Genomic DNA, 114593 nt, shown 5'->3' with positions numbered 1-114593 from the left:
CAGGCAGCCTTGTTCGGTCAAGCTTGTTATAATGAAGGAATGGCCAAGAACACCTACGGTACAGGTTGCTTCATGCTGATGAATACTGGAGAGAAGGCTGTGAAATCTGACAACGGCCTGTTGACGACACTTGCATGGGGGATCGATGGGAAGGTCGTATACGCCCTCGAAGGAAGCATCTTTGTAGCCGGTTCGGCAATCCAATGGCTTCGCGACGGTCTCCGCATGTTCAATAATGCAGCAGACAGCCAGGCTTATGCAGAACGCGTTGATTCTACAGACGGCGTATACGTAGTTCCGGCCTTCGTAGGTTTGGGTACACCATACTGGGATAGCGATGTTCGCGGATCTGTATTCGGATTGACACGCGGTACATCCAAGGAGCATTTTGTCAGAGCGACACTGGAATCCCTTGCGTATCAAACGAAAGATGTACTGACCGCAATGGAGGCCGATTCAAACATCCCGCTGAAGAAACTTCGCGTAGATGGTGGAGCAGTCAAAAATGATTTCTTGATGCAGTTCCAAAGTGATATCCTCGACGTTCCGGTTGAGCGTCCGGTCGTCAATGAGACAACGGCCCTAGGTGCTGCGTACCTTGCAGGACTTGCCGTTGGATTCTGGAAGGATCAAGATGAAATTTCTCAACAGTGGAACATGGAGAAGCAGTATGATCCGGATATGGAACAAGAAAAACAGGAAGAACTTTACAACGGGTGGAAAAAAGCCGTTAAAGCAACTATGGCTTTCAAATAAGATGAACCTGTGATATAATGAACTCAAGTTAATAAAACGGTTAGAGACCAAGAGAGACCATTTCCACATTTATAGAGATTATTTCTATAATGCTGGTTTTGGTCTCTTTTTTTATGGTTAAAGTATAAGAGAGATTACTCATTAACCGTTTACAACCATACATTCTAGGAGGAACCACTTATGACTTTTTCCAGCACGCACAGACAAGAAGTGAAAAATGCATTAAAAAATGAACACTATGACTTGATCGTAATCGGTGGGGGGATCACCGGATCAGGTATTGCTCTTGATGCTTCCAAGCGCGGTATGAAGGTGGCGCTTGTAGAAATGCAGGATTTCGCAGCTGGGACTTCCAGCCGTTCTACCAAGCTTGTCCATGGTGGTTTGCGCTATTTGAAACAATTCGAAGTGAAGATGGTGGCAGAAGTAGGGAAAGAACGTGAAATCGTGTACGAAAACGGTCCACACGTTACCACTCCTGAATGGATGCTGCTTCCGATGCACAAAGGTGGTACATTCGGTAAATTCAGTACGTCCATCGGTCTTAAAGTGTATGACTACCTTGCAGGAGTCAAACGCAGTGAGCGCCGGACCATGCTTTCTGTATCGGATACATTGACGAAAGAACCTCTAGTGAAGAAACAAGGTCTGAAGGGCGGAGGTTACTACGTAGAATACCGGACAGATGATGCACGTCTGACGATTGAAGTCATGAAGGAAGCCATCGCACACGGGGCAACTTCCATTAACTATACAAAATCCCAACGTTTCATTTACGATAACAAGAAAGTTGTCGGAATCGAAGCGGAAGATCTGCTTACCAATGAAACCTACGAGATCCGAGGAACAAAAGTCGTGAATGCTGCGGGTCCTTGGGTAGATGATGTACGCCATAAAGATTACAGCACGAATAACAAACAGCTGCGCTTGACTAAAGGGGTCCACCTTGTCATCGACCAAAGCAAATTCCCGCTTCGTCAGGCTGTGTACTTTGATACTCCGGATGGCCGCATGGTCTTCGCGATTCCTCGTGATGGAAAAGCTTACGTGGGAACAACTGATACAATCTTTGATAAAGATAAGGCTCATCCGTACATGACATCTGAAGATCGGGATTACATTATGAATGCCATCCATTTCATGTTCCCGGATGTGAACATCACCAATGATGATGTAGAATCAAGCTGGGCTGGTGTACGACCGCTGATCTTTGAAAAAGGGAAAGATCCTTCTGAAATTTCCCGTAAAGATGAAATCTGGGAAGCCGAAAGCGGTCTGATCACCATTGCTGGTGGTAAATTGACCGGATACCGCAAGATGGGTGAAACGGTTGTAGACCTTGTTGCAAAACGATTGAAGGAAGAAGTGAAGCGTAAATTCCCAGAGTCCACTACCAAACATATGCCGATCTCCGGGGGCCATGTCGGCGGATCCAAAAACTTCCCTGCGTTCGTGGATGAGAAAGCGAAGGAAGCGGTGCGCTACGGTCTATCTGAAGAAGAAGGACGTAAACTGGCTACCATGTACGGCTCCAATGTGGATCAGCTGTTCAAACTTGCACATGCGTATACTGGAACCTCAGGGAACAAAGAAGTACCTGCTTCCCTATATGCTCAACTGCTCTATGCCATCCAGGAAGAGATGACCGTAACGCCGGTCGATTTCTTCATCCGTCGTACAGGCGCATTATTCTTTGATCGTGCGTGGGTCGTCAAGTGGCACGAGCCTGTAATTGAAATGATGAATGGATTGCTCAATTGGACGCCTGAGCAAAAAGAGAAATTCACCAATGATCTGAAAGTCGAATTGAAGAATGCTGTCGTACCAATCGATCAGCAGTAATATGCTTAGAATTATATAAAAGGTCATTTTTGTGAAAGACTCTGACAATCCAAGCGTCTCATCTCTCTTAACGAAGCTTCATCGCTTTAAATGGATATTGAACGCAGGGGGAAAAGTCTTTACCATGAAGAATGAAATTGACCCTCATAGAAAAGAACGGCTCCCGTGATGGGAGCCGTTCTTTTTTTGATATACTTGCATTATGGGAGGGATGATATGAATCAGAAAGTGGCCATCGTGACAGGAAGTAATAGCGGTTTCGGCCTTCTCACGGCCGTAGAGCTCGCTAAAAATGGATTCAGAGTGGTTGCCACCATGAGGGATACCGCTAAGAAAGAGGATTTGCTTAGGAGTGCGTCTTCTTTACAGGTTGAAGACCGGATTTTCATCCAGGAACTGGACGTGACCTCTGCCTTGTCTCTAGAATCGTTCAAGGAGTTCCTGACTTCTCTGGATAGAATAGATGTGCTTGTGAACAATGCAGGATTTGCACAGGGAGGATTCCTCGAAGAAGTACGCATGGATGAGTTCCGTCAACAATTCGAAACGAATGTATTCGGAGTGATCGGGGTGAGTCAGCTTATCCTGCCTTATATGAGGAGGCAAGGCAGTGGAAAAATCATCAATATCGGCAGTATCAGCGGTCGGATCGGTTTCCCTGGTCTGAGCCCCTATGTATCATCAAAACATGCCCTCGCTGGACTATCTGAGAGTCTGAGGCTCGAAGTGAAGCCGTTTGGGATTGATGTCCATCTGATTGAAGCCGGCTCGTATCAAACAAACATCTGGTCCACAGGAAAGAAAATTACAGAACGATCCCTGCAATCAGAATCCCCTTATCATGCACAAATGAAAAAGCTGAATGCCCATTTGGTTGAATCAGGAGCACAGTATGGGGCCCCCCGGGATGTTTCATCTCTGGTCGCAGCCATTGCCAATGGACGTAAACGAAGATTCAAGTATGCAATCGGTAAAGGTACGGGAGTGACGATTTTAGTAAAATCGCTTTTACCATGGAAGACCATTGAGAGGATCATTCTTCATACACTAAGGTGATATCCCTTCCATATTCCTTATAGAAATGGTGAAAATTTCATGATAAAATGAAAAACGTGCAATATCCACTTCTTTATCGTGGAGAATGGAACAGACTACTACATAATCGAGAAGGAGAGTATCAAATGATTAAGCGTACAGGGGAAGTAACAATGGGGATTTTCGGCATTATTTTCTCATTCGGTTTTACCATCATGGGAATCATGGCCAATGTCCTTTTAAGTAATCCCGACTTTGTAAGAGGAATGGAGGAAGCAGAAAACGATCCTCAATTTCAGGCGGACACTGGTGGGATGAGTGTAGAAGATATGCTAACAATGATTGAAGCATCCAGTACTTATCTCATTATTCTAGGGATTGTCGCTTCCATTATTGGTTTGCTTGCGGTCATCTTCATCACGAAGAATCGAAAGCCTGTTCTATCAGGAGTACTATTCATCGTTTCGGCCTTGATTATCGGTATCGGAACGTTCGGTGCCGGATTCGTTCCTGGAATCCTCTATCTGATTTCAGGGATCATGGCGCTTGTCCGCAAACCAAAACCTGTGGACACCGTACTATAATGGCAACAAAAGAGCATCCCTTGAAGGGGTGCTCTTTTTTCATCCAATCTCAAACCATTCAATCAAACCGACAAATATGGTAGCATAGAGAAGGAAAGACCTTTAACAGCACTGGAGGAAGAATCATGAGCCGATTGGAACAATTCAAAGAATGGCTGCAACGTGAACAGATCGATGCAGCATTCATCAATTCAAGTGAAAATGTATTTTACTTAAGTAACTTTCTGACTGACCCACATGAACGTCTCGTCGGGGTCTTTGTATTTCCTGAAGCGGAACCATTCGTCGTTGCACCGGGGATGGAAGTACGCCAGGTAAAAGAAGCCGGATGGCCATATGAGGTGATTGGATACTCCGATCATGAAGATCCTTGGGACTTCGTTGGAAAAGCTATGGAAAAGCGGAACATCCAAGCTAAAAAGGTGAGCTTTGAAAAAGAAGTGGTCACCTATGCACGAAGTGAAGCATTCCTCAATCTATTCGAGTCTCCGGAGATCATCAATGCTGAAGACCGGTTGAATGACATGCGCGTTTGCAAGTCCACTGAAGAGATCGAAATCATGAGGAGAGCAGCGAAGATGGCCGATTATGGTGTGGAAGTCGGAGTCGCTGCTCTTAAAGAAGGGATTTCAGAAATGGAGGTCCTTGCCACAATCGAGTATGAATTAAAAAAACAGGGTGTCCGTGAAATGTCTTTCGCCACGATGGTCCTCTTCGGTGAAAAAGGCGGTGATCCGCATGGTAATCCGGGAGACCGTACACTAAAGGCGGGAGATCTCGTTCTGTTTGATCTGGGAGTGGTCCTCGATGGCTATACGTCAGATATTACGAGAACCGTGGCGTTCAAATCGATCTCGGATAAACAACGGGAAATATACGAAACGGTTTTGAAAGCGGAACTTGCCGCACTGGAAGCCAGCAAGCCAGGCAACCGCGTAGGGGATCTTGATTCAATCGCCCGTGCCATCATCACAGATGCAGGATATGGAGAAAACTTCCCTCACCGCATCGGCCATGGCCTTGGCATCAATGTCCATGAGTTCCCTTCCATGAGCCACACCAACGATGGAGTTCTCCGGGAAGGAATGACCTACACAATCGAACCGGGAATCTATATTCCTGAAATCGGCGGTGTGCGAATCGAAGATGATGTCCTGATTACGAAGGATGGCTGTGAAACGCTCACATCCTATCCGAAGGAACTTCAGATCATCGATTGACCTATTTACCAGCAGGGAAAATCCTGCTGGTTTTTTCATGCCAACCGAAGGATGCATGATATAATAGAAGGAAATATTCACATAAGAAAGGATAGGCCAATGAAACTTGTAATTGCCGAAAAACCCGACCAAGGTGCCACGTTGGCAAAACCATTCCCCCATACGAAAAGGCAGGGTTATATCGAAATCCAGCCCAACCCTATTTTTCCGAACGGAGCCTATGTGACATGGGCGGTAGGGCATCTTCTGCAATTAAAATCCCCTGAGAAGTATGAATCTTCTTGGAAGAAATGGACCCTCGAGACCCTCCCCATCGTACCCGATCGCTTCCAATATGAAGTGCAGCGCAGCAAAGCAAAGCAGTACAACATCATCAAAAGTCTCCTTCAAAAGGAAGAGGTGTCTGAGATCATCCATGCGGGAGATGCAGGAAGGGAAGGAGAACTGATCGTCCGAAATATCACCACCATGGCAAAAGCCAGGAAACCGATGAAAAGATTGTGGATTTCTTCCCTGACGGAAAAAGCCATCGTTCAAGGCTTTCAGAATTTGAAGGATGAAAGTGAAACCCGAAGTCTCTATCATGAAGCATATTCACGGGCATGCGCTGATTGGCTTGTCGGCATGAATGCTTCGAGGGCATACAGCCTTCTTCTGCAGGGACAGGGAATGTCGGACGTTTTTTCAGCAGGCAGGGTCCAGACACCGACGCTTGCCCTGATCGTAAAAAGGGAAGAAGAGATCGAACGATTCAAAAGTGAGCCCTTCTGGGAAGTGAAGGCCACCTTCAATATGGAAGGGAACGTATACGAAGGAACCTGGGTCAAGGATGGGAACACTCGCATCCAGACGAAGGAATTGGCTGAAAAAATTGCTGCGTTCTGTCAAAAGGGCAATGCCCGTGTAAAAGAGGTGAGGACAGAGAGAAAAGAATTTGCACCACCGATGCTTTTCAACCTATCCTCACTGCAGGCTACCATCAATAAAATGTACAAGTTCTCCCCTAAAAAAACACTGGATATCCTTCAGAAGCTATATCAAAAAGGAATCGTCTCCTATCCACGGTCGGATTCCCAGCATGTGACGAAAGGAGAGGCGGAAGCATTCCCGGAAATCCTCGCTAAGCTGAGGAAGTTCAACCCATACTCCCAATGGATCGGTGAATCACCACCCAACCTTATGAACAATAAGCGTTTCGTCAATGATCAGAAGGTATCCGATCACTATGCCATCATTCCGACGGAACAGGTAAAGGATCCTGCCAAACTCTCTGAGGAAGAACGGAAAATCTACGATGTGGTGATCCGTAGGCTGATTGCCGCTCATCACGAGAAGGCGATCATCGACTACACTTCTGTGTCCACTATCGTAGAGGAAAGGGCAGAATTTTCATCAAAAGGAAAACAGATCATTCAAGAAGGTTGGAGGGAGGTCATCGTCCCGACTGAAAAAGACCATGACGTGATCCTGCCTCCTCTTTCAGAAAATCAAGAGGGAAGGGTGACGAAGTCCTCTGTTAAGGAAGGAAAGACACAGCCTCCGAAACGGTATACGGAAGGACAGTTGATCACCCTGATGAAGACGGCTGGAAAACATATTGAAAATGATGAACTTGAAAAAGTCTTGAAGGCAACGGAAGGCCTTGGAACGGAAGCTACAAGGGCGGGGATCATCACGATGCTGAAAGACAGACAGTATATCTTCATCCAAAAGAATATTGTCTATCCGACCGATAAAGCCAGAGTGCTGATCCGAGCGGTCGGTCCACACGTCCTTGCCTCCGCTGAAATGACCGCCAAATGGGAGCAAAGACTGCAGGAAATCGGCAGGGGACAAGCCTCGGCACCTGAATTCATGGAGCAGGTAAAAAAGCTCAGTGCCAGTCTTGTCAAACAGGCCACCGAAGAATCCGACCGTTGGGATTTCAACGACCTTGATACGTCATCCATCCAGAGGGAAAGAGGGAAGGGCAAGGGAAAAAGCAGGGCAAAAACACCGGTCGGCACCTGTCCTAAATGCGGAGGAAAAGTCATTACCAAAGGAAAGTTCTACGGATGCAGTGAATATAGTAAAACCAAATGCAGCTTCAGCATTTCAAAGAAGATCCTCTCGAAAACAATTCCCCAAGCCCAAGTGAAGAAGCTCCTCAAAGATGGGCGTACGGACAGGATTGACGGTTTCAAAAAAGGAGAAAAGGAATTCTCTGCCTATCTGGGATGGGATCCCCAAGCAAGGAATATACAGTTCCTATTTGACGTAGAGTGACGTGACTTCCATCCATTCCCTCCCGGTAACATGATGGTTTGATCAAAAACATGTTTAATCCGAATGAAAATGGATAAAACATAAGAGACAGATCAACAACTTGGAGGTTTTAATGTGAAGAAGATTCTAATGGTATTGACCAATGCAAGCAAAATTGATGACGAACATGAAACGGGACTCTGGCTTTCAGAGTTTGCTGAACCATATGAAGAATTCAAGAATCAGGGATATGGTGTAGACGTGGCCAGCCTTAAAGGCGGCAGGATCCCACTCGACCCAAACAGCCTTGAAGACGGAAATCTCGTCGAAAAATGGAAAGGTGTCACGAAAGAGCTTGATCAAACCCTCGTTTTATCTCAGCTCAACATGGAGGAATATGTAGGGATTTTCCTTCCGGGAGGACACGGTACGATGTTCGATCTTCCTGACAGTCCTGAATTAAAATCTGCGCTGGCGCATTTCGCTGATAACAATAAGGCAATCGGAGCTGTATGCCATGGACCGGCAGGGTTTGTCGGAACGAAGCTTTCCAATGGCAAATGGCTCGTCGAAGGGAAGAACATGACCGGCTTTACGAACGAAGAAGAGCAGCAGACAGGGCTCGATTCCCTTATGCCATTCCTTCTTGAATCACGCCTTCGTGAGCAGGGTGCCAAGTTTGAAAAATCGGAACCGTGGAGTGACTATGTGATCACGGACGGTAAATTTGTGACCGGACAAAATCCTCAGTCCAGTCAATCGACAGCAGAAGCGTTCATCAAAGCGTTATCTTGATGTGAAAAGCCAAGGGTGAAGCCCCTTGGCTTTTTTTTGCCCTATTGACTACCTGGATATGTTAAAATTTTCTTACTAATCCAGGAGGGATGAATCATGTACTACATGCGGGTCGCTTTTCAAATTTTTGGACTGATCTTACTGTTTGAGACCGGAAAATGGCTTTCTGCCACTCTCCATCTCCCCATACCCGGTGGGATTTTAGGAATGGGAATCCTATTCATACTCCTATCAACAGGACTCGTTCATGATCAATTGCTTGCACAAGGGGCATCGATTCTTTTGAAGTATCTTTCGTTTCTTTTCCTTCCTCTGTCTGTAAGTGCCATCGTCCTGATTCCATTCATGGATCTGTATGGGTGGAAGCTTCTTATGGTACTCATCATCTCAAGCTTCATAGGATTTGTCGCTACTTCAATCCCTGCTGTGTATGCCACACGGAAAGGAAGTGCTTCCCATGAGCATGACCGGTGAGATCGTGGCGATTTCAGGCAGTGCGGTGATTTTTCTTTTAGCCAATCTCCTGTATAAAAGATGGACGAACCCGCTCCTGCTTCCTATCTTCACGTCCACACTGGTCATCATCGGAATCCTGCTGGTCGTCGGGCTTCCGTACGCACAGTACGCACAATGGACCAAAAGCGTCACCTACCTTCTAGGACCGGCAACGGTGGCACTTGCTTATCCCCTCTACCACCAGAGGAGATACCTGAAGGCATACGCACTGCCGATCGTACTCGGTCTGGTAATCGGCAGTTCGGCACAAATGACCGTTTCGTATTATATGGGAAGGTTCCTGCGTTTACCCGAAGATTGGAATCTTGCCGTCATGATCAAAACGATTACTACCCCCGTCGCACTCGGGGTGGGTGACATCATCGGGGCAAAAATCGAGGTCATCCCATCCGTTGTCATTATGACAGGAATGTTCGGAGCAATGGCCATCATTCCCCTGTTGAAAATCCTGCGAATCGAAGATGCCATTGTCACCGGTCTGACTTTCGGAGTCATCTCCCATGGTGTTGGCACGGCAAGGGCACTTAAAGAGGGGGAAGTCGAGGGAGCCGTGAGCGGAGCTGCCATGGCGTTGGCGTCCATGGTGCTATCCATTTTCCTGCCTCTATTGTTTTTCCTTTTTTCCTGATCCTATCGCTTTTAAAAACGTCATCCTTTAGGTATGATAAGGGATGGAGAATATATAAATAGTAAAGGAAGATTGTATGATAGTACGTAATGATGAAGAACTGGAAGCACTAAAAGAAATCGGCAGGATTGTCGCGGAGATCCGGGACGAATTGAGAAAACAAACAAAACCGGGAGTCACGACCAAGGAACTCGATGAGATTGCAGGACGCATGTTTGAAGAAGCGGGTGCCCTTTCCGGACCTAAAGGAGAATATGATTTTCCGGGGTACACATGCATTTCAGTGAATGAAGAAGTAGCGCATGGCATCCCAGGCAGCCGGGTCATCAATGAAGGAGACCTGGTGAATGTGGATGTATCAGGTTCAAAAAACGGTTTTTATGCCGATACGGGAATCTCATTTGTGGTTGGTCAAGGAGAAGCCGTGTTAACAAAGCTTTGTGAGACGGCCATCAAATCATTTGAAGCTGGACTGCGTAAAGCCAAAGCAGGGTCAAAGCTCAATGGAATCGGGAAGGCCGTACACAATGAGGCAAGAAAGAATGGATTCACCGTCATCATGAACCTGACTGGTCACGGAGTGGGGAAATCCCTTCATGAGAAGCCGGATCATGTTCTGAATTATTTCGATCCATGGGATAACGCCCTTCTGAAGGAGGGGATGGTCCTTGCTTTTGAACCTTTCGTTTCTACCGAAGCACAAAACGTCATCGAAAAAGGGGATGGCTGGACCTATATCACTCCAGATGGAAGTAAAGTGGCACAGATCGAGCATACGATCGTCATTACCAAAGGTGAACCCATCATCCTGACCCAATTATAAAAACGAGCGATCCCGTTAGAAGCGGGATCGCTCTTTTCCTATTTATACGATTTTGGTTTTGCCGCATTCCTGGCATTTTCGGTAGAACTTCCCGTCTTCGACCCTTGATTTAAAGACGTTATTGCCACATTCGCAGCGACCGCTGTGTTCATCAGGTTCGTCTCTATATAAAACGATTTTCTCTTCAGACATGACCGGTTCCTCCTTACTTCCATTCGTTTTTATTCTAATATAAGCGGCTAAGATTGTTAAGCCTAACTCTTAATTCTATATTTTTCCATAAAATCCAATATGTACTTAGAAAACGCTCTCTATTACATTACTGAAATATTCTTGACTTATTATTATAAAGTTCCTGTTATTGAAATGAGATTTTACTATGTTAGTATGGTCACTGTTAGCTAATACAAACTCGCTAGCTACATAAGGAGGAATTTTTCATGAAACTAAAGAAATCGATCATTTCTGTAGCAGCTTTCACCACACTCGCGGTTGCCGGTGGTGCCAGCGCATCAGCACAAGATATCGATGTCAAAAAGGGAGATACGTTATGGGGAATAGCGAAGGAGTATGGTACATCTGTTGATCAACTCAAAAAATGGAATAACATTTCCAGCGACTATATTTACCCTGATCAAAAGCTGACGGTTTCTTCCAAAGAATACTACACAGTGAAATCAGGAGACACACTCTGGGGCATCTCCTCATACTATGGTCTTTCAGTAGAAAACCTTAAAAACTGGAATGCACTGGACAACGATCTAATCGTTCCGGGCCAAGAGCTCGTTATAAACTTTGAAGATAAATCACCTTCAGCCCCTGTAAATACTTCTGATGAGGCAGCACCTGCCCAAGAAAAAGCAGAGGTAGCTCCAGAAGCTGAAGCACCAAAGGCTGAAGAGCCTAAAGCAGAAGAGCCTAAAGCAGAAGAACCTGCCAAGGAAGCCTCAACTGAACCAGCTCAAGAAGAGAGCGTGGCAAAAGAACTTTCAGTCGAAGCCACTGCTTACACGGCTGATTGTGCCGGATGTTCAGGTGTTACGGCCACAGGTGTTAACCTGAAGGAAAACCCTGATCAAAAAGTAATCGCTGTTGATCCAAGCGTGATCCCACTGGGATCTAAAGTATACGTTGAAGGATACGGCTATGCGACTGCAGCTGATACAGGCGGTGCCATCAAAGGAAATAAAATTGACGTATTCATCCCTTCTGAAGACCAAGCAAGAGACTTCGGACGTAAAACAGTAACTGTAAAAGTACTAGACTAATAGGAATCGAATCAGAGAACCATCCAAATCATGGATGGTTCTTTCTTTTTATGGTACCCCGTTTTCCTCATTTATACTCTGTTTTATAACAATTACCATTATTACATCTCTGTCATCTAACTGTCATAGAGTTATAAACAGTTTGTCATGGAGATGAGGCATGACTATGTTACTATTTCCTCTGGTTGGTTCATTAGGACCACAACTAAGGAGGAATCACACATCTATGTTAAAAGCGATTATTTCCACATTTACCCTCGCTTCCATTTTCTCCATTGGATTTGCAGAAGTATCGGCCAAAGAAAATTCCAAGGAATTAGCCCTGGCTGATATCCAACATATAGATCAGGATAACTATTTCACAGATCTCGCTGAACGCCATGAGGATTCTGTTGATGAAGTCAAAGAGCGTAAATCACTCCTTAAAGAAGGCGTCCGGAGCGAACCTGTGATTAAAAAGGAAAAAAAACCTGCATCAAAGCCAAAAGCTGAGACCCAAGAAGAAAACATAGCGAAGACTGTAACAGTTAAAGCGACTGCTTACACTGCACATTGTGAAGGGTGCATCGGTATTACCAAAACGGGGGTTGACTTACTCGCAAACCCGAATGAAAGAGTCATCGCCGTTGACCCATCCGTCATTCCATTGGGATCAAAGGTTTATATCGAAGGATATGGTTATGCTAAAGCTGAAGACACCGGAGGCGCTATAAAGGGAAACCGGATCGATATCTATATGCAGCATGAAAAAGATGCGCTGGCATACGGAGTGAAAGAAGATATCAAAGTGAAGATAATTGAATGATCCGGGGGAGGATGCCTAAATGGCATTCTCCTTTATTTTGATTAAAATGACCCATGGCATCTTCAAAAGGAATGGTTTCATACAAAAACACTCATACTAATAGCGCAAAGCTCGACAACATTCGCTTAATCGTGGTTTATAGATGTCGAAAAACGGGAATGGGTAAGAAGTATCACTCCTTGTGTCAAAATTCACAAACAATAATCTGATTGATTGTTGATAAAGTGTCTTCATTTGAAATTGTCAACATCCTCTGATAGTGTTACATGGGAGTTTTTTGTACATACCAATTTAATCGAAAGGGAGAATTTTATGAAAAGAATTTCAAACGTATTTTGGATTACCCTGGCAATCGTAGTGGTTGCCGTGGGCTTCGGAGCCATTGCTCCAGACACATTTAAAACGGCAACAGCCAACGTGCAATCATTCATAACATCGAGTTTCGGCTGGTACTACCTGATACTAGTCAGCGTCATCGTCATTTTCTGCATTTTCCTCATCGTCAGCCCGATCGGTACCATCCGGCTTGGTAAACCTGATGACAGACCGGAGTACTCCAGGGGAACATGGTTTGCCATGCTGTTCAGCGCAGGGATGGGGATCGGACTCGTCTTCTGGGGGGCTGCTGAGCCACTTTCCCATTATATGACGCCTCCACTCGCTGAAGGAGGAACAGATCAAGCGATCAAAGAATCCCTTCGCTATACCTTCTTCCACTGGGGGATACATGCCTGGGGGATCTACGCCATCGTTGCACTGGCACTAGCGTACTTCAACTTCAGGAAAGATGAACCTGCGTTGATTTCTTCAACCCTCCGCCCGATACTCGGTGATAAGGTAAAGGGACCGATTGGTACCATCATCGACGTCCTTGCAGTATTTGCAACGGTTGTGGGTGTAGCTACAACACTTGGCTTTGGAGCAGCACAGATTAACGGAGGATTATCGTACCTATTCGGAATTCCGAATAATTTTACGGTCCAAACGATCATTGTAATTGTCGTTACCGTCCTGTTCATGATTTCAGCCTGGTCCGGTTTGAGTAAAGGAATCAAATATTTGTCGAACACCAATATGGTGCTTGCCGTCGCATTGCTGATCCTTGTTTTCGTAATGGGGCCTACATTACTTATCTTGAATCTGTTTACTGATACGCTTGGTTCCTATATGCAAAACATCGTCTCCATGAGCTTCAGGATAGCCCCGCTTAATCCGGAGCACAGGGAATGGATCAATGGATGGACGATTTTCTACTGGGCATGGTGGATCTCCTGGTCACCATTTGTCGGAATCTTCATCGCAAGGGTATCAAAAGGAAGGACGATCCGGGAATTCCTTATCGGAGTTCTGCTGCTACCATCCCTTGTCAGCTTCTTCTGGTTTGCCGTATTCGGAACTTCAGCCATCGATGTTCAACAAGCTGTCAGTAACGATATCTCCAAACTGAATACGGAAGAGGTCCTGTTTGCCGTCTTTAACGGAATGCCGGGGACAACGATCCTTGCTATCATCGCGATTGCTTTGATTGGTACATTCTTCATCACCTCTGCCGACTCTGCGACATTCGTTCTAGGTATGCAGACCACTTATGGATCCAACAACCCGCCGAACTATGTGAAGCTTACATGGGGTGTTGCTCAATCCATCGTCGCGCTTATCCTTTTGTACAGCGGTGGGCTTGATGCACTTCAAAATGCACTGATCATAGCCGCTCTTCCTTTCTCCGTGATCATCGCCCTGATGATGGCATCCCTGTATAAATCCTTGAACAGGGAAAAGAAAGAACTTGGTTTGTATATCAAGCCTAAGCCTAGAAAACCGAAGGAACCTAAACCGCACAAAGAAAAAAGGCGTAAGAAACATGAACATGCCGATGAGCCTAAAACTGAATCGTAATTTACAGAAAGGACATTCCGTCAAGGGATGTCCTTTTTTCTGGTCATTTGCCTCAATTTTCTTATCTTGCGGCAGGCAGAACCCTTGAATGACAAGGCTGAATAAATGACGGAAGAAAAAAACTGAAGATGATATTAACCTACAAGTTGTCCTCTACATACATTGATATCGTAGTAAGATACTTGGAGGTGACTGATGATGTACGGATACGGATACCCTGGTTATGGATATGGCTGCGGTGGCGGCGGCGGATACGCTGGAGGCTTTGCGTTAATCGTAGTATTATTCATCCTATTAATTATCGTTGGAGCAGCATTTGTTTGCTAATGAGATAACCTAAAAGGTGCCTGGGATCACCATTACAAAAAGATGACGGTGGTCCCGGGTTTTCTTTTTTGATTGTCATGTGCACTCTTCTGTATTAAGATACATGGAGGAGAACCGACAATCATTACATAAAGGATCAGTGATATGGCTAAACAAAAGAGAAAATCTAAAAAGAAGAGAAGAATTTCTATCCTTGTGATCCTGGCGATCCCATTGCTCATTCTTGGACTTTATACCGTTCTCTACTATGAATATCCGTACAAGCTGTCTTCGATCGTTCAAACGGATGTGCCTGAAGAGTACATGCCCATCTATAAAGCGGCCGAAAAAGAGTACGGAGTCCCATGGTATCTTCTTGCCGCTCATCATAAAGTCGAGACGAGATTTTCGACCATGAAGACATTGATATCTCCGGTAGGTGCCGAAGGTCATATGCAGTTCATGCCATGTACATGGGTAGGATGGTCCCATCCGAGCTGCTCGGGACTGGGGGAAGGGGATATTCCTGAAGAAGATAAAGTAAATCCTGATGTGATTGCAAAATACGGCGGCTATGGGGTCGATGCAAATGGAGACGGGAAAGCAGATCCGTTTGATATTGAAGATGCTATATTCAGTGCTGCCAACTTTCTAGCTAATAATGGTGCTGCCGACGGCGAAATAGAAAAAGCAGTATTAACCTACAATCAAAGTGACGAATATGTGAAAGACGTGATGTATTACGCAGATCTATTCCTTGAAAAGGAAGAAGAAGACGATAAAACTCCGATGTAAAAGGCCCTTTGGGCTTTTTTTCGTCCTGGGTATTGATTGTTTGAATACGGAACATTCCGTCAAGAAAGGGGACCTCAATGAAGCAGACAGAAATCATAAGTGAATGGCAGGATGCCCTTGATATGGAGATCATTCAGATGAAGAAGAAGCAAAACAGTGGAATAAGGGTTGAGAATGGTCGATGTATCAAAAAGGAGGAAGGGAGCTATGTATATTGGTTCACCCTTCCTTATCCCCGTTCATTCCCAGAAAGCGGGTCCATTCAGATTGATTATCAGAATAAGAACCTCCAAGGGATCGTTATTTCATCGGAAGAAACCGAATGTATCATTGAACTGGATCAGTACTTGGGGGACATACTCGATTATGCCCGTCTAATTTATGAACCCTGGGAGCTGCTGGAGAAACTGTGGCAGCGCCTGGAAGACATCAAAGAAAGGCATGGTAAATCCTCCCGTGCAATCAGGACCATACAGCCCTCCGGAGTGACGCATCACCCGCCAGGTAAGCATCTTCTGCATGAAGCGTATGTAAGAAGCAAATACAATGATCTGACCTATATTTGGGGACCACCCGGTACGGGAAAGACCTATACGCTTGCCCGGGTGGCTGCTTACCATTATACAGAAGGCCAAAGGATTCTCATCCTGTCACACAGCAATGCAGCCGTTGATGTATTAATAGAAGAAATGCATCATTTTTTAACAGAAAATGATCGCTGGACCCCGGGTGAAGTCGTCCGTTACGGGCAAAATCGAAAATCACTCTCTGAAGAAGCCCGTGACGTCAGCTTGACACAGCTCCTCGAACTCCAGGACCCCAAGCTGTCAGAGGAACGGGGGAAGGTAGAAAAATATCGGATGAAGCTGAAGAAGAAACTGACAAAGAAATTCTCGAATTATGACTCAGAACGCTTGAGCCGGCTCGAGATGCATTATCAAAAAATCAAGGAAAAGCTGAAGAGGAGGGAGGGAACGGCACTAGAGGAAGCAAGCGTTGTCGGGACCACCCTATCCAAGGCCGCCATCGACTCTTTGATTTATGACAATGAGTATGACCTTGTCATCGTGGATGAAGCCAGCATGGCTTATATCCCTCAGCTCGCATTCGCGGCCACACTGGGCAAGAGAGTCATCATCTGTGGAGACTTCAAGCAACTCCCACCGATTTCCTCATCGTTTCATCCCCTTGTAAAGAAGTGGCTGAATGAAGATATCTTCCATCGTTCAGGTGTAGCAAAGGTGATCGAAGCAGGCGGTCACCACCCACAGCTCCTTCTCCTGCCCGAACAGCGCCGTATGCACCCGAGTATCTCCTCTTTTACCAACCGATATATTTATCATTCCAGGGTTTATGACCATCCTTCCGTAGCAGAGGCCAGGGCATCGATCGTCATGAAACGTCCGTTCAAGGGAGATGGTGGGATCTTGTTCGATGTTCCCCAGGTGTCTCAATGGGGCTTGACCCATAAAGGGTCGAGGTGGAATCCGATATCAGGTATCCTCTCAATTTCCCTTGCCGTTGAAGCCCTTCAGGATGGTGTGACCTCCCTAGGGATCGTTACACCTTACAGGGTGCAGGCTCAGTGGATCAAAACCCTTCTTGATGAAGGGATATCGAGGGACTGGGAAGGACCGGCACTTCAACTGTATGCCTCCACCGTTCACGGGTTTCAAGGATCAGAGAACGATATGATGATTTTTGATGTGGTGGATGGACCGAATCACGAACGTCCTGGCAGATTGCTGACGGGTAAATCGAGTGATCGACTGGTGAATGTAGCCGTAACCAGAGCAAGGGGCAAATTCATCCTGATGGGAGACCACCGTTTCATGAAGAGAAAGGGAGGCAAGTCCATGCCCCTCCGACAGCTGATCGACCATCTGGAATCTAGAGGAAGGAACACCACGTTTCAAGAAGTAGAGCCGGTTGCTACAAAACGAATCAAATGGTTTCCTTGGGGAGATCAAAAGAAATTTCTAAAGGACCTTGCATCTTCAAAAAATTCGATCCGCGTCTTGACAAGTAATCGACAAGACATCCCGCCTGACATCATGGCCCTCCTCCAGGCAGCAAGCCGGACAGTGGAGGTCACGTTCGAGGATCATGCGGGCGGGACGTCCCTGATCATCGATCAAAAGGTACTATGGATCAACCCGTTTGAGCAAGGGTCGTTTCCATTCCATCTGCGACTGTTCTCCAAAACCATATGTTCCCGATATATGGAATTGATCAAAGAATGAAAAACGATCAGGACATGGAGTCCTGATCGTTTTTACAATCAATGAAGTAGCGATCCTGCGTGCAAGATCCGGATTGTTTCTTGAAGATGATGATTTCGATGGAATGGTGCCCAAGTGTGTATGAAAGGGTATGGTGATCCAAAGAGAAAGGGAACGTCACCGACCTCTTGCACTCCCTATCCTTCAGATTGAGGATAATATGCAGAAGGTGATCCTCTTTCTTAATGATCACGGCTTCCGGATGTATGTGTTCAGTATCGACTTCCAGGATAAAGGATGCCGTCGATTCAAAGAACTCCAGGCGGAATTCCTTTTCATCAAGCTGGGCATTGGCAGGATCGAGGAACCATCCTTTCATATCCTCTTCCCAGCTTTCGAGGCGAAAATCCTCTTTTTCCTTTCCCATGTGACTACGACCCCCACTGATCTCTTTCAGCACAGTATATTCGCGGCTAAAAGAAAAGGTGAGGAATTAAAGACAAGCCGGTCAAGGACGACCGGCCTGCTTGTTACATATCGTGATGCTGGTTATGTTTTTGACGGGAGTGGTTCCGGTTTTTCACCTTATGGGACCCACTCAATGGTTTAGGCTGTCCGGATTGTTCGGGAGCATTTTTCCTGATGTCTTTCGGCGTGTGTTTTTCCATCTTTATGTGCCTCCTTGGTCCGAATGTTTATCTGTCGGTTAAAAGGGTAGTGTATTGGTGGGAAATCCCTTTTTATGATCGTTTTTCTTTTTTTGTTGTACTGTTTCTGCTTTTCTGTCAGCGGCTTATTGGACAGTTCTTCAATAACCTGTGCCTTTGCCTTGTGAATCTGCTGCATTCATGCCGCTAACCAAATGGTTGGTTTTTCTATTTCCCATGAAAACACCTTCCATATCATTAGAATGCCTCATGATGGGATCTTCTATAGGAGGGAAGAGCCACCATATTCACTTTTTCAGCATAATATTTCAAAGATGCTGACAAGTTGCGACAACGTGCAGACCCTTGATATGACAATGTTCTCTGCAGTAACCATCGCTAATGAAGGTTTTTGATAAGCAAAACTTATCAAAAACAATAACTTTATTGTTATTTACTTATGTAATCGCTTGTAATATGATAATTAGTGTGAGAAAAGTTTGACCATTTTTACAGCTTTTCTGCGTCAATGTACGCAAGCAGTCAGAGGGGGAACTAATAATGGCAAAGAATGATGTATTCAATGCACGCACTTCATTTGAGCTTGACGGAAAACGTTATCATTACTACCGTCTAAAAGCTCTTGAAGAAGCTGGCGTGACAAAAATCAACCGCTTACCTTACAGCGTCAAGGTACTACTCGAATCCGTCCTGCGTCAATACGACGGACGTGTCATCAATCAAGAGCATATTGAAAACTTAGCGAACTGGGGATCTTCCGAAGTAAAGGATGCGGAAGTTCCATTCAAACCATCACGTGTCATCCTTCAAGATTTCACGGGCGTACCGGCTGTTGTGGATCTTGCATCCCTTCGTAAAGCCATGGCTGACATCGGTGGGGATCCACAGAAGATCAATCCGGAAATCCCGGTTGACCTCGTCATCGACCACTCTGTCCAAGTGGATCAGTATGGTACAGCTACAGCACTGAAAGCGAACATGGACCTAGAATTCGAACGTAATACGGAGCGTTACCAGTTCTTGAGCTGGGCGCAAAAAGCATTTGAAAACTATCGTGCTGTTCCACCGGCAACGGGAATCGTCCATCAGGTCAACCTTGAGTACCTTGCAAGTGTTGTCCATGCCGTCGAAACAACAGAAGGCGACTTTGAAACGTATCCGGATACACTTGTAGGAACAGACTCCCATACCACCATGATCAACGGAATCGGTGTTCTTGGTTGGGGTGTAGGAGGAATCGAGGCAGAAGCAGGGATGCTTGGTCAGCCTTCATACTTCCCGATCCCTGAAGTCATCGGTGTCAAATTCACAGGTGAACTACCAAACGGCGCAACCGCTACAGACCTTGCCCTTAAAGTCACTCAGGTGCTCCGTCAAAAAGGGGTCGTCGGCAAATTCGTTGAGTTCTTCGGACCAGGAGTTGCGACACTGCCGCTTGCAGACCGCGCTACCATCGCCAATATGGCTCCCGAGTACGGTGCGACATGCGGATTCTTCCCGGTTGATTCAGAATCCCTTGATTACATGCGCTTAACCGGCCGTGATGAATCCCATATCTCCATGGTGGAGGAATACCTGAAGCAGAATGATATGTTCTTCACACCTGAAAAAGAAGAGCCTACTTACACCGATGTTGTTGAACTCGACTTGTCTACTGTAAGTGCAAACCTTTCAGGACCTAAGCGTCCTCAAGATTTGATCCCTCTTTGTGATATGAAAGAAGCATTCCATCACTCCGTAACGGCTAAAGAAGGCGTTCAAGGATTCGGTTTGGACCAAGCTGAATTCAACAAGACGGCCAAATATTCCACAGCTGACGGCAAGGATGTTGAAATGCCTACAGGTGCCATCGGAATCGCAGCCATTACATCATGTACGAACACATCCAACCCTTACGTTATGCTGGGAGCAGGACTTGTGGCAAAGAAAGCCGTTGAACTCGGCATGAATGTTCCTGATTACGTCAAGACTTCCCTTGCACCGGGATCAAAAGTCGTAACAGGATATCTACGGGATTCCGGCCTGCTTTCTTATCTTGAAGAAATCGGGTTCAACCTTGTCGGATATGGCTGTACGACCTGTATCGGTAACTCCGGTCCACTTCGTCCGGAAATCGAGAAGGCTGTATCGGATGCCGATCTGCTGTTGACATCCGTCTTGTCCGGAAACCGTAACTTCGAAGGGCGGATCCATCCGCTTGTAAAAGCAAACTACCTTGCTTCTCCACCACTCGTTGTGGCTTATGCGCTAGCAGGAACAGTGGATATCGATCTTGAGAAAGATTCACTTGGTAAAGATAAAGACGGTAACGATGTGTTCTTCAACGATATCTGGCCATCACAGGATGAAGTCAAAGACGTCGTGAAATCGACCGTTACTCCTGAGCTTTTCCGCAGGGAATATGAGCACGTATTCACTGAGAATGAGCGCTGGAATGAGATCAAGACTAGCAACGAGCCTCTTTACAGCTTTGATGAGAATTCTACGTACATCCAGAATCCATCATTCTTTACAGGTCTTGCTCCGACTCCTGAAGCGATCCAGGGACTTGACGGCCTCCGCGTCGTAGGTAAGTTCGGTGATTCTGTCACAACCGACCATATTTCACCGGCAGGGGCCATCGGCAAAGATACACCTGCAGGAAAATACCTTCGTGCCAATGGGGTAGAACCACGTGATTTCAACTCATACGGTTCACGTCGTGGAAACCACGAAGTCATGATGCGTGGAACATTTGCCAACATCCGTATCCGTAACCAGATCGCTCCTGGCACAGAAGGTGGTTTCACTACCTACTGGCCTGAAGAAGAGATCATGCCGATCTATGATGCATGCATGAAGTATCAGGAAGATGGCACAGGTCTTGCGATCCTTGCCGGTAAAGATTACGGTATGGGTTCTTCACGTGACTGGGCAGCAAAAGGTACGAACCTTCTTGGCATCAAGACGGTCATCGCTGAAAGCTACGAGCGTATCCACCGTTCAAACCTTGTCATGATGGGTGTGCTTCCTCTTCAATTCAAGCAGGGAGAAAGTGCTGAAACCCTTGGATTGACCGGTAAGGAAGCCATCTCCGTGAACATTACGGATGATGTCAAACCTCGAGATATCTTAACGGTAACAGCAGTCAAAGAAGATGGTACGAAGGTAGAATTTGACGTACTTGCTCGATTTGACTCTGATGTGGAAGTGGATTACTACCGTCACGGCGGTATCCTGCAAATGGTCCTTCGCGGCAAACTACAATCATAATATGAAAGCCCCCGTCTCGTACGGGGGCTTTTTGTATGCTCTTTTCCTCATATATGTGGACATGCCTGCATAACGTAAGAAGAGGATGTCCATGGAGGGGATTAAAGATGAAATCATTTTTCGGTTTATTACTCATTGCCCTATTGGTATACAGCCTATATGTTGAAAATCAATCTCGACCAACCGCCCTCTTGGCAGAACAACAGGGGTTCGACCAATTGGTCGATATAGAAGAAGGAGATCCGGGGGAGGTTCCCGTTGAGCATTATCCTGGACCGAATGTTGGGGACCAGGCGCTGGACTTTTCACTAAAAACGACAGCAGGCAAGACGGTCACTTTATCAGAATTACGGGGTAAAAAAGTGATCCTGAATTTCTGGGCCACATGGTGTCCACCTTGCAAGGATGAAATACCGATCTTTCAGGAATTCCATGATAAGAAGAACAAGGATGTGGTTATCATGGCAATCAACATTGACCCACAATACAACGTAAAGCAATATGAGAAAAACATGGGGATGACATTTCCCGTTTTACTCGATGAAGACGATAAAATCAATTCTGCCTACGATATTTTAACCGTACCAACGACATTCATTATTGATGAAAAAGGTGTGATCATTCATAAGAAGATCGGGGCCTTCACGTCTCTGGATGAATTGGAGAGAGCGGTGAACTGAACTTATCTTATGTTGTTTAAACAGTCTGATAATTGGCTATACTGTTTATACAACTTCCATTATGATAAGGCGGTGTACCATGAGAAGACCAAGGAAACGCAGCTTCACCGATTTAGTGAATGAAAATAAAAAGCAATTGATGCTTGATCCGGAAGCGATGAATGCCATCGAAGAACGGATCGATGCACGCTATGAAATCAAGCGTCCCTTAGACAGAGCCGAATGAACTTCGGCTTTTTTTTATGATTTTTTCTGGCAATAATTTCGCATGATCCGATTTGTGGGAATGGACAGACTAATGAGTAAGGAGGGGATATTCATGAGTAATCCGAAGCGCGACAGCAAACAGTTTGTTCCGAACCATATTGGTACCCAGCAGAGGGCTGCCGGAGGGAATAAAGGAAAACAGATGCAGGATACATCAGGGAAACATGCACAAGTGATTCAAACAAAAGGTGAATAATACTCAGAGGGGGACTTAGTATGAATCATCGTCCAGACGATCGACGAGACAATGCACAAAAGCTTCAAGGGATGGTCCAGAACACGCTGGAGAATATCGATAAAGCTGAAGAATCCATGGCTTTCACAGACAGCGAGGAACAGCTGGAATCCATTCGACAAAAGAATGAGAGACGGAAAGAAAGCATCGAAGCCTTCCGTCAAGAAATCAAGGATGAATCCCACACATGACCACAGCCACCCGGTGACAACGGGTGGCTTTCTTGTTAAGCACCACAATTCATTCCTTTCCCATGTTATGTTAAAATGGGGTGAACTGAAAAAAGAGGTGCTACTATGCAAATATCAGAAAAATCCATTGAAGTACGATATGCTGAAACGGATCAAATGGGTGTCGTCTATCACGCCAACTATTTGGTGTGGATGGAACTTGGCAGAACGAAAATAATTGAAGACTTGGGCTTTCAATATGTAGAAATGGAGCAGCAGGGAATCCTGTCTCCTGTTATCGACTTGAATGTCGCGTACAAGACACCTGTCCGTTACGGGGAAAGAGCATTGATCAAGACGTGGATCGAAGAATACGATGGCATACGCGTTACATACGGCTACGAAATCTATAACGGTGAAGGCAAACTCGCCCTGAGCGGTGAATCGAGACACGTGTGTGTCAAAAAAGATTCCTTCCGCCCCGTTTCCATACGGAAGACATTCCCGGAATGGCATGAAGCGTATGAGAAGGCGAAGAAAAAGGACTGAATGATATGGCCTTTGGTATCAACCGTACGGAGCTAAACCGATGGAAGAAGCAGGTGGCACAAGGGAAAATCGCGTTCCTGACACACTACTGGCTGGATTCCCGATTCCCGGATGCAAAAACCGTCACGAAAGCGGGATGTTCCGACCTGGATGCACTTATTCAATGGGGGAGGGGATATGGTTTGAAGCCTGAGTGGATTGATCATCGCCATAAAGGATACCCTCACTTTGACCTTCTTGGAGAGAAGCAGCTGCAGATACTCATGGCAGAGGGACTGGAGGATCACATTGACCGCTTCCATATCTCATAAGAGAAAAGGCTGACCATAATGGCCAGCCTTTTTTTCTTATGCTTTTTTATATTCGTAAGCAGGCTCTTCTCTGGAGGAATCAAATTCCACGAATAGGTCATGTCCGTCAAAAAACCACAGATCACGTTCTTCAACGAAGAAGGTCCGATCGGCCTTTTCCAACGTTTCTGCCGCTTCGATCGGCTCTTCCTTGCTGACACCTAGTGAGAAGCTGTCATGCAACGGGCTCGATCCTCCATAGCGTACATAAAAACGGACATACTCTCCTTCATCTACGAGCATTTCGTCTTTAAACCAGGCAAGTGCTTCATCTGATAGATGTATCTTCATCGATCGAGACTCCCTTCTTGATATGTATTCAACCTAAAGGTTCCTTCCCATTATAGCCTGAATGAAGCGAAACCACTAGTTATGCGCTCTTATGAACCTTTTTATTGAGCCATCCCATCGGTCATATGTGTAGTGATTTCCTTTGCCGAGTTTGAAATCAGTCCTTTTTTATGGGCCTCAGAAAGGGGGTGAAGACGATAGTTGGAATACCCCTGCTCGGACACATACGTCGGTTCGAAGTCGACTGAAGGATAAGAGAGAGTCACACGGCCATCCTGGATCGATTTATTCACCGTCACAGTGGCCATGCCCCCGATATCCTTGTAGTCATCTTTTTGTCCTGAAAGGAAATTCCCCAATGAATAAACGATGATGGCTTCACGGCCATCTTCTGTCTTCACTTTCTCAATGGGTTGTAGCACATGAGGATGGTGTCCAAAAATGACATCGACTCCATTTTCCGTCATGACTTTCCCTAATCGTTTCTGTTCTTCATTCGGGAACCGCTCATATTCATTTCCCCAGTGAAGGCTCATCACGACCATATCCACGTCAAGTTTCCTGGCTCTTTTAATTTCGTTGATCATGTTGTCTTCGTCGATGAGATTCACGAGATACTCTTTACCTGCAGGCACCGGGATGCCATTTGTTCCGTATGTATACGATAAGAGAGCAAATTTGATCCCATTGACATTGAATGTACGGATCGTATCCTGATCTTTCTGATTCTTAAATGTACCGACATAGGGCATGGACACTTTTTCATAATAATCGATGGCACTTAGAAGACCTTTTTCCCCGCGGTCAATGGAGTGATTGTTTGCCGTTGTTACAACATCCACCCCTACGTCCTGGAGTGTGTCGATGATTTCGTATGGACTGTTAAAGGACGGGTAAGTGGACAATCCGATCTTTGTACCGCCTGGTGTCGATTCCTGATTGGCAATCAGGAAATCAGGTGACTTGAGTATGTCTTTTACACCTGCAAACATGGGCGCAAAGTCGTACGAACCGTCTTTTTTCGCGTCTTCATACACCCGGTCATGCAGAAGGATATCCCCAATTCCTGCGATGGTGGCACTGGTTTCAATGGACTTATCTTTAACTTGCAACTCCCTGACTGCATGCTGATCAGAAGCGAGTCCACCTGTTTGTGTACCGGCATCATTGTACTGCATGCTCAAAAGACCTCCGACTGCAATCAGCAATAGAAAAGCAATCGCGAGCCCGATCATTTTTTTATTCACATTCATCATCCTTTTTGACTAGTTGACTTCACCCTATTTTACACAAAAAAGAAGGGAATAGGCGAAATTTTTTAAATTTATACAGGGTTCGACATGGAGGAGGAGGCAAACAAAAGAAAAAAGCCCTGAAATGGGCTTTTCGTTTGTACATCAAATCCATGTGACTTTCGGTTCGGTTTTATTTTTAATACGGACGATATTGCTTCGATGCCGGTAGATGACAAAGGCTGTAAGTATGCCTACGACGATGATGAGGGGAATGTCCCACACGATCAGCGTATAGATGAAGGCGAACACTCCTGCCAACATGGAGGAAAGCGATACGTATTTGCTAAAGTAAAGGCTGATGAAAAATACAGCCAGGAGGATGACAAACACCAGCGGGGCATATCCAAGCAGGACGCCTGCAGATGTGGCAACCGCTTTTCCTCCTCTGAAACCTGCAAAAACCGGGAACATATGTCCCACGACAGCTACGACTCCAGCAAGAAGCTGGTAGTCCTGAGTACTGGCGAAGAGTAACGGAATGAGCGTTGCGGCCGTTCCTTTAAGAATATCCATTGCGGTAACGGTCATCCCCGCTTTTTTACCCAGCACCCTGAAGGTATTGGTCCCGCCAAGATTTCCACTTCCATGTTCGCGTATATCTATTCCGTAAAAGGATTTTCCAATCCATAGTCCTGAGGGAATGGAGCCCAAAAGATAGGATAATACGAGTATAAGGGCTAAGATCATGTTCATTTCTCCTTTAATATAACTAATCCACTCTTATAGTAACATGTTTTACCTATTCATAGGGGAAAAATACTGTAAAAATTAGTACCTGTTCTTAAAAGTAGATAGTGAATCCTCTTTGTATAACATATGATCCATAGAGGCACAGTTATGTTAAAATGAATCGTTAGACTAGAAAATAGAAATGAAGGTGTCAACATGCAACTCGTCTTAGCCGCATTCCAATGGATGGCATTCATGATCGCAGGATCCATTGCCGCCCCCATTGCGATTGCCGACCTCTTCCAGCTGTCTCCTGCCGAGACGGCTGGTTTCATCCAGAGAACCATTTTTGTATTAGGTGCCGCAAGTCTGATTCAGGCGCTTATCGGGCATAGACTGCCGATTAATGAAGGACCCGCGGGTTTGTGGTGGGGTGTATTTACCATATATGCCGGATTCGCAGGAACGCTGTACGAGTCGCACAGTCAAGTGATGGGCGTTCTTCAAGGGGGGATGATTGTAAGCGGAATCATCTTTATTATCCTGTCGTTGACAGGTTTATTGAAAAAACTGACCTCTCTTTTCACCCCCACGATTACATTTGTCTACCTCATGCTCTTGATCCTGCAGCTGAGCGGATCATTCGTCAAGGGAATGTTTGGCATCCAGCATGAAGGGCAGCCGTTTGACTGGCTTGTTCTGCTCGGCAGCGCACTGACAATCCTCATCGCCCTCTATCTACAAGGGCATAAGGTTCAATGGCTCCAGAGATATTCGATCATCTTCGCCTTGATCGGCGGCTGGATCATCTTTGGTCTCTTAGGGCTGACCAAGACCACGTCTGTTTCGAGCAGCTGGTTCTCCCTTCCGGAGGTGTTTGCCTTCGGAAGACCGGTATTCGATTCGGGAATCATTGTAACAGCCATCTTCATCACCTTCCTGTTAACGACGAATATGATCGCTTCGATACGGGTCATGGAAGAAGTGATGAAAAAAAGCGGTAAGGAGGTACCGGTACGCTATACGCAAAGTGGTATTGCTGCGGGTATCAATCAGCTCCTCGGCGGAGGGTTCTCCGCGATCGGCTCTGTCCCGATCTCAGGTGCTGCAGGTTTCGTTGCTTCTACAAGGCTTTTCTCTACGCTTCCGTTTATCCTCGGAAGCATCATCATCGTCATCGCAAGCTTCGTACCGAAAGTGATGAATGTGTTCGCCAGTCTGCCGGCACCCGTCGGTTATGCGGTGACCACGGTCATCTTCATCAAGATGGTCGGCCTCGCCCTCGATGAATACAGAAAGGTCAAAGAAGTGGATCGCGTCCACTTCACAGCCGGAATCGCTTTGATCATCGGTGTAGGTGCCATGGGTGTTCCAGCCAGTGCTTTTGAAGGTCTTCCTGTCATCGCGGCATCAATTTTGAATAACGGGCTTATTCTCGGCACCATCGTAGCCATCATAACGGAACAGATTCTGATGAAAAAAAATACTTAACAAAATCAAAAGGAATTCAAGATTAGGGTGGAGAAATAAGGGAATAGTGATGTTTAAAGGAGGTTATCAACCATGGAGAATCCAAGTAGAGAAGAAATCGGTCGCATCCTGAAACGGTCGAGACGGATAGCCGTCATCGGACTGAGTGATAATCCCGCCAGGACCTCCTATACCGTCTCCCAGGCGATGCAGGCCAGCGGTTATGAAATCATCCCTGTCAACCCAACGATCGAGTCCGCTCTCGGGGTGAAGGCTGTCAGCAGTTTAAAAGACATCGAGGGTCCTGTCGATATCGTCAATGTCTTCAGACGTTCTGAATTCCTACCTGAAATTGCCCGCGAATTTGATGAGATCGATTCGCCGGTATTCTGGTCCCAGCTCGGTGTTGTGAATGAGGAGGCCTATTCCTTCCTCAAAGAAAAAGGGTATACGGTCATCATGGATCGTTGTATCAAAGTGGAACATGCCTTAACCAGATAGGATTTACAGGCAAGCGGCGAATGATGCCGCTTGTTTTTTCTGTGACATTTCTGCAGAAAAATGTTATCCGGGATTATGTAAATTCAGGGATTTTCATTTGCGAATTTCAAATATAACGCTAAAATAAAGCATAGTGGTTCACCATTTTACGGGTGAACGAACATGCGTTCTTATGATATAGTAGTACATAAACAAGTAAGTGAAAGTGTTGAAAGGGGAATGTTCGTGGCCAGTCAGAAAAAGACCATGGATTACAATGATGATGCCATTCAAGTATTAGAAGGCCTTGAAGCCGTAAGGAAACGGCCGGGGATGTACATCGGTTCGACTGATACAAGGGGACTTCATCATCTGGTATATGAAATCGTGGATAATTCGGTGGATGAGGCGTTGGCCGGTTTCGGAAACGAGATCATCGTCACCATACATAAAGATAATAGTATCTCCGTTCAAGATAAAGGGCGCGGGATGCCTACTGGAATGCACCGTTCTGGTAAACCGACTCCGGAGGTCATCCTGACGGTCCTTCACGCCGGAGGGAAATTCGGACAGGGCGGTTACAAGACGAGCGGAGGCCTTCATGGAGTCGGTGCATCCGTCGTCAATGCCCTATCAGAGTGGCTGACCGTCACCATTGAAAGGGATGGAACAAAGTATCAGCAGAAGTTCATCAACGGGGGGAAGCCTGAGACGACGCTTGAGAAGATCGGGACGACAAAAAAGACCGGAACAAAGATCCACTTCAAGCCCGATCCGACCATCTTCAGCACAACCACCTATAATTACGACACTCTTTGTGAGCGCCTCAGGGAATCAGCCTTCCTGCTTAAAGGGTTTAAAATCGAAATTATTGATGAACGACATGATCAAAAGGATGTATTCCATTATGAAAGCGGAATACAGGCGTTTGTGGAGTACTTGAATGAGGAGAAGGACAACCTTCATAAAGTCGCCTTTTTCGAAGGGGAGAACCATACAATCGAAGTTGAGTTCGCCTTCCAATTCAACGATGGCTTCTCAGAAAACATCCTCTCCTTCGTCAACAATGTCCGCACCAAGGACGGAGGAACACACGAAGCTGGAGCCAAAACGGCCATGACAAGGGTGTTCAATGAATACGCACGGAAAGCAGGCATCCTGAAAGACCGCGACAAAAATCTTGAAGGAACCGATATCCGGGAAGGACTTTCAAGCATCGTTTCCGTCCGTATACCGGAAGAACTCCTCCAGTTCGAAGGTCAGACGAAAGGGAAGCTAGGGACAAGTGAAGCACGTTCTGCAGTCGATGCCGTTGTGTCCGAGCATTTGCTCTATTTTCTAGAGGAGAATCCCGACACAAGCTCATTGCTGATCAAAAAATCCATCAAAGCCGCACAGGCGCGTGAAGCAGCACGAAAAGCAAGGGAAGAAGCAAGGAACGGGAAAAAGCGGAAGAGGTCCGAAACTGTATTATCCGGCAAATTGACGCCTGCACAATCCAGGAATCCTGAGCGGAATGAACTGTATCTAGTGGAGGGTGATTCCGCCGGTGGATCAGCAAAACAAGGTCGAGACAGGAAATTCCAGGCGATCCTTCCTCTAAGGGGAAAGGTAATCAATACGGAAAAAGCCAAGCTTGCCGACATCTTCAAGAACGAAGAAATCAACACGATCATTCATGCCATCGGCGGCGGAGTTGGCCCTGAGTTCAATGTGGATGATATCAACTACGATAAGATCGTGATCATGACGGATGCCGATACAGATGGTGCCCATATCCAAGTCCTCTTACTGACGTTCTTCTATCGCTATATGAAACCCCTTGTAGAAGCAGGAAAGGTGTATATCGCCCTTCCACCCCTCTATAAAGTGAGCAAAGGCGTAGGGAAGAAGGAAAAGATCGAGTATGCATGGACGGATGAAGAGCTGAAGGGCGCCGTCTCCAAAATCGGAAAAGGATATATGATCCAGCGCTACAAAGGACTGGGTGAAATGAATGCCGATCAGCTGTGGGAAACGACGATGGATCCCGAAACAAGGGCTCTCATTCGCGTGAAAATCGATGATGCTGCCAGAGCGGAACGCCGTGTCACCACGCTGATGGGCGATAAGGTCGAGCCACGGCGGAAGTGGATCGAAAGCAACGTTGCCTTCGGTCTTGAAGAAGAAGGAAGCATTCTTGAGAATGAGAACATCATGGTCGCAGAGGAGGGGCAATAATGACATCAGTGGAACGCTATCAAGATCTGCCTCTTGAAGAGGTCATCGGAGACCGCTTCGGTCGTTACAGTAAATACATCATCCAGGAACGCGCCCTGCCCGATGCGCGTGATGGATTGAAACCAGTTCAGCGCAGGATCCTTTACGCGATGTATGTGGACGGCAACACGCAGGAAAAAGGGTTCAGAAAATCGGCTAAAACGGTCGGTAATGTCATCGGTAACTACCATCCCCACGGAGATACATCGGTCTATGATGCCATGGTGAGGATGAGCCAGGAATGGAAAGTCCGGAAGTATCTTGTTGAAATGCACGGGAATAACGGGAGCATCGACGGCGATCCTCCCGCTGCCATGCGTTACACAGAAGCCAGACTTTCCGCCATTTCCATGGAACTTTTAAGGGATATCGACAAAAAGACTGTCGATTTCATCCCGAACTTTGATGACACCTCCGAAGAGCCCACCGTCCTTCCGTCCCGCTTCCCGAACCTGTTGGTGAATGGTTCGACAGGGATCTCGGCCGGGTATGCAACGGATATACCCCCGCATCATCTCGGAGAAGTGATCGATGCAGCCATCATGAGGATGGATTGTCCTGACAGTACGGTGGAAGAATTGATGACCGTCCTGAAAGGCCCTGATTTTCCGACAGGAGGGATCATCCAGGGCATCGACGGCATCAGGAAGGCGTACGAAACAGGCAAAGGAAAAATCGTCGTACGAGGTAAAGCGGAGATTGAAAGCATCCGCGGAAGCAAGCAGCAGATCGTCATTACGGAAATTCCATACGAAATCAACAAAGCCAATCTCGTCAAGAAAATGGATGAGTTCAGGGTCGACCGTAAAGTGGAAGGCATTGCCGAAGTGCGTGATGAAACGGACCGTCAGGGGCTTCGCATCGTGGTGGAACTTAAGAAAGATGCAGATGCCACGGGTGTACTGAATTACCTGTACAAAAACAGCGATCTACAGATTACTTATAACTTCAATATGGTGGCGATCTCGAATCGACGCCCTAAACTGATGGGACTCTGTCAGCTTCTCGATTCCTATATCGTCCATCAGAAAGAAGTCGTGACGAATCGGACGAAGTATGATCTGAATAAGGCAAAGGACCGCCAGCATATCGTAGAAGGACTGATGAAGGCACTGTCGATCCTGGATCAAGTGATTGCAACCATCCGTGCATCCAAGGATAAACGGGACGCCAAAAACAACCTGATCAGTGAATTCGCCTTCACGGAGGCCCAGTCAGAAGCCATCGTGAGCCTCCAGCTTTACAGGCTGACCAATACGGATATCACGGCGCTTCAAAAAGAAGCGGAAGAGCTTGATAAGCTGATCACAGAATTGAGTGCGATACTGGCAAGTGAGTCGAAACTCGCAAGTGTCATCAAGAAAGAACTGAAAGCAATCAAAAAGACGTTCGCCGATGACCGCCGTACCGTCATTGAAGATCAGATCGAAGAGCTTAAAATCAATCTCGAAGTATTGATTGCAAGTGAAGATGTCATGGTGACCGTCACCAGCGACGGGTACATCAAGCGGACAAGTCTCCGTTCCTACTCGGCATCCAACGGTCAGGACCTCGCCATGAAGGAAACCGACAGGCTCCTCGGCCAATACGAAATGAATACGACGGATGTCCTTCTCGTATTCACGAACAAAGGTAATTACGTTTACTGCCCGGTTCACGAACTGCCGGATATCCGCTGGAAGGACCTTGGCCAGCATATCGGTAATATCGTACCGATTGATAAGGACGAACAGGTCCTAAAAGCGGTACCGGTTAAAGAATTCGATCCATCCCTGTACCTCATGTTCATCACCAAAAACGGAATGGTGAAGAAAACAGAGATGCTGCAGTATAAGGCACAGCGCTATTCCCGTCCACTCGTCGCCATCAATCTAAAGGGGGACGATGAGCTCGTGGATGTACATGTTACGGATGGGTCACATGACCTCTTCCTTGCCACCAACAGCAGTTATGGACTCTGGTTTGCCGAAGAGGAAGTCAATACGGTCGGACCGCGTGCAGCGGGAGTGAAAGGAATCAACCTGAAAGATGATGATTTCGTCGTTTCAGGCAAGATCATCACAAATCCGGAGAAACAAGCGGTCGTACTCGCGACTCATCGCGGTGCCATCAAGAAGATGAAGCTCTCAGAGTTCGAAAAAACGGGCAGGGCCAAGCGCGGAGTCATCATGTTGAGGGAGCTCAAATCGAATCCTCACCGCGTATCTGGTGCTGAAATTGTTTCAGATAAACAAAGTGTCACTCTGCTCACCAGCAAAGGGAAGCTTGAAACGGTACAGGTATCATCAATCCGGTTCAACGATCGATACTCCAACGGCTCATTTGTCATTGATGAAGGAGACAGCGGGGCGGTAACCAAGCTGTGGGCCGAACCATTATCCGATCAAGAGTAGCAAAATAAAGCGAAATGAAAAAATCCACCCGGAGGGCGGCATGTCCATCTTCAGGGTGGATTTTTATATAGCGATCAAGGTCATAAGTCACAGGTACAGTACACATTCTGGACCGAATTACCATGGACTAATAAAGTTGGATAAGGTAAATTATAAAAAAACCTAGGGTATCTCACCCGCTTTTAGGTTTTTTCTGATTTTATGGAAAAAATGTGTAGAAAGGGATTAGACAAAAAGAATGAGGGTAAATCAACTTTGAGATTACATACGGGAGGAATTAGATGGAATTATTCAACAAAATCATGTCCGGAACGAGCGACATCATCTGGACGTACATACTTATTGCAGGTTTGATCGGACTAGGAATCTATTTTTCCATACGGACAAATTTCGTACAATTCCGATATATCAAGGAAATGGGGAGGCTGTTGACGGACAAGAATACCGTTTCGGCTGAAGGGAAGCGGGGTATATCTTCCTTCCAGGCCTTCACCATTAGTACGGCATCCAGGGTCGGCACAGGGAACCTTGCAGGGGTTGCCACGGCCATAGCTGGAGGAGGTCCCGGGGCCGTGTTCTGGATGTGGCTGATTGCCCTTTTGGGGGGAGCGACCAGCTTCATTGAAAGTACACTCGCTCAAATTTACAAGGTCAAGGACGGGAAGGACGGCTTCCGTGGAGGTCCTGCCTATTATATGGAGAAGGGACTCAATGCAAGATGGATGGGGATCCTATTCGCCATCATCATCACATTCTGTTTCGGGCTCGTTTTCAACTCGGTTCAATCCAATACGATCTCTCTGGCCATGAATGAAGCCTATTCGTTCGATCGTTTGACCATCGGCATCATCCTGGCTGTACTCACGGCTGTGATTATCTTCGGTGGCGTCAAGAGGATTGCCAGTGTGACGCAGATTGTCGTACCTGTCATGGCAATCTTGTATATCTTACTGGCATTGTTCATCTTGATCCTAAATGTGACAGAAATCCCGGGTATGATCGCCCTTATATTCGAAAATGCATTCGGTATCAGGGAAGTCGCAAGCGGATCGGTCGGAGCGGCCATCATGCTGGGAATCAAACGGGGACTCTTCTCGAATGAAGCCGGTATGGGGAGTGCTCCGAATGCAGCGGCAAGCGCAGGGGTCACCCATCCAGCAAAACAGGGACTCATCCAGACGTTAGGTGTATTCACAGACACCCTGATCATCTGTACGTCGACAGCATTCATCATCATCCTATCGAATGAGTACATGGGTGGTACAGACGGCATTCAGCTGACCCAGGCAGCCCTCACCACGCACGTAGGGGGATGGGCCAATACGTTCGTTGCGATTGCCATCTTCCTGTTCGCCTTCAGCTCAATCATCGGAAACTACTATTATGGTGAGACCAACATCGAATTCATCAAGTACAGTCCCGTCACACTCTTCCTTTACCGATTAGCGGTCCTGGGCATGGTCATCTTCGGTGCAATGGTCGATCTGCAAGTCGTTTGGGACCTGGCAGATCTCTTCATGGGCGTGATGGCCATCATCAACCTCATCGCCATTACGCTGCTCGGTAGGATTGCCATTGCGGCTCTGAAGGATTACCGACAACAGAAGAAAGAAGGGAAAGATCCGGTCTTCTACTCCGATTCCATTAAAGGACTGAAAGGAATCGAAAGCTGGGATCCAAAACCTAAACAAGAAAAAAAGATTAACTAACATCATTCTAGTGCGTGACTCATCTCAAAAAGGTCGATTCCATTCCGGAATCGACCTTTTTATATGACCAATTATCGTTTGGAGGTCAGCGATAAAGGATTGAATGTAGCATTCTGCTGTAATGCTTTTATGCACTCAGCAATATGGAAGATCCCTTCACTGATATATTGTTGATCCACCTGAGAGATGCTGATTCTTATGGCCTCGCCTTGATTATGGGACAAGAACATCCTGGAAGTATCGGCAACCTGAACATCCCTCTCAGCGAGCATGCATGTCAGGCGCTCCGCTTTGACTCGCTCAGGTAGAAAGATGGTCAGATAAAAGCCGCTTACCGGCTTAGTATAGTGTACGTCGAGAGGCAGATACGTTTTACAGGCATCGGTGGCAAGGGAAAGTTTCGTTGCATATACCTCTTTGGCCCGTTGGATATGATAGTGGAACATCCCGTTTCGCAAATAGATTTCCAATGCTCCTTGAGTCAGAGGGGAAGTATTGAAATCCGCACTGAATTTGTACTGTGAAAAGGAGGGGAGGAGTTCCGCCGGAAGAACGACAGCAGCCAATCTCAATCCAGGAAGGAACACTTTAGAGAAACTCTTTACATAAATGACGCGATCATTCTGATCATGGGCATAGAGCGGATCGGCTTTTGGATCGGTATCGAGTTCCCCCAAGTAATCATCTTCGACTATATACACATCGTATTCCTCGGCGAGGGACACGATTTTTTTCTTTTCAGCATTCGTATAATGATGACCAAGCGGATTATGGCAGCGAGGTACGGTATAAAAGAATTTGATATCTCCTGTTTTAAACGTTCTTTCAAGCTCTTCAAAATCGATTCCATGCTTTGACAGACTTATTCCGATGGTCGGAATCCGGTGGAGCGTCAGGACATCGATCATCCCAAAATAGGTAGGTTGTTCAATGAGAATCGTTTTCTTCCCGTTCGGAAAAGGCAACAACGATAGTATATGCAAGGCTTGTTGAGAACCACTGGTGATCACAATATGATCGGTCTTGGTGAATATTTGCAGATTTTGCAGATAGCATACAAGCTCATTCCTCAGTGAAGGAAGCCCTTTGACATCATTATAAGTGAACAACTGCTCTTTATAACGGTCAATGGCTTGGTTCATGCAGTGCTGGAAATCTTCATAGGGCAATACGGCGGGATCGGGACCAGCCGATAAAAAATCAATCTGGACATCTGACATATGCGGCTTCTTGTAGTCATCGACAACAAAATAACCGCTTTTCTCCTTGGTATACAGGATATGCCTTTGTTTCAACACTTCTAATGCTTTGACAACCGTATTCTTGCTGCATTGAAATTGAATGGCCAGGGACCGTACCGATGGTAGTTTTCCACCAGAATGCAAACGGTTTTGATCCAATTCATGCATCACCCAATCTACGATGTGTATGTATTTTGTTGCTGACATGCTGCGGCTCCTCTCATCTGTCCCAGGACAGTTGACTAATTCCATCATATGAAAAATAAGCAATGCGGATTACAATCATCTGTACTTAGCATTATGAATGACTACAAAGGACTTGGGAAGGAGAAACAAGATGAAATATCCATTCAATAAGGGAATGCTCCTTGGTTTGATAGGGATCATTGCCTTCAGTTTGACGCTGCCTGCTACCCGATTCGCGGTTCCGTACTTTGGTCAAACCATTGTGGGATTGGGGAGGACGATCATAGCGGCGGTCATGGTCTGCCTTCTTTTTGCATTCAGGAAGCAGGCCTTGCCTGCCAAAGAGCATATAACCAGTTTAGTGATCGTAGCGGGAGGTGCTGTCCTGGCATTCCCCCTATTGACGACATTCGCAATGAAATCGTTGCCTGTATCCCACGGAGCTGTCGAGCTCGCTCTTTTACCGCTTGCTACTGCAGGATTCGCCATTTGGCGAGGAGGAGAGAAGCCTTCAAGACGCTACTGGACGGCCAGCTTGATTGCTGCCACTACCGTCATCCTCTATGCAGTCCATCTAGGTTTTGGTCACGTCCAGATGGGGGATATAGCCCTATTGTCTGCAGTCGTGATACTGGGGTTGAGTTATGCGGAGGGAGGAAAACTTGCAAAGGAACTGGGCAGCTGGCAGGTGATTGCATGGGCCATTCTGATCGGTGCACCATTTTTTCTCATACCGATAGTCTTGAATGTACATGTTGATATGCTGAAGGCACCACCTCTGGCGTGGTTGAGCTTGTTCTATCTTGGGGTGATCAGTCAATTCCTTGCGTATGTCGCATGGTATGGGGGCATGTCCTTGGGAGGCATTGCAAAAGTAGGGCAAATCCAATATGCACAACCCTTCTTCATGATTGGATTTTCATTCCTTTTTCTGGGAGAACCCGTCACCTGGTGGACCATTGCCTTTGCAGTCATCGTGGTCTTATGCGTCACAATTGGAAAAGATGCGCCGGTGAAGGGCGTTAAGCCGCGCTCTTCATAAAACGGTTCTTTAACCGAACAAAGAGGCTCTGTATAGTTCGCATAGTTTCCCTGCATTGAGAGAAAATACTAAGGAATATAAATAGCGGGGAGCGAATGAATGATGAAAAAAGAGTTGCTTTTTGCATTCGGGGCCTTTTTCCTGATGTCTCTGCATGCGATTGCAGGGAACAGCCTGACTGAGCCTCCTCAAACGGAGACCATGACAATCAAGACCTACAAAAAAGATGTAACTGGAGATGGTAAACGGGATATTATCAAACTGAACGCCATCCCATTTGAGCCTGATGCGCTGTTTTTAAAACAAATATGGGCCACGATCTCAACATCTGAAGGCAGTAAACTCAGAATCGATTATGAGGGAGGCTACGAACCGGAAATCACGTTTGCTGACCTCAATCATGACGGAGTCAAAGACCTTTTATACCGTGCGGCGACCGGAGGGAGTGGAGGTTTGTATAAGAATGCCCTTCATACGGCGAAAGGTGGAAAGATTCAGGAATTGGATCTTCCCTCGGGAATTACGATTGACGCACATTTTGAAGATCAGTATAAAGGGATCATTTCCTTCCCTGACACACAGCAGTCGTATACGGTAGACCTTTCGGAGCGGAAAGATGATTACGAGCGGCTTGGCATCTTTACAAAAGGCATCCTGAATGAACCGACGGAGCTCATGGTTGCACCGATTTCATTTTTTGAACCAACCAAGATACGGGGTAAGAAGGGAAAAGGGCTGAAAGGATATCAGCAGATCAGCGGTGCCTACCGTGCAGATGGTGTCGGTACGGCCACTTCTTATTGGTATTATGAAGACGGGAAGTGGAACCTCATGAAGATTGTATGGAAAACGGATCGCTAGGCACCCTACAAGCCCATTCGTCATATTCTGAAGGTATGTGAGCCCATCAATCCACAAGGAGGCTTATGCTGTGAATATGATCGATCCAGGACGTCTGCATGTCACGTACAGCCCGCCTGCATCCATTTTTGCCCCGATTGACCACAGGAGATATACTATGACTCATTCCGATTCTACGGGCGAGCTATATGTGACGATCGGCTGTGAATACGATGTGTCCGCCATCAATCCCTATATGAGGGATGAAGTACTGACAGAATGGGTGAGGGAGGATGGGCAATACCGGCTTAATGGACGCGTTTACATCTCTGGAGGGGAATTCGACCGACAGATGGCGCAGGTTCGCTACATGATCTTCAAAAGGGAGATGGGGACCGCATTAGCAGCCATCGTGAATGGTGATGCTGGATTTTTCACCTATCATCCATGGCTACTGGATGCACCCATCACGATTCATTTTGAATCGGTTTTCCCGGAGTATGATCAAATGGTTTATTTTGGAACGCCCAGACAATATGTGTGGCAATCTGAGCATAAGGATAGCTGATATCTTTATGCTTTTTTTATTGTAGTGAGAAATGGTTTTTTTTAGTATAAGAATGAACATTTTACTGTTACTGACAAAAGTGATGCTATCATAAAGCAACTATAATCAGAAAAGAATCAGCAAGGTAATGATTCAGCAAAGAATTTTTGGAACGATGAGCCATAAAGTCAACTATGCAAATAAGACTGCATAAGAAAAGATCAAGTGATATTGCTAATAGACATTATAAAGAGTAAATCCGAATTTTTATCTTGTCTCACTGAAATAAGTATACTTTTGATACGAGACATAATTAATGAAATCTACACAACTTCCTATAATAAATATTATGTAAACTAGAAAAAGCGTAACTATCTCATACCATCCATCCCCCATTTGTAATACATTAATCATGTGCTGCAGATGCCTGCAATAAGATTGATAAGGTCTTATTCTATTAACCAATATTTGATCACAAAATAAATCACTATATAGATCATATAATGCGGAAAAAATGTGTACTTCCGGTTAAAACCCTGTTTCACACCAAACTTGGTCAAAACCTTAACTATTCGAAGCAAGATCCAAACACATATAAACCCTATTAGGAGCCTGATCCATAAGATTCCCACTGCGGCATTGAACCAAGGAATAAATGCTACAGCGATTGTGAACACAATAAAGTATAAAAAATCTTCCAGTGACTGCTCCTTGTTTTCTGAGTGTCGCTGTGTATCAGCCAAAATCCTCACCTCCAGTTCTCACGTGCGAAAGAAACAGCCCGACCAAGGAAGCTATATAGGCGTACACCAGCATCGAAAATTCTCTGATTCCATAAAAAAATATACCAATCGCGCAGAAGGCAAAATAGGTTATGCTGAAATACTTCATAACTCTTTTCGGATCAAAATACATTCCAGCTAGAAATGTGATCATTGTTGAGGTAATCGCGGCTAACAATGAATATAAAGTAACGATATACAACACTCCACCCCCACTCCATTCACCTGTTTTAACTTGCGTGGCTTCTTACCATATAGTGTGACAATGTGAAGAAACGTCCTCTTAATTACATTCTCTTTCAACTACTATTCGTCACCCCTCTTTATTTTTCCTTTATTTGTATATTAGTCCATCTAACCTGCCTGGGTGAAAAGATATCGATAATCCTTTCCTCAAACTTGAAACTAAATCCCTTCTTCCTTCCCCTCCTCACATAAAAAGCACCAGTCGGACGACACTGGCTACGCAGTAATGTCCAACTGGTGCTATGAGATGGGATCGAGATCATCAATCAATCTGTATGTGTTTCTTCTTCGGAAATCTCGTTCACTTCCACCTTTAATTTTTTTATTCTACGATTTTCTACATCCTCTACAATGACTGTAAGCTTTTCATAAGAGAATTGGTTCCCTACTGCTGGTATTTCTCCAAACCTTTCAGCTACCCAACCACCGAGCGTGTGGTAGGTTGTCTCTGGTTCAGCCAGTTCGAAAAGGGTTGAAAATTGATCGATCGGGAATTGTGGATCAAAGCTGTAGGTGTGCTCTGAAATCTTCGTCACGAGCTGGATTTCCTCATCCTGTTCATCATAGATTTCACCAACGATTTCTTCTAGGATGTCCTCGAGCGTGATGATCCCGGTGGTCCCGCCGAATTCGTCTACCACGATGGCTAAGTGAACCTTCTCTTTCTGCAACTTCGGAAGCAACGAAGAGATCTTGGTTGTTTCAAAGACGAATTTGGGATCCCGGATCAATTCTTTTACGCTGACATCGCCGTATTTAAGCAGATGGGTGAAAAATTCCTTCTCGGAGAGAATACCGACAATCGTGTCGATGTCCCCATCATACACAGGAATCCGCGAAAATCGTTCTTCAAAGAAAAATTCCTTGATCTCCGAGATCGGTTGATTGATATCCACTGCCTTCACTTTCACACGTGGTGTGAGGACTTCAGAGACGGTAATATCATCGAATTCCATAGAGCGACTGATCAATTCACGCTCTTCAGAATCGATCACGCCTTCTTCCTGACCGATATCGAGCATCACTTTTAATTCATCTTCAGTGACTGAAGGCAATCCTTCTCCCTTGGCAAACATCCTCGAAACAAAGTCCTTCAGTTTGATGAATATAAAGTTGACAGGCGTCAAAAGTACAATCAGCAGATAAAGGATCCCGGAAATCGACAGTGAGTATCGCTCGGCATGCTCTTTCGCCAACGATTTTGGAAGGATTTCTCCAAACGTCAAAATCAAAAACGTCATTCCGAACGTACTGATCAGGATCCCTGCATTTCCCCCGATAAGGTCTGTAGCAAGTTTTGCCGAGATACTGGCAGCTGCGATATTCACGATATTGTTTCCAACGAGGATGGTAGAAAGGGCACGGTCAAAGTCTTCTGCGATCTTATAGGCTTTTTTACTCCCCTTGACTCCTTCGTCAGCAAAGTTTTTCAATCGAATTTTGTTGACACTTGAGAAGGCCGTTTCTGCTGATGAAAAAAAGGCAGAAAGCATGATCAACACAATAAGTATAACAATCGATAAAACAGGTAAATCGTCCAAAAAACGTTCACTCTCCTAATCGTTCAGTCGTTTTCATCCTCCTTGGATGAACTTCAGGGCATATTATACGGTTCGGTTTCCTTCCTGTACAGTAATTTGACTACTGAAACCGCTCAGCTCATACATAGAGCATGCCACGGAATCCTCTGGCAGCATAATAGGACTCCGCTCCGTTGTGATAAACGAATACCTTGTCGTATCTGCGGTCACAGAATAAAGCTCCTCCCAGATCCCTGATATCCTGAGGAGTCTGTATCCAGCTCGACGTCTTCAGGTCGAATTCATCTAGCTTCTGAAGGGATCGATACTGCTCCTCGGTCAGCATGTGGATCCCCATGGAAGCCGCCAGATCCATGGCATTGTGCTCCGGCTTATGCTTCTTCCTCGACTCAAGTGCCTTTAGGTCATAACAGGTACTTCTCCGTCCTTTGGGGCTTTCCTTCGAACAATCGCAAAACACGTAGCTGCCCCCCTCTTCTATTCCGATCACATCTGGTTCTCCCGACGTTTGCTCCATCTGATTCAATGACCATAGTTTTTCTGGTCTTTCCCACAGGGTTTGCTCGACCTTTTCCCATTCGATTCCTTCATGTCGGTGCATATGGGTATGGAAGCGATCCTTCAATGTATTTATCAGTTTATCGCTCTCCTCATGGGAAAGGTGCTTGTCTTCATTTGTGGATGCTGTCATCATTCATTCCTCCCTTTTCATATTTTTATCCGTAAGCAGACGTTCAAGATAGGGTGTTATGTAGCTGAGATATTCATCGGTAACGCCTTTCGGGAGGTTTTGAAGTGAAAAATACCTGAGATCGATGGATTCACTTCCGTCCTTCTTCATCGTTCCCCTCACGTCACCCGCTTCGTACACCGCAGTTACAGAATATAGCTCGTCCTGATTTGCCAGTTTGAAATAATAGTCTTCCCCTGAGTGGATTCCAAGCAGCTGCAACTGCCCGATTTCCAATCCGGTTTCTTCCCTCACTTCCCTGATTGCCGCTGCCTCCAGACTTTCACCCAATTCCAGCAGGCCGCCAGGAAGTCCCCAGTCTCCGTCCGTTCTTTGCTGAAGAAGAATTTCCTTGCGATGATTCAGAATGATCGCCACTGATCCTGCTAAGATAAGAGGCCTGTGCCCTACTAATTTTCGAAGTTCTTTGATATGGTCCATCCTCAGCCCCCTTTATAATGCTTATATTTATATATTATACTGGATAATAAAGCATTTTGGTGTCGGCCATGTCAAAGTGCCTTCATCTACTATAGAAAGGATGATCGAAATGATTGAACGGTTGGATCATGTTGTTCTGACAGTCGCAAGTATGGAAGACTCCATTCGATTCTACACAGTGGTACTGGGAATGGAGGAAATAACGTTTGGAAATGGTCGGAAAGCCTTGGCGTTTGGTGACCAGAAAATCAACTTGCACGAATACAAGCGTGAATTCGAGCCTAAAGCAGCCCATCCGACTCCCGGTAGTGCCGATTGGTGCTTCATCTCCAGTCTGGATCCAGACTCCCTCCAAAGACATCTCACCGCTCTTGGGATAGCGATCGAAGAAGGCCCCGTGACAAGAACCGGTGCCCTTGGCCCCATCTGTTCCATCTACATACGTGACCCGGACAACAACCTGCTCGAACTCTCTACCTACAAGAACGAATAGACAACATAGGGGGAATTGGACAGTCAGCAGGCTATCCTTTCATATCGAAGCAACATGCCACCTTCTGGCTTAGTCTCCCTATAACAGAACAAATGTTCCCTCCCCCGTAAAATCGGCACTTTCCCCAGTATCAGGACCTTAATTATCATTACTTATGACTTTTTTACATTAATTTCAAATATATTAGGGATTATGTTCTCACTAAAGGCCTTCAAATGCAAAAACTGGCCGTTCACGCCCATATCATCACGCTAGCCCATGCAGTCCCTCTCATGAAGAGGAACCGTTCAGCTCTGTTTGTGGAAATCACCGACGGAACGGACTATGGCTACAGAGCAAACCTTTATTACAGCCTCGCTAAGGTGTTCACGATACATCTTGCCGCAGTACTTGCCACAGAGCTGGCTGATAAACCATCACCGCCCTCTCCCTCACTCTAGGCTTCCTTCGCTGTGAAGCCATGCTTGAATTGTTCGGAGTGTCGGAAGAAAACTGGCAGGAAGGTGCCTCGACCGCCTCCCCCCACTTCCTTGCATCGCAATCCCCGGCATCTATCGGAGAAGCGGTGATACTTCTTGCACTGGATCCGGAGGTATCCCGCTTCAGTGGTAAATCCCTTAGCACATGGGCGCTCTCGGACGCATATGGATACACAGACGCAGATGGCACTCGTCCACACTGGGGGAACCATTATAAGGAGCATGCGGAAGGCGGAAACGAACAGCGGTGATGTACGGGTTTACGACGCTTTATGTGTACCACAACTCCTTTTCATCTCCTGTATTCATTTCAAGATGACTCTTGCCAGGATCGCTGGATGAAATTTCAATCAATGGGGTTTAGATCTGTAAAAAGGGGTATATAAGATGTATCTTAATAAGGAGGTAATCGACATGAATAAAGATCAAGTAAAAGGAAATGTAGAACAGGATAAAGGTGAAGCTAAAAAGCAACTGGGAAAAGCAACGGATGATAAATCCCTTGAGACCAAAGGACGCATGGAAAAAGGAAAAGGAAAAGCGAAGGAAGCATATGGAGATATGAAGGAATCCTTCAAAAAATAAGCAGGCATACATAAAGGGAACTTCCATATGGAGGTTCCCTTTAGTCTGTTGATAGTAGTCCCTCCCATCCCTTTGCTGATTTCGAACATACACCTACACATAAAAAAACCGATGGACCCTGACAGGGCCATCGGTTTTTAAATCAATTTTCAGCTAGCTTGGTTGTTGCTTTCGGTTCGTTTGTCTGTGGTGCGCCCTCCGGGTCCGGAGAAGGTGTGGCACGCTTGATGAAGAAGGAAAGAATCAATGCTACACCGGCTATGAAGGTGGCAACCAGGAAGGCATCGTTGATTCCTTCAAGCATTGCCTGCATGCCGATCTGAGCTTTCATTTCGGCCATGGCTGCGGCTGTCGGCTGACCACTGGTTGCCTTCTGAAGGGCTTCAGCAGCAAGCTCTTCCCCGTGAGTCGTGGTGCGCGTTGACATGACCGTCACGAGCAAGGCCGTACCGATGGCACCTGCCACCTGATTCAGCGTATTGTTCATTGCTGTACCGTGTGGATAATAGCGGGCAGGAAGCTGGTTTAATCCGTTCGTCGATACAGGCATCATGACCATGGACATTCCAAGCATCCGCACGGAATAAAGGATGATCAAATGCGTGTACGTTGTATCAAGTGTCAATTTGCTGAATGCATAGGTTGTGACGACCGTGATGGCCAAACCTGTCATGGCAAGGATGCGTCCACCGAATTTATCGAAGAGACGACCGGTGATCGGTGACATGATCGCCATGATGATAGCACCCGGCAGCAGGAGCAGTCCGGCATCCATCGGTGAGATGCCACGAAGTGTCTGTACATAGATCGGCAGTAAGATCATACCGGAGAACAACGCCATATTGACGACCATGGCAATGGCAGAAGAAAGGGCGAACATCGGGTAGCGATACACCCTGAAGTTCAACATCGGGCGCTCCTGACGTGATTGCCTGATGATGAAGATGACAAGGGAAATCACACCGATGGCAATTGCTCCGTACACATACGGGCTATCCCAGCCTTTGTCCCCTGCAGAACTGAAGCCGTAAAGGATTCCACCGAATCCGATGCTTGATAGAAGCAATGAGAAGAGATCCAATCTCATGGCAAGCTTCTCTTTTTTATCCTTAAGTCTGAAGAATCCGATGAGCAGTACGACGATGGCAATCGGCGTGATGAAGTGGAAGAGCATCCTCCAGTCATAATGCTCGATGATCCAACCGGATAGAGTCGGACCGATTGCCGGAGCAAACATAAGGATCAAGCCGAACACACCCATCGCCGCTCCCCTCTTCTCAACCGGGAAGCTTACGAGCATGACATTCATGAGTAGCGGCATCATGATGGCAGAACCTGATGCTTGAAGCATCCTTCCGCCGAGCAGGACAGGGAAGATTTCAGCAGTCCCTGCAAGTACCGTACCTGCTGTGAAGAGCAGCATGGCTGCCAAGAACAGGCGTCGAACGGAATATTTCTGGATCAGGAATGCCGTAGCGGGAATCAAGATCCCATTCACCAGCATGAAGCCTGTAGCCAGCCATTGGACAGTGGATGGTTGTACCTCCATATCCTTCATGATGGATGGCAGCGCTATGTTCAATAGTGTATTGTTTAAAAACGTGATAAAAGCTCCTATCATTAAAATGGCAATAATTCCATAAGGCGGGCGTTTACCTGTTGCATTGATTTTCTGTTCCATTTTCTCCTCCTGTACTACGGGTCTAATTTATTAGACTTCTGTTTCACAAAGTACATCATATACCACTGGTTTATAATTTGCAATCATAAAATTTCGGATTGCGTAAGGGTTTGTAGAACCCGAGTATTTGCGGTACTATTACAACTAGACAGGTAGTTTATGTATAAAGGATGATTGTATGAAAGACCGTAAGTTGCACGTGATAAAAATGTCTCATCAGCTCTTTATCGAGAAAGGATTCCTGGCCACGAGCATCCAGGATATCCTGAATTACAGCGGTATTTCCAAAGGTACATTTTACAACTATTTTTCATCTAAAAATGAATTGTTGATGGAATTGTTCAAATCCATATATATGAAGCTTGAAAAAGAACGGAATGACCTCTTGATCGGACAGAGTGCCGATGATCTCGATATCTTCATCCAACAAATCGAACTTCAGGTAGCAACGAACCGCTCGAATAAACTATTGACGTTGTTCGACGAAGTGGTCGTTCTCCATGATGAAGACCTGAAGGAATTCTTCCATCGCGGCCAGCTTCGCATGCTCCGTTGGTATTATCAGCGGTTCATTGATTTGTTCGGCGAGGAGAAGAAGACGTATTTGCTTGATTGCACGATTATGTTCATTGGTATCTTGCACCAGAACCTGAAGTATCATTCCTTTGCATTTGAAGGATCTGATGCCAATCTGCACGCCGTCGTGGAGTATAGCGTCAACCGGATCGTCCGGGTGGTGGAGGAAGCCTCTGAGTCAAGAGAGCAGCTATTCGACTATGAACTGATTGATCAATGGATGCCGGACTTCAGGGATCAGGATCCCGATTTTCAGAAGGAGCTGCATCACGTCATTCTCTCTATGAAACAGCAACCGCTTTGTGATACGCCGAGATATACAGAGCTTCTTGAATTCATTCGCGATGAAATGCTTCATCATCCGAAGCCCCGCCGCTTCCTTGTTGAGAGTGCGATGGACACATTGCGTCAGAACGACCGATTTTCCGAGGAAGCGCTGGACAAATTGAATCTTCTTATACACTCTTTTTTCGATTAACACAAGAAGCCATGCAGATTGGATCCTGCATGGCTTTCTTTATGCCAGGCTGACGAAAAAAAACGGCGTTCCCTGTCCTAATACCGTTCCATATCTGCCTGGTCCTGTGTAACAACCATAGCCTACCCCCTTTGGTGACAGGATGGGTGCACCAGGTCGTCTTGGGATGGGGGGATAGAACGTGGCAAGGGAAAATGGACCGTAGGCGTACGATGTATCTGGAGAGGTTGCCTGGCCATAATAAGGACCTTTGGATTCCATGTTGGGCATGTATTCCCTCCTCTCTCCTCCATCCTATTCAAAATGGATCCCCTGCGCTTTTCATCCTGGTCACGTTCCCATAAAAAAAGCCCTGGGGCATCGTGGCTCCAAGGCGTCTATAGTTGATAATCCAATTGAAAATCCGTGAGCACTTCGATGTGACTGAATCCTTTGCATGCATTTTCATAATGCCCCTCATTCACGAGTTCAGTGAATGACACAACCGTTTTGGTGTTCGTATCGAGATTGATGCGTTTTACTTTCAAATCCATGACGTGGTATACGTAAAGATCATTTTTTTGTTCATCATATCCGAGGATCGGACCGAAATAGGCTTCTGCTTCGATGGAAGGGTGCTTGAACGGGTAATCGTGTTGGAAGTACCATTCACAAGCGGGATAATATTTGAGAGATAAAAATTCCAACTGTTCGACTTGATGATCGATGACATCCCTGGACTTTTTCCAGTCTTGATAGAGCACTTCGGCTGTGACGATGTGGTGGTTGATCAATTCGCTCAGATGGGTCATGATGAATCCCTCCAATGGATATAGTCCTTATCTTTCGTACTTTTACTATAACGGATGCGAAGCTCCTTGTGTGTAAGGATTCCATGAAGAGTTTGTAAAGATTATAAAGATGGGCCTTATTGTTGAAAAAGACCCCTTTCACATGAAAGGGGTCCATTGTCAGTTGCTTTCTTTTCTAACCTGTTTCGTCTGCTTTTCAGCATCGTCTGCATTTTCGATTTTCTTATTGACATCATTTGTATTGTCAGAGGATTTTGCACGTATTTTTTTTAGTTCGAAGTACTTATCCATCACGCGCTTCCCGATCTTTTTATCCAAGTACGGATCCGCTACCCCGCTTGCCTGGATGTGAGAGTAAGGGATGACAACGGCATAGGACACTTCAGGGTTATCAGACGGTGCATACCCAATAATCGTTGTATTGTAGTTCAATTGACCGTTCACATACGTTTCAGCTGTCCCTGATTTACCCGACGCATCATACGGTGCACTGTTGAACTCGGTATACGCTGTTCCTCTCGGAAGATGGTACACATCGTGGAATCCAAGTTGTACATGGTTGATTTGGGCTGAAGTGGCATCTATACGATTTAACACTTTCGGCTCGTCTTCGTATACGATGGATCCCAGCCGTTTCTTATCTTCCGAGGGTTCCCTGATCTCCTTCATGACATGAGGCTCAATCCGGTACCCACCATTGGCGATTGTGGAAACATATTGAGCAAGCTGCATTGTGGTATACGTATCGAACTGGCCGATGGCATAATCCAGAAGGAAACCTGGATCCGTTGCTGTCCCTTTCAGTCCGGATGATTCACCAGGAAGGTCCAGTCCCGTCTGCACGCCCAATCCGAACTGGGCAAAGTGATTACGGAATACGTCGAATGCCTGAGGATTATTGACGATCGGTTCATTCGGCACATACTCTGCACCGGCAACTCGGAGGGCCACTTTCCACATATAAGAATTGGAAGAGATCCTGAGAGCGAATCGATCATCGATCGGCATCTGCCCATATTTGTTGAACCATGAAGATTTTACGGGTGTACCTTTGATATGAAGAGGTTCATCGACCAATGTCTCACCAGGGGTGAGATTCCCCGTCATATAACCCGTCAGGACGGTGGCGCCCTTAACGGCTGAACCCACTTCGTATGAAGAAGTGAACGTCCCGAGGGCCGCGTCCTGCAGTTCATATTTCCCCGTCTGGCTATTTTTCACATACTGTTTTCCTGCCATGGAAAGGACTTCACCGGTGTTAAGATTCATCATCACCACAAATGCCCGGTCAAGGTTCGGTGACACGTCCCTGTGGGCAACCTGCTTGGACAACTCGTCCTCAATGATCTTTTCGACTTCCCGCTGGAGGTCCATATCGATCGTCAGGACGACATCTTTACCGCTGTGGCCCGACTGCACGAGTTTGGAATCAATGACGCTTCCATTCTTCGTGATATCCTGGATCTGTTCTTTTTGTCCTTGGAGCACATCTTCATATTGCAGTTCTACGTAACTCTTCCCGACGCGGTCGTTGCGGTTGTAACCTTCGGCAAGGTACGCATCAATGAGGTTTTTCGGGAGACCTTCTTTCGATGAAGATACATTCCCAAGGATGGTCCTGAGCGTATCGTCGAATACATAAGCACGTTTCCAGTCCGTCGTGGTATTCACTCCCGGAAGTTCACTCAAGTGTTCACTGACCTTGGAGAATTCTTCTGTCGTGACGTTTTCGTTTTTGACGATTTGTGGGTTAAGGGCATATCCTCCAGCAAACTGACGATAGATCGAGATGATCTGAAGGTCTTTCTTTGTCAGGGAATCAAGTTCCTTATCCGTGATGCGGTCCAACTTCATCTTGTAGACCTTATCATTCACGTCATCCGTCGACAGTTCCTCATCCGCTTGGAGCTTTTGGATCTCATTTTCAGTCACAAGAGCCTCTGCCTTCTTCGGATGCTTGGTGATCCAGTAGTCCTTTTTGTCGCGTACGGTCACACCTTTTGTATCCATCGTGATGTACTTGGATAAGTTCGTTGCCACTTCGATCATTTCGTCGATGGAGGTCGTACTTGTCCTCGTATATGTAATGGCGTTCAGTGGAACATTGTCCACAATGACATTCCCGTAACGGTCGTAAATCTTTCCGCGTGGAACACTCGTCTTGACGACAACATCTTCCGTTCGTTCCACTTCGTTCTTGTAGTTTTCACCGTGGACGATCTGGACAAAACCCAATCTCATCTCGAGCAGGGAAAACAATAAGAACACGGAAAGGAACAACAGGTTCATCCTCATGGGAACGATGCTTTTTTTCTTGGATTTCTTGCTGCTTTTTCTCACTTTCTACGACACTTCCTTCATGTGAAAAACGTAACATTATCTAGTGTATAGAAAAATTCTTTATTTTTCTACCATTAACTTTGATCAATAATAGGAATAGGAACGTTTGCATTCTTTATTAAAATGAAAAAACCGGCAGCCATAAGAGCTGCCGGGTCTCGGGGAAATCAGGAAAATACCCGATCGATGAACGCTATTTGGTTTTCTGAAAGTGTCACGTCCATTGTTTTGAGATTTCGTTCTACTTGATCCCGTCTCTTTGCACCTGGAATGAGGACATCAAGGGAGGGGCGGGAGAAATACCAAGCAAGGACGAGTTGACTGATTTCGACCCCTTTATCATCTGCCAGCTGCCTTAGCTCTTCTACTTTTTGAAGGTTGGACTTGAATGTACTGCCATGGAAGTTCGGCATATCTTTTCTCAGGTCCCCGAACGTGTCGGTCTCCTTGTATTTCCCCGTTAGAAGTCCCGCTTCAAGGGGGAAATACGGAATGAATGTGATGCCGTGTTGTTCCGTATAGGGAAGCAGCTCTTTCTCGGCGGATCGTTTCAAGAGATTATATTCAGCCTGTAGTACGTCCACATGACCGTTCTTGTTCGCTTCCTTTAGCTGTCCAATATCGAAATTGGAAACACCGATTGCCCTTATCTTTCCTTGATCCTTCATTTCTTTCAATGCACCGACCGCTTCATCCTTTGGTGTATCTTCGTCAGGAAAATGAATATAGAATAAATCGATGTAATCCGTTTGCAGACGTTTCAAAGCCTCGTCGACGGATTGTTTAAGGAATGAGGGGGAGTTGGTGATTGTGACGTTACCATCCTCATCCAACTGATGGGCGGCTTTTGTTGCAATGGTTATTTCATCCCTCTTATAGTCTTTGATGACCTCACCAACAAGTTCCTCTGACCGTTTCGGTCCATAGATAAAAGCGGTATCAAGCAGGTTTACTCCACGATCGAGAGCAGTCCGGACGACTTTTTTTCCTTCTTCCTCATCAAGATTCGGGAACAAATTGTGCCCGCCCACTGCATTGGTTCCAAGACCTATGGGGAATACCTTTACATCTGAATGACCTAGGTTCACCTTATTTTGCATCTTGCTTCACTCCTTTGATTCAATCACTGGATGATACACTCCCCCATTTTCCCTTATCGAAGAGGAATTTAAACATATGGAATCTTTTGATTGACTATGCAAGGGGCGATTGAGTATATTTATGTAGACCAATCTCTATAATTCTTAGTAAAGGTGAGCTTTTAATGAAGACTAATCCTACGAAGCGGCTGATTCTCGAGACGGCAGCACAGCTATTTCAAAAACAGGGCTATCATGGCACCGGCATCAATCAGATCATCGAAGTGAGCGGGACACCGAAAGGCTCCCTCTATTACCATTTCCCGAACGGAAAAGAGCAGATTGCCCAAGAGGCGATCAAGCTGGTGAAAGAGCATATTGTCGAACAGACAAAAGTGGATCTTCAACAGGATAAAGATGCATCCGAAGCCTTCCAACGACATATCCTTAATATCGCTGACTTTTATGATTCTGATAACGATACGGAATGGCTGAAGATCGGGACCCTTGCGTCCGAAACAGCCGCTACGCATGAGGAGCTGCGATCAACGTGTGAACTTGCTTTCAAAGAATGGCAGGAGCTTTATGCCGAAGCGTTGACTTCAAGGGGTTACCCTGAAAGAGAGGCCATGCCCCTTGCCATCACAATCAATGCGTTGCTCGAAGGTGCCACCACCATCTCGCTGATCGCCGGAAACGGAGATACACTTCGTATCATAGCTGAACAAATACCTATCCTACTTCATAGAGAGAATTTAGTACAGGAGGACAATCACATATGAGTCATAGTCAATCGAACACCTCTTCACAGAGCGAAGGAACCTATAAGGTTCTTCCGATCCTCACATCATTCCTTATCGCCGGATTCATCGGCCTTTTCAGTGAAACGGCACTGAACATGGCATTGAGCAATTTAATCCAGGATTTCGGCATTCATGAAACAACCGCCCAATGGCTGACAACGGGGTACCTTCTCACGCTTGGGATTTTGGTACCTGTCTCTGGACTGATTCTGCAATGGTTCACGACGAGACAGTTGTTTGTCGTCTCACTGGTCTTCTCGATCATCGGGACCTTCATTGCAGCCATCGCCCCGAACTTCGGCTTCCTGATGGTGGCACGTGTCGTGCAGGCAATGGGTACCGCACTGATGCTTCCGTTGATGTTTAATACCATTCTCCTGATTGTTCCGCCACACAAGCGCGGTAAGATTATGGGGCTCATGGGACTCGTCATCATGTTTGCACCGGCGGTAGGTCCTACGCTGTCCGGCTTGATCCTTGAATCCCTGACATGGCACTGGATCTTCTGGATTTCACTGCCATTCCTGTTGGTTGCACTGGTTTTCGGTATCTTCTTCATGCAAAATGTATCGACACCGACAAGACCAAAAATCGATATTTTATCCATCATCCTGTCCACGATCGGATTCGGTGGTGTTGTGTATGGCTTCAGTTCAGCTGGTGAAGGCGGAGGTTGGAGTGAACCTGTCGTCATCATTTCCATTGCCGCCGGAGTCATCGGGCTTATCGTCTTCTGTCTTAGACAGCGAACCATGGCTCAGCCGATGCTGAACCTGAAGACGTTCAAATACCCAATGTTCGTTGTCGGATTGTTGCTTGTTTTGATCTGCATGATGGTCATTCTGTCATCCATGATCCTGCTTCCACTATACTTGCAAACGTCACTTGCCATGACGACCTTTGCCGCTGGTCTTCTCTTATTGCCGGGTGGTATCATCAATGGTTTGCTATCCCCGATCATGGGAAGCCTATTCGACCGCTTCGGTCCTAAATGGCTAGTCATACCTGGCCTTGCCATCGTCATCGCATCACTTGCCGGTTTCTATACAGTGGACCTTGATACGTCTTCCTACTTCATTGTCGGAATGCACATCCTGCTTATGATCGGTGTATCCATGATCATGATGCCCGCCCAGACAAATGGGTTGAACCAACTGCCACCTGAGCTTTATCCTGATGGAACGGCCATCATGAACACTCTTCAACAAGTTGCCGGTGCCATCGGAACGGCTGTTGCAATCTCGATTCTTTCTTCTGGCGTGAAATCTTATTTGGAAGGCGGTGCGGATCTCTCGAATCCGTTAACCCCGCTTCTTGCATTCACATCAGGTGTACAAAATGCATTCCTGTTTGCCATTATCGCTGCGGTTGTCGGATTCATCGTCGGACTATTCGTCAAGCGGGTGAAAGTCGATCATCCTATGAGCTCTTCATAACGGAAAAGGTGCACAGACTTCATACTAAGTCGTGCACCTTTTTTATTTCATTTAACTCATCTTACCTTTTCCTTCAATTCTTCCAGATCTCCTTGTACCTTTGCCAATCTGATCGAAAGAACGATCATGTTGGCAAAGGCAACGAGTCCCGCTATGCTCATGCACAATGTGATGATGCCCAATGGTCCCATGCTTCCACCTCCTTTTCAATCAGGTTTACATCCCGCCAAGAAAGATGGAATAAATGCCCCATATTCCAACCAGGAAAGGGACCATCGACAGAACAATGATCCAAATACTACGGCGCCAAGCTCCTAACGCCATTATAATAAGTCCGATAATGAGCAGAATAAAAATGATGCTAAATGTCATCTTCTACCTCCTTGCAGATGGATAAGATGAAGGGAGTTTCATCATACTATACGGTAAGTACGATCATTCATAGGATTCAAGGAGTTGCTTTTATCATGGATACGATCATCCACAGACTGGATTTCGGAGCGACAGGGCTGTGGTTCCCCATCACCGTGAGCCTGCTTTTAGCAGTATGCATGCTGATTCAGCCGAAACGATGTCTCTCCTGGGTAGAACTTTATATCACATTCGGCGTCGTTGGATTAGCTGCCTGGCTTTCAGATGTGCTGGTCATGAGGGTCCTTGACTGGGTCGATCTAGGAGACGCCAAGATCACGGGCATCGGTGAGGTGCTTAGCTATACTCTCATTCCTGCTTCACTCGCCATTCTTTACCTGAACCTGACGACTCATGAAAAGCGTTGGAGAAATTCAATTTTATTCACACTGTTATCATTTCTCATACAGGCAGGCATGGAGTATTCCGGATATATGAAAGTGGTCTCTCCCCTCATCCTATACGTATCCCCGATCTTTTATCTGATCGTATACAGGTTCATCCTGCCCATTCACCTCCGGATCATCCGAAAGCAACACTAAACCAACGGGATCTGGTGTTTTTCAATGAGTTCCTTGAACGCAGGTCTTTCGTGACCATCACGACCGATGACATGGGAAGCCGTGACAAGGGAATTGAGGACCGCCTCCTCCGTTGCCTCCCCAACGGCTCTGAACGCAGCATCCATATCATCCTCATGAATCACCGGGATGGATAGAAACTTCCCGCTTTGAAGATGCGGAATGGTGGTGTGGGTGGAAAATCCGACCACCACCTCGCCGCTCCCCGTGGTGATAATGGATCCTGTACGGGACAAGCCGGTGATGGATCGTTTGATGATCCGGTGCAGTTGCCTTTCCGATACAGGAAGATCCGTTGCGACCACAATGATGATGGATCCTTTATCCCTTTCCTCACGTTCCTGAAGGATGGCCTTTTTCAACTTCTCCCCTACAGGATTCCCTCCTACCATAAGATCGCTTAATATCCCAAAGTTTGAGAGCACGAGTACGCCAAGGGTGTAGGTGCCGTGATCGAGGGGAATGATTCGAGAGGAAGTACCTATTCCACCTTTCAACGAATAGCAGAGCATGCCTCTTCCTGCTCCCACACTGCCTTCCTCTACTTGTTCTCCAGCTTTGTGTATGGCATCGAAAACATGTTCCTTCCGAACCACCTTGGCCCTGACATCATTCAGCAGCATATCATTGCATTCACAAACGACAGGATTCACCGTCCCTGTCGTTCTGCCAATCTCCGGATTGTTATCAAGCATGTAATCTATCAGTGCATCAGCGGCGACTCCGATGCTCAGTGTATTCGTCAGGATGATTGGCGTTTCAAGTGTGCCCAGTTCATTGATCTGGATCAACCCCATGCTTTTACCAAAGCCATTGATCACATGGGAAGAGGCTATGAGCTTGTCTTTAAAGAGAGATCCCTGATGGGGCAGGATGGCAGTGACACCGGTTTGATGTGGTCCATCATCAATGGTCGTATGTCCGACAGTCACTCCCTTTACATCGGAAATGGAGTTGTGCTTTCTCGTTCTCATCCTTCCTATTTTGACTCCGTAGTCCCTGATTCGTCTCGTCATGTCAATTTCCTCCTTGTGATTTATCCACCCAGTGTACCTCTTCCAAGCAGGAATGTTTTGACCATGGCGAAAAATTCACGTATGTAATAGTTGACCCTCACTAACCATGGCGTCGGGGCTGAGTACCCAGATGGCTCAAGTCCCACATCCCTGGCCAGCATTTTGGACCGTGCTAGATGGAAGTCATTGGTCACAATCAGGACCTTTCCCTCCGTCAGCCCTTCTTCTGCCAGCAACCGCCGGGAATACAGCATATTTTCAAATGTATTGGTGGATGCTTCTTCGTATATGATCCGGCTCTCTTCGATCCCGTTTGCAACGAGATGCCGACCCATGGCCTCTGCCTCGGTGATGGATTCACCAGGCCCTTGACCTCCGGAAACTATCACAGGCAGGTCTTCCCGGACTTTCAGAATTTCTTCCGCTGTGTCCAGGCGGGATAAGAGAGTTTTCGAAGGTTCTTCTCCCTTTAAACCGGCACCAAGGATGAGCACTGCATCATAGTCTCCGGATAGATTCCCGGGTCCGTCATAGGCTTCCTTTAAGATGTATCCCTCTACCCCTGCAAACGTCACCAGAAAAATAAGATAGGCTCCACCTATCAAGCGGTAGTACCACGACCGTTTCCGTAAACGAAAAACAAACAATAGATAGATAATCAAAACATTCGCCAGTATGAACAGCAAGCCGAACGTCACACCGAAGGACAAGAACGCCACGAAAGCCCCAAGGAGGACCGGAATCAAGAAGCCTCTCTTATACTTGATTCCCGGCATCTTCATCCTTCTCTGCCGCTTTGACGCTTTTTCAATGTGTGATTGATATTATTCAAACTGATCAGAATCAGGGAGAGCATAATAAATGTCACCAGTTCCCCTGAAAAATAAGAATAGACCCCAACGATAAGCAGGATAAAGCCATACCATGTGTTACTCACGATTCATCACTCCCAAAAACACTTTTGATCCTATCCATTATTTCAAATTACTTACAATGTGACAATGCTTATTTAAAGAATGAAAACACAGAAAACACCTATTGTTATCGTGAATATTGCGATGCATCTTTTTGGTAGGAATACTGCAAACCCCTTGTGATTGAATATGGAAAGGCCTAGCCCCAAAAGATAGGAAGTCCATTCACATGAGATATTTTTGCTTGAAAGAAGAAGATGTGGAATAATAAAAGACGTCTTTTCAGCTCAGGAGTGATGAATCAAATATGAACGTAAAAAAACGAAACAACATGAAAAAATGGTTATTTTACATCGTTCTTGTTGCACTATGCGTATTATCCATCTATTTCGTCTACCATAATGAAGACTATTATGATCGATCCATTGCGGAAGTGACGGGCGTGAAAATAACCGGAACACGGGACGTCACCGACCCCAATGGGAACGAAGATCGACTGTATGAACAGGAAGTCTTTGCTACGGTGAAGAACGGTCCCGAGAAGGGAAGGAGTATTCTCCTATCCAATACGTATTCGAGGTCGAAGGCGTACGATCAAGAATACAAACCAGGCAATGACTTGTTTGTCTCGATCAACGAACAGACCGATGGGCAGGGTCAGTTAAGAGGTTCGATAGATGATGTTAAGCGTGATACATACCTCGTAATCATCGGATGGGTCTTCATTTTCCTGATGATACTTGTAGGGAAACGGCAAGGCTTATATTCTCTCGGAACCCTTTGCGTCAATGCAGTCATTCTTTCGTTCGCTCTTGATAGCTATCTGAATCATGACCGGATCGGATTGCTGGGAGTGTGCGGTCTGGCTGTGCTCCTGTTCACTTCCATCTCACTACTGTTGGTAAACGGCTTCAATCGCAAAACCTATGCAGCGGTCATTTCCACACTGGTTGCCACCTTTGTGACATTGTTGATCAGTTTCATCGTCATCAAAGCCACTGCAGCAAATGGTCTGAGATATGAGGAGATGCAGTTTCTGACCAGGCCGACCGAGACCGTGTTTATGGCTGGAATCCTTGTGGGCTGTCTAGGTGCCGTCATGGATGTGGCGATCACCCTATCTGCATCTATCTTCACCCTGTATGAAAAAAATCCTTCAATCAGTACAAAGGCTTTAAAGGAAGCGGGATTTGAAATCGGTCGGGACATCATGGGCACGATGACCAATATCATGTTCTTCGTTTATATCAGCGGTGCCATGCCCATGCTGATTCTCTACTTCAAGAATGCTTCCCCCCTTGGTTTCACCTTATCAATGAACCTCTCTTTGGAGCTTGCCCGTGCACTCACGGGAGGGATCGGTATCGTCCTGGCGATTCCTATCGGAATATTCATCTCCATCAATTTGGTTAATCGAAGGAGGGCCGTGTCATGACCGTTCAATTCATTCTGGCCGTCATTCTCTTCATACTCATGACTGTGATCGGAGGAAAAAAAGGGGCACGATCCTTTGTCGCGCTCTTCCTCAATTTCACTGTGCTCATCCTCTCGATCATCATCATGAATAACCCGGGGGCCAATCCCGTCGTAGTCACGCTCTTCGCCTCTGCATTGATCAGTTCCATCACGCTATTCTACATCAGCCGTTTTAGCACCAAGACGATAACGGCCTTCCTTGCCACCATTGTGACCACCTGCATCCTTCTCGTCTTCATCCTCCTATTTACCGATCAGGCGATGATTCAGGGGTTCGGAGAAGAAGAAATCGAAGAGCTTGCACCTTATTCTCTTTATGTAGGAGTGGACTTTGTCAAGATTGGTGCAGCCATGATCCTTATGAGCACCATTGGCGCCATCATCGATTTGACCATTGCAATAGCCTCGCCCATGCAGGAAATCAACTATCATAATCCGGATATTGATCGCCATTCTCTTTTTGCAGCAGGAATGAGTATCGGACGGGATATTCTCGGTACAAGCGCGAATACGCTCTTCTTTGCCTTCTTCGGAGGATACATGGGGCTGTTGATCTGGTTTAAGGATCTGAAGTACTCACTAGGGGATATCGTTAATTCCAAAGTGTTCAGCTCTGAGATGATCTTCATCGGCTCCTCTGCCATCGGTATGGCCCTTGCCATTCCCATCACAGCTGGCTTCACGGCTTACTTCCTTGATAAAAAGAAACAGGGCAGGAATAGAACCCTTTGATTGAAGGAGTGTTCCCAACGCATCATCTCCATAAAAAAAAGCCCCGTATATGCACGGGGCTTTGCTATGTGTTTGAGCAAGATGTACTACCAGTATTCCCTATATAATTTGATTTAATCATACTATAGTTTGATTTTAATGCCATTTTATGACGAGTGGACATCATGCTTGATCTCTAGGATATCCAAAGCTTCTTTGACGGTTCCTGTGACTGGGAGGCTGGAAAGATCGATATCCAGGTTCAAAGCTTCAAGCACGAGCTCAGGGCGAAGTCCCGTTATAAACGTTTCGACCCCAAGTAGGCCCAATACATGATGAACTTTAAACAGCGTGTCGATCACAAGATCATCTACAGAATACATACCTGAGAAGTCGATGATCAGGTGCGTAATCTGCTGATTCCGGACTTTAACCGGAATTAAATCCAACAGGGCTACGGCTTTATCATGATCGACCTTTCCGGTCAACGGGAGGATGGCGATATCATCAAGTAGGGGAACGATGGTCGCAGATAATTCGTTGATTTCCTTGATTAACTCATTCTGCCTTAGGCTTGCTTCGCGTCTCCATCCGATATCGCGTATGTAAGACTGGATCGCTTGTTTACCTGCGACGGTGACAGGATGGCAATAAAGCTCGGCTTCGACTGATGTGCCGTCCATACGATAGAGAAGTTCTACGATCACATCAGCCGGTTTGATATAAGCAGACTGTATCCGTTCTTTGATTGCCTCTCTCGATGAATCCTGGAAAATATCCAGGGGACTGAGACCGATGACTTCTTCCTTCGTTGTCCTGAAGAACGATTCTGCTGCACGATTGATATACAGGATTTGATAATCTGTATGGATGATGACAGGCTCGAGTGAATATTCGATGACCTCTCGATAGTCTATAGTAGATATGGCTTCACTCACGTTCCTCACTCCTTCTCCTCAACGATACAGGTTATCGTAAGACCACGCAAGGAAGTTCCCTCGGTTTCTCATCTTTTAATGAAGGTACTTGCTATGAAACGCGTTTCATATCGTAGTATAGATGATGGGAGGCATGAACATTTCTCCCAAGGCTCATATGAAAAGCGTGACCCTCTCTAGGGGCGTGATTGACAATATGAGCTTTCTTGTGCTTTTATGGGTTGCGAATTAATTTGTTTGAATATTATGTAAAATTATTGTATAATAGAAAAAAGGTCAAGGAGCTGATAGTCATGAAGAGGCATTTATTGAACTCACCGCAGTCTGATGAAAGCAGTATCCACTCTTTACTAGCTGAAATGATCCTGGACGAGGCTCTGCTGAATTTCCGTAAAGAGAAGATTGAACAGGAAATTGACCGTGCGCTATGTGAGAAAAACAAAGACGATTTTCTAAGATTGTGTAAAGAATTAAACGATCTCCATCGACAATATGGATATGCAATGTAGTATTTTCTAAACCATTCGTGATTGCTCTTTCTATAAATAAACGGAAAACCCCCCTGTAAATAGGGAGGTTTTCCGTTTATTTTATCTAATTGGTCATCCTCTTCCGGCTTGGAAGGAAGGATATTTCGTCATTCCACCGTCAACGAATAGTGTCACACCTGTAACATAGCTTGCCTGCTCTGAAGCGAGGAAGGCAGCTACGGATGAGACTTCTTCCGGTTTACCGATATACCCCATCGGGATCATGCTTTCAACGTCTGCACGCTGTTCAGGGTCGTTGAATTTCTCTGCATTGATTGGTGTATCCATGGCACCTGGTCCGATGTTGTTTACACGGATGCCTTTTGGAGCATATTCCAAGGCAAGTGTTTCAGTCATCAGCTTCATGCCGCCTTTACTTGCAGCATAGTGAACGAATAACGGCCATGGGATCATTTCATGAACCGAAGACATATTGATGACATTTCCCTTGATGTCGTTTTCAACCCAGTACTTGATGGCTTCTCGGCTGCCAAGGAATGCTCCGGTCAGGTTAGTATCGATGACCGCCTGCCAGTTATCCAATGATAGCTCGTGTGATGGCACTGGATTTTCGAAGCCCGCGTTATTGATCATGATATCCAGTGTACCAAATTCTTTGACGGCTGTTTGGACAAGGTTGATCACGTCGGCTTCTTTTGAGACATCACCATGAACGATGATGGCTTGGCCCCCCGCTTCTTCCACTTCTTTTTTAACTTCAAGGGCTTCTTCTTCCTTACTGCGGTAGTTGATCACAACTTTTGATTGCTCTTGTCCAAAACGAACGGCCATCGCACGACCCAACCCTTTGGATGCACCTGTAATAACGACAACTTTATCTTTTAAATCTTGATACATACTATTTCCCTCCTGTTGTTGGTTTCCTCTTTGATTGTTATTTACCAAAAGAACGTTCTTTAGTCACCTTAATGAACGCTTCATCTCCTGCACGATTGCGTGCCTCAAGGGATTGAACGGCATCTTGTCCAGCAGCGTAGCGTAACCGGTCCGTGCCATCGGTGGCTGCTTCAAAAACAACCTCCGCAATGGTGAGAGGTTCACTCGATTCGATATTGGAAACGAACCGCTCCTGGAAGGTTTCCATTCCAGGATCATAATCCCTTATGGTCTTTGATGAGGTTTTCTCCAATGATCGACCATCAAAATCAGTGGCCACTCCCCCTGGTTCAATAAGCTTTGTCTTGATACCGAGCTGGCTCAATTCAAAATACAGGGATTCGGTAAAGCCTTCTATCGCCCACTTGGTGGAATGATACAAACTTAAATAGGGGAATGCAACTCTTCCGCCCAGGGAAGAAACATTGATGAACATCCCGTCTCTATTCTTCCTGAAATGTGGAAGAAACGCTTTTGTGACTTCAAAGAGCCCGAACACATTGACCTCGAATTGCCTCCTAATCTGAGAATCCTCGGCAAGTTCGAACGGGCCCATCAGTCCGAACCCTGCATTATTCAGTACTGCGTCCACTTTTAGATAGTCGGATAGAATTTGATCTCTGGCTGCCTCGATGCTGCCAGGATCCGTTACATCCAGCCGGTATAAGTGTATATTCCCGTTTTTCCTAAGTTCAATCTCTTTTTCCGGAGTTCGCATGGTGGCCGCCACATTCCAGCCATTTTCAGCAAAGTGGAGGGCAGTCGCCTTTCCGATTCCTGATGAAGCACCGGTTATTACAATGGTTTTGGCTGTCATAAGATCACCTCATTTTTATTTCCAGAAGGTTACATCATTAACAGGCAAGCGGTAAGAAGGATACCCTTCATCAGCTGCTTTACCCATTGAAATGAGCATGATCGGCACGTAGCGATCTTTATCGAGTCCGAATTCTTCAGCGATGATCTCTTTTTCATATCCACCGATCGGATTTGTGTCGTATCCGTGAGCGCGTGCCACGAGCATCAGCTGCATGGAGACAAGTCCAGCATCGATCAGTACTACATCGCGTAAATCATTCTCAAGTTGGTTATCATAATGAGCTTTGATTTTCCCAAGCTGCATATCTTTGATTTCCTGAGGCATATATCCGAGCTCCACCGCTTTGTCATAAATGACATCGGCGTTCTCGATATTTTTCATATCACCGAAGACAGCGACCACGGCTGCGGAAGTGTCTACTTGTTCTTTGTTGAATCGTGCCATACGAGACAGCTTTTCTTTTCCTTCCGGAGTATCGACTACCATGAATCTCCATGGCTGCATGTTAACAGAAGAAGGTGCACGAGTAGCTTCCGTAAGGATCTGCTCCATTTCTTCACGACTGATCTTCACTTCCGGGTCATACCTCTTGATGGAGCGGCGGTTTAAAACAATATCGTTGAAATCATTTGGTTTCATGTGTGATGTTCCTTTCTTGGTTGAGAGTAAATTCCACAATTGATTGATGGGTCAATAATTGATACATCAAACACTATAAAACATTTAAGCATTCAATGCAAGGGAAGAGCTCAAATGAAAATATTCCCCTGATTTCAAGGATATTTCATATCATTCCCCTTCAATCGTTGACACGTCAATTAATATAAACCATCATGGATTGCATTTCAAGTGATGTGTTTCACAAACATTTCAGAGGTGCTTTTAGTATTCCCCTGTCATTGATTCATATCAAACCACACAAACATTCTTTCTTAGATGGTAAAATAGGGAACTGAACACTAGGAAAAGGAGCCCTGAATCATGAAAAAGATCATAATTGGAGGATCTGCCTCCTTAGTAGGCATTGGCATCGCAGTCGGTACCTACCTGTTCGAAACAGCTCCCTCTCCCCGCTTGCCATCAAAAATGGAAACGCCTCAGCAGCAAAAATCGCTTCCAGAAAACGGCGATACCCTTCAACCGATTGGATCAAATGGTCCTATTGGTTACGCCCTATCCGGTGAGCTCCAAATCACCTATGATGACGGAGAGCATTGGTTTCGCGTACCTATAGGAATTGAAACCCTTTTTGCCGGGGAATACAATGGACAGGAGAACGAGCTGATCGAACACAGCTTTTTCCTATCTGAAGATCGCGCTGCCTTTCTGTATGTAGAAGGAGCGGACGATCAACGTGTAAAGCTGCTTTATTCCCTTGACCAGGGAGATACATGGAAAGATGCAGATATAGGCAGGATGACAGCTCCCCGCTTCAGGAAAGTGGATTTCCTCAATGAAAATGACGGCTATGTAGTGTATACCGGCGAGAGGACCATGTCCTCAGAAGCAACGAAGGTATTTATGACGCATGACAGTGGAGAAACATGGACGGAGGTGTCCCACCCGGATCACTATCGCCTGCTGTACGACGGGAATTTCATTGACGAGAATACCGGTTTTTTATCTTATGGGATCCTAAATCCAGAAGAACCCGACCTTTATGTCACCCAAGATGGGGGACAATCCTGGGTATCAGCGAGTATTGAGATACCTGATGAGTACGATCTCATCTTTACCACTGCTGAAACTCCCTATGTAGAAGGGACTGACTTGGTTCTGTTGGTAAATCAGGGATCTAGCGGCGATTACAAAGGGGGGAAAGTGAAAGGAAAATTCATATCTAAGGATAATGGTCTCTCTTGGTCTTTCCAAAACGAGGTGGATGCAGATGAATAAAGGTAAGCTGGTTATGGGATGGTGTTGTTTTGCCTTTTCGGTTATTCTCTTCCTATTCCAAGGACTTTACCTGATCCTCCGCTTAAGATGGGGGGTTGAATATGCAGACGATCGACTCTTCTATCTCCTCACCACTTTTATCGTGGTCTTTGCCACTGTGGCCCTTCTTCTCCTGATGGATTTGAAAAGAAATGGAAAGGCGTTTCTTTTGGGGATTGCGACCATATTCATCCTTTTGCAAGGGGTCCTTTTATTCCGTCACATGAAGGATGTCAGGGAATTTGTTTCCCACTCACCGGACTGGAAGACATACTTGGTGTTGAAACAAGATCGTCTTACGGGTAAGACCGTCTATTACAGACCCTATTATGGCCCATTTGTCCAAGGGAAGGAAACGCTCCCTTTTTCAATGAAAGGAGATGCAAAGATAAAATGGATTCAAGATGATATTGTCGCAGCAACCTACCATTCAGAAGATGGTTCCATTCATCAATTCATCGGCACTTACGGAGATCGCGGTCAAGGGTCCTCCTACACGAATGTGGCATTATCCTTTCCCGGAACATGGAAAGGGGGAGATCTTACCCTTACAAGCACGACTGATGGTCTTATCCTCCAGCGTGATCATGAAGTTGAACGCTATACATGGGAGAATATCGTGCAGTTCGGTACCCTGGCAGTCGTATTGACTGAGAATGACGAAGCGCAGTGGACGATCGCCCTCGGTGAGGATTTCATCAGCCATGAGAATGACCCTGACCCCCCTGCCGGCTCCATCTACCTGTACGAGGCAACGGATGAGAATAATGAACCGGTTCCCCTCACTTTATCTTCTCCTTGATCCGTTGCATATGAATGGATGATTTTTTATTTGGAAAAGCTAATTAGCCATAGCTCTTTTCCTAACCCCATAAAGGTGAAGTTTCCTTTCACCTTTATGGGGTGTTTATCTCTGCAGTATGAGGAATGTTCATTCTTTCATAGTTACCGCTTTCTTTCCGGGACAGGCTGGCTTATAATGTTAATTAAGAATCATTCTAATTTTCATACTTTTCACAAAGTATGGTCTTCATCCCTACTTCAACCCCTTATTTTGAAAGGAGAATGGTCGATGGATCACAATCAAAAACCTGATCAAAAAGAACATAGCGCAGCGGGGCAATGTCCCGTCACCCACCACAAGGATAGTGCCATAACGACGTCAAGGTCACCACGAGGAACGACGAATAAGGACTGGTGGCCCAATCAGCTTAATCTGAATGTCCTTCGTCAGCACGATCGGAAGTCGAACCCTTATGGAGAAGATTTCGATTATCGGCAGGAATTTGCCAAGCTCGACTACGCAGCATTGAAGAAGGACCTCCACTCCCTCATGACTGACAGCCAGGACTGGTGGCCTGCCGACTACGGACACTATGGTCCCTTCTTCATCCGCATGTCCTGGCACGCGGCAGGTACATACCGGACATCGGATGGACGAGGCGGCGGTGCATCGGGTTCTCAGCGATTCGCCCCGCTGAACAGCTGGCCGGATAATGTGAACCTCGACAAGGCACGCAGGTTACTCTGGCCGATCAAGCGCAAATACGGGAACAAAATCTCTTGGGCGGATCTTCTCGTCCTGACGGGTAATGTGGCATTAGAATCCATGGGGTTGAAGACGTTCGGTTTTGCAGGTGGCCGGGAAGACATTTGGCATGCAGAGGAAGATGTATATTGGGGCACGGAGAAAGAGTGGCTCGCAGACAACCGCTACTCAGGAGATCGTGAACTGGAAGATCCCCTTGCAGCCGTTCAGATGGGACTCATCTATGTCAATCCTGAAGGACCGAATGGGAAGCCTGATCCAAAAGGCAGTGCCCGGGATATCAGGGATACCTTCGGCAGGATGGCCATGAACGATGAAGAGACGGTTGCACTCGTCGCTGGCGGGCATACATTCGGTAAAGCCCACGGTGCAGGAGATCCTTCCCTTGTAGGCGATGATCCTGAGGCTTCCACACTGGAGAACCAGGGGCTTGGTTGGATCAGCAGCTACGGAAGCGGCAAGGGCCGTGATACGATTTCAAGCGGAGTCGACGGTGCCTGGACGACCCATCCGACAACGTGGGATAACGGGTATTTCGACCTTTTATTCGGCTATGAGTGGGAGCTTACCAAAAGTGCTGCAGGCGCCTATCAATGGACGCCTGTTGATATGGGCGAAGAACATATGGCACCCGATGCCGAAGATCCATCGATCAAAGTGAAGACCATGATGACGACTGCGGACATGGCACTCAGGGAAGATCCCGCCTATAAAAAAATCTCCCGAAGGTTCCATTCCAACCCAGACGAGTTTGCTGACGCTTTTGCCAGGGCCTGGTTCAAGCTCCTTCACAGGGATATGGGTCCCAAAGTCAGATATCTTGGTCCTGAAGTTCCGAGTGAGGAGCTAATCTGGCAAGACCCAGTACCTGCAGTGGATTATGAACTCTCCGATTCAGAGATTGAAGAGCTGAAATCAAAGATTCTGGCTTCAGGATTGAGCACTAACGAACTGGTCAAGACGGCCTGGGCTTCTGCATCCACCTTCAGGGGTTCGGATATGCGCGGCGGAGCCAACGGTGCACGCATTCGCCTCTCCCCTCAAAAAGACTGGGAAGTGAATGAACCTGACCTTCTCCAAAATGTGTTGAACGTGTATGAAGACATCCAAAGCACATTCCATAAAAAGGTGAGCATCGCCGACCTGATTGTCCTTGGTGGTACCGCTGCAGTAGAAAAAGCAGCCAAAGACGGAGGCTTCGACGTACAGATCCCGTTCTCCCCTGGACGTGGTGATGCAACCCCTGAACAAACCGATGAAGAGAGCTTCGACGTCCTGGAGCCGGTTTCGGACGGTTTCCGTAACTATCAAAAGCAGGAATACTCCATCTCTCCAGAAGAAATGCTCGTTGACAAAGCGCAGCTGCTTGGATTGAGTGCCCCTGAAATGACTGTGTTGATCGGAGGAATGCGCTCGCTAGGAGCAAATTATGGGTCAAGCAAGAGTGGCCTTTTCACTAAGCAGCCTGGACGCCTGTCGCCGGACTTCTTCGTCAACCTCCTCGATATGGGAGTGGAATGGAAACGTGTTGCTTTCAATGAATATGAAGGGCGAGACCGTCATACAGGTGAGATCGTATGGACTGCTTCTCGATTCGATCTCGTATTTGGATCCAATTCGGAACTGCGTGCCATCGCCGAAGTGTATGCGCAAGACGATACGAAAGAAAAATTCGTTCGTGATTTTGTCTCGGCTTGGGTCAAAGTCATGAATGCAGACCGGTTTGATCTAAAATGATCGACATCCTGCCTCTCGGGGCGGGATTTTTCTTTGATCACATTCAAAAAGGAGCTGAACAACCATTAAAATAGAATATGAATGGATCGGCACTGGGAAAGATCACCTCGTGATCGAGACGGGAATCGGATGTCCTTACTATGAGTGGCGTTCTTTATGTGAACATCTTGCCAGCGATTACCGCATTCTGTTGTATCACCGCCAAGGATACGGCAAAAGCCCTGAATCAATACGACCCAGGGATACCACATCCATTGCCGTGGAGCTGCACGAGCTTCTTCTATCATTGGAGGTCAACTTCCCATTTACCCTTTTGGGCCATTCCTACGGTGGTTTATGTGCCCAGCATTTCACTCGCTTGTTCCCTCACCTGGTAAAACATCTCATATTGGTCGATTCCACATCCAAGAACTTCATGACACTTTATGAATTGGGAACACCCGTGTTGAATTCGTATATTGCCCTTGAACAAATGATTGAAGCAAACAAGGTTCACAGTACCAAAACTCAAGCTGAGCTCACAAATGAGATCCCATCTGATTCTGTTGAAGAGATGAAAGCTTTCTTGACCTCTCCCCTCCTGTATCAGACTGTCGCAGATGAATTTTCCCTTTGGGAACATAGCAGTGAGACCATGAAGAAGTCCGGACCTTTTCCTGATCTACCCCTCACCATTATCGCCCGCGACCCCGAAGTATCAGCCCTGCCTTTTATCAAGCATGGCATCCCTGCGGAGGAAACTTACCGGTATGAGCAACGATGGCATGAACTTCAGCAGGAATTAAGTCGATTATCGAAAAAGGGCGAGATGGTGATTGCCAAGGGCAGTGATCATGAAATCCACTTGGACAGACCCGATCAAGTGATTGAATGCCTTCTGAAAAGCAAAAAAAGTGGTGCATGGACATGAAGTCCTGCACCACTTTTCATTCTTATTCCTTACCGAATACCTTGACCACACTCAGCCATACTAAGAAAAACGATTGAAAGCAGATGATTTCATGAGAAAGTGGCTAGTGATGGTGTCAATGATGATCTTGATCATGCTTCCGGCTCCGGCAGATGCCCAGCAGGTTGAGCGAAGCATGGTCGAACCGAAGGGAGAAGTCATTTGGGAAGTCCCCATGCCTTTCAAAAAAGTTGCGATCACATTCGATGATGGACCCCACCCTGTTTATACTCCGCAGATCCTCCAGATTCTGAAATCCTATGATGCAAAAGCAACATTTTTCCTCACAGGCGAGCGGATCGAACGGTTTCCTGACCTCGTAAAAAGGGAAGTGAAAGAGGGACACGAAATCGGAAATCATTCTTTTTCCCATCCGAACTTCGGCTCGCTTTCCCTGAGGGATATTGAAAAAGAAATATCCACTACGGAAGAACTGCTGCTTCAGTTCCAGCCGGGGATACGTCCTAAATTGTTCAGGCCGCCTGGAGGGGACCTTTCCATGCCTGTGCTCGGTTTGATGAAAGAAATGGATTTAATGCCCATCCTCTGGTCATGGCATCAGGATCCGAAAGATTGGTCAGGACGTTCAAGCGAAGCCATTTCAGCCCATGTTCTCAAGAATATCCACAACGGAGACATCATCCTCCTCCATGATTCCGGTGGGAATCGGAAGGAAACCGTTAAAGCGCTGGAAACGATTTTATCTGCATTGACTGAAAAAGGGTATCAGTTTGTCACCGTACAGGAGCTGATGGAGACGGATCCGGTATTTGGTTTTTGAGATTGGCAGCTCTCTCAAGGAGATGCCATAAAGCGTTATGAAGGTTCCCAACCCTCGTCCTTTACCGTACAAGAAACAATGCAGACTGTTTACTAAACAAAAAGCATTCAAATCCGCTGACTGGCTTTTCACCTCATGCTTTGATTGAACTCATTAGCCCGAAGAAGTGTTCAGGTTTCTGGGTCTTATTTAGTTGATACCATGACTGTAATGTAGCCGGTGCAAATACATCTGCTTTTTCCAGAACCTCCCTCGCAAATTCCAGGGGAGCTACTCCTGAAGCAGTAACCAGATTACCATCGGATACGACAGGCCCCATCTCATAATGCCTTTCTCCATGATAATTCGGACAGACCATTTTCATATAGTCTGCGTCATTGCCTGTGTGCTTTCTGGAATCCAGGTATCCCATATTCGCAAGAGCTTCAGTGGCACCACAAATTGCCGCAACAATCGTTCCCAGCTCTAGAGCTTCGCCAATTTTTTTCAGTATTGGCTGATGAATGGCTTCTCCCCAAGTAGTCCCTCCAGGTAAAATGAACAAGTCCTCTCTCTCAACCATGCACTCATCCAGAGAAAGATCGGGTATGATGGACAGCCCTCCCATCGTCGTAATCATTTCTTTCGTTGCTCCTACTGTCACTACTTTTAAAGGTCCAGTATCTTTTTTAAAGTATCGGCCCGTGTTTAGTTCGGCAATCAGATATCCATATTCCCAGTCTGACATTGTGTTGAATACATAAAGATAAACGCTTGTCTGCATTCCATAGCACTCCCATCACCATTGATATAGCCTATTATAAAGGTACATCCCTGACAGCTACTGTCAGGGATGTCATCATTCTTGATGAAATGTTATTAATTCAGACAAGACCTCAACAAGTCTTTTTTTCAGACTTACAGGCTCAACAACTTGAATCGATTTTCCGTACGGTAATAGCACATTGGGGATATATGCATGTACGATGTCTTTTTCAAGAAGGAACACGGCTTGATTTGATTCCCTTTCCTGTACATAATGTCCTAAAAACCAATGTCGGCACACATCATTCAGCGTATTTTCATTCCCACTGATAACCATGCGAGTGATCCGTTCCTTTTCTTTTAGCGTCGGAAGGAGATTCTTCATGAAAAAGTCACGTGCTGAAAAATCCTCTGGTCTGCAAAAAGTCTTTTCGGTTAACCAAACACGTTTAATACGATCGACTCGAAAACTGCGGAGGTCACTTCTATGATGACAAAATCCGATCACATACCATTTATTGTTCCAATAGAGCATTTTGTATGGGTCGACCACTCTTTCATGTTTTTGTTGTTCACTACTTTTGTGATAAATCATTTTTACTGAGTACCCATCAGCTACGGCATGCTCCAACTCTTTCAAAAACGGTTCCAATGAGTGCGGGCGTAATGGACTTATGACTTCAAGACTGGTCAAATGATGGTTTACCATTCTTTCCTGCTCTTGATTTGAGTATTTACTTAGTTTTGAAATGGCCCTGTTCAGTGGTTCACCACCATAATATCCCGCTTCCTCTGCAAAGACGGCAGCATGAAACAGTGACGTTTGCTCTTCAACATCAAAAAAGAGCGGAGCCTCAATAAAATGGTTCAATAAGGTATATCCACCGTTAGGTCCTGGTTCTGAAATAATAGGTACGCCACTTGTTGAAATGGTATCGATATAACGATACACCGTCCTAATATTCATCTCCAACTTTTCTGAAATTTGTTTCGCCGTCACTTTTTTACCTGAACGGAGCATCCATAGAATCGCTAACATACTATCAATTTTGGACATGTCATCCACCTTTGTTAAGATACTCTTCTCATGTTTTGTAGACTTCTCACAGTTGATTCGTATTGATCAATGATCCTTGAGTAGCCCTTCCAGCACATAATGGCTTTCAAGTGCCTGCTCTCCTCCAATACAAGGATGCGTGTCCCCCATCACACTCTGAATGAAATGCATGACGGCATCTTCGAACCCCCGCTGCTTGAGGATGGTATCCCAGGAAGAAGGCTTGGTGACCATCCTTCTCCCTCCTTCTTCCACCTCGAGGACATTCATATCTGATACGGTCAAGATGCGTCCATCCGATATGATCTCCAACGTCTCACGCTGCGTTCCCGCCCTCCGATGCATCCCGGTAGAGCACTGCGTACCAAGTGAAGATTGAAAGGTGTGCTTTGCATGAACCAATTCATTGGATTCATTGATCACCATTGCTCCACCACTTACTATCATATTGCCATCGTCATTCAGCCAGCGGATCGTATCGACCAGATGAAGATAATCGTCGAGCATGGTGAATTCAAATGAGGCTGGACCGATATCATCCATGCGGTGCTTATCGAATCTCACCCAGGCAGGAGTTCCAGCCATGGCCTTCGCCTGGACGTAAAGGGGAGCGAATCTTCTATTGAATCCGACCATCAGTTTCCTTCCTGACTTCACACACTCGTCTACCAGTCGCTCCGATTGTTCGATTGTGGCCGCCAAGGGCTTGTCCACATACACGTCCAGCCCTTTTTGCATGAGTGCTGACACCACTTCATAGTGTGAATCCGTCGAACTATGTACGAATGCCGCATCGCATTCCTCAGCTAGATGATCAACATGATTGAAAGCTTGGAGACGGTATTCACTGCTGATCCGATTACGCTTCTTTCGGTCGGGTGTATAGATACCGGCCAACACCCACCCGGTTTCCTTGGATAGTAGAGGAAGATACGCTTTCTGGGCAATCCCCCCGAGACCCACCATCCCGATTTTCAATCGTCGCATGGAAACTCACTCCATTCATCGTTTATATGGTAAATTATTGCATGTTCCATCGGCCTCATGGTGGCCATATAGTAATCTTCTGCCGGCCAATAGCGGTTTTGGTATGCCTTAAGGATTTCACTCTCATTCCCTAAATACCCGTCACGACTGATCACTCGGCGCTTTCTGATGGGAAATGGACAGTCCACAAAAATGACGGCATCGAAATACCCGATCCATTCGGGCCGTTGAAGGAAAACGCCTTCGACCAGCACCACTGCATCTTGCTGTACATCCAACTGTTTTTGGATGATCCTATCCGTATGTTTATCGTAAAACGGAACGTGGAAAAGAAGATGTGGTGATGTGAGAAAATCAAATAAGGTACTCTTTAGGCCAATGACATCCCATTGTAGCTCATAATACTCCCGCCACTGAGGCATGCCGGTACCATAACGGTTGCTTGACGGCATGATATGATCATCAAGATGGATGAGGACCGTCTGTCGTGAACCGTCAAGCAGGTCACGTTGAATGCATTGTGCCAAAGTGGTTTTCCCAGATCCACCCAATCCATCGATTCCGATAATCGTACGGTCATGGGAGTGTCGCTTCATCAACGATTGAATCCACTCATTGAGCATGATGCGTTCCCCCTTTCAATCTCTATCATTTTATACCAGATGACAATCAATCTGGAAAAAATCTTTTCATTCACTGCAATCAGCAGGAAGTTCGGTTACAATGATAGAGAGCATTCATTATCTTTGAATAGTATTTACGTTTCCTATATATTGAGTAGAAACAGGTTTAATTTACAAGATTACGGGAGGAATTAGTATGTCAATCAAACCGAAAACCATCTTTTTGGATATGGATGGGACCATTTTGAGTTCACAAAATAAAGTGAGTGTCCAGACGAAGGAAACCATTGATGCGTTAAGGGCTCAAGGGATTTTTGTGTTCATCGCTACAGGAAGAGCCTACGATGAGATTGAAGCCATGCTGCCGGAAGGATTCAAAGTAGACGGTTTCATCACATCCAACGGAATGGCCGGCTATGTGGACGATAAACCGGTATTCGAGCATTCCCTATCACTCGATCTTGTGGAACATGTTATTGCGCAAGCAAGGAAGCATGAGATCTATTATGAGGTGTTCCCATATGGTGCCCCCCGTATTACATTGAAGCAGGATCAGGAGTATGTACTCAAGGAAGTAGCGGATCCGAAACCGGATGGAGTAGAGGAAAATGAATGGCTATCGCGCAAGAAAGCCGTCAATGAAGAGATATCCTTCAATGACCATCTGCAAGGGAAGGGATTCTCCAAATTTTATTTCTTTGCACGTACGCAGGAAAAGATTCAAAAATGGGGAGATGTCCTAAACGAAATGAAAAAGGACACAGACTTCACCCTTTCGAAGTCATCCAATCACAACCTTGAACTGATGGTGGCGGAGGTCAATAAGGCATCTGGAATCAGTGAAATGCTCGAACATTTCGGATTGAAAAACGAAGACACCCTTGCCATCGGTGACAGCGACAATGATCTTCAGATGTTTGACTTTGTGACCCATTCCGTTGCCATGCATAATGCCAAAGATCATATCAAGGATGTTGTAGATGAGGTCACGACTCTAACCTGTGATGAAAATGGAGTCAGTGATTATCTGGCAAGATTCGTAGAAAAGACCGTCACACATCCATAATGCATAAAAAGATCAGAGACTTTCTCTGATCTTTTATTGTTCCCCGATAATCTTCATCATGTCTTCTCTGGAAAATCCAAGGCTGTCTCCCGCTTTGATCATGGATTCCCTCGATTCTCTACGTTCTCTATCTGCAACATACCCAAAATACTGAGCCTGCGTTTCAAGGAAGGAAATGTCGGGATCTTCCACCAGATGATGCACAGTGTCCATTTCGAATTTGATTGAATGGTAAGAATCCCTTATGGAGCTCAGTGCATGCTGCAGTTGATCTTTCACATCGACCGGGAGATTCTCAGGTGCATCAAGTTCCCACATGGCTGATATCCCTTCGCTTGCCGCCGCACCTGCACCGGATGCCGCATCGTCGGCATCCTCCGTCCCCTCCACCATCCGATATTCTTCAACAGCCTTGACAACCTCACGATCCAGAGAGGCATAGGATCGTGCGAATTCCAGGAAGGAATCCTTCTTCTCTCCGTTTTGATGAATGGTCATCAGGGTTAACGGTAGGATGGTTAGAAGTAAAAGGCTCCCAACAAACAGAAGCCGGAAGTGTTGGCCGCTCATCTGATCACACCCTTTCGCACTACTCCATATCGTCCATGATCCTCTAATTTTGAACGGATCATGATTGAACATTGGATTAGAGATGCTGATCTCCTATTATATGAAACTAAAGGTCAAAACGATGCTTTATCATTTCGGCCGTCTCCGCTGCACTCATTATGGAATTATCAATGCGTACATAATGATCCCCGTTCAATTCTCCTTGAAACGAATTCAATCGGTAGGCAGTCATGGAATCCAACAGGTCTCTTTCAGACCAATCAACATCACGCTTGGATGGTTTGTGATTCAGCCTATTTTCACTTGTATTACGTTTCAGCCTTTCCTTTACGTCCGCTTCAAGCTCCACAAAGTATACAGAGCCTCCCCGCGATTGGAACATCATGGAGATACTCTCTATGTAGTCCCAATCTTCCTTCATATCGAAAGCCCACACAAATGTAAAAATCAATCCCTTCAAATCACTTTTGGAGATGGCGTCAAAAAGCTCATGTCGGAACAATTTGACAAGCCGCTTTCCTTCAGCGCTTCCATAATCAAAGAAATTCCCTACAAGATCGATGGTCATATGATTATGGAACAACTTCAAACCGGTGATCTTTGCAAGTTCCTGCCCGACTGTCATCTTACCTACAGCCTGTGGACCTATGATGATTACAAGTTTCATTCTTCCCCTCTCCCATTAACCCATTTTCTTTCATGTTTTTTACAAGTCCAGGGATAAACCTACATCATCATCCCTCAGAGGTTTGCTTCTGCAGAGTTCCCACGATGGCAGATGTCAATTCTTCAATGGTTTTACCCTCTGTATCCAAATACGTACCGAAGTTCCCTGTTTCATACGCAAGAAGGCAGGCATCCGTTTGCATGAAACACCAGTTATTCTCTTCTTCACCGCGCCCCCGCAGGCGTTCGTGGATGGTTTCTTTAGACGCCATGAGACAGAAATGCATGACGTCCTGTCCCTTTTGCTTAAAGCCTTCGATTATGGCGGTCAAATATTCCTGCTTCCGGATCGTCATGGGTACGATAAGGTCGGTCTGGTATCTCTCGATCAGGCGGCCTCCTACTTCAACAGTCAGTTCTCTCCACAAGTCCAGATCTTGAAAATCCCCCTCAGGAGCTTCGAGTCGCTTTCTATCCTCCGGAATCACATTCCTGAGCATATACCCCACCTCCTCCGGATCAAACAGCATCGTGCCCGGGAGACTGTCGCATAGGGAATGGGCAATTGTTGTTTTCCCTGAACCGAACGCACCATTTATCATGATGATCATACAGATCCCTCCAATTCAACAAACGTATCAATCACTTCTTTCACGGTTGTCTCTCGTTGTAATGAACCGATTCCCTGACCTGCCCACAGAGACATGCGGGAGGGATCCTCTGACTGAGTGGCGGCCTGTCTCATCGGTTTAGTCAGGATATGCTGATGGGGATAAGGAAGCACCATATGCTCGAATCTTTCGTTATTCACCATCCAGTCATTTACGATGCCCCTTGCCTTTTTACCCGTGAACAGGGATGTCACCCTTGTCTCTTCCCCACTCGACTCTATGATCCTGCGCTTATGGGAAGGATGTGCTCCGCTCTCTCTACAGAGGAGGAACGGGGTTCCGATCTGGACCGCCTCAGCACCTAAAGCCAAGGCGGCATTTAATCCTCTGTGATCGGTAATGCCACCGGCAGCGATGACGGGGATGCTCACAGCGTCTACGGTTTGGGGGATGAGGGTCATCAGCCCGATGGATGAATCGCCTTCCCCATCAAGGAAAGCCGCGCGATGGCCACCGGCTTCGCTTCCCTGCATGCATACCATATCCATGCCCCGTTCCTCCATCAGCACGGCTTCCTTCACTGTCGAAGCTGTTCCCATGAGAAGGCAGCCCTCTTTCTTCAATTGTTGCACAACCTTGACCGGAGGAAGTTGGAACGTGAATGAACACACCCTTACTTTATAATGAAGAATCAGATCGATTTTCCTATAAAAATCATCCCACTGCTCCTCGATGGTCATGAACGTTCCTGCGTGTTGTGATCCAGGGACTTTTTCCTTCCATGGATCGACATCCTCATCCTTGGGCATCTTTTCCCCGCCGGGTACGAAAACATTTACTTGAAAGAGTCGCTTTGAATGATCAGAAACGATTCGAATCTGTTCTTCGAGTGTGTCAGGTGCCAAATATCCCGAAGCCAAACTGCCAAGTATCCCCCCGTCCATGGCTGCTTTCACCATTTCCGTCGTGGTGATCCCTCCAGCCATCGGGGCCTGGATGATGGGTTTTTCCAACGATAATCGTTTCAGAAACCGATTCATGTTTCACCATTCCTTCCTTTAACCTTCTATGTATCACTTCGACCCGCATTCGACTGCTTCCTCTAATTTTCAACAAAAAAAATAACCCGCATGCACGATGCGGGTCATGGTTATCCAACTTGTTTTAATGAATCGTTCCGTGCCAACGGGGCGTGTTTCAATGAGAATAGGGAGCTCAGGATGGCGAACACCACTAAGACGGCCCCGAAGCTTGCGAGGTGTGATACATCATGGGATACGCTGACGACAGCACCTCCTAGAGCAGAACCGACGGATATCCCCACCTGCAGGGCAGACGTATTGATGCTTTGCTGAATATCCGACGTATCAGGTGCGGTTTGGATCAGATAATTTTGCAGTGCCGGGGTAAGGGCCCAGCTGAGGCCTCCCCATAGGATGGTCATGACGACGAAGAGCGGCATGAATCCTGCAGTGAACGGTATGGCAAAGAGCACGAGGGCAAACAGGACCGTTACAAGGACAATGGACTTTGACCCGATGCGGTCGCTCAGCCAGCCTCCCACCCAGTTGCCGCATACGGAGGCGAGTCCGATCAGCAGATAAAAAATCGAGATGGCTTTTGGTGAACTATCAAACGTCTGAATCAGATAGGGTGTAAAATAGGCATAAAACATATAATGCCCTGCCAGCATGAATAAGCTGATCAGATGCCCAGAAAATACCTTTGGATGCAAAATCGCTTTGAATTGTTCCTTCAGAGGCGTCACCTTGTCGACCGGCATCTTCTCCAGAAGGAACGCGTTCAGAACAATGGAAATGGCTGATAGGACAGCGATACCGAGAAAAGTCGAACGCCAGCCCAACGTCTCCGTCATGAAAATCCCGATTGGCACACCGAGGACCAGGGAGGAGCTGATTCCGACAAAAACAAGACCCAATGCCTTTGCTCGATGACTTGGATCCACAAGCTTGGCAGCAATCGTCAAGGACAGAACCACCACGAGGGCCGTACTCATGGCTGTAATGATCCGGGCAATGATGACCAATGTGAAATCAGTGCTTAAAAATGTAATGATATTTCCGATGGTAAAGACCGATAGTGCCATCAGGTACAGCTTCTTTCTCTCCACCTTGGCCGTCACCGACAGTAAGATCGGTGCTGAAATGGCATAAGCCAGCGCAAACACCGTTATGAGCTGACCTGCTTTCCCAAGGGATATATCAAGTCCCTCCGCTATATTCGGAAGAATTCCTCCGACAATCAATTCGACCAGTCCGACTGCAAATGTGGATGCAGCCAATACATACACTCTCCAGTTCATATTCCCTCACCTTTCTGTACGCCTTCCATTTTGCACAGAAAATGACAACACAAAAAATCCTGACTACAAAATGAAAGGCAAAGAATTTTGTAATCAGGATTTATCGGTTCCTGGTAGAGACCCTCAAACCATATTATTGAGGTTATACAACATATTTATTTTCTAGGATATAGTAGCATACTCCACCGACTCTTTCAACACATGGTTCAAAAGGACGAAAGCTTATGATCAGGGATTGACGATTCCACTTCCGGGTATACTAAGAGAAAATCATAGAATGGAGGAACAAAATCATGAAATTAAAAACCGCCGTCATCCCAGCATTTGCTGCAACACTCCTACTATTCGGATGCAGTAACGATGAAGTCAAGGACCCACCGAAAGATGCGCCAAAGGAAAATGAGAGCGCCAATAATGATACATCAAACGATTCCATGAATGATTCATCAAAGGATAACAAATTCGCCTTCACGAGCTTCGACTTGGATGTGGACTATGCCGACCAGCAGGACTATGAAGTGGACTATGACAATGATGAAGATGGAATGGAAGCTAGCTTCCAGGATGATATGAATGATGAAAAACTCTCTGGTGATGAAGCCATGGACAAGATCACGCCTATGCTTGAAAAGCTTGATTTTGACAAAGATACCTCCGATGAAGACGTCATGAAGCAAGTGAAGGACACCTTCTCTCTCAAGGATGATTACGAAACGTTCGAACTTGAAGTGACATTCCCTGACGGCACGGAAAAAGAATACAAAGACATGAAGCAATAATCGGAAAGCGGGAACCTGGAACAGGAACCCGCTTTTTCTGATTGATTCCGCATAATTGCTCCCGTTAACGTGCATGATACACCTAAAAAGGAGTAATCAGGATGACTTTGCATGACGTCAACGAAGCACGGCACCACTTAATGCAGACTGAAATGGCTTACTGGAGGGAGAATAACCTGTTCAGCGGACACTGGTGGTTTATCCTCATCATAAACCTGTTGTTCCTTGTGGTATTCATCATGGTAATCGACCGGTCCCGTTACACCATGAGTGCCTTTTGCCTGCTTTTATCGTTCTGCCTGGTCGCTTTTGTGAACGAAATTGGGAACTATTTCGGCTATTGGAGTTATCCCTATCAGTTCATCGGTTTCCTCGAAAGTTTCAATGCCGTAGATTTCATGACGATCCCCGTCGTCTATGCCTTGACCTACCAGTACTTCACCAAATGGAAGGCCTACCTGATCGCCTTATTGCTGGTCAGTGCGCTGATTGAATTCGTGGGCATGCCGATATTCGTCCATTTTAACTTCTATGATCTCCATCACTGGAGTCCATTCTCATCCTTTGTCCTTCTATTCATCATCGGAGTGGTGATCAAATCAATGTGTTATTTTATTGAAAGCCGCGATACTATCCTCCGTTAACCTGAACAGCTCCTGTGCCGAAAAGCACAGGAGCTGTTTTATTCGTCTATCATGCCATTATCCACTAGCCATTCATACGCAACGACTGAAACACTGTTCCCTTCGATATCCACCTTATAATTAAGCTCACGCATGATCTCACTATCCAGCTTATCAGCAAGGCGTCCGGTGATCTCTTCGATTTCGGGATACTTCTTCAGAACGTCCTTATTCACACTTACCGCTGCGCGGTATGGGGGGAAGAATTGTTTATCATCATCCAATGTCACGAGACCATAGGAACGAATCGTCGCATCCGTTTCAAAGGCCACGGATACGTCGACCTGCCCTTTATCAAGTGCTCTTTGAGTCAGCCCGATATCCATCTGGTTGATGTTCTGAGCGCCGAAATCAAATCCATATTTCTTCTCCACACCAGGCAGACCGTCTTGTCGATTGGCGAACTCTGCATCCGAGGCAATCGTGAGCTCATCAGGGTGATCATTGATATATTCCCCAAGATCGCTGATTGAATGGATGTCGAGTTCCTCCGCCTTTTCTCTTGTCATCGCCAGCGCATACGTATTATTGACCTTGGACATATTCATCCAATGGATATCGTTTTTTGCATCAAGATCCTTGACTTTCTCGAAGGTTTTATCCGGATCGGCGATAGGATCTTGCTTCATATAGGTGATCAAGGCGGTACCTGTGTATTCCCACATCAGGTCAACCTGATTATTTTCCAATGCTTTACGTACAACGGTACTGCCCAGATTATTCATCTGTTTTACCTTGAAGCCTTCTTCTTCTAATAGAAATGCGGTCATTTCAGAAAGGAGATATTGTTCAGTGAAATTCTTCCCTCCGACCGAAATCCTTTTTTCCCCGACGCCTATAGAAGAACAAGACGAGAGGATCAAGGCAAGTGATATCATGATTGCCATGCCTATCCATTTTTTCTTCCCCATCATCTCACCTCCGTTCATTACGATTCAACTGTCGCCCTTATGCCTTTTGAAATCAATTTGTTTTCCAGGAGCCTCAACCCAAAATCGACTCCGACAGCCAGCAGCGTAACGGGGATGGCACCTGAAATGAGGTAACCATTATCAAAGAGCTGTATGCCGGTGAAAATCCAAACACCCAGCCCTCCTCCACCTACTACATAAGCAAGGGCTGCCGTACCGATATTCAGAACAATGGCCGTCCGGATCCCCGCCAGGATCGAATATGCCGCATTGGGTAATTCAATTTTAAACAAGATCTGCACCCGGGTCATTCCCATCCCTTTGGCGGCGTCAAGAAGATTTTCATCGATCGAATTGATTCCTGCCACCGTATTCCGATAAATCGGTAATAAAGAATAAATGAAAAGAGCAAACACGGCTGTTTTAAAACCGATTCCCAATATGCTGATCATCAGTGCCAGGACGGCAAGGCTCGGGATCGTCTGACCGAAATTGACCGTATTCGACACGACCCATTCCGCCCTTCTGAATGACTTCCTTGTGATGAGGATGCCCATTGGGACAGCAATGACGATCGCCAAAAGCGATGAAACAAGCACAAGTGAAAGATGCTGCCGAAGAAGGAGTAGAAAGGTACTGCTATTTGTGAAAATGTAGTCATAATAATGATTCTTGATGGACCAGAACAGAAAAAGGGCCACCAGTGCATACAGGATGCAACGTACGACGAGGCTCGTCAGTTTTTTTCTTTTCATCCTATCACCTTTCCTCCATAGGAATGGATTTACCCTTTATCTCGTAGTGCAGATATTGTTGGACCCGATCAATCGTGATGGCTCCCAGACGGACTCCATGGTCATCATTGACAATCACTTGATCCGCTTCTTGATTCAAAAGCATGGAAAGCGTATTGCGTAGATCGTTCCCGACGTGAATAGTTTTGGTATCCTGAATGGTATCATCTATCTCCACTAGCCCGATGATATCCTTCAAATCTTTGATCGTATGAAGGCTCAGGCTTTTAATCGCCCGGTCTTTCCCAAAGAATTCATATACAAATTCATTTTTCGGACGTACGAGCATTTCTGAAGGAGAATCATACTGCATGATCTCCCCACCTTTTAATAAAACGATCCGGTCAGCCATCTTGATGGCTTCATCAATATCGTGACTGACAAAGAGGATCGTCTTCTTTACCTTCCGCTGGATTTGTAGAAATTCATCCTGGATCTTCTCACGTATGATCGGATCAAGTGCCCCGAACGGTTCGTCCATGAGCATGACGGGAGGATCGGCAGCGAGGGCACGAATGACACCGATTCTTTGCTGCTGACCACCGGAGAGTTCGTGGGGGTACCGCTTCCTATATTTCTCTGGATCCAGTCCGATCATGGCCATGAGCTCATTGAACCGCTCACGTTTTTGTGCCTTGCTCCATCCCAGCATATCAGGGACGATCATGACATTCTCCTCGATTGTAAGATTGGGGAAAAGTCCATTGCTTTGGATCACATACCCGATCTTCCTTCGCAGTTCAATGGGATTCAGTTCGCTGGAGTCCTGACCGTTGATGTAGATCTTCCCTTCCGAAATCGACTCAAGGCGATTGACCATGCGGAGGAGCGTCGTCTTTCCGCATCCAGAGGGGCCAAGCAGAACGACAATATGTCCTTCATCCACATTGAAATCGACCTTATTGATGGCTGTCACACCACCTTCATACGTCTTTGTAATTTGGTCAAACTTGATCATACGGTCCACTCTCCCTTCAATTGGATAGACTTTTAGGTGTAAATCGTTTTTGGATGTACATCAGGATCCCATCGGCAATCATGGCAAGGATGGCAACGGCAATCGACCCACTGATGATCAGGTAGTTGTCACCGCGGGAGATTCCCTGAGTAATGAGGACACCCAAGCCACCCGCACCAATGTAAGCCGCAATCACTCCGATTCCGATATTCATGACTACTGCCGTCCTGATTCCGGCCATGATGAGGGGAAAAGCATTGGGGATTTCCACTTTGAATAGACGTTGATGTGTTTTCATGCCCAGCCCTTTGGCGGCGTCGCGCATCTGGGGACTTACATTCTTAATCGCCGTATATGTATTACGGATGATGGGAAGCTGGGAATATAATACGAGGGCTACAAATGCGGGGACGAAACCGATCCCCTGATTGATGATTGAAAAAATGGGAATCATGACTCCGAATAATGCAATACTCGGAATGGTCAGCATGACCGATGCAACCTGAAGGATCGTTTCTGCTAGATAATCATTGGTTGTCAGATAGATCCCCAGAGGGATGCCGATGAGAAGAGCTACCAGGATCGCTAGTCCCACGAGAAGCGCATGTTCGATTGTCAGATCCACGATTCGCGGACCGTTGACATCGAGAAATGTAATCCATCTTTCCATATCTTATCCTCCTTTACCTTATTGAGAGGAACCCCAAATAAACGCTCTATTTGTCGAAATTCGGCACTCCTTATCATTACCGTACCATTTCTGGAGTAGATATGTCTAATCATTCGGAAAATTACGAGCAATTTATGTCAGAATTTCTTACATGTTTTGTAGAATCCCATTAGATCGGACTCTATAAGTCTTGGAATTTTTGCGGGTCTACCAAGAACCGAATAAAGGGGAATCAAAAAAAAGAACCCCGTCTTGAAAGGGTTCTGGATTTTTGTCTATACATCTTCTTGATCTACATTCAATTCAATCAGATTCCCATCGGGATCTTGACAAAAAATTTGTGCAAATCCACTTTTCGAGTGAGGTTTTTCAAGTATTTCGACCCCGTGTCCCTTCAGCCATGTCAAGGCTCGATCGTAATCATCCACCCTCAGGGCAAAATGACCTTCCCTGCTTGATAGAATCTTCTCTTCCCGTATCGTTTGAGAGGTCGGGTGGACGATCAAATGGAGCTGCTGATTACCAATGGCGTACCATGCACCCGGAAAGCCGAACTCCGGACGCTTGATCTCTTCGAGGCACAGTACATCTTTGTAGAACTCCTTAGACCTTTTGAGATCGGTTACGGTCAAACTGACATGGTGTAGATTCTGGTAGGTGATCATATTCGTTCACTTCTTTCGGTAGATGATTCCCTTCATTGTATCATGTTCAGGGAAACGTGGTGTATACAGAAATAAGTTAACATAATATTATTATAGTTTTAATCAATATGAACCTCTTTTGACAAGTCCTCTCTCAGCAGGAATTTTTGGATTTTGCCACTGGCGTTCCGTGGAAGTGCTGGGGTGAATCGATAGTTCCGTGGCCGTTTATAGCCTGCCAGAGCCTTCCCGCTTTTCAAAAAGTCATCCAATTCTTGAGCAGTCAATGTTTTCGACTTAGGTACGATGACGGCCGTGACGACTTCCCCCCATTTTTCATCCGGTGTCCCCAGGACAGCAACATCCGAGACTCCTTCGTGGGCGTGCAGGGCATCTTCGACTTCCCTTGGATAGACATTTTCCCCTCCTGAAATGATCATATCGTCAATCCGGTCGGCGATATAAAGGTATCCTTCACGGTCAACATATCCAAGGTCCCCAGTATGATACCATCCTCTAGACAAGGCATGTTCCGTTGCTTCGGTGCGGCCATGATACCCGATCATGGTACACGATCCCTTCACGATGATTTCACCAATTTCACCCACGGCACAGATGTCCTCTGGATCCGCCGGGCCGGACGTTCCCGGTTTCACGACCCGTATTTCATGATGATAGGCCGCTTTCCCTGCCGCCCCCGCCTTAGTAAGCTGTTCATGGGGTAGAAGAAATGCAATGGCAGGACCCATTTCCGTTTGTCCATACGCCTGTATCAGCTCGATCTTCAGTTCATCATGAAGCTTCCTCACAAGGCTCGGCGCCATTGGTGCGGCACCATAGAGCCCATTCCTGAGACTCGACGTGTCATAGTGGGACGTGCCCTCTTCTAGCAGCATGCTCCACATGGTCGGAGCTGCAAAAAGAGTCGTAATGCGCTCTCGTTCGATCGTTTCAAGGACGAGCTTTGGATCGAATTGATGAAGGATGACGTTCTTCGCGCCTGCGAGTACCCTCGGAACGAATGCACAGTGGAGTTCTGCACAATGAAACATCGGAGCCGTGACTAATCCCGCATCACCAGACCGGTATCCCATAACACCGGTCAGGATCAACGCCTGCTCCATCACGTCGCGGTGACGATGAAGCACTCCTTTCGGCCTTCCCGTCGTCCCGCTCGTATACATCATCGCATACGGATCCTTTTCATCCACTTCGACTTTTTCAAATTGAGTCGAAAAGGCCATGTCGCTCACACGCTTTGAAAAGGCAGGCGGATTCCCCCCTTCATACCAGAAGACGATTTGACCGAAATCCGGTGCTATCCCTTCCACGACGTTTTGAAGTGCTTCTTCAAATAGGAACACCTTTGGTTCGGCGTCATGCATGATGAAGGCCAGTTCATCTGAATTAAGTCGAAAGTTGATCGGGTTGATGATGGCCCCGATTTTCCCGCAGGCAAAATAAACGGTCGCGAGCAACTCGGTATTATACAGAAAGGTCGAAACCCTGTCCCCCTTCCTCACTCCTTCTGCCTGAAGTGCATTGCACATCTGGTGAACCCTTTCCTGCCATTGTCCGTAAGTCATCCGCCGTCCACTTTTCACCTCTACGATCGCTTCCTGGTTCCGGTAATTCTCCACACTTTGATCAAACATCGTTCCGGTCGTTGCGTACATCGTCTTCCCCCTCGATCGCCCTCTTTCCAGGGCTTGAATGATGCGATGCGCAGATGGATATCTATCCTATAGATTCTACGCTTGTAAGCGTTATCCTTTTTGCTGGACGATTAAATCTCAAGTGCATACAAAGAGAAAAACACCCCTACTTATGTAGACCCGTAATAGCCGCGAATAACTGTAGCGAGGCTATAGTTATTACTCTCCTCATCTAATCTCTTGAGGTTTAGGTTTGCTTGGTAATTCCAGCGCAATCCTGAGCTACTTCTATGTGCTTGTGTAAGTACACAATGTTAACGCTCACTCTTGAATTCAGTACCGTTCCGCTCCAGGACCTTTTGGAATAAAGAAAGACAGTTCTCCCGCCTAAAGTTTTTGACACACTGAGCGAGGAAACTGTTGTCCACAATATTAAAATTTTTTGGAGTAGCATCAAACATTTTTTGTAGGGATGCGTTGAATGTCATGGATCCATTGTGAATGTTGTGCTGCATCGAATTAATCATTGTATTAAAAAAAGTGTGACCCACATCAAGACTTTTAACCTTGGTGGATTCTACACCTTTTCTATTTATGAGCTTTATCACATATTCTTCATTGTTGAAGGTAATTACACTTTCATTCTGAGCTAACTCCCATGCATGGTCGTTCAATTTGTCAAGTAATACAGAAATTCAAATAGATTTTTCACCATTTACTTTTGAACTACATTTCACCTCTTGGACATGTGTGATTATAAAGCTTGCTTACAAGATCTTTAATTACTAACATAAAAGCCTTCACTTTGAGGCTCTGTTAATTACCAAATAAGTCATATTAGCTTTTGTATTTTAAAACATCAATTTTTTCTAAAACTCTTAGGTGGTTCACATTAAACCATAAGGTACTTTCTACATTAAATTCCCAGAATGGAGATCCCTCATTTAGAGCTTCACCATATATCCTGATACCATCATAGTCCTCTGTCATTTTTTCATAATCATAACAATCTAGTGTGAGAACCTGCCCAAGAAAGTAAGTACTAGCTACCTTTTTTGCTTGTTCTACAGTTTTAATGGATAGAATATTTGGATTGCCTACTACTTGTAATAAAGTTCCTCTACAACCATTTTTAAGTTCAACGAAGTCTGACTGTAACCATTCAGAACCAATTTTTTGATTATAAGAAGATGTCCATAGTCCACCCTCAGGTTTATGTAGATGATTTTTTATAGGATGGACTTGATTTAGAGCAAAATTTCTTTCTTCGTACCATGGTGTTAAGTGAAGTTGGATGTCCAATTCATCCCCGCCCTATATATTTAAGTATTGTTTATCCAAGAATGTAAAGTCGTATTTTAAAAGATGATTGAACTTATAAGAAGATCTACAATTATCTTTGTAACAACCTAAACCAAGTTTACTACAAAATCCTTAGAAAGTATCTGAAAGTAAAGAAAATGCCCCCGAAGGGACATAGTCTTTATACCCTTAGTTCCCAAGTTCATTTCATCCATTTTGCATGAATCAGGTATCCACACGAACCTTTTTAATTTGTAATCATCGCTGTGGTACATAATTAGGAAGCGTTTCATTAAATATTACACCTCCTTTATGAGTTGCTATATTAGTAAAAAATAATGCTGACTTTAATCAGGTTGTTGATGCTATTATGGCTTACATATTAATGAGAGATCCACTACTTGGAATAAATATATGGTAGGAAATATGGTGACCTGGTCTGGCACTATAGCAGATTTAGAAGTTATAAGTGACAGTATAGTTGTGTACGGTAGTCATGACTACAATGGTGAAGACTGGATGACAATAAGTACAGATAATAGGATATGATGCCCTATACGTTCATTGTCGAGTTAGAGGATGAGGGTCAGAAGAATGATCTAAAACTAGGGGGTAAAGAACTACAATATAACTAGAAACTAAATGATGGTGAAGTTGAAAATAATTAATGGTAGATGTTGGGGTAATCTCAACATCTACTTTTTTGTTTAGTGAATAATAAAAAGCCACCTAATAGGATGACTTAGCATGTAGAGGCAAGTCCTATGTGTGGGTGATTCGCTTCGTTTAGTTTCAAAGTCACAAGTAACAATTTTACAGGAAAACTACAAATATGTCAGTAAATACATATATTTCTTTTATACATAATAAAAGCCCACATAAATGTGGGCTTAATAATCTTAGTCTAATAAAGAATCGATTATCTTATTACTTTCATTAATTTCTTCAACCAATGCATAGTGCTTATCTATAAGTTCAGTGTACTTTGCAATAAATGCTGACTGCTCATCTTCACTAACTTCAGCATCTACTCCAGTATCTATTGATTCAGAATGTATCTCAGACTCCTTCGCATTATCCAAAAGAGCACTCAAAAGTTCACCTTGTTTTGAGATCTCATCTTTAAGCTTTAACATTTCCTGACTTTTGACTTTATACTGATCAGCAGCATAGACGCCATTATTTAATTCCTTCGTTAAGCTTTTTACATTACAATCAATGTCTTCACCATAATAACCATCAACCATACAAACCATAATATCTTCTTTTGCTTTGAAGTAAGAATCATCCAGCTCATCTTTATAACCACTTAGCTCTGATTCCGCATTAACGGCATCAGTTTCTTTGCTTGCGGATGATGTAGAGCAACCACCTAAGACTAAAAATGATAGCATCAAAATGATGACCCAGTATTTTCTTTCCACCGATTGAAATCCCCCTTGTAAGAAACTTCTCTATACAAGTATGTATTTTACTGTAACATGGGTTTTCTGTCATTAATTACAATAATAAGTGTAATGAAAAGGCCACCTGGTTTAGCGGTGGGTTTATAGCTAAGTTCATTTGAGCTAGTTGATCTCTGCTTAACGATTCATCACTATTCATAACCCAATGTCCAGTGGATAGCTTAAGACCGTAGCTTCTCTAGCAGTTTATCTCTTTTAGGATTCTCAATACCACTATAATGTGAAATGAATTTTTCCTGCCAAGAATTATCTTCATTTGACGTATGTTCAATTCTAAACCCAAGAAATTCATTAAGATCAGCTCTATTTACTTCAGTACTATGGTCAATTCCATTTCACTCAATATTAAAAGAAACATTCTCAACATGTGTAAAAGTCCTTAATATCCTTGCACCTTCTTGAACGATTAACTTATCAACATTGTTGCCAGTATTTAAATAATCTTCATAGGTCTCTTTTGATATAGGAGAGTCTGGATTTGTTGTTTGAAATTCACTGAAGGAGTTAAAGTAATTTAATAATAACGTTTTAGTCGCATCATCATAAATTGCATTCTTAACAAACGTTCTAGAAGTCATGACTTTCATGAACTATTCTAAAGAGTCTCTATAGCCCACAATAATACCCATCCCTTCCAATAATATATACTATATTTACCATATATTCATAAAAGCCGGTACAATTAGTAGGGGAGAGGGAGACATAACAAAAAGACCCACCCAAGTTAATGAGTGAGTCCTCTCCCCCTTTCATCACTGTTGAAGGTATTCCGATTGGTTGCACTGTTTGCATCATCACAAGCATAGATATTAAGTTGTATAAAGGATCCTGGTCGCTAAGTCTTCTCCTTTAAGAAGCAATCTAATATATCCTCCATGAGCCACATAACAAAGAGAGGGAGATGGAACTCCTCGTTATACAACTGAATGAAATGTAATCTCAGATAAGGTTTGGAGTCACCTCATTAATGGAGGAAATACCCACACCCGAATTCTCCACCCACCTGATAAAGACTCGATTATGTTCACCGCAACTTTTTAGTGTCTTTTCTCTTAGTCCTTAAGCTTTCTTTGAGGAATAAAAAAACTCATAGGCTTGTCTGATATCCATTGAGTATCTATGTAGCTCTCATTAGTTTGACGGAAAGTCACTCTCTTTTTGACCATAAAAAACGCCACCTCACTCTCTAATTATTAGAAAATGATGATGACGTATCGACTTATTATAGTCTTAAATTTGCGGGGTGTTTCAACTTCCACTGTGCCTCACGATGCCTTCTGCTCCTGCAATACAACCCTCTTCTCACGCTGACGTGAGAAGACATTGAAGAACAGATTCAAGAAGATCGCCATGAGGCTTCCTGCCACGATTCCGTTATCGGTGAGGATGCGGACCGCTTCGGGCATCTTGGAGAAGAGTTCCGGGACCGCGGTGACTCCGAGACCCATTCCGACGGAGCATGCAATGATCAGGAGATTCTCCTGTGATGAAAAGTCCACCCTGCTGAGCATCTTGATGCCGTATGCGACGACCATGCCGAACATGGCCACCATGGCACCCCCGAGCACGGCAGACGGGATGACGGTCGTGAGGGCTCCGATCTTCGGTACGAGACCGAGGATGATCAGGAAGGTTGCCGCGGCATAGATCACATTCGATTTCTTTACGCCTGAAAGCTGGATAAGCCCGACGTTTTGGGAATAAGCGGTATATGGGAAGACGTTGAAGATTCCACCTAGGAAGATGGCAAGCCCTTCTGCCCGGTATCCCTTGGATAGATCTTCCTCGCTAAGCTTCCGATTGGTGATATCCCCTAGGGCGAAATAGACACCCGTCGATTCTACCAGGCTGACCATGGCCACGAGGATCATGGTTAGGATCGCGGCGATGTCAAAGGTCGGCATGCCGAAGTAGAACGGCTGTGCCATATGGAACCAGGATGCTTCCCCTACTTCCGAGAAGTTCACTTTCCCCATGAACATGGCGGCTATGGTTCCCGCCACAAGCCCCAGCAGGATGGATACAGATCGAATGAAGCCGGTGAACATTTTGTAAAGGACAAGGATGAAGATCAGGGTCCCGAATGCCAGGAGAAGATTATCAATGGAACCATAATCTGCACTTCCCTCTCCTCCAGCCATATTATTCATGGCAACAGGAATCAGGGTGATCCCGATGATGGTGACGACAGAACCCGTCACGACTGGCGGGAAAAACCGTACAAGCTTTCCGAAAAACGTGCTGATGATGATGACGAACAAACCTGAAGCAAGGATGGAGCCATAAATACTTGTAATCCCGTATTTCGCTCCGATGGAGATCATGGGACCGACGGCTGTGAAGGTACATCCAAGGACGACCGGAAGTCCGATGCCGAAGAACTTATTTTTCCACACCTGTAGCAGGGTGGCGATCCCGCACATGAAGATGTCGATGGATACCAGATAAGTGAGTTGTTCACCCGTCAAACCGAGGGCCCCTCCAACGATCAAGGGGACAATGACGGCCCCCGCATACATGGCGAGTACGTGCTGAATTCCAAGGGAAGCGGTCTTGAGTGATGATTGCTTCATGACACTTCAGCTCCTTTTTTGAAGGTGACTTGCCTATCGTTGAGTGACTCGATTTCAGCCAGCGACTCGACCCGGTAGCCCGTATCCCTCACAAGTTTCCCGCCTTCTTGGAAGGATTTCTCGATGACGATACCGATTCCTGCCACGTGTGCACCTGCCTGTTTTACGAGCTCGATCAGTCCAAGGGCTGCCTGCCCGTTCGCCAGGAAATCATCGATCAGCAACACCCGGTCCCCTTCCTTGATGTATTGAGTGGATACGGAGATGGTATTCGTCTCCTGCTTCGTGAAGGAATAGACCTCAGCTGTGAGCAGACCTTCTGATAGAGTAAGAGATTTCTTTTTCCGGGCAAAAATCAACGGCGTCCCGAGTTCCATGGCTGCCATCACACCCGGTGCGATCCCCGATGATTCGATCGTGAGGACCTTTGTGATGCCCTCATGTCTGAAGCGCGCGGCGAATTCCTCCCCTATTGCCTTCATCAGCTGCGGATCCACTTGGTGATTCAAGAACGAATCCACCTTCAATACTGTATCTGATAATACTTTGCCTTCTTGTTCAATCTTCTTGTGAAGTAGTTCCACTGGTTTCGCTCCCTTTCTGAAAATGAAATAACCCGAAAGCATCTCTCAGAGTGAGACAATGCCTTCGGGTTATGAAAGGAAAGCGCAAAAATACGCCGCATTGCTCACCCATAGTCGATTCCTTTACGGTGAATCGGTAGAAACTTGCAGGCCGTATCCCTGCCTTTATATGAGTGTGCTTTTTATGTAGTTGATAGTACGGATTATATCGGTAAAAAAACGATTTGTAAAGGTGTATTTCCTAACGTTCGGGAGGATTTTTTAAGTTATTGTTCGCAAACGCTGAGGTTTGGCTCTATGAATAGATGCAGGATATCGAATCATCTATCTTACATAAATCAGAATCCATTCATGATTTCATCGTATTTCACTTTTCTGAACTTGTTCGCTAGTGAATAAAAAATCCCTTATGAACCCGATTGAACGATCGTCACTCATATGGGCATAGTGTCCACCAACGAGTGCTTTGAATGAAGGGTGATGGTTCTGATATTTTGAGACCTGGCGTCCCGGGTAGGAAAATGAGGGGGGATGGATCGCTTCCGACTACTTCAACAAAGTACTTCATATCCACTCACCCTCTTTCATTCGTCTCTTACCAATCTAACATATCCCAAAATATCCCCTCACAAGAAAATGACCGGCCTCCCCAGAGACCGGCTTTCCTGTTTTTTATTGGCGCATGAGTCCCTGTATGAAGAAGCGAATCCGCTCCCTCCTCTCTTGCATTGGCAGGGTATTCTTGATTCGCTCCCGCTCTTTTTTGATGACAGGCAACTTTTCCGCAATCGATTTGCACCGGTCCATGAGGATCCCGGACAAATCCTTTGCGAGGCCGGGGCTTGAGCCGGAGGTGGAAACGGAAATGGTGAGGTCCCCATCCCGTTTGAAGGACATCATCTGCATGTTCCCCTTATTACCGTCACTTGCTACACAGACCCATGTTCCTGTATCCGCCATGCCACATAGCGCTTCATTTGTGGAGGGATCATTCGTGGCAGCGATGAGAAAATGGGCTCCCTCCAAATCTTCTTTCTTAATGACGGTTTGTTTCCAAAAGAGTTCGCCATTTTCATGGAGTCGCTGTATTTCTTCAGATGCCTCCGGGCTGATGACGGTGATCACGGCTCCCTCGTTCATAAAGACGGATAGCTTGCGGAGTGCGATCCTCCCTCCGCCTGCAATGATCACCTTCTTCCCGGTAACGTCAAGCATCAGCGGCAGCAAATTGCTCACCTCTCCTATAGAGCGGACTTGAAAGGGCTTCGTGCGTACGCTCCACGAACGCTTCTCTTACTAGGTGGTTGTACCCGAGATATTTTCCGAGCTGGAGATGGGGATTTCCACTCTTCTTGATTTTCGCTTGGATGTCTTTCATCAATAGTCCTGTGAACAGGAGGTACGGGATAAAGAGGACCGGTTCTTTTGTCGCAGACATCTCCTCGAGGATACCGGAAAAGGATGGTTTACAAGCGGTCAGAAAACATGTTTGGACCGTTTTCATTCCCGATCGCTGTCGGACCTTTTCTGCAATCGCTCCGAGATCACGTTTGACCGCCGGGTCTGAACTTCCCCTCCCGATGAGGACCACATGATCAACCACGGAATTCAAGTGGAGGATGACACTTTCAATCAGCTTGTCATGAACCCCGATCGGACGCCCGTAGCTGACGGCTATCTCAGGGTACTCTCCCATACAGGTATCAATCTCTTCCGGGATATCTTTTTTCGCATGAACGGCAGTGAGTAAAAGAAGCGGGACAACGGCGATATGCGTGGCGCCTTTTTCCACGCATGCCGCGAATCCTTCCTGAATGGATGGTTCGGCAAGTTCAAGAAAACTGATTTCCTGGATCTCTGCGTCGACATGGGCTTTGCACGAGGTGATGAAGTCGACGGCTTCATCCCTCGCTTCCTTCACACGGCTTCCGTGACAGACATATAAGACGGCTTTCTTCATTTTATAATGCCTCACTGATGGCCGGTTCAGATATATTCTCAAACCATTTGATCTTTTCACGGAAACGGACGACTTCCCCGATGATGATCATGCTCGGATTCTGTATGCCTTCTCTCTCCACGACCTCCACGATATCAGCAAGCGTACCGGTGACCGTCTTCTGTACATCTGTCGTTCCCCAATGCACCAGGGCAACCGGGGTTTCGGGAGATTTACCGTAGCGGATCAGACGGTCCCGGATAAAGGGGAGGTTGCCGACCCCCATGTAGATTGCAAGGGTGTCGACCCCCTTCGCAAGACCTTCCCATTTCTCTTCATCTTCTTCCCCGTGGGCATGCCCGGTCACGAAAGCAACGCTTGCGCTCACGTCACGATGGGTGACGGGGATACCCGCATAAGCAGAAGCGGCAATGCCCGAAGTGATGCCGGGCACCACTTCGAACGGGATGGATTTAGCGGCTAGTGCCTCCGCTTCCTCTCCACCTCTTCCGAACACAAACGGGTCTCCCCCCTTCAGTCTGACTACTACCTTGGATCCCGATGCATATTTAATGAGAAAACGGTTGATAGTTTCCTGCTTCATCGTGTGATAATGAGGCAATTTCCCGCAGTAAATCAGATCGGCCCCTTCTTTCGCATGGGTGAGGAGCTCTTTGTTCACCAGCCGATCATAAAGAATCACATCGGCCTGCTGGATGGCTTTCAGCCCTTTGATGGTCAGAAGGTCCGGATCCCCTGGCCCGGCCCCCACTAAATATACTTTCCCCATTGGATCTCCTCCTTCAGTGTTTACTTTATGATGGTTTCCTTCTCGTGGAGGACGAATGCTGCTCCTCCGCCTCGCAATTTCCGTTTCTCATAAAGCGAGATGTCCACGATTTCAGGTTTCTTCAGAAAATACTTTTCTAATTCAATCTCCACCAGATCAAATGCTTTTTCATCGGAGTCTGCTGCGACCACGACGGGGGTAACAAAGGTATGGGTCGTTACTTCAAATCGATACAGATTCATCTATTCATCCCCCTTTATGCTTCCTGAAGCAACCCGTCCAGTGACTCTTGCAGATCGGCCGTTCCTACACGATTCACGTAGTCAAAGAAGGCTTCTCCCGGTTCCTTCGTATTCTTGAAGTGGATGAGGAGACCCTTTACCACATCTGAAAGCTGCTCGGCTTCCACTTTCCCCTTCAGCTTTTCATTGAACGTCCCTCCATCTTGGAGTGTACCTCCTACATAGATTTCAAAGGCCTCGATCATCTTTTTGTCCTTTGTCCGCATCTTGATTCCCTGAAGACCGATGTCGGCAATTTGTCTCTGCCCGCATGAATTGGGACACCCGACCATATGCATGCGCACCGGCACATCGAGGCTCAGTTCACGATCCAGTTCATTGGCGATCCTGCGCATTCTCTCCTTCGTTTCGACGAGGGCAAGATTGCAATATTCAATCCCTGTACAGGACACGGAATATCCGATAAAGGATAACGGGCTCGTGGAAATTCTATCGAAGATTTTTTCTTCCAACAGGGCGTCCACATGCTCATCCGGGATATTCGGAATGATGAGATTCTGTGAATTGCAGTTTCGCAGTTCCCCGTTCCCGTATTTTTTTGATATCCTTGCAAGCTCCAGCACTTCGTCGGAACTGAGTCTGCCCACCGGAACATTCAGTCCCACATAGTTCAGCCCCTCTTGCTTCTGAGGCTTTACTCCATAAAAGTAGCCAGCATTCCATCCCGTTACGGCATCCTCTCCACCATCCGGTAGCTCGACATACTCCAGTAATTTCTCCTTGAACTTCTCGGGACCCCAGTCCGCAACGAGAAACTTCAAACGTGCGAGATGCCTCTTCTCCCTGTAACCAAAATCCCTGAAGATCGTCGTCACGGCAATCGCTACTTCTTTTACCTGATGTGGATGGATGAATACATCCAGTGTCTCAGCAAGGAACGGTCTTGCTGACAGGCCTCCCCCTACCTTCAAATGGAAGCCTGCCACTTTTGTTCCGTCAATCACTTTCGTGGCCGGTACGAACGATGCACAGTTGATTTCTGCATTTGATGCATTATTGATATTAGAAGAGATGGACAGCTTATATTTTCTCGGAAGATTCGAGAAATCTTCATTAAGCTGGAAGAAATCATATACTTCCTTCACAATCTCCCGCGTGTCGAACAGTTCATCCGGATCAATGCCCGTCAGTGGATTCCCGACGATATTCCTAGTGATGTCTCCACATGCACCGGCGGAGGAAAGGCCGACTCTTTCAAGACGGTTGAAGATGTCCGGAATCTGTTCGATTTTCAACCAGTGAAACTGGATGGCCTGTCGCGTCGTGATGTCGTACACATCACGGCCGTACTCTTTACAGATGGCCGCGAGTTCTACGGCTTGATCATATGTGAGAATGCCGGAGGGGACATTGACCCTCATCATGAAATAGCCATCTTCTTTTGGACGTTGCAAATACAGGCCAGCCCATTTGAACTTATCCCACTCTTCCTTCGGGATCGATGAAAAACCATTTTTTGCGTATTCAGGGATATCCTCCAATATAGTCAAGCCATCCCGCTCAAGCTTCCATTGTTCGGTTTTATTCAATTTCTCATTTTGTTCCCAGTGCTTCTGATATGCCATGCTCTCCACTCCTTAGATCAATTGTTTGACTTGAAGATGATTCCAGATCTGCTCAACGCACTCGTCTATCGAATGTTCTTTTGTGTTCAACGTGATTTCAGGATTCTCCGGCTCCTCATAAGGGGCGCTGATGCCTGTGAAATTCGGGATCTCCTGATTCCTTGCTTTTTTGTATAGCCCTTTCGGATCCCTTTTTTCACACTCATCAAGGGGACAATGAACATAGACCTCAAGGAACTCTCCCTCACCGATCAGACTGCGGACCACGGCACGGTCTTCTCTGTACGGCGAGATGAATGCGGTGAGGACGATTTGACCGCTGTCCACGAATAGCTTCGATACTTCACCGATCCTGCGGATATTTTCTTTTCGATCCCTTTCATTGAAGCCGAGGTCGGCATTCAATCCGTGGCGGACATTGTCCCCATCGAGTACATACACTTGCTTTCCTTCTTGGAACAGTCGATGGGACAGGGCATTGGCAACCGATGACTTCCCGGAGGCAGAAAGCCCCGTGAACCAAAGGATGAAGCTGCCATGGCCATTTTTATTTCGGCGGTCTTCTTTTTTTACGGCACTTTCATGCCAGACGATATCAGACATGATTTCTCCTCCTTACTGTGATTCTTCCTTCTTCAACCCGTCGATGAGCACCTTGATGACTTCCGGTCTCGAGAAGGTGCTTGGAGGGACTTCCCCTGCCCTCAGCATGCCGCGCACCTTCGTTCCCGACAGAATGACCCGGTCCTCTTTTCCGTGGGGGCACGTTTTGGTCGTTGCCATGCCTTCACATTTCTGACAGTAGAAGCTGTGCTCGAATTTTAATGGAACGATGCCGATCTCCCTTTCCGAAAATTGTTCAAAAATCTTCTGTGCATCATAGGTTCCGTAATAGTCCCCGACCCCGGCATGATCACGTCCCACAATGAAGTGGGTGCATCCATAGTTCTTCCTTACAAGCGCGTGGAAGATGGCTTCTCGAGGTCCTGCATACCGCATGGCTGCCGGGAATACCCCCAGGAACACCCGGTCCGTAGGATAATAGTTTTTGAGAAGGACTTCATAGCTTTCCATCCTGATCGATGCCGAGATATCATCCGACTTCGTTTCTCCGACGAGGGGATTAAGGAATAAGGCATCCACTGTTTCAAGTGCCGTCTTCTGGATATACTCATGAGCCCGATGAACCGGGTTCCGGGTCTGGAATCCGACGATTGTCTCCCACCCTTTTTCCTTGAAAGCCGCCCTCGTCTCCACAGGATCGAATGAGTAGGCTTCAAATGGTTTATTCAAACGCTTATGTAGGGTGATTTTCCCTCCCACATAGATGGGGCCACGGTGGAAAAGCTTTTTGACTCCGGGATGCTCTAGGTCTGTGGTTCCGTAAACGAGCAGCGCCTCTTTTTCTTTATCCGGTGTGTAGATTTCCTGGATTTCGATCGAACCGTATGTGGTTCCGTCATACACCAGCCGGCTTTTCTTCCCGACCGTTAAGCGATCGGCGATCTCCTGTTCCACCGGGAGGGTGATCGGGATGCTCCAGACGGTTCCGTCGGCCAATCTCAGGTTCTCGACAACGCTCTTATAGTCGGCTTCTTGCAGGAACCCCGTGATGGGGCTGTAACCTCCTATCGCGATTAACTCGAGATCACTCAACGAGATCTCATCGAGGGGAATCTCCGTTTCAATGGTCTCAACTTCTTCCTCCGGTGCATATGATTGTACAAGTGTTCCTCCATGCGGTTCTAAACTCATCATGACTCCTCCTTCAATTGATTCAAATTCCTCCGCCATCTTCATGAACGGCCCGTTTTTCTTTCCGGATTGCTTTCATCAAGGATAATGCCCCTATCGTCGCAATCATGACCGAAACGGGGATGATGATGGAATAAATGTCATAGTCGACCAAAAGCTTTACAAGGAAATACGAAATACTCAATGACACAAGTGGTGAGACGATCCAGATCTTCACGATCTTTTTCACGATATCGCTCTGGATGACTTCCCTCCCGTTCCTGGCGGTGCCAAGTCCGATAATGGAAGAAGACGTCACCTGGACCAGGGGTACGGGAAGCCCGAAGATCGAACTTGTGATCACCAGACCGGCCCCTACACTAGAAATGAGGATCCCCTCTGGCTTGGTGAACCGGGTGATCTTCTTGCCGTTCGTTTCCACTACTTTAGCACCTAATAAAAGTGCCCCTATTGCGACAAACGCTCCTCCCACCCAAACGGCCGGACCCGCTTTCAGCATGCCGGCCCCAACCAGGGGACCGACGGCATTGGCCACATTGTTCATGCCCGCAGAAAAGGCCTCCAGGAAGCCCGCGAGAATCAAAACGTACCCGATCCATGTATGATTGAATGTCCACCCCCGCTTTTCGAGCCCATATAGCCCTTTAGCAAGCAACCATGTAAGAATGAACGCCGTAAACGGGACAATCACCCAAAACAACATGATGGTCAGCAGGGATTTAATGAATAGAACCTGATACGCTACCCCTACTCCCACCACAGCCCCGACCGTCACCTCACTTGTCGAAAGCGGGATTCCCATCAGATTGGCAATGAAAAGGGAACAAGTAGCGGATAAAAGAATGATGATCACTAACTTGGACGTCAGGATGGTTGATGGAATGATTCCCGACCCGATGGTTTTGACTACCTCACCACCTCCGAGGACTGCACCGGCAAGGACCCCGATGGAGCAGATGACAAGGGCTACTTTCATTTTCTTGATGGCACCCGATCCGTAAGCCACCCCCATTGTGGCAGCCGCGCCGCTTGCCCCGATATTCATGGCAAAGAATAAACTGATGATGATGGCGATGATTTCCAGCATGTCTACCCTCCTAGTGTAGCCCGCATTCCGTCTTGCCTTTGCCTGTCCATCTGCCTGATCTCAAATCATTCATATCATAAGCAGGGGATGTACAATGGGAGCACCCGATGCTCGGGTAGCCTTGATCATGCAACACATTATATGGAAGGGAGTGTTTATGGACATATCTCCATACATCCTTCCATGTCCAATGGATCAACGGACAGATCTTGATGGAACTGAACTTGTCATCTTTATTGATGAACTGTGTATCCTTCCGCGTCGGGGACTGCTCGCGCCTGAGCCCTGAAATCCAGGCATCCCCGCCTGAAAGCACCTCCTTCAACGGATCGAGCTTCCTGATCTGACAGCACTGATTCGGCTGCTTTTCCCATAACCGATCCCCAAATTGTGCTGCTTGTTCCTCGAGGGATAGCGCAGGTTTTTTCATCTCAATCTGAAGGGAAGGATACTTTTCTTCCACTTTTTTGATTGTCTCGTACGTTTCCTTGAAGTGGACATCGGTATCCAGGAAGACGATGTTTGCACTGGGATTCACCTTAGAGATGAGATCGATCAGGACCATTCCCTCGATCCCGAAGCTGCACGCGTACATAATCCTGTCACCATAATGCCCATATGCCCATTCCAAGACGTTCAGGGCCCCTTTGTAGGTGGGATCAACCCCGAAGTCCTGATCATGTTCTTTCCAATTTTCGTATGTCAACACGTTGATCACCGCTTTCCTCATGCCCAAAAGAAAAAGACATTCATGCGCAGTCAAATAAAACCTGCGGATGAATGCCTCTAGTTTTTCTAGTCAGCATGATTATTTGATTCGTACTTTTTCATTCCGTTCTAATTGAATGACTTTACCGTTTTGCACCACGATCGTAATGGAACCGAAGTCCATGTTTTCAAGCATGGAATTGATCGTATCCATCCATCCCGCCGCATTTTCCTGCTTATCCTTCTTGTTCATCGACTTCCCCCCGTTTTCAACATCTGGGTCCATGGAAAAACAGCCCCCCATTTCGGAAAGCTGTTCAGGTATCGAACCTTATCTTCCAAAATGAGTCCCATTTTGCTGGAGTTAGCACCTTACATTATGTAGGTTGCCGGGTTTCATCGGGCCAGTTCCCTCCACCACTCTGGATAAGTTATATTCATTTGAATAACTAAAATAATAACAGATAATTGAGATAAGTCAATCCGACTTTTTTTATAGGAATAATGAATTTGAACTATTTTTCACAATCTCATTTCCTCCAGGCCCTTAACACAAGGTATTCAGAGAAATTCGATTCAACCACCATTTTTTATTTGTGGGCCTATCCGAATTCTTGATTCCATTCATCCAGACAATAGTAGGCTGTGTCCGCAAACAAAAAAATCGTGATCAGGCAGCCACGATTTTCATACTTGGATAATTGATTAGGAAACCGGCCCGCCGGAAATGTACAGGATCTGACCGTTCACGTATGATGAGCGTTCATCTGCAAAAAAGGCAACGGCGTTGGCGATATCTTCCGGCTGACCGCTTCGCCTGGCCGGTATTTGATTGATACTCATGCTGACCAATTCGTCAAACGGAACACCCATACGCTCGGCGGTCTGGCGCGTCATATCGGTCTCAATGAATCCTGGTGCCACGGCGTTTGCGGTGATCCCGTAAGGACCGAGCTCGATGGCAAGCGTCTTCGTCAACCCCTGAAGGCCGGCTTTGGCAGTGGAATAATTCGCCTGTCCACGGTTCCCCAATGCAGATGTGGAGGATACATTGATGATCCTCCCGTACTTTTGCTGCACCATGAAGGTTTGGACCTCCCTCGTCATGAGGAACGCTCCTTTCAGATGGACGTCCATGACCGTATCCCAATCCCCATCGGACATTTTATAAAGAAGATTGTCCCTGATCACGCCTGCATTGTTCACGAGGATGTCAATCCGTCCGAAGCGTCCAACAATTTCCGCCACGGCTCCCTTTACATCATCCGGTTCGGAAATATCCGTGACTCTCAGAAGTGGTTCACCCTTTCGTGCGTCTTCCCCCATCAATCGAAGGGCTGAGTCATTCGTGTCCAGTACTGCAACCTGATATCCTTCCTGTGCAAGCCTTTCCACAACAGCCTTTCCGATTCCTTTAGCTCCACCGGTGACGATGGCTACCCTTTTTATATTGGTCACGTTCTGCTCACTCCTTTTGTGAATGGTTGTTCATTCAGTGGGCTGCACCCGACTGCAACCACTCTACGTATCAATTCGGCATATTATGGAATGTTCCTGCATCTCCCTTATGGATGAGCGTATTTGTGTTGAGTGAGCGCCAGGATCACGTAATCATCTTTCACTGCGTATATACAGATACAACAGGATCCCGGACGGCCGTTGGGCTTTCCAGGATCATGTTGTCACACCAATAATTGAAACAGCGTCTTATCCTGATTGACACATTGATACGCAAATCCTTTTTGATTCATCCGGTCAAGTAGTCCGGGGTAATCTTCCCTATGCTTGAGTTCGATTCCAACGAGTGCGGGTCCGCTCTCTTTGTTGTTTTTCTTCGTATACTCAAAGCGGTTGATGTCGTCATGAGGTCCAAGCACCTCATCGAGGAATTCCCTGAGGGCTCCGGCCCTTTGGGGGAAATGAACGATGAAATAATGCTGCAATCCTTCAAAGATCATCGATCGTTCCTTGATTTCCTGCATTCTGCCGATGTCATTATTGCCGCCGCTCACGACACATACCACGTTTTTCCCCTTGATCTGATCGGCATACTGATCGAGGGCTGCGAGAGAGAGCGAACCAGTAGGCTCTGCAACGATCGCATTGCGATTATAGAGTTCGAGGAGGGTGGAACATACCTTGCCTTCAGGCACCACAAGCAGATCATCTAATACCTCCCGGCAGATCCTGTAGGTGATTTCACCTACATTCTTAACTGCGGCACCGTCTACAAAGGGATCGATATCCGAAAGGGTGACATGCTTGCCCTGGGTCAGGCACTCGTTCATGGCGGCAGCTCCCGATGGTTCAGCACCGATCACCAACGTATCGGGCGAAACACTCTTCAAGAACGTCCCCATTCCCGCAGCCAACCCGCCTCCACCGACCGGAACGAACAGGTAATCGATCTGTTCGCTGCAATCATTGAGGATTTCTACTGCCACTGTCCCTTGGCCAGCAATCACATCTTCATTGTCATAGGGATGAATGAACGTCCGATTTTCTTGTTCGCTGCATAGAATGGCTTTTTCATAAGCATCATCGAATGTATCACCTGTCAAGACCACTTCCACATGTTCTCCGCCGAAGAACTTCACTTGATCCACTTTTTGCTTAGGGGTCGTGGTCGGCATGAAGATCTTTCCGTGGCTTCGTAATAGGTGACAGGAATGGGCGACTCCCTGGGCATGGTTTCCGGCGCTCGCACAGGCAATCCCGTTTTGAAGTTCCTCTTCAGACAGTTTTTTGATGCGATTATAGGCACCACGGATTTTGAATGATCGCACGACTTGAAGATCTTCCCGTTTCAGATATACGTTACACCCATATTTATCCGATAGCAGAGAATTGAACTGCAAAGGTGTATGAAGCACTACGTCTTTGATGCGCTGATTGGCGATCATAATGTCTTCCACCAATACGGTTTGACTCTTTTGCTGTGTTTGATCCATGCTTCTCTTCCTTTCTATTGCTTTTTCACACAAAAAAACCCGTCCCCTGATTAGGGACGAGTCTGCTCGCGTTACCACCCTAGTTCCGGTCCACACTGGCCCGGCACTCTATGAATCTTCTTCTTAACGGTGAAGACCGACAGAGCTTACTGTATCATTTCAGCCCTGTTTCTCGGAGAGGATCTTCAGATCATGGTATCCGCCGGTTCCCAGCAACCCGGCTCTCTTTGGGACACGTTATCATCCTACTGTTCTCGTCATTGAATATGATTCTTCAATTTTATACATAAGAGTAACAGGTAATAAAATACGCGTCAATAAGTTTATTGTCAATTTTGAATATTCCATTAATGTAAACGCAATCATTTACGCAAGCCACTTTAACTGACCCAAAAATCCCGTTTCAGAATTCTATAATCGTATCATTTCAGCTGTTTTGAAAACTCCCGGAAAGCTTGATGATTGGTCGGACCATGCCCCTCCCCAAGTTCAAGGGTATGTTCAATGGCAGAAGAAATGAACGTCTTTGCAAGCGATACTGCCTCATGGACAGTGTGACCCTTGGCAATTTGAGCCGTGATCGCTGCTGAGTACGTACAGCCTGTACCATGGGTATGTCGTGTATGGAAGCGCCTGGAAGTGAACGTGTGAAAATGCTCTCCATCATACAAAAGATCGGTCACAAGATCCGAAGCCGAATCCTGAAGATGCCCTCCTTTAATGATGATGTTATCCGCCCCCATGGTGTGGATGATTTTGGCCGCTTTCTTCTGATCTTCCATTGAATGGATCTTGATTCCTGTCATTTTTTCTGCTTCAGGGAGATTGGGGGTGATTACATAAGACAAGGGGATCAATTTATGGATCAGCGCATCGACGGCCCCTTCATGAAGCAGGGAAGCCCCGCCCTTTGCCACCATGACCGGATCGACCACCACGCGCCTCCATCCACGCTGCTCAATGGATGCAGCGACAATGGAAATCATTTCTCTGTCCACCAGCATACCGGTCTTCACTGCGTCAGGACTCAAATCCGTTGCGATGGCATCCATTTGTTCTTCCACAAAAGATGGCGGGACGGGATGAATCCCGTGGACGCCCAATGTGTTTTGTGCCGTCACTGCAGTGATGGCACTCATCCCGAACACCCCGAGTTCCTGGAACGTCTTAATATCCGCTTGGATCCCTGCACCGCCACCACTATCTGATCCGGCAATGGTCAATACTTTTTTCATCTTGCACACACTCCTGTTCATCGATGTATTTACGGTAAAGGGCCTTCGCTTCAGGAATGTCGGATGTCCCATGGATCAAGGCACGTCCATCTGAAAAAACGACCATCCGGTGCCCTTCGATGTTCACATTCACAAGGAATCGGTTAGCACTGAGGATCTGCCCCTCCTTCATCCTTTTAGTAAACGATTCGAGGTGAAGACTGAGGGGGCTTGAAGGCCTGATGTGGACGGCATCCCTCCCACAAAGGACGCTTGCCTTCACTCCCGATGTTCCTTTCAAAGCCGGAAAGGTCGGATTCGATCCGCATGTCGGGCAATCCATTTTCCGCAAGCTTTCGATGGTGACCTCACTACGGCTGTTTTCCCACAGATCAAAGGATAAGAGCGTCTTTCTCAGAGCGCCTTTTGCGCCAGTGAGGATCTTCAACGCTTCTGCGGTCTGATAAGAGGTCACCATCGTGACGGCAGGAGAGATGATCCCCTGCGATTCACACGAATCCCCGTTCACCGGCAGTACGTCCTGAAGACAGCGAAGACAGGGTCCTTCGCCAGGGAGGAAGGTATGGGTGATTCCATAGGAACCAAGGCAGGCACCGAAGATCCAGGGAATCGACCTCATCCGCGCATGATCATTCACCATGAGTCTCACATGGAAGTTATCGGTCGCATCGATCAAAAGATCCGCTTCCATTGAGGAAAGCATGCCGGGGGTGACTTCTCCCACCCTTCCGTCAATTTCCACCTGTGAATTCACTCTTTTCAACCGTCGTTCGGCGGCTGCCGCCTTTGGAAGTGAGCTCTCTGCATCGTGCTCCGTATACAGCTGCTGCCGCTGCAGATTGCTCCATTCCACATAATCACGGTCGATGATGGTGAGCTTCCCCACCCCCGACCTTGCCAACATGTCGGCAACAGAAGATCCCAGTGCACCGGCACCGATGATGATGACGCGCTTCTCCCCCAGGACTGCCTGCCCCCTTACTCCAATGGGAGCAAATAAAATCTGTCTGGAGTACCTTTCGCTTTTCACTGCATCAGTCCCTCCAATGGGCTGCTTGCTGATGCATAGGTCTTTTCCGGGATACGCCCCGCTTCACATCCCAGTCGTCCGGACAATACCGCAAGCTTCATCGCCTCTGCCATCTTCACAGGGTCACCTGCTTGAGCAACGGCCGTATTCAGCAAAACGGCGTCGGCGCCAAGCTCCATCGCCTTGGCTGCATCTGCCGGCGAACCGATTCCGGCATCGACAATGACGGGTACACGAGCCTGTTCGATGATAAAGGAAAGGTTCAGGGGATTGATGATTCCCTGACCCGATCCGATCGGTGAAGCACCCGGCATGATGGCATGAACGCCAAGTTCCTCGAGTCTTTTGGCAAGGACGACGTCATCCGATGTATAGGAGAGGACGGTAAACCCTTGACTCAGCAGTTCTTCAGAAGCTTTCAAGGTTTCCACTGGATCCGGTAGCAGGGTCTTTTCACATCCGATCACTTCCACTTTGACCATGTCACATAAACCTGATGCCTTTGCAAGCTGTGCATGGCGGACGGCTTCCGCGGCATCTTTCGCTCCGGCCGTATTGGGCAGTAAAGTGAAGCTCCCGAGATCTAATTCCTCCAGGACATTTTCCCCAGGGGAATCAAATACGTTCATGCGACGGACCGAAAAGGTGAGGATTTCCGCACCTGACGCTTTCACAGCCTTTCGCTGGATCTCCTGATCCGGATACTTCCCCGTACCGAGAAGCAATCTTGATTCAAATTCATACGTCCCTATCTTCAACATGTCAACCGCCTCCTACGAAATGGACGATCTCTACCCGATCGCCAGCATTCAATTTGATATCCCTATGCTCAGCTTTCTTCAGTATCTGTTTGTTCCACTCCACGATCAGCATCCGCTCACCAGTCTTAAGGTGGATAAGGAGGTCATCTACTGACTTCACTTGTGGTGGAACCTCGGTTTCTATCCCATTGACGTGTATATTCATAACCCAATCTCCTTTCGCAGTCCTTATCACTCAGTAGATCTGCCATCAGCACTCCAGTAATCGGAGCCAGAAGAATCCCATTCCGGTAGTGACCTGTCGCCAATGACAGTCCCTCCACATCCGGAACCCTTCCCATGAATGGGAGCCGTGAGGATGTTTTCGGCCTCGTGCCTGCCCATGCTTTCCCCCATGCGGCAGCGGCAATGCCCGGTGCAATGGTGCACGCCTTGGCAAGTAAACGTGAGACGCTCTCAGCAGCTACATCTTCACTGAACGATCCTACTTGTTCCGTGGCACCGATCGTCAATGTGCCATCTGCTTTCGGGACCAAATACACGTCATCTGATACAATCGTTCGATTCAGGAATCCCTCCTTAGGGGTCACAGAAATGCATTCCCCTTTTACCGGCGCAGCGTCCAGTTTAATTCCTACCCGTCGCAGGATATGCTGACTCCAGGCGCCACCTGCTACCACCACCTCATCACCATAAAGGGGTCCCCGCGTGGTGTTGACACCAATGACTGAACGCCCTTTCATGATGAGTGTGTTGACCTCGGTGCCTTCATGGAGTACCGCCCCCATAGTTGCTGCCGAAATAGCCAGCGCTTCTGACAGTCGAGGTGCAAGAAGATTGCCGTCCCGAGGTATATAAAGACCGCCAATGAATGAGCGGGATAAGGAAGGCTCCATTTTCCTTAACTCCCTTTCCTCCAGCCACCGCAATTCCTCCTTCATCCCCTGTGGACTGTTCGCTTCCTCTTGAAGGAGGTGTTGCTCCCTGCCTGTCATAGCAGGCATGATCATTCCGTTTTGTCTCAAACCGATATCGATTCCTGAACAGTTCAGGAGCTGTTCGGCTAGGGCCGGGAAGAGATCCCTGCTTTCTTTGGCAAGGGAGGTCATGGAGGGGTTTCCCCTGGTTTCAGTATGGACCCCCAACATTCCAGCTGCTGCACCTGAGGCTTTGCCCGCAAGCTTCCCTTTTTCCAAAAGGGTGACGTTGCACCCCTTTTTCATAAGCTCGAAGGCGATGGATAGACCAATCACACCTCCACCGACAATGATGATGCGCTTCATCGTGCTCCACCTCCCTTTAAAGATGCTCGATAATCCTCGGCCGCCCCCCGCGGATCCGTGCTGAGGAACACACCAGACAACACGGCGATGCCTGCTGCCCCTGCACGGATTACTTCAGCAGAGTTGTCCGGCGTGATCCCGCCTATTCCAACTACGGGAAATTCATCTTTTACTTTGCTGATTGCACCCACTCCGATACCGGTCTTTCCTGGTTTGGAGCCCGTATGATATATGTTCCCTAGGAGAATGGAGTCGGCTCCTGTTTTTCCTGCCGCATCTGCTTCCGCGGGACTATGCACGGATATTCCAATTTTGATCGTCGGGAACATCCTTTTGATTTCGGAGGGGGTGACGCTCCGGGATCCGAGCTGAACCCGTTCTACACCCGTCAACAAGGCTATGTCGACGCGATCATTGACAACCAGCTTCTCTGCAGGAACACCGGATGAGAGAAGCGCGAGAATGGTGTCGTATAGACAGCGCGACGACCAATTGTTTTCCCTCAGGTGAATGGCATCCACCAGGTGATGCACAAGCGAGCAGATTTGGACCACTTCTCGTGGAGACTGCTTTCCCGACGTGATGATGTGAAACTCCGGTTGGGACACTGCCATTATGCACCGGCCCCGGTTCGGGTGGTGGCCAGTAATTCTTGGAAGGGCCACCGTTCAAGGGTGAAGGCCATTTCCCAGAACTGGAGTTCATAAATGCTGCTCACCAGGAACAGTTCTTTCATGCGGGCGCGTTGAGTACCACTTGCGAGCTCTGCCAGTTCATCGAGCCTTTGGATCTGTTCCTCAACCAGCTCCCTGAACCATTCCCCTCCGTAGGTGGCGATCCACTCCTGATAAATGGGTTCTTCCGGCGTGCTTCCTTTCAATTTCTCCCCCACCTCATAGTACAGCCAGTAACAGGGCAGCAGGGCAGCAAGGATATCAGCCAGATCACCGACCTGAGCAGATCGGTACATATGAGAAGCATAGGCATACGCCGTCGGGGACGGAACGAACTGCTCCTTCTCTTCTTCTGTGATTCCGAGTTTGTCAGAAAACCCTTCATGGAGAGAAAGCTCTGCTTCGAACGTTGCCTGTGCATGGGCAGCCAATCGGGCGGATGTTTGAAGATCCCCTGCTTTTGAAGCCCCCAAAGCCTGCATTTTTGAAAAATGGGTCAGATAATAGGAATCTTGCAAAACATAAAATTTGAAATTCTCAAGCGGCAAGGAACCATCACCGATTCCTTTTACGAAAGGATGTTGAAAACTCGCCTCCCAGCAATCGTCTGCAGCCAGCCGTAATTCTTCTGAAAACTTCATTCCTCTTTCCTCCTTTTGACGATCCACTGAAACGAAAAAAAGCCATTTTCCACAGAGTTGGTGGAAAATGGCTTTTTGAGAATCCGAAACGGATAGAGATATCCTCAAAACGCCACTTCCCTCCGCTGGTATCAACCAGATCAGGTTCAAAGGGTCTTGAAGTTTCACTTCAATCTCAGCCGCTATTAAGGGCCCCCCTAGTGGATCGTCATATGTAAGTTGAGTTCGATGCTATCGTAACATGAAGAGATGGATTGTCAAGTCCATCCAAGGAAGAAACTGCTTTTATCCTATGGAATCGTACAAAGGTGAGGCGTTATATAAGTTCTATTATTTTTTGAATTGGCATGTGATAAGTAGGAGTCCGTGCTCTTCGCTGCGGCCAACCGCTTTCCACGGGGCGTGCGGTGAGCCTCCTCATTCTTGCGGGGTCTCACCCTGCCCGCTTTTCCCGTTGGAGTCGGTTGGTCTCCGCTTCGAGCACTCTGTAGTGAATAGTAGGACATGTTAATAAAACTAATGGCGTGAGAGAAGTTTCCAACCTTATATTCTCATAGACTTTATATATCATGGTACCTGTGCCGTATCTAACGGTTGATATTGTCTGGATAGACGGTAAGTAGGAGTGCGTGCTTCTTCACTGCGGCCAGTCGCTTTCCATTGGGCCTGCGGTGAGCCTCCTGATTCTTGCGGGGACTCGCCCTGTCCGCTTGTAACGTTGGAGTCGGTTGGCCTCCGCTTCGAGCACTCTGTAGTGAATACTGGAAGTTACCGTAGAATGAGGAAAAGGACTTTATATATACGTTTCATTTTTTATCATTGCTGTCAACCGGTGAAGTTGTCTACCCGTTCCTTCGGTTCTCCCCATGGTGAAGGGGGGGCAGGTGTTGGATCATCATTTTCATTAAGTGCAAAGAAACAACTCACTTGAACCAGCCTTTCTCCTTCGATTGGGTAATGGCCTCGATCCTGTTTTTCACACCGAGTTTTTCAAGGATGGTTGAAATATAATTACGGACGGTTCCTGCCTTCAGGCTGAGTTCATCGGCGATTTCCTGCGTGTTTTTCCCGTCGGCGACGAGCCACAGCACTTCTTTCTCACGATCCGTCAGGGGATTTTCTTCACCATATACATCATCCATGAGTTCGGGTGCAAACATCCGCTTCCCATCCATGACGAGTCGTATGGATTGAGCAAGCTCTTCACTGGGGCTGTCTTTCAGAAGGTATCCCTTCACCCCTGCCTTCAGGGCGCGTTGAAAATAGCCTGACCGTGCAAAGGTGGTCAAGATGATGACCCTGCAGTCAGTGTCCTTCAGTCTTTCTGCTGCTTCCAGCCCAGTCATCTTGGGCATTTCGATATCCATCATGCATATATCGGGACGTAGCTCCCGAACGAGCGAGAGCGCTTCTTCCCCGTCTCCTGCCATCCCTACGACTTCCATATCATCTTCGAGGTTCAAGAGGGAACCAAGGGCCCCCAGCATCATCCTCTGATCTTCTGCAATCACGATTGAAATCAATTGTAACCCTCCCTGTTTGTATCTTTTATCACTTTAGGCACGATCATTGTCAGAGTGGTGCCATCTTCTCCGTCGATTCCAAGCTCTCCGTTCACGAAGTCGAGCCGCTCACGGATCCCGATCAATCCGCTCCCTTTTGATTTGCGGTAATCCTTAGGGATGCCTTTACCGTTATCAGAAAGAACGAATCTAAGGCTATCATGGCTTTCCACCACCCTGAGTGTACACTCTGTGGCGCCGCTATGCTTTACGATATTGGTAACGGCTTCCTTCAGGCACATACTGAGGATATTCTCAAGGAACAGCGAGATATTGGGGAGCGGTTCCTCGTATTCAGGGATGAACCGGATGTCGGCTGCTGACAGGAGCTGACGGATCCGGATGAACTCATCCTCGAGCCTGATGCCTCTCATCTGTGATACGAGGGTCCGGACTTCACTCAGCGCCGTCCTTGCCGTCTGCTGGACATCCATGAGTTCGTTCTTCGCCTGTTCCGGATTTTTCTCGACCAGTTTTCTGGCCAGATCGCTTTTCAATCCGATCAGTGATAGTTTCTGACCAAGGGTGTCGTGGAGATCCCTTGCAATCCTCTGCCGCTCTTCCTGCTTCACCAATTCTGAGATCCGTTTATTGGCATCTTCGAGCTGCTCTTCCAACTGCCCTTGTTTGTTGCGATTGAAAATATTGAAAGGAAGCAGGATCACACTGATCCAAATGATCAGGATGAAAGGAATCTGAGAGAGGAAGACCTCATGCTGGAGGACGAATTTATAATTGATCGATGCCGTCGTAAGGACCAAATGCACCACATACAGTGTCAGGAACGCCGCCCGGTTCCGTATGTTCCCATTATAGTAGGCGATATAAAAGGCAAAATAGATAAAATTGAACTGCACGGTCATGATGATGGAAATGGCGATCAGGATCCCTGTCCATAGATACACGGGCCACCTGCTCGACAGGAAGGCAAAGCGCAACGCTAGGAAAAACAGGATCGTCATGATGATCCCGGTAACGATCTCCATGGTGGAAGACGATTGAAAAATGAAGTAAAAAGGCAAGATCGACGCAATGGCCCATACATACGGCGACGTGCCTGAACCTTTAAGCTTCCCTGTGGAAACGTTCATAATGATCCCTCTTTCCCTCAAGGCATACAGCCCTTAATATTTCCTTTTTTGAATGGCTTTTTGTTTTTGCATGACCTCATACGATTTATGTATGATATCGGTTAACACGTCACCCTTATACACACGTCCGATCTTGGTGTTCTCCTGATAGTATTCGACAATCTCATCCAACTTCTCCGACGTTTCGGGATCAATCCTTACATTAAGCTGCATCTTTCCTTGATTTGACAACATTTATCTCCACCTTCTATCAAAAGTATAGCAACTGCTAGCATTTCGATAACTTAATCATATCACATGATATCAGGAAAAATCGACCAAAAAGGACAACATTTCAAAGAAATTCGATGAGAAAATTCTTCCCACCTTTACTCCGGTCTTATCACAAAAAAAAGAACACCCTTTCACCGCAGCCAGTGCCGTAAAGGGTGTTTTCACATCAGATATTTTCGTCGCAATAAGCAACCAATGCCTGCTCTTCTTCTTCCTCAAGGGCAAAATCCAAATAGGTTTCGGATCCCCGTTCGATGATAGCGTACTGAGCGAGTTTGGAAGACGCTTCTTCCCGGACATAAATGCCTTTTATATACATTCCGGATGGTGTATACAATTCATCATCTTCCGGAACCTCGATTTCAATCATCACTTCATATCGCTGTCCCGGAAGGATCCCGGTCGGGTCTTTCAATTCTTCTGCGTTCATTTGAATGATTTCCATATAAAACTTCCTTTCATACCTTTTCCTAAACACCCATTATACACGTAATCCCGTTCCTTCACACCATTCTCTTCTCATCCCCATGTTTTCTCGGTTATAATGGTGCTTTAAGGAGTGATCTCATGGAACGAAATGAAATGGAAAAGAAAATCATCGAAAACTATCAAAAAGATGAAAATATGATGATGATGGTTTTTGCCCAGTGGTGTGTGAATCAGGATCTTGATCCAGTTGCCGTTTACCTCAAAGCCTACCCGGAGCAGAGAGATAATCCTGTCCTGAAACAAATGATGGAGCTGACGGTCCCGAAGGAAGAATCCTCAGATATTCCTTACAGTACCCTTCTGGGCGTCCTCCAGTTATTCGGCAACGAAGATTTGGCCATCGCCATTCAGGAAATGCAAAAGCGCTGAAGGAAAAACCCTTGTGTACTTAATCCGTTATATACACCCATCTTTAACAATCATAATCTAGAAGCCTGGATTCTCTTCCAAGCTTCTTTTTTACATAAAATCAAAATAATAGCGGATGATGTGAAAGAAAATCGGTGCTGTATAAGCCAGACTGTCCACCCGGTTCAAGTAACTTTCCTGCAAGGAAGTGAACTTCGGCCGGTCCCCGATGAGAAGATCGCGTTTCAATACCGATACCGTAAGACTGCCGATAAAGGCACCTGTCGCAATGATTACGCCTGACAAGAGACCGAATGTTTCATTCAGTGGCGTCAGATATGGATAGAGGCTAAAGGATAAGCCCGTTGTAACCAGTAAAGCCACCATATATCCTTCCCATGTGATGGCAGGATTCGCTGTAGGAACCACCTTTAGGCGGCCGGCATAGATGGAAACCAGATGTTGAACGATGTCACTCACCTGCGTAAGGATGACAAGGTAAAGGACAAGATTGGCTCCATATTCGGGACTCGCAACTTGGAAATAGGCCAGATGGCTAAGACCGAACACCATAAGCATCAGGCCCCATTGAGTAGAGCTGACCGACCTTAAGAACCCTACGGTCCCCTTCCCCAGGATCCTCGGTAGCGGCAGAAGTAAAAAAACGTACACAGGGATAAAGACGATGAACATTCCATACCACCCAAGGTAGATCCAATAAAATTGGAGAGGTATCGATATGTATGCCCACAGGAAAATACGCCGGTCGGCCTTCCGTGTCTTCATCATGGAAAAATACTCTTTAAGAGAGAAGAAGCAAAGGATCATTAATGAGAGCATGGATACAAGAGGGTTGAAAAGGGTTGCAACCGTAAAAACGATAAACATCCCCCACCATGTTTTAATCCGCAGGGAAACACGGGAAAAATCCTTGTCCCCCTGGAACTTCCTCACTAAAATGAATGCCAGATGACCGGCTGAAAGCGTCAGGAAAATGATGAATAACGTCCAATAAGCGCTTGTGGTCAAAAATGTCCCCCCTATTGTTGAAATCCTTTAAAAGGATGGGTCATTGGTCATATTAACCCCTCAGGTTATTGTATAATGAAGAAGGTGGAACATCTACATTTTTTTAGGAGGTGCGCGGATGGAAGACCACTTTATTTATATTTTATTGACGGATACGGGCACCCTGTTCACTAAATCGATCAAGAGCTATACGAAAGCCCCCTACAATCACGCGTCCATTTCATTTGATCGGGAACTCACCGACATGTACAGCTTCGGGAGGAAGCATCCATCCAATCCACTGTCGGGTGGATTTGTGAAAGAAGATGTCCGCAGTGGTACATACAGCAAATATCCGAAGACGACCTGTGTGATATACAGGCTGAAGGTGTCGCAGAGGGATACGCAAAAAATGCTCCGGATTCTGAATGTATTCAAACGCAGCAGCAATAAGTATCTCTATAATCTATTCGGGATCGTCGGCGTGACCATGAATGAGCCGGTTGAATTCAGCAACTCCTACTTTTGCTCCCAATTCGTCGCGGAAGTATTGAGCCGGTCGGGTGTCAAGCTCTGGGATAAGCTACCCGCCCTGGTTACCCCCGAGGATTTCAGGAGATCCCCATCGTTTGAGCTGATTTACGAAGGGACATTGTCAGATTATGAACCCGTCAAAAAGCAAAGGAACCTCCCGGAATGAAAAAATCCGGGAGGTTCCTTTTGGTTATTATTCGATTGTAAAGCGAAGGAAGAAAATAAATTGATAGACCATCTCATACGCTTCCAGGAGGGTAGCTTCTTCACTGAACCCCCTCATATCATTCAATGTCAGATTAAGATCCCACAGACCATCCTCCCCGTTGAATAAAAGTTCGTAGGAGTCCTCTCCATTCGTCAGGGTCTCAGCCAGGATCTGCTTGATTTCCGGACCAAATTTCTTTTGGAGCTTCAGTCCAAGGAGAGCGCCGTAGGTTTGGAAGACGTCATTCATCTCAAGGGAGACTCCGTCAACTCCCACACGGTCAAAGCACTCCGCTTCCAGATAGACGAAGTGTTCCGGGTTTTCCTTCAGGTACCGGACAGGTTCGTCCAGTACCGCATGACCGTCAGCAATCAATTCTTCCGTTTCCTTATCGCATCGCTCCACCACTGCTTGGGAAAGAGCGGTCTTAAAATCGATGATGGTGAGTCCTTCCGGGGACTTCAAGTCATTTTGAAGGAGATACTCCATTTCTTCAGGCAGGGCTTCAATGGTACCCTCAACTCTGTCTGCCCACTCAGTCATTTTCTTTTTCATATGTAGTTCCTCCCTTATTCGGATAGTTCTTTGAATTCAGCGTATACGGGACAATGATCGCTGCCGAGCACCGCTGGTTCCATCCCGGCTGAAGCAAGTGAAGGCGCCAGGGAACGCGAAGCAATGACATAGTCGATGCGCCATCCGATATTCCGCTCCCTCACCTTGTTCATGTAAGACCACCAGGTGTACGCATCATCACGATCCGGATGAAGATATCTGAACGTGTCGATGAACCCGGCATCCAAGAGCTGCGTCATCTTCTCCCTTTCCTCATCCGTAAACCCTGAATTCCCACGGTTTGAACGGTCATTCTTCAAATCGATGGGTTGATGGGCGACATTCAAATCCCCACATAGGACGACAGGTTTATGCTCGTCCAGCTTCTTTATATATCCCCTTACCTTATCTTCCCAACGAAGGCGGTCGACTATGCGGGATAAATCCCGCTTTGAATTCGGGGTGTACATGGTCACAAGATAGAAGGATTCGAATTCACATGTAATCAATCGTCCTTCTTCTTCAACCTCTCCTTTGGCAAATCCGTAACTCACATGGAGTGGTTCCGTTTTTGTGAAGACGGCTGTCCCAGAGTATCCTTTTCTTTGAGCGTAGTTCCAATACTGATGATAACCCGGCAGATCCAACTCGATTTGACCCGCCTGGAGCTTTGATTCCTGAATGCAGAAGATATCCGCATCACTATGTTTGAAGAAATCAAGAAAGCCCTTTTTGACACAGGCCCTGATTCCGTTAACATTCCAAGAAATTAGTTTGACCATCTCTCATTTGCACCTCTGATTTCATGTTTCCGACCGTTGATCTCTGGTCGGAATCCCTGCTATTATTCTACCATATTTCAGTCACGCCAACGAAATTATACTGATATAACTTATAGTATTCCTCTTATTATTCTAATATAACGAATTCATATTCTTATTATTTTCCCATAAAAATAAGGCGCGGAAACGTTCCCTCGCCTTATTCCAACATCATTGAATTTCTACTTCGATTCGGTGGTAGAGTTCTTCTGTTATCTGCTCGACCTCATTGAAATCCATAAGGTCGACATAGATACCCTTCATCTGGTCACGGAAATCCTTTGCTTCTTTCAGCGTCTGGATCGCTTCCTTCATTTTATCTTTGTAGCCTTTTGTCGCTTCTTCAATCTCTCGACTATATGTTTCATCGGTTCCTTCCGTGATACATCGTTCATACATATCGACGATGTGATCACCTTCACGTGAAGGGAAATACTCATGGGGTGCCGTACTGTCAAAAATGGCGATCCCCTGTTCCCGAAGAATGACCATATCGAGGCTGTTCGGATCAAAGCCGCAGTGGTATACTTCCACGCTGAACCCTTTTTCTCTGCCGCTTGCCGCAATTTTCTTCAGCATCGTCGACTTACCGGATCCGGCCCTGCCCTTGATGAAGAACCTGTCATGTATCCCTTCGGTGAGGTTCTGAATATGATCGATTGCACCGACCGGAGTTGCAGCACCGAGGAATCGACGTGTAATTTTCCCTTCCGTGCCCTTATTTCCCCCTCCAAAGAAGGTGTCGATTAATTCCCCTGTCAGGGTATCGGCTTCTTCGAAGTCCATATTGGAAATGTACACTTTTTCGATATCATCATGGTCCCTTAAGGACGCTGCAAATGTATCATATGCTTCCTGACGTTTTCCGATGAACTGATTGAAATACGTCAACACGTCTTGAGTATGATCCGCTAGTTTTTCCATATCCAGGGACTTTGTGAGGTCGACCCTTTCCACGACCGCCTGGGCAACATTGAACATTTCACTGCCATCGATTACACCGATCCCCTTCTCCGGCAAAAGGACAGCATCCAGGGCATCAGGCTCCAAGGCACTATGGATGTAGTCCAAGTGATATCCCTTTTTCTCCAACCGTGTACCGATCTCTTTTAGAAGCGTCGACTTACCAGCCCCTGGACCGCCGTCGAGAATATACACCTTTTTCAACTCTTCAAAAGCGGAATCCGATAAACTGATCAACCCTTTGGCAGTGTTCCCACATGCAAAATAATGTTTAGACGACATCGAATCATCCTCTCTTCA

122 protein-coding genes, 2 pseudogenes, 4 riboswitches and 1 other annotated feature (1 of these 129 only partly in view) are annotated in these 114593 nt (G+C 46.5%); of the genes and pseudogenes, 51 read left to right on the top strand and 73 right to left on the bottom strand.

Features of this window, described 5'->3' with window-relative positions:
- The 10 genes from glpK to map all read left to right on the top strand — a co-directional run.
- Positions 1-756 carry the 3' portion of a glycerol kinase GlpK gene (gene glpK, locus ACNA6I_RS05745; protein WP_048014476.1) on the top strand. 735 nt of this gene lie to the left of the window's left edge, so only the last 756 of its 1491 coding nucleotides appear in the window; its start codon lies off the left edge, out of view; the stop codon is at positions 754-756.
- Between the two features lie 180 nt (positions 757-936).
- A complete protein-coding gene (locus ACNA6I_RS05740; protein WP_159129684.1) occupies positions 937-2598 on the top strand; it encodes a glycerol-3-phosphate dehydrogenase/oxidase in 1662 nt (553 codons plus the stop codon).
- Between the two features lie 216 nt (positions 2599-2814).
- Positions 2815-3654, top strand: a complete 840-nt coding sequence (locus tag ACNA6I_RS05735; protein ID WP_048012770.1) for an SDR family oxidoreductase — start codon at positions 2815-2817, stop codon at positions 3652-3654.
- 125 nt (positions 3655-3779) lie between these two features.
- Positions 3780-4217 carry a DUF4064 domain-containing protein gene (locus tag ACNA6I_RS05730; protein WP_053071917.1) on the top strand — a complete coding sequence of 146 codons (438 nt, stop codon included), beginning with the start codon at positions 3780-3782 and terminating at the stop codon, positions 4215-4217.
- Positions 4218-4342: 125 nt separating this feature from the next.
- A complete protein-coding gene (locus ACNA6I_RS05725) occupies positions 4343-5437 on the top strand; it encodes a M24 family metallopeptidase (RefSeq protein ID WP_048003640.1) in 1095 nt (364 codons plus the stop codon).
- 99 nt (positions 5438-5536) lie between these two features.
- Complete coding sequence (locus tag ACNA6I_RS05720; protein WP_416313052.1) at positions 5537-7702, top strand: DNA topoisomerase III; 2166 nt, start codon at positions 5537-5539, stop codon at positions 7700-7702.
- Between the two features lie 114 nt (positions 7703-7816).
- Complete coding sequence (locus ACNA6I_RS05715) at positions 7817-8476, top strand: type 1 glutamine amidotransferase domain-containing protein (protein WP_350493453.1); 660 nt, start codon at positions 7817-7819, stop codon at positions 8474-8476.
- A gap of 96 nt (positions 8477-8572) precedes the next feature.
- Complete coding sequence (locus tag ACNA6I_RS05710; RefSeq protein ID WP_048003642.1) at positions 8573-8950, top strand: CidA/LrgA family protein; 378 nt, start codon at positions 8573-8575, stop codon at positions 8948-8950.
- Entirely contained in the window at positions 8934-9620 is a 687-nt protein-coding gene (locus ACNA6I_RS05705) for an LrgB family protein (protein ID WP_159129686.1), read from the top strand. Before ACNA6I_RS05710 ends, ACNA6I_RS05705 begins: the two co-directional genes overlap by 17 nt.
- A 76-nt stretch (positions 9621-9696) precedes the next feature.
- Entirely contained in the window at positions 9697-10443 is a 747-nt protein-coding gene (gene map / locus ACNA6I_RS05700; protein ID WP_252264731.1) for a type I methionyl aminopeptidase, read from the top strand.
- A gap of 42 nt (positions 10444-10485) precedes the next feature.
- On the opposite strand, the gene ACNA6I_RS05695 is transcribed toward map, so the two are convergent.
- Positions 10486-10635: a hypothetical protein gene (locus ACNA6I_RS05695; RefSeq protein ID WP_187427054.1), complete on the bottom strand. Its 150-nt coding sequence runs from the start codon at positions 10633-10635 to the stop codon at positions 10486-10488.
- Between the two features lie 248 nt (positions 10636-10883).
- On the opposite strand from ACNA6I_RS05695, the gene ACNA6I_RS05690 reads away from it, so the two are divergent.
- The 6 genes and pseudogenes from ACNA6I_RS05690 (at position 10884) to ACNA6I_RS05665 (ending at position 17756) form a co-directional block, all read left to right on the top strand.
- Positions 10884-11711, top strand: a complete 828-nt coding sequence (locus ACNA6I_RS05690) for a 3D domain-containing protein (protein WP_048012774.1) — start codon at positions 10884-10886, stop codon at positions 11709-11711.
- A gap of 514 nt (positions 11712-12225) precedes the next feature.
- Positions 12226-12516: pseudogene (locus ACNA6I_RS05685) on the top strand (3D domain-containing protein); the annotation flags it as partial.
- Positions 12517-12828: 312 nt separating this feature from the next.
- Entirely contained in the window at positions 12829-14412 is a 1584-nt protein-coding gene (locus ACNA6I_RS05680; protein WP_082139170.1) for a glycine betaine uptake BCCT transporter, read from the top strand.
- 246 nt (positions 14413-14658) lie between these two features.
- Positions 14659-14739 (top strand): annotated as a pseudogene (locus tag ACNA6I_RS05675) (YjcZ family sporulation protein); the annotation flags it as partial.
- Positions 14740-14883: 144 nt separating this feature from the next.
- Entirely contained in the window at positions 14884-15513 is a 630-nt protein-coding gene (locus ACNA6I_RS05670; protein WP_048003647.1) for a lytic transglycosylase domain-containing protein, read from the top strand.
- Between the two features lie 77 nt (positions 15514-15590).
- Entirely contained in the window at positions 15591-17756 is a 2166-nt protein-coding gene (locus ACNA6I_RS05665; RefSeq protein WP_416313051.1) for a DEAD/DEAH box helicase, read from the top strand.
- A gap of 7 nt (positions 17757-17763) precedes the next feature.
- On the opposite strand, the gene ACNA6I_RS05660 is transcribed toward ACNA6I_RS05665, so the two are convergent.
- The 4 genes from ACNA6I_RS05660 to ACNA6I_RS05645 all read right to left on the bottom strand — a co-directional run bounded on the left by ACNA6I_RS05660 (position 17764) and on the right by ACNA6I_RS05645 (position 18636).
- Positions 17764-18162, bottom strand: coding sequence for a hypothetical protein (locus ACNA6I_RS05660; RefSeq protein WP_048003649.1), 399 nt, complete (start codon positions 18160-18162; stop codon positions 17764-17766).
- A 103-nt stretch (positions 18163-18265) separates the two neighbouring features.
- Complete coding sequence (locus ACNA6I_RS05655; protein ID WP_063191536.1) at positions 18266-18403, bottom strand: small acid-soluble spore protein P; 138 nt, start codon at positions 18401-18403, stop codon at positions 18266-18268.
- Positions 18342-18581, bottom strand: coding sequence for a hypothetical protein (locus tag ACNA6I_RS05650; RefSeq protein ID WP_392398057.1), 240 nt, complete (start codon positions 18579-18581; stop codon positions 18342-18344). Before ACNA6I_RS05650 ends, ACNA6I_RS05655 begins: the two co-directional genes overlap by 62 nt.
- The gene (locus ACNA6I_RS05645) at positions 18544-18636 is read right to left on the bottom strand and encodes a hypothetical protein (RefSeq protein WP_414130693.1); all 93 of its coding nucleotides are present in this window, start codon (positions 18634-18636) and stop codon (positions 18544-18546) included. Before ACNA6I_RS05645 ends, ACNA6I_RS05650 begins: the two co-directional genes overlap by 38 nt.
- 307 nt (positions 18637-18943) lie before the next feature.
- Between ACNA6I_RS05645 and acnA the strand changes: the two genes are divergently transcribed.
- The 7 genes from acnA (at position 18944) to ACNA6I_RS05610 (ending at position 23867) form a co-directional block, all read left to right on the top strand.
- Entirely contained in the window at positions 18944-21655 is a 2712-nt protein-coding gene (gene acnA, locus ACNA6I_RS05640) for an aconitate hydratase AcnA (protein ID WP_416313050.1), read from the top strand.
- 107 nt (positions 21656-21762) lie between these two features.
- Positions 21763-22335 carry a peroxiredoxin family protein gene (locus tag ACNA6I_RS05635; protein WP_082139171.1) on the top strand — a complete coding sequence of 191 codons (573 nt, stop codon included), beginning with the start codon at positions 21763-21765 and terminating at the stop codon, positions 22333-22335.
- Positions 22336-22414: 79 nt separating this feature from the next.
- Positions 22415-22561 carry an FbpB family small basic protein gene (locus ACNA6I_RS05630; RefSeq protein ID WP_082139172.1) on the top strand — a complete coding sequence of 49 codons (147 nt, stop codon included), beginning with the start codon at positions 22415-22417 and terminating at the stop codon, positions 22559-22561.
- Between the two features lie 93 nt (positions 22562-22654).
- Positions 22655-22798: an acid-soluble spore protein N gene (locus tag ACNA6I_RS05625; RefSeq protein WP_048003651.1), complete on the top strand. Its 144-nt coding sequence runs from the start codon at positions 22655-22657 to the stop codon at positions 22796-22798.
- Positions 22799-22818: 20 nt separating this feature from the next.
- Complete coding sequence (tlp, locus tag ACNA6I_RS05620) at positions 22819-23028, top strand: small acid-soluble spore protein Tlp (protein ID WP_048003652.1); 210 nt, start codon at positions 22819-22821, stop codon at positions 23026-23028.
- A gap of 105 nt (positions 23029-23133) precedes the next feature.
- Positions 23134-23556, top strand: a complete 423-nt coding sequence (locus tag ACNA6I_RS05615; protein WP_048003653.1) for an acyl-CoA thioesterase — start codon at positions 23134-23136, stop codon at positions 23554-23556.
- 5 nt (positions 23557-23561) lie between these two features.
- On the top strand, positions 23562-23867 hold the full coding sequence (locus ACNA6I_RS05610) for a hypothetical protein (protein ID WP_048012776.1): 306 nt from the start codon (positions 23562-23564) through the stop codon (positions 23865-23867).
- Positions 23868-23903: 36 nt separating this feature from the next.
- Here the strand turns inward: ACNA6I_RS05610 and ACNA6I_RS05605 are convergent, their stop codons facing one another.
- From ACNA6I_RS05605 to plsY, 3 genes are all read right to left on the bottom strand, one after another.
- A complete protein-coding gene (locus ACNA6I_RS05605) occupies positions 23904-24197 on the bottom strand; it encodes a HesB/YadR/YfhF family protein (protein ID WP_048003655.1) in 294 nt (97 codons plus the stop codon).
- A gap of 101 nt (positions 24198-24298) precedes the next feature.
- On the bottom strand, positions 24299-25450 hold the full coding sequence (locus tag ACNA6I_RS05600) for a CapA family protein (protein WP_416313219.1): 1152 nt from the start codon (positions 25448-25450) through the stop codon (positions 24299-24301).
- A gap of 144 nt (positions 25451-25594) precedes the next feature.
- Entirely contained in the window at positions 25595-26179 is a 585-nt protein-coding gene (plsY, locus tag ACNA6I_RS05595; protein ID WP_048003656.1) for a glycerol-3-phosphate 1-O-acyltransferase PlsY, read from the bottom strand.
- Positions 26180-26377: 198 nt separating this feature from the next.
- Between plsY and ACNA6I_RS05590 the strand changes: the two genes are divergently transcribed.
- The 5 genes from ACNA6I_RS05590 to ACNA6I_RS05570 all read left to right on the top strand — a co-directional run bounded on the left by ACNA6I_RS05590 (position 26378) and on the right by ACNA6I_RS05570 (position 34472).
- Positions 26378-27652 carry a purine/pyrimidine permease gene (locus ACNA6I_RS05590; protein WP_048012779.1) on the top strand — a complete coding sequence of 425 codons (1275 nt, stop codon included), beginning with the start codon at positions 26378-26380 and terminating at the stop codon, positions 27650-27652.
- A gap of 72 nt (positions 27653-27724) precedes the next feature.
- Positions 27725-28132 carry a CoA-binding protein gene (locus ACNA6I_RS05585; RefSeq protein WP_048003658.1) on the top strand — a complete coding sequence of 136 codons (408 nt, stop codon included), beginning with the start codon at positions 27725-27727 and terminating at the stop codon, positions 28130-28132.
- Positions 28133-28357: 225 nt separating this feature from the next.
- Positions 28358-30331, top strand: coding sequence for a DNA topoisomerase IV subunit B (gene parE, locus ACNA6I_RS05580; RefSeq protein WP_048003659.1), 1974 nt, complete (start codon positions 28358-28360; stop codon positions 30329-30331).
- Positions 30331-32763, top strand: a complete 2433-nt coding sequence (gene parC / locus ACNA6I_RS05575; RefSeq protein ID WP_416313049.1) for a DNA topoisomerase IV subunit A — start codon at positions 30331-30333, stop codon at positions 32761-32763. Before parE ends, parC begins: the two co-directional genes overlap by 1 nt.
- Positions 32764-33044: 281 nt before the next feature.
- The gene (locus ACNA6I_RS05570; RefSeq protein WP_048003661.1) at positions 33045-34472 is read left to right on the top strand and encodes an alanine/glycine:cation symporter family protein; all 1428 of its coding nucleotides are present in this window, start codon (positions 33045-33047) and stop codon (positions 34470-34472) included.
- 71 nt (positions 34473-34543) lie between these two features.
- On the opposite strand, the gene ACNA6I_RS05565 is transcribed toward ACNA6I_RS05570, so the two are convergent.
- On the bottom strand, positions 34544-35920 hold the full coding sequence (locus ACNA6I_RS05565; RefSeq protein ID WP_416313048.1) for a PLP-dependent aminotransferase family protein: 1377 nt from the start codon (positions 35918-35920) through the stop codon (positions 34544-34546).
- A 130-nt stretch (positions 35921-36050) separates the two neighbouring features.
- On the opposite strand from ACNA6I_RS05565, the gene ACNA6I_RS05560 reads away from it, so the two are divergent.
- From ACNA6I_RS05560 to ACNA6I_RS05550, 3 genes are all read left to right on the top strand, one after another.
- Positions 36051-36941: a DMT family transporter gene (locus tag ACNA6I_RS05560; protein WP_416313047.1), complete on the top strand. Its 891-nt coding sequence runs from the start codon at positions 36051-36053 to the stop codon at positions 36939-36941.
- 99 nt (positions 36942-37040) lie between these two features.
- Positions 37041-37802 (top strand): hypothetical protein, encoded by a 762-nt coding sequence (locus ACNA6I_RS05555; RefSeq protein WP_416313046.1) that lies wholly within the window; start codon positions 37041-37043, stop codon positions 37800-37802.
- A 76-nt stretch (positions 37803-37878) separates the two neighbouring features.
- Positions 37879-38349, top strand: coding sequence for a staygreen family protein (locus tag ACNA6I_RS05550; protein WP_231593157.1), 471 nt, complete (start codon positions 37879-37881; stop codon positions 38347-38349).
- Positions 38350-39622: 1273 nt separating this feature from the next.
- Here ACNA6I_RS05550 and ACNA6I_RS05545 read toward each other — a convergent pair.
- From ACNA6I_RS05545 to ACNA6I_RS05535, 3 genes are all read right to left on the bottom strand, one after another.
- Positions 39623-40897 carry a hemolysin family protein gene (locus ACNA6I_RS05545; protein ID WP_048003667.1) on the bottom strand — a complete coding sequence of 425 codons (1275 nt, stop codon included), beginning with the start codon at positions 40895-40897 and terminating at the stop codon, positions 39623-39625.
- Positions 40898-41015: 118 nt separating this feature from the next.
- Entirely contained in the window at positions 41016-41588 is a 573-nt protein-coding gene (locus tag ACNA6I_RS05540) for a DUF4256 domain-containing protein (protein ID WP_416313218.1), read from the bottom strand.
- Positions 41589-41591: 3 nt separating this feature from the next.
- Positions 41592-42068: an NUDIX hydrolase gene (locus ACNA6I_RS05535; RefSeq protein ID WP_416313045.1), complete on the bottom strand. Its 477-nt coding sequence runs from the start codon at positions 42066-42068 to the stop codon at positions 41592-41594.
- Positions 42069-42177: 109 nt separating this feature from the next.
- Here ACNA6I_RS05535 and ACNA6I_RS05530 point away from each other — a divergent pair, with 109 nt between their 5' ends.
- From ACNA6I_RS05530 to ACNA6I_RS05520, 3 genes are all read left to right on the top strand, one after another.
- A complete protein-coding gene (locus ACNA6I_RS05530) occupies positions 42178-42561 on the top strand; it encodes a VOC family protein (protein WP_416313044.1) in 384 nt (127 codons plus the stop codon).
- Positions 42562-43039: 478 nt separating this feature from the next.
- A complete protein-coding gene (locus ACNA6I_RS05525; protein WP_416313043.1) occupies positions 43040-43291 on the top strand; it encodes a hypothetical protein in 252 nt (83 codons plus the stop codon).
- 163 nt (positions 43292-43454) lie between these two features.
- Positions 43455-43625 carry a CsbD family protein gene (locus ACNA6I_RS05520; RefSeq protein WP_048003874.1) on the top strand — a complete coding sequence of 57 codons (171 nt, stop codon included), beginning with the start codon at positions 43455-43457 and terminating at the stop codon, positions 43623-43625.
- 142 nt (positions 43626-43767) lie between these two features.
- Here the strand turns inward: ACNA6I_RS05520 and ACNA6I_RS05515 are convergent, their stop codons facing one another.
- Entirely contained in the window at positions 43768-45306 is a 1539-nt protein-coding gene (locus ACNA6I_RS05515) for a DHA2 family efflux MFS transporter permease subunit (protein ID WP_048003672.1), read from the bottom strand.
- A gap of 178 nt (positions 45307-45484) precedes the next feature.
- Here ACNA6I_RS05515 and ACNA6I_RS05510 point away from each other — a divergent pair, with 178 nt between their 5' ends.
- Positions 45485-46360 (top strand): TetR/AcrR family transcriptional regulator, encoded by an 876-nt coding sequence (locus ACNA6I_RS05510; protein WP_048003673.1) that lies wholly within the window; start codon positions 45485-45487, stop codon positions 46358-46360.
- A gap of 39 nt (positions 46361-46399) precedes the next feature.
- On the opposite strand, the gene ACNA6I_RS05505 is transcribed toward ACNA6I_RS05510, so the two are convergent.
- The 4 genes from ACNA6I_RS05505 to ACNA6I_RS05490 form a co-directional block, all read right to left on the bottom strand.
- Positions 46400-46630 (bottom strand): hypothetical protein, encoded by a 231-nt coding sequence (locus ACNA6I_RS05505; RefSeq protein ID WP_048003674.1) that lies wholly within the window; start codon positions 46628-46630, stop codon positions 46400-46402.
- Positions 46631-46737: 107 nt separating this feature from the next.
- A complete protein-coding gene (locus ACNA6I_RS05500; protein WP_416313042.1) occupies positions 46738-47151 on the bottom strand; it encodes a hypothetical protein in 414 nt (137 codons plus the stop codon).
- Positions 47152-47310: 159 nt separating this feature from the next.
- The gene (locus ACNA6I_RS05495) at positions 47311-49446 is read right to left on the bottom strand and encodes a peptidoglycan D,D-transpeptidase FtsI family protein (RefSeq protein WP_416313217.1); all 2136 of its coding nucleotides are present in this window, start codon (positions 49444-49446) and stop codon (positions 47311-47313) included.
- A gap of 212 nt (positions 49447-49658) precedes the next feature.
- A complete protein-coding gene (locus ACNA6I_RS05490) occupies positions 49659-50591 on the bottom strand; it encodes an aldo/keto reductase (protein ID WP_048003676.1) in 933 nt (310 codons plus the stop codon).
- Between the two features lie 164 nt (positions 50592-50755).
- Here ACNA6I_RS05490 and ACNA6I_RS05485 point away from each other — a divergent pair, with 164 nt between their 5' ends.
- Positions 50756-51352, top strand: coding sequence for a TetR/AcrR family transcriptional regulator (locus tag ACNA6I_RS05485; protein ID WP_063191545.1), 597 nt, complete (start codon positions 50756-50758; stop codon positions 51350-51352).
- Positions 51349-52809 carry a DHA2 family efflux MFS transporter permease subunit gene (locus ACNA6I_RS05480; protein WP_048003678.1) on the top strand — a complete coding sequence of 487 codons (1461 nt, stop codon included), beginning with the start codon at positions 51349-51351 and terminating at the stop codon, positions 52807-52809. The genes ACNA6I_RS05485 and ACNA6I_RS05480 overlap by 4 nt, the downstream gene beginning before the upstream one ends.
- Before the next feature lie 56 nt (positions 52810-52865).
- Here ACNA6I_RS05480 and ACNA6I_RS05475 read toward each other — a convergent pair whose 3' ends face one another.
- Positions 52866-53000, bottom strand: a complete 135-nt coding sequence (locus ACNA6I_RS05475; protein WP_262370498.1) for a hypothetical protein — start codon at positions 52998-53000, stop codon at positions 52866-52868.
- Between the two features lie 276 nt (positions 53001-53276).
- On the opposite strand from ACNA6I_RS05475, the gene ACNA6I_RS05470 reads away from it, so the two are divergent.
- Positions 53277-53762 (top strand): hypothetical protein, encoded by a 486-nt coding sequence (locus tag ACNA6I_RS05470; protein ID WP_053071911.1) that lies wholly within the window; start codon positions 53277-53279, stop codon positions 53760-53762.
- Here the strand turns inward: ACNA6I_RS05470 and ACNA6I_RS05465 are convergent.
- Genes ACNA6I_RS05465 through ACNA6I_RS05455 form a run of 3 tightly spaced genes read right to left on the bottom strand, consistent with a single transcriptional unit; the run spans position 53759 to position 55754 of the window.
- On the bottom strand, positions 53759-54817 hold the full coding sequence (locus tag ACNA6I_RS05465) for a P1 family peptidase (protein ID WP_416313041.1): 1059 nt from the start codon (positions 54815-54817) through the stop codon (positions 53759-53761). The two genes, ACNA6I_RS05470 and ACNA6I_RS05465, sit on opposite strands and share 4 nt — an antisense overlap.
- Before the next feature lie 20 nt (positions 54818-54837).
- The gene (locus ACNA6I_RS05460; protein ID WP_053072376.1) at positions 54838-55593 is read right to left on the bottom strand and encodes a YdcF family protein; all 756 of its coding nucleotides are present in this window, start codon (positions 55591-55593) and stop codon (positions 54838-54840) included.
- 2 nt (positions 55594-55595) lie between these two features.
- On the bottom strand, positions 55596-55754 hold the full coding sequence (locus tag ACNA6I_RS05455) for a hypothetical protein (RefSeq protein WP_187427058.1): 159 nt from the start codon (positions 55752-55754) through the stop codon (positions 55596-55598).
- A 308-nt stretch (positions 55755-56062) separates the two neighbouring features.
- Between ACNA6I_RS05455 and ACNA6I_RS05450 the strand changes: the two genes are divergently transcribed.
- Both ACNA6I_RS05450 and ACNA6I_RS05445 read left to right on the top strand, forming a co-directional pair.
- Positions 56063-57166, top strand: coding sequence for a YibE/F family protein (locus ACNA6I_RS05450; RefSeq protein ID WP_231888750.1), 1104 nt, complete (start codon positions 56063-56065; stop codon positions 57164-57166).
- Complete coding sequence (locus ACNA6I_RS05445) at positions 57163-57939, top strand: YibE/F family protein (RefSeq protein WP_048012788.1); 777 nt, start codon at positions 57163-57165, stop codon at positions 57937-57939. Before ACNA6I_RS05450 ends, ACNA6I_RS05445 begins: the two co-directional genes overlap by 4 nt.
- A gap of 146 nt (positions 57940-58085) precedes the next feature.
- Here ACNA6I_RS05445 and ACNA6I_RS05440 read toward each other — a convergent pair whose 3' ends face one another.
- Complete coding sequence (locus ACNA6I_RS05440; protein WP_048003683.1) at positions 58086-58856, bottom strand: PAS domain S-box protein; 771 nt, start codon at positions 58854-58856, stop codon at positions 58086-58088.
- Between the two features lie 293 nt (positions 58857-59149).
- Here ACNA6I_RS05440 and ACNA6I_RS05435 point away from each other — a divergent pair, with 293 nt between their 5' ends.
- Complete coding sequence (locus tag ACNA6I_RS05435; RefSeq protein WP_048003684.1) at positions 59150-59365, top strand: IDEAL domain-containing protein; 216 nt, start codon at positions 59150-59152, stop codon at positions 59363-59365.
- Positions 59366-59458: 93 nt separating this feature from the next.
- Here ACNA6I_RS05435 and ACNA6I_RS05430 read toward each other — a convergent pair whose 3' ends face one another.
- Genes ACNA6I_RS05430 through ACNA6I_RS05420 form a run of 3 tightly spaced genes read right to left on the bottom strand, consistent with a single transcriptional unit; the run spans position 59459 to position 61742 of the window.
- Positions 59459-60244, bottom strand: coding sequence for an SDR family oxidoreductase (locus ACNA6I_RS05430; RefSeq protein ID WP_048003685.1), 786 nt, complete (start codon positions 60242-60244; stop codon positions 59459-59461).
- Positions 60245-60281: 37 nt separating this feature from the next.
- The gene (locus ACNA6I_RS05425; protein ID WP_048003686.1) at positions 60282-61100 is read right to left on the bottom strand and encodes an SDR family oxidoreductase; all 819 of its coding nucleotides are present in this window, start codon (positions 61098-61100) and stop codon (positions 60282-60284) included.
- A gap of 15 nt (positions 61101-61115) precedes the next feature.
- Positions 61116-61742, bottom strand: a complete 627-nt coding sequence (locus tag ACNA6I_RS05420; RefSeq protein WP_048003687.1) for a nitroreductase family protein — start codon at positions 61740-61742, stop codon at positions 61116-61118.
- A 342-nt stretch (positions 61743-62084) separates the two neighbouring features.
- Between ACNA6I_RS05420 and ACNA6I_RS05415 the strand changes: the two genes are divergently transcribed.
- The 5 genes from ACNA6I_RS05415 to ACNA6I_RS05395 all read left to right on the top strand — a co-directional run bounded on the left by ACNA6I_RS05415 (position 62085) and on the right by ACNA6I_RS05395 (position 68054).
- Entirely contained in the window at positions 62085-62999 is a 915-nt protein-coding gene (locus ACNA6I_RS05415; protein WP_416313040.1) for a WD40/YVTN/BNR-like repeat-containing protein, read from the top strand.
- The gene (locus tag ACNA6I_RS05410; protein ID WP_251526599.1) at positions 62992-63840 is read left to right on the top strand and encodes a hypothetical protein; all 849 of its coding nucleotides are present in this window, start codon (positions 62992-62994) and stop codon (positions 63838-63840) included. Before ACNA6I_RS05415 ends, ACNA6I_RS05410 begins: the two co-directional genes overlap by 8 nt.
- A gap of 270 nt (positions 63841-64110) precedes the next feature.
- Positions 64111-66324 carry a catalase/peroxidase HPI gene (katG, locus tag ACNA6I_RS05405; protein ID WP_416313039.1) on the top strand — a complete coding sequence of 738 codons (2214 nt, stop codon included), beginning with the start codon at positions 64111-64113 and terminating at the stop codon, positions 66322-66324.
- A 109-nt stretch (positions 66325-66433) separates the two neighbouring features.
- The gene (locus ACNA6I_RS05400; RefSeq protein ID WP_416313038.1) at positions 66434-67234 is read left to right on the top strand and encodes an alpha/beta fold hydrolase; all 801 of its coding nucleotides are present in this window, start codon (positions 66434-66436) and stop codon (positions 67232-67234) included.
- Positions 67235-67325: 91 nt separating this feature from the next.
- The gene (locus ACNA6I_RS05395; protein ID WP_416313037.1) at positions 67326-68054 is read left to right on the top strand and encodes a polysaccharide deacetylase family protein; all 729 of its coding nucleotides are present in this window, start codon (positions 67326-67328) and stop codon (positions 68052-68054) included.
- Between the two features lie 133 nt (positions 68055-68187).
- Here ACNA6I_RS05395 and ACNA6I_RS05390 read toward each other — a convergent pair whose 3' ends face one another.
- The 4 genes from ACNA6I_RS05390 to ACNA6I_RS05375 form a co-directional block, all read right to left on the bottom strand.
- Positions 68188-68817, bottom strand: coding sequence for a type 1 glutamine amidotransferase family protein (locus ACNA6I_RS05390; protein WP_063191553.1), 630 nt, complete (start codon positions 68815-68817; stop codon positions 68188-68190).
- Positions 68818-68892: 75 nt separating this feature from the next.
- Positions 68893-69855 (bottom strand): helix-turn-helix transcriptional regulator, encoded by a 963-nt coding sequence (locus tag ACNA6I_RS05385; RefSeq protein ID WP_416313036.1) that lies wholly within the window; start codon positions 69853-69855, stop codon positions 68893-68895.
- A 66-nt stretch (positions 69856-69921) separates the two neighbouring features.
- Positions 69922-70842, bottom strand: a complete 921-nt coding sequence (locus tag ACNA6I_RS05380) for a Gfo/Idh/MocA family protein (protein ID WP_416313035.1) — start codon at positions 70840-70842, stop codon at positions 69922-69924.
- The gene (locus ACNA6I_RS05375; RefSeq protein WP_367257942.1) at positions 70830-71465 is read right to left on the bottom strand and encodes an NB-ARC domain-containing protein; all 636 of its coding nucleotides are present in this window, start codon (positions 71463-71465) and stop codon (positions 70830-70832) included. The genes ACNA6I_RS05380 and ACNA6I_RS05375 overlap by 13 nt, the downstream gene beginning before the upstream one ends.
- 196 nt (positions 71466-71661) lie before the next feature.
- Between ACNA6I_RS05375 and ACNA6I_RS05370 the strand changes: the two genes are divergently transcribed.
- A complete protein-coding gene (locus tag ACNA6I_RS05370; RefSeq protein WP_063191556.1) occupies positions 71662-72531 on the top strand; it encodes a Cof-type HAD-IIB family hydrolase in 870 nt (289 codons plus the stop codon).
- Between the two features lie 33 nt (positions 72532-72564).
- Here ACNA6I_RS05370 and ACNA6I_RS05365 read toward each other — a convergent pair whose 3' ends face one another.
- From ACNA6I_RS05365 to ACNA6I_RS05345, 5 genes are all read right to left on the bottom strand, one after another.
- Entirely contained in the window at positions 72565-73101 is a 537-nt protein-coding gene (locus ACNA6I_RS05365) for a hypothetical protein (protein ID WP_048012798.1), read from the bottom strand.
- Between the two features lie 106 nt (positions 73102-73207).
- Positions 73208-73768 carry an AAA family ATPase gene (locus ACNA6I_RS05360; RefSeq protein ID WP_048012799.1) on the bottom strand — a complete coding sequence of 187 codons (561 nt, stop codon included), beginning with the start codon at positions 73766-73768 and terminating at the stop codon, positions 73208-73210.
- Between the two features lie 67 nt (positions 73769-73835).
- Positions 73836-74378, bottom strand: a complete 543-nt coding sequence (locus ACNA6I_RS05355; RefSeq protein WP_063191558.1) for an AAA family ATPase — start codon at positions 74376-74378, stop codon at positions 73836-73838.
- Positions 74375-75418 (bottom strand): nitronate monooxygenase, encoded by a 1044-nt coding sequence (locus ACNA6I_RS05350; RefSeq protein WP_048012801.1) that lies wholly within the window; start codon positions 75416-75418, stop codon positions 74375-74377. Before ACNA6I_RS05350 ends, ACNA6I_RS05355 begins: the two co-directional genes overlap by 4 nt.
- 110 nt (positions 75419-75528) lie before the next feature.
- Positions 75529-76701 (bottom strand): MFS transporter, encoded by a 1173-nt coding sequence (locus tag ACNA6I_RS05345; RefSeq protein ID WP_416313034.1) that lies wholly within the window; start codon positions 76699-76701, stop codon positions 75529-75531.
- 70 nt (positions 76702-76771) lie between these two features.
- A riboswitch (purine riboswitch) is annotated at positions 76772-76871 on the bottom strand.
- Between the two features lie 123 nt (positions 76872-76994).
- On the opposite strand from ACNA6I_RS05345, the gene ACNA6I_RS05340 reads away from it, so the two are divergent.
- Complete coding sequence (locus ACNA6I_RS05340) at positions 76995-77480, top strand: YusW family protein (RefSeq protein ID WP_048003702.1); 486 nt, start codon at positions 76995-76997, stop codon at positions 77478-77480.
- A gap of 101 nt (positions 77481-77581) precedes the next feature.
- On the top strand, positions 77582-78124 hold the full coding sequence (locus ACNA6I_RS05335; protein WP_416313033.1) for a hypothetical protein: 543 nt from the start codon (positions 77582-77584) through the stop codon (positions 78122-78124).
- Between the two features lie 38 nt (positions 78125-78162).
- Here ACNA6I_RS05335 and ACNA6I_RS05330 read toward each other — a convergent pair whose 3' ends face one another.
- The 35 genes from ACNA6I_RS05330 to ACNA6I_RS05160 form a co-directional block, all read right to left on the bottom strand.
- The gene (locus ACNA6I_RS05330) at positions 78163-79050 is read right to left on the bottom strand and encodes a glycine betaine ABC transporter substrate-binding protein (RefSeq protein WP_416313032.1); all 888 of its coding nucleotides are present in this window, start codon (positions 79048-79050) and stop codon (positions 78163-78165) included.
- 41 nt (positions 79051-79091) lie between these two features.
- Positions 79092-79829, bottom strand: coding sequence for an ABC transporter permease (locus ACNA6I_RS05325; protein ID WP_416313031.1), 738 nt, complete (start codon positions 79827-79829; stop codon positions 79092-79094).
- Positions 79830-79833: 4 nt separating this feature from the next.
- The gene (locus ACNA6I_RS05320) at positions 79834-80826 is read right to left on the bottom strand and encodes an ABC transporter ATP-binding protein (protein ID WP_048003706.1); all 993 of its coding nucleotides are present in this window, start codon (positions 80824-80826) and stop codon (positions 79834-79836) included.
- A 16-nt stretch (positions 80827-80842) separates the two neighbouring features.
- Positions 80843-81496 (bottom strand): ABC transporter permease, encoded by a 654-nt coding sequence (locus tag ACNA6I_RS05315; protein WP_048003707.1) that lies wholly within the window; start codon positions 81494-81496, stop codon positions 80843-80845.
- Positions 81497-81771: 275 nt separating this feature from the next.
- Entirely contained in the window at positions 81772-82161 is a 390-nt protein-coding gene (locus ACNA6I_RS05310; protein ID WP_063191563.1) for a VOC family protein, read from the bottom strand.
- A 98-nt stretch (positions 82162-82259) separates the two neighbouring features.
- Positions 82260-83816: a long-chain-fatty-acid--CoA ligase gene (locus tag ACNA6I_RS05305; RefSeq protein WP_416313030.1), complete on the bottom strand. Its 1557-nt coding sequence runs from the start codon at positions 83814-83816 to the stop codon at positions 82260-82262.
- Between the two features lie 293 nt (positions 83817-84109).
- Entirely contained in the window at positions 84110-84469 is a 360-nt protein-coding gene (locus ACNA6I_RS05300) for a hypothetical protein (protein WP_416313029.1), read from the bottom strand.
- 163 nt (positions 84470-84632) lie between these two features.
- Positions 84633-85097 (bottom strand): hypothetical protein, encoded by a 465-nt coding sequence (locus tag ACNA6I_RS05295; RefSeq protein ID WP_416313028.1) that lies wholly within the window; start codon positions 85095-85097, stop codon positions 84633-84635.
- An 899-nt stretch (positions 85098-85996) separates the two neighbouring features.
- Positions 85997-86521: a hypothetical protein gene (locus ACNA6I_RS05290; protein WP_416313027.1), complete on the bottom strand. Its 525-nt coding sequence runs from the start codon at positions 86519-86521 to the stop codon at positions 85997-85999.
- A 377-nt stretch (positions 86522-86898) separates the two neighbouring features.
- Positions 86899-87150 (bottom strand): hypothetical protein, encoded by a 252-nt coding sequence (locus ACNA6I_RS05285; RefSeq protein WP_416313026.1) that lies wholly within the window; start codon positions 87148-87150, stop codon positions 86899-86901.
- Between the two features lie 678 nt (positions 87151-87828).
- Positions 87829-89136 (bottom strand): nucleobase:cation symporter-2 family protein, encoded by a 1308-nt coding sequence (locus tag ACNA6I_RS05280; RefSeq protein WP_048003710.1) that lies wholly within the window; start codon positions 89134-89136, stop codon positions 87829-87831.
- The gene (locus ACNA6I_RS05275; protein WP_416313025.1) at positions 89133-89720 is read right to left on the bottom strand and encodes a xanthine phosphoribosyltransferase; all 588 of its coding nucleotides are present in this window, start codon (positions 89718-89720) and stop codon (positions 89133-89135) included. Before ACNA6I_RS05275 ends, ACNA6I_RS05280 begins: the two co-directional genes overlap by 4 nt.
- Positions 89721-89811: 91 nt before the next feature.
- Positions 89812-89913, bottom strand: a riboswitch (purine riboswitch).
- 479 nt (positions 89914-90392) lie between these two features.
- Positions 90393-90935: a precorrin-2 dehydrogenase/sirohydrochlorin ferrochelatase family protein gene (locus ACNA6I_RS05270; protein WP_416313024.1), complete on the bottom strand. Its 543-nt coding sequence runs from the start codon at positions 90933-90935 to the stop codon at positions 90393-90395.
- Positions 90928-91680 (bottom strand): sirohydrochlorin chelatase, encoded by a 753-nt coding sequence (locus tag ACNA6I_RS05265; RefSeq protein ID WP_416313023.1) that lies wholly within the window; start codon positions 91678-91680, stop codon positions 90928-90930. Before ACNA6I_RS05265 ends, ACNA6I_RS05270 begins: the two co-directional genes overlap by 8 nt.
- A gap of 1 nt (position 91681) precedes the next feature.
- Complete coding sequence (gene cobA, locus ACNA6I_RS05260; protein ID WP_048003713.1) at positions 91682-92449, bottom strand: uroporphyrinogen-III C-methyltransferase; 768 nt, start codon at positions 92447-92449, stop codon at positions 91682-91684.
- A 20-nt stretch (positions 92450-92469) separates the two neighbouring features.
- Positions 92470-92691, bottom strand: a complete 222-nt coding sequence (locus ACNA6I_RS05255; protein WP_416313022.1) for a DUF3906 family protein — start codon at positions 92689-92691, stop codon at positions 92470-92472.
- Positions 92692-92705: 14 nt separating this feature from the next.
- On the bottom strand, positions 92706-94316 hold the full coding sequence (locus tag ACNA6I_RS05250) for a nitrite/sulfite reductase (protein ID WP_416313021.1): 1611 nt from the start codon (positions 94314-94316) through the stop codon (positions 92706-92708).
- A 12-nt stretch (positions 94317-94328) separates the two neighbouring features.
- Entirely contained in the window at positions 94329-94922 is a 594-nt protein-coding gene (cysC, locus tag ACNA6I_RS05245) for an adenylyl-sulfate kinase (protein WP_416313216.1), read from the bottom strand.
- A 9-nt stretch (positions 94923-94931) separates the two neighbouring features.
- Positions 94932-96071, bottom strand: a complete 1140-nt coding sequence (sat, locus tag ACNA6I_RS05240; RefSeq protein WP_063191567.1) for a sulfate adenylyltransferase — start codon at positions 96069-96071, stop codon at positions 94932-94934.
- Positions 96072-96093: 22 nt separating this feature from the next.
- Complete coding sequence (locus ACNA6I_RS05235; protein ID WP_156183285.1) at positions 96094-97155, bottom strand: inorganic phosphate transporter; 1062 nt, start codon at positions 97153-97155, stop codon at positions 96094-96096.
- A gap of 13 nt (positions 97156-97168) precedes the next feature.
- Positions 97169-97867: a phosphoadenylyl-sulfate reductase gene (locus ACNA6I_RS05230; RefSeq protein ID WP_416313020.1), complete on the bottom strand. Its 699-nt coding sequence runs from the start codon at positions 97865-97867 to the stop codon at positions 97169-97171.
- Between the two features lie 99 nt (positions 97868-97966).
- On the bottom strand, positions 97967-98080 hold the full coding sequence (locus ACNA6I_RS05225) for a DUF2292 domain-containing protein (RefSeq protein WP_370296022.1): 114 nt from the start codon (positions 98078-98080) through the stop codon (positions 97967-97969).
- A 114-nt stretch (positions 98081-98194) separates the two neighbouring features.
- Positions 98195-98299: riboswitch (SAM riboswitch) on the bottom strand.
- A 272-nt stretch (positions 98300-98571) separates the two neighbouring features.
- Positions 98572-99324, bottom strand: coding sequence for a 3-oxoacyl-ACP reductase FabG (gene fabG / locus ACNA6I_RS05220; protein ID WP_416313019.1), 753 nt, complete (start codon positions 99322-99324; stop codon positions 98572-98574).
- Between the two features lie 224 nt (positions 99325-99548).
- On the bottom strand, positions 99549-100817 hold the full coding sequence (gene ilvA, locus ACNA6I_RS05215) for a threonine ammonia-lyase IlvA (RefSeq protein ID WP_048003721.1): 1269 nt from the start codon (positions 100815-100817) through the stop codon (positions 99549-99551).
- A gap of 49 nt (positions 100818-100866) precedes the next feature.
- Positions 100867-101087, bottom strand: a binding site (T-box leader).
- A 152-nt stretch (positions 101088-101239) separates the two neighbouring features.
- The gene (gene thiD, locus ACNA6I_RS05210; RefSeq protein WP_416313018.1) at positions 101240-102052 is read right to left on the bottom strand and encodes a bifunctional hydroxymethylpyrimidine kinase/phosphomethylpyrimidine kinase; all 813 of its coding nucleotides are present in this window, start codon (positions 102050-102052) and stop codon (positions 101240-101242) included.
- Positions 102018-103082, bottom strand: coding sequence for a ThiF family adenylyltransferase (locus ACNA6I_RS05205; protein WP_048003723.1), 1065 nt, complete (start codon positions 103080-103082; stop codon positions 102018-102020). Before ACNA6I_RS05205 ends, thiD begins: the two co-directional genes overlap by 35 nt.
- Positions 103079-103843: a thiazole synthase gene (locus tag ACNA6I_RS05200; protein WP_416313017.1), complete on the bottom strand. Its 765-nt coding sequence runs from the start codon at positions 103841-103843 to the stop codon at positions 103079-103081. Before ACNA6I_RS05200 ends, ACNA6I_RS05205 begins: the two co-directional genes overlap by 4 nt.
- A gap of 1 nt (position 103844) precedes the next feature.
- Positions 103845-104003, bottom strand: a complete 159-nt coding sequence (thiS, locus tag ACNA6I_RS05195; protein WP_231579037.1) for a sulfur carrier protein ThiS — start codon at positions 104001-104003, stop codon at positions 103845-103847.
- The gene (gene thiO, locus ACNA6I_RS05190) at positions 103987-105126 is read right to left on the bottom strand and encodes a glycine oxidase ThiO (protein WP_063191572.1); all 1140 of its coding nucleotides are present in this window, start codon (positions 105124-105126) and stop codon (positions 103987-103989) included. The genes thiS and thiO overlap by 17 nt, the downstream gene beginning before the upstream one ends.
- Positions 105123-105740 (bottom strand): thiamine phosphate synthase, encoded by a 618-nt coding sequence (locus ACNA6I_RS05185; protein ID WP_048003727.1) that lies wholly within the window; start codon positions 105738-105740, stop codon positions 105123-105125. The genes thiO and ACNA6I_RS05185 overlap by 4 nt, the downstream gene beginning before the upstream one ends.
- Positions 105740-106441 (bottom strand): thiaminase II, encoded by a 702-nt coding sequence (tenA, locus tag ACNA6I_RS05180; RefSeq protein WP_159129722.1) that lies wholly within the window; start codon positions 106439-106441, stop codon positions 105740-105742. The genes ACNA6I_RS05185 and tenA overlap by 1 nt, the downstream gene beginning before the upstream one ends.
- A 100-nt stretch (positions 106442-106541) precedes the next feature.
- Positions 106542-106650, bottom strand: a riboswitch (TPP riboswitch).
- A gap of 714 nt (positions 106651-107364) precedes the next feature.
- A complete protein-coding gene (locus ACNA6I_RS05175; protein WP_048003728.1) occupies positions 107365-107964 on the bottom strand; it encodes a response regulator transcription factor in 600 nt (199 codons plus the stop codon).
- Positions 107961-109094 carry a sensor histidine kinase gene (locus ACNA6I_RS05170; RefSeq protein ID WP_048012823.1) on the bottom strand — a complete coding sequence of 378 codons (1134 nt, stop codon included), beginning with the start codon at positions 109092-109094 and terminating at the stop codon, positions 107961-107963. The genes ACNA6I_RS05175 and ACNA6I_RS05170 overlap by 4 nt, the downstream gene beginning before the upstream one ends.
- A 33-nt stretch (positions 109095-109127) precedes the next feature.
- Entirely contained in the window at positions 109128-109328 is a 201-nt protein-coding gene (locus ACNA6I_RS05165) for a hypothetical protein (RefSeq protein WP_370296006.1), read from the bottom strand.
- A 205-nt stretch (positions 109329-109533) separates the two neighbouring features.
- The gene (locus tag ACNA6I_RS05160; protein WP_048003730.1) at positions 109534-109812 is read right to left on the bottom strand and encodes a DUF6509 family protein; all 279 of its coding nucleotides are present in this window, start codon (positions 109810-109812) and stop codon (positions 109534-109536) included.
- A 122-nt stretch (positions 109813-109934) separates the two neighbouring features.
- Here ACNA6I_RS05160 and ACNA6I_RS05155 point away from each other — a divergent pair, with 122 nt between their 5' ends.
- Positions 109935-110225, top strand: a complete 291-nt coding sequence (locus ACNA6I_RS05155; RefSeq protein ID WP_048003731.1) for a hypothetical protein — start codon at positions 109935-109937, stop codon at positions 110223-110225.
- A 90-nt stretch (positions 110226-110315) separates the two neighbouring features.
- On the opposite strand, the gene ACNA6I_RS05150 is transcribed toward ACNA6I_RS05155, so the two are convergent.
- Positions 110316-111233: a phosphatidate cytidylyltransferase gene (locus ACNA6I_RS05150; RefSeq protein ID WP_048003732.1), complete on the bottom strand. Its 918-nt coding sequence runs from the start codon at positions 111231-111233 to the stop codon at positions 110316-110318.
- Positions 111234-111351: 118 nt separating this feature from the next.
- On the opposite strand from ACNA6I_RS05150, the gene ACNA6I_RS05145 reads away from it, so the two are divergent.
- Entirely contained in the window at positions 111352-111912 is a 561-nt protein-coding gene (locus ACNA6I_RS05145) for a hypothetical protein (RefSeq protein ID WP_048003733.1), read from the top strand.
- 27 nt (positions 111913-111939) lie between these two features.
- Here the strand turns inward: ACNA6I_RS05145 and ACNA6I_RS05140 are convergent, their stop codons facing one another.
- The 3 genes from ACNA6I_RS05140 to ACNA6I_RS05130 all read right to left on the bottom strand — a co-directional run bounded on the left by ACNA6I_RS05140 (position 111940) and on the right by ACNA6I_RS05130 (position 114575).
- The gene (locus ACNA6I_RS05140) at positions 111940-112509 is read right to left on the bottom strand and encodes a hypothetical protein (protein WP_048003734.1); all 570 of its coding nucleotides are present in this window, start codon (positions 112507-112509) and stop codon (positions 111940-111942) included.
- A gap of 14 nt (positions 112510-112523) precedes the next feature.
- Positions 112524-113291: an exodeoxyribonuclease III gene (locus ACNA6I_RS05135; protein ID WP_048012824.1), complete on the bottom strand. Its 768-nt coding sequence runs from the start codon at positions 113289-113291 to the stop codon at positions 112524-112526.
- 210 nt (positions 113292-113501) lie between these two features.
- A complete protein-coding gene (locus tag ACNA6I_RS05130; RefSeq protein WP_251526636.1) occupies positions 113502-114575 on the bottom strand; it encodes a PRK06851 family protein in 1074 nt (357 codons plus the stop codon).
- Positions 114576-114593: the final 18 nt, after the last annotated feature.

This window comes from Rossellomorea sp. FS2 (assembly GCF_047915635.1).
Taxonomy (GTDB): Bacteria; Bacillota; Bacilli; order Bacillales; family Bacillaceae_B; genus Rossellomorea; species Rossellomorea marisflavi_A.
The sequence above is the reverse complement of the archived record's forward strand: the minus strand, read 5'-3'. Positions and strand labels throughout refer to the sequence as shown.

Excerpts from the sequence above, each read along its gene's own strand:
- ACNA6I_RS05740 (WP_159129684.1), top strand. The coding sequence starts at position 937 with ATGACTTTTTCCAGCACGCACAGACAAGAAGTGAAAAATGCATTAAAA.
- ACNA6I_RS05735 (WP_048012770.1), top strand. The coding sequence starts at position 2,815 with ATGAATCAGAAAGTGGCCATCGTGACAGGAAGTAATAGCGGTTTCGGC.
- ACNA6I_RS05730 (WP_053071917.1), top strand. The coding sequence starts at position 3,780 with ATGATTAAGCGTACAGGGGAAGTAACAATGGGGATTTTCGGCATTATT.
- ACNA6I_RS05725 (WP_048003640.1), top strand. The coding sequence starts at position 4,343 with ATGAGCCGATTGGAACAATTCAAAGAATGGCTGCAACGTGAACAGATC.
- ACNA6I_RS05720 (WP_416313052.1), top strand. The coding sequence starts at position 5,537 with ATGAAACTTGTAATTGCCGAAAAACCCGACCAAGGTGCCACGTTGGCA.
- ACNA6I_RS05710 (WP_048003642.1), top strand. The coding sequence starts at position 8,573 with ATGTACTACATGCGGGTCGCTTTTCAAATTTTTGGACTGATCTTACTG.
- ACNA6I_RS05705 (WP_159129686.1), top strand. The coding sequence starts at position 8,934 with ATGAGCATGACCGGTGAGATCGTGGCGATTTCAGGCAGTGCGGTGATT.
- map (WP_252264731.1), top strand. The coding sequence starts at position 9,697 with ATGATAGTACGTAATGATGAAGAACTGGAAGCACTAAAAGAAATCGGC.
- ACNA6I_RS05695 (WP_187427054.1), bottom strand. The coding sequence starts at position 10,635 with ATGTCTGAAGAGAAAATCGTTTTATATAGAGACGAACCTGATGAACAC.
- ACNA6I_RS05690 (WP_048012774.1), top strand. The coding sequence starts at position 10,884 with ATGAAACTAAAGAAATCGATCATTTCTGTAGCAGCTTTCACCACACTC.
- ACNA6I_RS05680 (WP_082139170.1), top strand. The coding sequence starts at position 12,829 with ATGAAAAGAATTTCAAACGTATTTTGGATTACCCTGGCAATCGTAGTG.
- ACNA6I_RS05670 (WP_048003647.1), top strand. The coding sequence starts at position 14,884 with ATGGCTAAACAAAAGAGAAAATCTAAAAAGAAGAGAAGAATTTCTATC.
- ACNA6I_RS05665 (WP_416313051.1), top strand. The coding sequence starts at position 15,591 with ATGAAGCAGACAGAAATCATAAGTGAATGGCAGGATGCCCTTGATATG.
- ACNA6I_RS05660 (WP_048003649.1), bottom strand. The coding sequence starts at position 18,162 with ATGGGAAAGGAAAAAGAGGATTTTCGCCTCGAAAGCTGGGAAGAGGAT.
- ACNA6I_RS05655 (WP_063191536.1), bottom strand. The coding sequence starts at position 18,403 with ATGGAAAAACACACGCCGAAAGACATCAGGAAAAATGCTCCCGAACAA.
- ACNA6I_RS05650 (WP_392398057.1), bottom strand. The coding sequence starts at position 18,581 with ATGCAGCAGATTCACAAGGCAAAGGCACAGGTTATTGAAGAACTGTCC.
- ACNA6I_RS05645 (WP_414130693.1), bottom strand. The coding sequence starts at position 18,636 with ATGGAAGGTGTTTTCATGGGAAATAGAAAAACCAACCATTTGGTTAGC.
- acnA (WP_416313050.1), top strand. The coding sequence starts at position 18,944 with ATGGCAAAGAATGATGTATTCAATGCACGCACTTCATTTGAGCTTGAC.
- ACNA6I_RS05635 (WP_082139171.1), top strand. The coding sequence starts at position 21,763 with ATGAAATCATTTTTCGGTTTATTACTCATTGCCCTATTGGTATACAGC.
- ACNA6I_RS05630 (WP_082139172.1), top strand. The coding sequence starts at position 22,415 with ATGAGAAGACCAAGGAAACGCAGCTTCACCGATTTAGTGAATGAAAAT.
- ACNA6I_RS05625 (WP_048003651.1), top strand. The coding sequence starts at position 22,655 with ATGAGTAATCCGAAGCGCGACAGCAAACAGTTTGTTCCGAACCATATT.
- tlp (WP_048003652.1), top strand. The coding sequence starts at position 22,819 with ATGAATCATCGTCCAGACGATCGACGAGACAATGCACAAAAGCTTCAA.
- ACNA6I_RS05615 (WP_048003653.1), top strand. The coding sequence starts at position 23,134 with ATGCAAATATCAGAAAAATCCATTGAAGTACGATATGCTGAAACGGAT.
- ACNA6I_RS05610 (WP_048012776.1), top strand. The coding sequence starts at position 23,562 with ATGGCCTTTGGTATCAACCGTACGGAGCTAAACCGATGGAAGAAGCAG.
- ACNA6I_RS05605 (WP_048003655.1), bottom strand. The coding sequence starts at position 24,197 with ATGAAGATACATCTATCAGATGAAGCACTTGCCTGGTTTAAAGACGAA.
- ACNA6I_RS05600 (WP_416313219.1), bottom strand. The coding sequence starts at position 25,450 with ATGAATGTGAATAAAAAAATGATCGGGCTCGCGATTGCTTTTCTATTG.
- plsY (WP_048003656.1), bottom strand. The coding sequence starts at position 26,179 with ATGATCTTAGCCCTTATACTCGTATTATCCTATCTTTTGGGCTCCATT.
- ACNA6I_RS05590 (WP_048012779.1), top strand. The coding sequence starts at position 26,378 with ATGCAACTCGTCTTAGCCGCATTCCAATGGATGGCATTCATGATCGCA.
- ACNA6I_RS05585 (WP_048003658.1), top strand. The coding sequence starts at position 27,725 with ATGGAGAATCCAAGTAGAGAAGAAATCGGTCGCATCCTGAAACGGTCG.
- parC (WP_416313049.1), top strand. The coding sequence starts at position 30,331 with ATGACATCAGTGGAACGCTATCAAGATCTGCCTCTTGAAGAGGTCATC.
- ACNA6I_RS05570 (WP_048003661.1), top strand. The coding sequence starts at position 33,045 with ATGGAATTATTCAACAAAATCATGTCCGGAACGAGCGACATCATCTGG.
- ACNA6I_RS05565 (WP_416313048.1), bottom strand. The coding sequence starts at position 35,920 with ATGTCAGCAACAAAATACATACACATCGTAGATTGGGTGATGCATGAA.
- ACNA6I_RS05560 (WP_416313047.1), top strand. The coding sequence starts at position 36,051 with ATGAAATATCCATTCAATAAGGGAATGCTCCTTGGTTTGATAGGGATC.
- ACNA6I_RS05555 (WP_416313046.1), top strand. The coding sequence starts at position 37,041 with ATGATGAAAAAAGAGTTGCTTTTTGCATTCGGGGCCTTTTTCCTGATG.
- ACNA6I_RS05550 (WP_231593157.1), top strand. The coding sequence starts at position 37,879 with ATGATCGATCCAGGACGTCTGCATGTCACGTACAGCCCGCCTGCATCC.
- ACNA6I_RS05540 (WP_416313218.1), bottom strand. The coding sequence starts at position 41,588 with ATGACAGCATCCACAAATGAAGACAAGCACCTTTCCCATGAGGAGAGC.
- ACNA6I_RS05535 (WP_416313045.1), bottom strand. The coding sequence starts at position 42,068 with ATGGACCATATCAAAGAACTTCGAAAATTAGTAGGGCACAGGCCTCTT.
- ACNA6I_RS05530 (WP_416313044.1), top strand. The coding sequence starts at position 42,178 with ATGATTGAACGGTTGGATCATGTTGTTCTGACAGTCGCAAGTATGGAA.
- ACNA6I_RS05520 (WP_048003874.1), top strand. The coding sequence starts at position 43,455 with ATGAATAAAGATCAAGTAAAAGGAAATGTAGAACAGGATAAAGGTGAA.
- ACNA6I_RS05515 (WP_048003672.1), bottom strand. The coding sequence starts at position 45,306 with ATGGAACAGAAAATCAATGCAACAGGTAAACGCCCGCCTTATGGAATT.
- ACNA6I_RS05510 (WP_048003673.1), top strand. The coding sequence starts at position 45,485 with ATGAAAGACCGTAAGTTGCACGTGATAAAAATGTCTCATCAGCTCTTT.
- ACNA6I_RS05505 (WP_048003674.1), bottom strand. The coding sequence starts at position 46,630 with ATGCCCAACATGGAATCCAAAGGTCCTTATTATGGCCAGGCAACCTCT.
- ACNA6I_RS05500 (WP_416313042.1), bottom strand. The coding sequence starts at position 47,151 with ATGACCCATCTGAGCGAATTGATCAACCACCACATCGTCACAGCCGAA.
- ACNA6I_RS05495 (WP_416313217.1), bottom strand. The coding sequence starts at position 49,446 with ATGAGGATGAACCTGTTGTTCCTTTCCGTGTTCTTATTGTTTTCCCTG.
- ACNA6I_RS05490 (WP_048003676.1), bottom strand. The coding sequence starts at position 50,591 with ATGCAAAATAAGGTGAACCTAGGTCATTCAGATGTAAAGGTATTCCCC.
- ACNA6I_RS05485 (WP_063191545.1), top strand. The coding sequence starts at position 50,756 with ATGAAGACTAATCCTACGAAGCGGCTGATTCTCGAGACGGCAGCACAG.
- ACNA6I_RS05480 (WP_048003678.1), top strand. The coding sequence starts at position 51,349 with ATGAGTCATAGTCAATCGAACACCTCTTCACAGAGCGAAGGAACCTAT.
- ACNA6I_RS05475 (WP_262370498.1), bottom strand. The coding sequence starts at position 53,000 with ATGGGACCATTGGGCATCATCACATTGTGCATGAGCATAGCGGGACTC.
- ACNA6I_RS05470 (WP_053071911.1), top strand. The coding sequence starts at position 53,277 with ATGGATACGATCATCCACAGACTGGATTTCGGAGCGACAGGGCTGTGG.
- ACNA6I_RS05465 (WP_416313041.1), bottom strand. The coding sequence starts at position 54,817 with ATGACGAGACGAATCAGGGACTACGGAGTCAAAATAGGAAGGATGAGA.
- ACNA6I_RS05460 (WP_053072376.1), bottom strand. The coding sequence starts at position 55,593 with ATGCCGGGAATCAAGTATAAGAGAGGCTTCTTGATTCCGGTCCTCCTT.
- ACNA6I_RS05450 (WP_231888750.1), top strand. The coding sequence starts at position 56,063 with ATGAAAAAATGGTTATTTTACATCGTTCTTGTTGCACTATGCGTATTA.
- ACNA6I_RS05445 (WP_048012788.1), top strand. The coding sequence starts at position 57,163 with ATGACCGTTCAATTCATTCTGGCCGTCATTCTCTTCATACTCATGACT.
- ACNA6I_RS05435 (WP_048003684.1), top strand. The coding sequence starts at position 59,150 with ATGAAGAGGCATTTATTGAACTCACCGCAGTCTGATGAAAGCAGTATC.
- ACNA6I_RS05430 (WP_048003685.1), bottom strand. The coding sequence starts at position 60,244 with ATGTATCAAGATTTAAAAGATAAAGTTGTCGTTATTACAGGTGCATCC.
- ACNA6I_RS05425 (WP_048003686.1), bottom strand. The coding sequence starts at position 61,100 with ATGACAGCCAAAACCATTGTAATAACCGGTGCTTCATCAGGAATCGGA.
- ACNA6I_RS05420 (WP_048003687.1), bottom strand. The coding sequence starts at position 61,742 with ATGAAACCAAATGATTTCAACGATATTGTTTTAAACCGCCGCTCCATC.
- ACNA6I_RS05415 (WP_416313040.1), top strand. The coding sequence starts at position 62,085 with ATGAAAAAGATCATAATTGGAGGATCTGCCTCCTTAGTAGGCATTGGC.
- ACNA6I_RS05410 (WP_251526599.1), top strand. The coding sequence starts at position 62,992 with ATGAATAAAGGTAAGCTGGTTATGGGATGGTGTTGTTTTGCCTTTTCG.
- katG (WP_416313039.1), top strand. The coding sequence starts at position 64,111 with ATGGATCACAATCAAAAACCTGATCAAAAAGAACATAGCGCAGCGGGG.
- ACNA6I_RS05395 (WP_416313037.1), top strand. The coding sequence starts at position 67,326 with ATGAGAAAGTGGCTAGTGATGGTGTCAATGATGATCTTGATCATGCTT.
- ACNA6I_RS05390 (WP_063191553.1), bottom strand. The coding sequence starts at position 68,817 with ATGCAGACAAGCGTTTATCTTTATGTATTCAACACAATGTCAGACTGG.
- ACNA6I_RS05385 (WP_416313036.1), bottom strand. The coding sequence starts at position 69,855 with ATGTCCAAAATTGATAGTATGTTAGCGATTCTATGGATGCTCCGTTCA.
- ACNA6I_RS05380 (WP_416313035.1), bottom strand. The coding sequence starts at position 70,842 with ATGCGACGATTGAAAATCGGGATGGTGGGTCTCGGGGGGATTGCCCAG.
- ACNA6I_RS05375 (WP_367257942.1), bottom strand. The coding sequence starts at position 71,465 with ATGCTCAATGAGTGGATTCAATCGTTGATGAAGCGACACTCCCATGAC.
- ACNA6I_RS05370 (WP_063191556.1), top strand. The coding sequence starts at position 71,662 with ATGTCAATCAAACCGAAAACCATCTTTTTGGATATGGATGGGACCATT.
- ACNA6I_RS05365 (WP_048012798.1), bottom strand. The coding sequence starts at position 73,101 with ATGAGCGGCCAACACTTCCGGCTTCTGTTTGTTGGGAGCCTTTTACTT.
- ACNA6I_RS05360 (WP_048012799.1), bottom strand. The coding sequence starts at position 73,768 with ATGAAACTTGTAATCATCATAGGTCCACAGGCTGTAGGTAAGATGACA.
- ACNA6I_RS05355 (WP_063191558.1), bottom strand. The coding sequence starts at position 74,378 with ATGATCATCATGATAAATGGTGCGTTCGGTTCAGGGAAAACAACAATT.
- ACNA6I_RS05350 (WP_048012801.1), bottom strand. The coding sequence starts at position 75,418 with ATGAATCGGTTTCTGAAACGATTATCGTTGGAAAAACCCATCATCCAG.
- ACNA6I_RS05345 (WP_416313034.1), bottom strand. The coding sequence starts at position 76,701 with ATGAACTGGAGAGTGTATGTATTGGCTGCATCCACATTTGCAGTCGGA.
- ACNA6I_RS05340 (WP_048003702.1), top strand. The coding sequence starts at position 76,995 with ATGAAATTAAAAACCGCCGTCATCCCAGCATTTGCTGCAACACTCCTA.
- ACNA6I_RS05335 (WP_416313033.1), top strand. The coding sequence starts at position 77,582 with ATGACTTTGCATGACGTCAACGAAGCACGGCACCACTTAATGCAGACT.
- ACNA6I_RS05330 (WP_416313032.1), bottom strand. The coding sequence starts at position 79,050 with ATGGCAATCATGATATCACTTGCCTTGATCCTCTCGTCTTGTTCTTCT.
- ACNA6I_RS05325 (WP_416313031.1), bottom strand. The coding sequence starts at position 79,829 with ATGAAAAGAAAAAAACTGACGAGCCTCGTCGTACGTTGCATCCTGTAT.
- ACNA6I_RS05320 (WP_048003706.1), bottom strand. The coding sequence starts at position 80,826 with ATGATCAAGTTTGACCAAATTACAAAGACGTATGAAGGTGGTGTGACA.
- ACNA6I_RS05315 (WP_048003707.1), bottom strand. The coding sequence starts at position 81,496 with ATGGAAAGATGGATTACATTTCTCGATGTCAACGGTCCGCGAATCGTG.
- ACNA6I_RS05310 (WP_063191563.1), bottom strand. The coding sequence starts at position 82,161 with ATGATCACCTACCAGAATCTACACCATGTCAGTTTGACCGTAACCGAT.
- ACNA6I_RS05305 (WP_416313030.1), bottom strand. The coding sequence starts at position 83,816 with ATGTACGCAACGACCGGAACGATGTTTGATCAAAGTGTGGAGAATTAC.
- ACNA6I_RS05285 (WP_416313026.1), bottom strand. The coding sequence starts at position 87,150 with ATGAAAGTCATGACTTCTAGAACGTTTGTTAAGAATGCAATTTATGAT.
- ACNA6I_RS05280 (WP_048003710.1), bottom strand. The coding sequence starts at position 89,136 with ATGAAGCAATCATCACTCAAGACCGCTTCCCTTGGAATTCAGCACGTA.
- ACNA6I_RS05270 (WP_416313024.1), bottom strand. The coding sequence starts at position 90,935 with ATGCTTGACGTTACCGGGAAGAAGGTGATCATTGCAGGCGGAGGGAGG.
- ACNA6I_RS05265 (WP_416313023.1), bottom strand. The coding sequence starts at position 91,680 with ATGAAGAAAGCCGTCTTATATGTCTGTCACGGAAGCCGTGTGAAGGAA.
- cobA (WP_048003713.1), bottom strand. The coding sequence starts at position 92,449 with ATGGGGAAAGTATATTTAGTGGGGGCCGGGCCAGGGGATCCGGACCTT.
- ACNA6I_RS05255 (WP_416313022.1), bottom strand. The coding sequence starts at position 92,691 with ATGAATCTGTATCGATTTGAAGTAACGACCCATACCTTTGTTACCCCC.
- ACNA6I_RS05250 (WP_416313021.1), bottom strand. The coding sequence starts at position 94,316 with ATGGCATATCAGAAGCACTGGGAACAAAATGAGAAATTGAATAAAACC.
- sat (WP_063191567.1), bottom strand. The coding sequence starts at position 96,071 with ATGAGTTTAGAACCGCATGGAGGAACACTTGTACAATCATATGCACCG.
- ACNA6I_RS05225 (WP_370296022.1), bottom strand. The coding sequence starts at position 98,080 with ATGGATACGATCAATTCCATGCTTGAAAACATGGACTTCGGTTCCATT.
- ilvA (WP_048003721.1), bottom strand. The coding sequence starts at position 100,817 with ATGGATCAAACACAGCAAAAGAGTCAAACCGTATTGGTGGAAGACATT.
- thiD (WP_416313018.1), bottom strand. The coding sequence starts at position 102,052 with ATGAAAAAAGTATTGACCATTGCCGGATCAGATAGTGGTGGCGGTGCA.
- ACNA6I_RS05200 (WP_416313017.1), bottom strand. The coding sequence starts at position 103,843 with ATGTTGAAGATAGGGACGTATGAATTTGAATCAAGATTGCTTCTCGGT.
- thiO (WP_063191572.1), bottom strand. The coding sequence starts at position 105,126 with ATGAAGCGCATCATCATTGTCGGTGGAGGTGTGATTGGTCTATCCATC.
- ACNA6I_RS05185 (WP_048003727.1), bottom strand. The coding sequence starts at position 105,740 with ATGGCAGTGTCCCAACCGGAGTTTCACATCATCACGTCGGGAAAGCAG.
- tenA (WP_159129722.1), bottom strand. The coding sequence starts at position 106,441 with ATGAAGTTTTCAGAAGAATTACGGCTGGCTGCAGACGATTGCTGGGAG.
- ACNA6I_RS05170 (WP_048012823.1), bottom strand. The coding sequence starts at position 109,094 with ATGAACGTTTCCACAGGGAAGCTTAAAGGTTCAGGCACGTCGCCGTAT.
- ACNA6I_RS05165 (WP_370296006.1), bottom strand. The coding sequence starts at position 109,328 with ATGTTGTCAAATCAAGGAAAGATGCAGCTTAATGTAAGGATTGATCCC.
- ACNA6I_RS05160 (WP_048003730.1), bottom strand. The coding sequence starts at position 109,812 with ATGGAAATCATTCAAATGAACGCAGAAGAATTGAAAGACCCGACCGGG.
- ACNA6I_RS05155 (WP_048003731.1), top strand. The coding sequence starts at position 109,935 with ATGGAACGAAATGAAATGGAAAAGAAAATCATCGAAAACTATCAAAAA.
- ACNA6I_RS05145 (WP_048003733.1), top strand. The coding sequence starts at position 111,352 with ATGGAAGACCACTTTATTTATATTTTATTGACGGATACGGGCACCCTG.
- ACNA6I_RS05140 (WP_048003734.1), bottom strand. The coding sequence starts at position 112,509 with ATGAAAAAGAAAATGACTGAGTGGGCAGACAGAGTTGAGGGTACCATT.
- ACNA6I_RS05135 (WP_048012824.1), bottom strand. The coding sequence starts at position 113,291 with ATGGTCAAACTAATTTCTTGGAATGTTAACGGAATCAGGGCCTGTGTC.
- ACNA6I_RS05130 (WP_251526636.1), bottom strand. The coding sequence starts at position 114,575 with ATGTCGTCTAAACATTATTTTGCATGTGGGAACACTGCCAAAGGGTTG.